Origin of the sequence: Segetibacter aerophilus (assembly GCF_007991655.1) — a bacterium.
Classification (GTDB): domain Bacteria; phylum Bacteroidota; class Bacteroidia; order Chitinophagales; family Chitinophagaceae; genus Segetibacter; species Segetibacter aerophilus.
The window spans coordinates 115344-230686 of record NZ_BJYT01000002.1 but is presented as its reverse complement, the minus strand read 5'-3'; the positions used below and the strand labels follow the sequence as shown (position 1 = coordinate 230686).

106 protein-coding genes and 1 pseudogene (2 of these 107 cut by a window edge) are annotated in these 115343 nt (G+C 38.5%); 49 read left to right on the top strand and 58 right to left on the bottom strand.

Features of this window, described 5'->3' with window-relative positions; all coding sequences use genetic code 11:
- From SAE01_RS04450 to SAE01_RS04395, 12 genes are all read right to left on the bottom strand, one after another.
- Positions 1-336 carry the 5' portion of an arsenate reductase ArsC gene (locus SAE01_RS04450; RefSeq protein ID WP_147202454.1) on the bottom strand. The gene continues 84 nt to the left of window position 1, outside the view, so only the first 336 of its 420 coding nucleotides appear in the window; its start codon is at positions 334-336; its stop codon lies beyond the left edge, outside the window.
- Between the two features lie 68 nt (positions 337-404).
- On the bottom strand, positions 405-899 hold the full coding sequence (locus SAE01_RS04445) for a GNAT family N-acetyltransferase (protein ID WP_147202453.1): 495 nt from the start codon (positions 897-899) through the stop codon (positions 405-407).
- A gap of 12 nt (positions 900-911) precedes the next feature.
- A complete protein-coding gene (locus SAE01_RS04440; RefSeq protein ID WP_147202452.1) occupies positions 912-1760 on the bottom strand; it encodes an arsenite methyltransferase in 849 nt (282 codons plus the stop codon).
- A 103-nt stretch (positions 1761-1863) separates the two neighbouring features.
- The gene (locus SAE01_RS04435) at positions 1864-2193 is read right to left on the bottom strand and encodes an ArsR/SmtB family transcription factor (RefSeq protein ID WP_147202451.1); all 330 of its coding nucleotides are present in this window, start codon (positions 2191-2193) and stop codon (positions 1864-1866) included.
- Between the two features lie 240 nt (positions 2194-2433).
- Positions 2434-3939, bottom strand: coding sequence for an MFS transporter (locus SAE01_RS04430; RefSeq protein ID WP_147202450.1), 1506 nt, complete (start codon positions 3937-3939; stop codon positions 2434-2436).
- Positions 3940-4401: 462 nt separating this feature from the next.
- Complete coding sequence (locus SAE01_RS04425; RefSeq protein WP_147202449.1) at positions 4402-4905, bottom strand: GNAT family N-acetyltransferase; 504 nt, start codon at positions 4903-4905, stop codon at positions 4402-4404.
- A 293-nt stretch (positions 4906-5198) separates the two neighbouring features.
- Positions 5199-5819, bottom strand: coding sequence for a short chain dehydrogenase (locus SAE01_RS04420; protein WP_147202448.1), 621 nt, complete (start codon positions 5817-5819; stop codon positions 5199-5201).
- Positions 5820-5859: 40 nt separating this feature from the next.
- A complete protein-coding gene (locus SAE01_RS04415; protein WP_218029091.1) occupies positions 5860-6027 on the bottom strand; it encodes an SDR family oxidoreductase in 168 nt (55 codons plus the stop codon).
- A 159-nt stretch (positions 6028-6186) separates the two neighbouring features.
- Positions 6187-6882: a DsbA family oxidoreductase gene (locus SAE01_RS04410; protein ID WP_147202447.1), complete on the bottom strand. Its 696-nt coding sequence runs from the start codon at positions 6880-6882 to the stop codon at positions 6187-6189.
- A 97-nt stretch (positions 6883-6979) separates the two neighbouring features.
- Positions 6980-7528: a YceI family protein gene (locus SAE01_RS04405; RefSeq protein WP_147202446.1), complete on the bottom strand. Its 549-nt coding sequence runs from the start codon at positions 7526-7528 to the stop codon at positions 6980-6982.
- Positions 7529-7575: 47 nt separating this feature from the next.
- Positions 7576-8208 carry a nitroreductase family protein gene (locus SAE01_RS04400; RefSeq protein ID WP_147202445.1) on the bottom strand — a complete coding sequence of 211 codons (633 nt, stop codon included), beginning with the start codon at positions 8206-8208 and terminating at the stop codon, positions 7576-7578.
- A gap of 67 nt (positions 8209-8275) precedes the next feature.
- A complete protein-coding gene (locus SAE01_RS04395; protein ID WP_246113155.1) occupies positions 8276-8935 on the bottom strand; it encodes a TetR/AcrR family transcriptional regulator in 660 nt (219 codons plus the stop codon).
- Between the two features lie 182 nt (positions 8936-9117).
- Between SAE01_RS04395 and SAE01_RS04390 the strand changes: the two genes are divergently transcribed.
- From SAE01_RS04390 to SAE01_RS24375, 3 genes are all read left to right on the top strand, one after another.
- Positions 9118-9936 carry a phytanoyl-CoA dioxygenase family protein gene (locus SAE01_RS04390; RefSeq protein WP_147202444.1) on the top strand — a complete coding sequence of 273 codons (819 nt, stop codon included), beginning with the start codon at positions 9118-9120 and terminating at the stop codon, positions 9934-9936.
- Positions 9937-9963: 27 nt separating this feature from the next.
- On the top strand, positions 9964-12486 hold the full coding sequence (locus tag SAE01_RS04385) for a glucosidase family protein (protein WP_147202443.1): 2523 nt from the start codon (positions 9964-9966) through the stop codon (positions 12484-12486).
- A gap of 236 nt (positions 12487-12722) precedes the next feature.
- Complete coding sequence (locus SAE01_RS24375) at positions 12723-12899, top strand: hypothetical protein (RefSeq protein ID WP_170234074.1); 177 nt, start codon at positions 12723-12725, stop codon at positions 12897-12899.
- A gap of 220 nt (positions 12900-13119) precedes the next feature.
- Here SAE01_RS24375 and SAE01_RS04380 read toward each other — a convergent pair whose 3' ends face one another.
- A complete protein-coding gene (locus SAE01_RS04380; protein ID WP_147202442.1) occupies positions 13120-13455 on the bottom strand; it encodes an MmcQ/YjbR family DNA-binding protein in 336 nt (111 codons plus the stop codon).
- A gap of 292 nt (positions 13456-13747) precedes the next feature.
- Here SAE01_RS04380 and SAE01_RS04375 point away from each other — a divergent pair, with 292 nt between their 5' ends.
- From SAE01_RS04375 to SAE01_RS04365, 3 genes are all read left to right on the top strand, one after another.
- Positions 13748-13969, top strand: a complete 222-nt coding sequence (locus SAE01_RS04375) for a PID-CTERM protein-sorting domain-containing protein (RefSeq protein WP_147202441.1) — start codon at positions 13748-13750, stop codon at positions 13967-13969.
- A 100-nt stretch (positions 13970-14069) separates the two neighbouring features.
- Positions 14070-14687 (top strand): archaeosortase/exosortase family protein, encoded by a 618-nt coding sequence (locus SAE01_RS04370; protein WP_147202440.1) that lies wholly within the window; start codon positions 14070-14072, stop codon positions 14685-14687.
- Positions 14688-14735: 48 nt separating this feature from the next.
- Entirely contained in the window at positions 14736-15533 is a 798-nt protein-coding gene (locus SAE01_RS04365) for a sterol desaturase family protein (protein WP_147202439.1), read from the top strand.
- 12 nt (positions 15534-15545) lie between these two features.
- Here SAE01_RS04365 and SAE01_RS04360 read toward each other — a convergent pair whose 3' ends face one another.
- The 3 genes from SAE01_RS04360 to SAE01_RS04350 all read right to left on the bottom strand — a co-directional run bounded on the left by SAE01_RS04360 (position 15546) and on the right by SAE01_RS04350 (position 18534).
- Positions 15546-15995 (bottom strand): tellurite resistance TerB family protein, encoded by a 450-nt coding sequence (locus tag SAE01_RS04360; RefSeq protein ID WP_147202438.1) that lies wholly within the window; start codon positions 15993-15995, stop codon positions 15546-15548.
- Positions 15996-16370: 375 nt separating this feature from the next.
- Positions 16371-17141 (bottom strand): sulfite exporter TauE/SafE family protein, encoded by a 771-nt coding sequence (locus tag SAE01_RS04355; RefSeq protein ID WP_147202437.1) that lies wholly within the window; start codon positions 17139-17141, stop codon positions 16371-16373.
- Between the two features lie 94 nt (positions 17142-17235).
- A complete protein-coding gene (locus tag SAE01_RS04350; RefSeq protein ID WP_147202436.1) occupies positions 17236-18534 on the bottom strand; it encodes a radical SAM family protein in 1299 nt (432 codons plus the stop codon).
- 360 nt (positions 18535-18894) lie between these two features.
- On the opposite strand from SAE01_RS04350, the gene SAE01_RS04345 reads away from it, so the two are divergent.
- A complete protein-coding gene (locus SAE01_RS04345; RefSeq protein ID WP_147202435.1) occupies positions 18895-19341 on the top strand; it encodes a KTSC domain-containing protein in 447 nt (148 codons plus the stop codon).
- A 101-nt stretch (positions 19342-19442) separates the two neighbouring features.
- Here SAE01_RS04345 and SAE01_RS04340 read toward each other — a convergent pair whose 3' ends face one another.
- From SAE01_RS04340 to SAE01_RS04330, 4 genes are all read right to left on the bottom strand, one after another.
- Positions 19443-20078: a DUF4142 domain-containing protein gene (locus SAE01_RS04340; RefSeq protein ID WP_147202434.1), complete on the bottom strand. Its 636-nt coding sequence runs from the start codon at positions 20076-20078 to the stop codon at positions 19443-19445.
- A gap of 179 nt (positions 20079-20257) precedes the next feature.
- Positions 20258-20578 carry a DUF4142 domain-containing protein gene (locus SAE01_RS04335; RefSeq protein WP_147202433.1) on the bottom strand — a complete coding sequence of 107 codons (321 nt, stop codon included), beginning with the start codon at positions 20576-20578 and terminating at the stop codon, positions 20258-20260.
- Between the two features lie 17 nt (positions 20579-20595).
- The gene (locus SAE01_RS24370) at positions 20596-20772 is read right to left on the bottom strand and encodes a DUF305 domain-containing protein (protein WP_170234072.1); all 177 of its coding nucleotides are present in this window, start codon (positions 20770-20772) and stop codon (positions 20596-20598) included.
- 199 nt (positions 20773-20971) lie between these two features.
- Positions 20972-21688: a pyridoxine 5'-phosphate synthase gene (locus tag SAE01_RS04330; protein ID WP_147202432.1), complete on the bottom strand. Its 717-nt coding sequence runs from the start codon at positions 21686-21688 to the stop codon at positions 20972-20974.
- A gap of 186 nt (positions 21689-21874) precedes the next feature.
- On the opposite strand from SAE01_RS04330, the gene SAE01_RS04325 reads away from it, so the two are divergent.
- Positions 21875-23710, top strand: a complete 1836-nt coding sequence (locus tag SAE01_RS04325; RefSeq protein ID WP_147202431.1) for a UbiD family decarboxylase — start codon at positions 21875-21877, stop codon at positions 23708-23710.
- Between the two features lie 87 nt (positions 23711-23797).
- On the opposite strand, the gene SAE01_RS04320 is transcribed toward SAE01_RS04325, so the two are convergent.
- Positions 23798-24319, bottom strand: a complete 522-nt coding sequence (locus SAE01_RS04320) for a DUF2911 domain-containing protein (protein ID WP_147202430.1) — start codon at positions 24317-24319, stop codon at positions 23798-23800.
- A gap of 402 nt (positions 24320-24721) precedes the next feature.
- On the opposite strand from SAE01_RS04320, the gene SAE01_RS04315 reads away from it, so the two are divergent.
- The 9 genes from SAE01_RS04315 (at position 24722) to SAE01_RS04275 (ending at position 32465) form a co-directional block, all read left to right on the top strand.
- Positions 24722-24943, top strand: a complete 222-nt coding sequence (locus tag SAE01_RS04315; protein WP_147202429.1) for a hypothetical protein — start codon at positions 24722-24724, stop codon at positions 24941-24943.
- Between the two features lie 285 nt (positions 24944-25228).
- Positions 25229-26143, top strand: a complete 915-nt coding sequence (locus SAE01_RS04310) for a sugar phosphate isomerase/epimerase family protein (protein ID WP_147202428.1) — start codon at positions 25229-25231, stop codon at positions 26141-26143.
- Between the two features lie 221 nt (positions 26144-26364).
- Positions 26365-27102: a porin family protein gene (locus SAE01_RS04305; protein ID WP_147202427.1), complete on the top strand. Its 738-nt coding sequence runs from the start codon at positions 26365-26367 to the stop codon at positions 27100-27102.
- Positions 27099-28370: a glycerophosphodiester phosphodiesterase gene (locus SAE01_RS04300; protein ID WP_147202426.1), complete on the top strand. Its 1272-nt coding sequence runs from the start codon at positions 27099-27101 to the stop codon at positions 28368-28370. Before SAE01_RS04305 ends, SAE01_RS04300 begins: the two co-directional genes overlap by 4 nt.
- Entirely contained in the window at positions 28357-28971 is a 615-nt protein-coding gene (locus SAE01_RS04295; protein WP_147202425.1) for a hypothetical protein, read from the top strand. Before SAE01_RS04300 ends, SAE01_RS04295 begins: the two co-directional genes overlap by 14 nt.
- Before the next feature lie 107 nt (positions 28972-29078).
- On the top strand, positions 29079-30068 hold the full coding sequence (locus tag SAE01_RS04290) for a metallophosphoesterase family protein (protein ID WP_218029090.1): 990 nt from the start codon (positions 29079-29081) through the stop codon (positions 30066-30068).
- A 286-nt stretch (positions 30069-30354) separates the two neighbouring features.
- Positions 30355-31017, top strand: coding sequence for a hypothetical protein (locus SAE01_RS04285; protein WP_147202424.1), 663 nt, complete (start codon positions 30355-30357; stop codon positions 31015-31017).
- Positions 31018-31020: 3 nt separating this feature from the next.
- Positions 31021-31935 carry an alpha/beta hydrolase gene (locus tag SAE01_RS04280; protein WP_147202423.1) on the top strand — a complete coding sequence of 305 codons (915 nt, stop codon included), beginning with the start codon at positions 31021-31023 and terminating at the stop codon, positions 31933-31935.
- Between the two features lie 206 nt (positions 31936-32141).
- Positions 32142-32465 carry a hypothetical protein gene (locus SAE01_RS04275; protein ID WP_147202422.1) on the top strand — a complete coding sequence of 108 codons (324 nt, stop codon included), beginning with the start codon at positions 32142-32144 and terminating at the stop codon, positions 32463-32465.
- Positions 32466-32609: 144 nt separating this feature from the next.
- Here the strand turns inward: SAE01_RS04275 and SAE01_RS04270 are convergent, their stop codons facing one another.
- Positions 32610-35363: a 2-oxoglutarate dehydrogenase E1 component gene (locus SAE01_RS04270; RefSeq protein WP_147202421.1), complete on the bottom strand. Its 2754-nt coding sequence runs from the start codon at positions 35361-35363 to the stop codon at positions 32610-32612.
- A gap of 589 nt (positions 35364-35952) precedes the next feature.
- On the opposite strand from SAE01_RS04270, the gene SAE01_RS04265 reads away from it, so the two are divergent.
- The 4 genes from SAE01_RS04265 to SAE01_RS04250 all read left to right on the top strand — a co-directional run bounded on the left by SAE01_RS04265 (position 35953) and on the right by SAE01_RS04250 (position 41017).
- Positions 35953-37233, top strand: coding sequence for an MBOAT family O-acyltransferase (locus tag SAE01_RS04265; RefSeq protein WP_246113154.1), 1281 nt, complete (start codon positions 35953-35955; stop codon positions 37231-37233).
- Positions 37234-37291: 58 nt separating this feature from the next.
- Positions 37292-38206: a hypothetical protein gene (locus tag SAE01_RS04260; RefSeq protein ID WP_147202419.1), complete on the top strand. Its 915-nt coding sequence runs from the start codon at positions 37292-37294 to the stop codon at positions 38204-38206.
- A 327-nt stretch (positions 38207-38533) separates the two neighbouring features.
- Positions 38534-39103, top strand: a complete 570-nt coding sequence (locus tag SAE01_RS04255; RefSeq protein ID WP_170234071.1) for a TOL_0243 family YfiR-like periplasmic protein — start codon at positions 38534-38536, stop codon at positions 39101-39103.
- 3 nt (positions 39104-39106) lie between these two features.
- On the top strand, positions 39107-41017 hold the full coding sequence (locus SAE01_RS04250) for a sensor histidine kinase, YfiR-like protein-associated (RefSeq protein ID WP_147202417.1): 1911 nt from the start codon (positions 39107-39109) through the stop codon (positions 41015-41017).
- Between the two features lie 204 nt (positions 41018-41221).
- On the opposite strand, the gene SAE01_RS04245 is transcribed toward SAE01_RS04250, so the two are convergent.
- The 13 genes from SAE01_RS04245 to SAE01_RS04185 all read right to left on the bottom strand — a co-directional run bounded on the left by SAE01_RS04245 (position 41222) and on the right by SAE01_RS04185 (position 58538).
- Entirely contained in the window at positions 41222-42556 is a 1335-nt protein-coding gene (locus tag SAE01_RS04245; RefSeq protein ID WP_218029089.1) for a TldD/PmbA family protein, read from the bottom strand.
- Positions 42557-42558: 2 nt separating this feature from the next.
- On the bottom strand, positions 42559-44196 hold the full coding sequence (locus SAE01_RS04240; protein WP_147202416.1) for a TldD/PmbA family protein: 1638 nt from the start codon (positions 44194-44196) through the stop codon (positions 42559-42561).
- Between the two features lie 298 nt (positions 44197-44494).
- A complete protein-coding gene (locus SAE01_RS04235; RefSeq protein ID WP_147202415.1) occupies positions 44495-46129 on the bottom strand; it encodes a TldD/PmbA family protein in 1635 nt (544 codons plus the stop codon).
- A 91-nt stretch (positions 46130-46220) separates the two neighbouring features.
- Positions 46221-46610, bottom strand: a complete 390-nt coding sequence (locus SAE01_RS04230) for a type II toxin-antitoxin system VapC family toxin (RefSeq protein WP_147202414.1) — start codon at positions 46608-46610, stop codon at positions 46221-46223.
- Entirely contained in the window at positions 46595-46819 is a 225-nt protein-coding gene (locus SAE01_RS04225) for a hypothetical protein (protein ID WP_147202413.1), read from the bottom strand. Before SAE01_RS04225 ends, SAE01_RS04230 begins: the two co-directional genes overlap by 16 nt.
- Positions 46820-46988: 169 nt before the next feature.
- Positions 46989-48323 (bottom strand): TldD/PmbA family protein, encoded by a 1335-nt coding sequence (locus tag SAE01_RS04220; RefSeq protein ID WP_218029088.1) that lies wholly within the window; start codon positions 48321-48323, stop codon positions 46989-46991.
- Positions 48324-48332: 9 nt separating this feature from the next.
- A complete protein-coding gene (locus tag SAE01_RS04215; RefSeq protein ID WP_147202411.1) occupies positions 48333-49970 on the bottom strand; it encodes a TldD/PmbA family protein in 1638 nt (545 codons plus the stop codon).
- 194 nt (positions 49971-50164) lie between these two features.
- Positions 50165-51973 (bottom strand): hypothetical protein, encoded by a 1809-nt coding sequence (locus SAE01_RS04210; protein WP_147202410.1) that lies wholly within the window; start codon positions 51971-51973, stop codon positions 50165-50167.
- A complete protein-coding gene (locus SAE01_RS04205; protein WP_147202409.1) occupies positions 51966-54092 on the bottom strand; it encodes a hypothetical protein in 2127 nt (708 codons plus the stop codon). The genes SAE01_RS04210 and SAE01_RS04205 overlap by 8 nt, the downstream gene beginning before the upstream one ends.
- Positions 54085-55614: a BatA domain-containing protein gene (locus SAE01_RS04200; protein ID WP_147202408.1), complete on the bottom strand. Its 1530-nt coding sequence runs from the start codon at positions 55612-55614 to the stop codon at positions 54085-54087. Before SAE01_RS04200 ends, SAE01_RS04205 begins: the two co-directional genes overlap by 8 nt.
- Before the next feature lie 3 nt (positions 55615-55617).
- Entirely contained in the window at positions 55618-56505 is an 888-nt protein-coding gene (locus SAE01_RS04195; protein WP_218029087.1) for a DUF58 domain-containing protein, read from the bottom strand.
- A 356-nt stretch (positions 56506-56861) separates the two neighbouring features.
- Complete coding sequence (gene tnpA, locus SAE01_RS04190) at positions 56862-57326, bottom strand: IS200/IS605 family transposase (protein ID WP_147202407.1); 465 nt, start codon at positions 57324-57326, stop codon at positions 56862-56864.
- Positions 57327-57536: 210 nt separating this feature from the next.
- Complete coding sequence (locus tag SAE01_RS04185; RefSeq protein WP_147202406.1) at positions 57537-58538, bottom strand: AAA family ATPase; 1002 nt, start codon at positions 58536-58538, stop codon at positions 57537-57539.
- 118 nt (positions 58539-58656) lie between these two features.
- Between SAE01_RS04185 and SAE01_RS04180 the strand changes: the two genes are divergently transcribed.
- Positions 58657-59280: a DUF4159 domain-containing protein gene (locus SAE01_RS04180; protein ID WP_147202405.1), complete on the top strand. Its 624-nt coding sequence runs from the start codon at positions 58657-58659 to the stop codon at positions 59278-59280.
- 36 nt (positions 59281-59316) lie between these two features.
- Here SAE01_RS04180 and SAE01_RS04175 read toward each other — a convergent pair whose 3' ends face one another.
- Both SAE01_RS04175 and SAE01_RS04170 read right to left on the bottom strand, forming a co-directional pair.
- Positions 59317-59571, bottom strand: coding sequence for a hypothetical protein (locus tag SAE01_RS04175; RefSeq protein WP_147202404.1), 255 nt, complete (start codon positions 59569-59571; stop codon positions 59317-59319).
- 141 nt (positions 59572-59712) lie between these two features.
- Positions 59713-59958, bottom strand: a complete 246-nt coding sequence (locus SAE01_RS04170) for a hypothetical protein (RefSeq protein WP_147202403.1) — start codon at positions 59956-59958, stop codon at positions 59713-59715.
- 265 nt (positions 59959-60223) lie between these two features.
- On the opposite strand from SAE01_RS04170, the gene SAE01_RS04165 reads away from it, so the two are divergent.
- The gene (locus tag SAE01_RS04165; RefSeq protein WP_147202402.1) at positions 60224-62146 is read left to right on the top strand and encodes a TonB-dependent receptor plug domain-containing protein; all 1923 of its coding nucleotides are present in this window, start codon (positions 60224-60226) and stop codon (positions 62144-62146) included.
- 81 nt (positions 62147-62227) lie between these two features.
- On the opposite strand, the gene SAE01_RS04160 is transcribed toward SAE01_RS04165, so the two are convergent.
- Entirely contained in the window at positions 62228-64081 is a 1854-nt protein-coding gene (locus tag SAE01_RS04160) for a BamA/TamA family outer membrane protein (protein ID WP_147202401.1), read from the bottom strand.
- 323 nt (positions 64082-64404) lie between these two features.
- Between SAE01_RS04160 and SAE01_RS04155 the strand changes: the two genes are divergently transcribed.
- A complete protein-coding gene (locus tag SAE01_RS04155) occupies positions 64405-65181 on the top strand; it encodes a glycosyltransferase family 2 protein (RefSeq protein ID WP_147202400.1) in 777 nt (258 codons plus the stop codon).
- On the top strand, positions 65150-65965 hold the full coding sequence (locus SAE01_RS04150; RefSeq protein WP_147202399.1) for a polysaccharide deacetylase family protein: 816 nt from the start codon (positions 65150-65152) through the stop codon (positions 65963-65965). The genes SAE01_RS04155 and SAE01_RS04150 overlap by 32 nt, the downstream gene beginning before the upstream one ends.
- A gap of 111 nt (positions 65966-66076) precedes the next feature.
- On the opposite strand, the gene SAE01_RS04145 is transcribed toward SAE01_RS04150, so the two are convergent.
- From SAE01_RS04145 to SAE01_RS04130, 4 genes are all read right to left on the bottom strand, one after another.
- On the bottom strand, positions 66077-67906 hold the full coding sequence (locus SAE01_RS04145; protein WP_147202398.1) for a glycoside hydrolase family 13 protein: 1830 nt from the start codon (positions 67904-67906) through the stop codon (positions 66077-66079).
- Between the two features lie 6 nt (positions 67907-67912).
- Positions 67913-69253, bottom strand: a complete 1341-nt coding sequence (locus SAE01_RS04140; RefSeq protein WP_147202397.1) for an MFS transporter — start codon at positions 69251-69253, stop codon at positions 67913-67915.
- A 259-nt stretch (positions 69254-69512) separates the two neighbouring features.
- Positions 69513-70811: a glucose-1-phosphate adenylyltransferase gene (locus SAE01_RS04135; RefSeq protein ID WP_147202396.1), complete on the bottom strand. Its 1299-nt coding sequence runs from the start codon at positions 70809-70811 to the stop codon at positions 69513-69515.
- Between the two features lie 29 nt (positions 70812-70840).
- Entirely contained in the window at positions 70841-72259 is a 1419-nt protein-coding gene (locus SAE01_RS04130; protein WP_147202395.1) for a glycogen synthase, read from the bottom strand.
- Between the two features lie 174 nt (positions 72260-72433).
- Between SAE01_RS04130 and SAE01_RS04125 the strand changes: the two genes are divergently transcribed.
- Entirely contained in the window at positions 72434-73918 is a 1485-nt protein-coding gene (locus SAE01_RS04125; protein ID WP_147202394.1) for an MFS transporter, read from the top strand.
- Between the two features lie 509 nt (positions 73919-74427).
- On the opposite strand, the gene SAE01_RS04120 is transcribed toward SAE01_RS04125, so the two are convergent.
- From SAE01_RS04120 to SAE01_RS04110, 3 genes are all read right to left on the bottom strand, one after another.
- Positions 74428-74613 carry a hypothetical protein gene (locus SAE01_RS04120; RefSeq protein WP_147202393.1) on the bottom strand — a complete coding sequence of 62 codons (186 nt, stop codon included), beginning with the start codon at positions 74611-74613 and terminating at the stop codon, positions 74428-74430.
- Positions 74601-74807: a hypothetical protein gene (locus SAE01_RS04115; protein ID WP_147202392.1), complete on the bottom strand. Its 207-nt coding sequence runs from the start codon at positions 74805-74807 to the stop codon at positions 74601-74603. Before SAE01_RS04115 ends, SAE01_RS04120 begins: the two co-directional genes overlap by 13 nt.
- Before the next feature lie 62 nt (positions 74808-74869).
- On the bottom strand, positions 74870-75322 hold the full coding sequence (locus tag SAE01_RS04110) for a hypothetical protein (RefSeq protein WP_147202391.1): 453 nt from the start codon (positions 75320-75322) through the stop codon (positions 74870-74872).
- A 293-nt stretch (positions 75323-75615) separates the two neighbouring features.
- Here SAE01_RS04110 and SAE01_RS24755 point away from each other — a divergent pair, with 293 nt between their 5' ends.
- Positions 75616-77271 (top strand): HNH endonuclease, encoded by a 1656-nt coding sequence (locus SAE01_RS24755; RefSeq protein ID WP_218029086.1) that lies wholly within the window; start codon positions 75616-75618, stop codon positions 77269-77271.
- A gap of 832 nt (positions 77272-78103) precedes the next feature.
- On the opposite strand, the gene SAE01_RS04100 is transcribed toward SAE01_RS24755, so the two are convergent.
- On the bottom strand, positions 78104-78541 hold the full coding sequence (locus tag SAE01_RS04100; protein ID WP_147202390.1) for a hypothetical protein: 438 nt from the start codon (positions 78539-78541) through the stop codon (positions 78104-78106).
- A 220-nt stretch (positions 78542-78761) separates the two neighbouring features.
- Here SAE01_RS04100 and SAE01_RS04095 point away from each other — a divergent pair, with 220 nt between their 5' ends.
- A complete protein-coding gene (locus SAE01_RS04095) occupies positions 78762-79760 on the top strand; it encodes a restriction endonuclease (protein WP_147202389.1) in 999 nt (332 codons plus the stop codon).
- Between the two features lie 385 nt (positions 79761-80145).
- On the opposite strand, the gene SAE01_RS04090 is transcribed toward SAE01_RS04095, so the two are convergent.
- A complete protein-coding gene (locus SAE01_RS04090; RefSeq protein WP_147202388.1) occupies positions 80146-80475 on the bottom strand; it encodes a hypothetical protein in 330 nt (109 codons plus the stop codon).
- 18 nt (positions 80476-80493) lie between these two features.
- Positions 80494-80838, bottom strand: a complete 345-nt coding sequence (locus tag SAE01_RS04085) for a hypothetical protein (RefSeq protein ID WP_147202387.1) — start codon at positions 80836-80838, stop codon at positions 80494-80496.
- A gap of 66 nt (positions 80839-80904) precedes the next feature.
- On the opposite strand from SAE01_RS04085, the gene SAE01_RS04080 reads away from it, so the two are divergent.
- On the top strand, positions 80905-81147 hold the full coding sequence (locus SAE01_RS04080; RefSeq protein WP_147202386.1) for a hypothetical protein: 243 nt from the start codon (positions 80905-80907) through the stop codon (positions 81145-81147).
- Positions 81148-81434: 287 nt separating this feature from the next.
- Entirely contained in the window at positions 81435-81674 is a 240-nt protein-coding gene (locus SAE01_RS04075) for a hypothetical protein (RefSeq protein WP_147202385.1), read from the top strand.
- Between the two features lie 56 nt (positions 81675-81730).
- Here the strand turns inward: SAE01_RS04075 and SAE01_RS04070 are convergent, their stop codons facing one another.
- From SAE01_RS04070 to SAE01_RS04040, 7 genes and pseudogenes are all read right to left on the bottom strand, one after another.
- The gene (locus SAE01_RS04070; RefSeq protein ID WP_147202384.1) at positions 81731-82486 is read right to left on the bottom strand and encodes a hypothetical protein; all 756 of its coding nucleotides are present in this window, start codon (positions 82484-82486) and stop codon (positions 81731-81733) included.
- Between the two features lie 332 nt (positions 82487-82818).
- Positions 82819-83118, bottom strand: a pseudogene (locus SAE01_RS04065) (DUF5131 family protein); the annotation flags it as partial.
- Between the two features lie 512 nt (positions 83119-83630).
- A complete protein-coding gene (locus tag SAE01_RS04060) occupies positions 83631-84089 on the bottom strand; it encodes a hypothetical protein (protein ID WP_147202382.1) in 459 nt (152 codons plus the stop codon).
- 523 nt (positions 84090-84612) lie between these two features.
- The gene (locus SAE01_RS04055) at positions 84613-84885 is read right to left on the bottom strand and encodes a hypothetical protein (RefSeq protein WP_147202381.1); all 273 of its coding nucleotides are present in this window, start codon (positions 84883-84885) and stop codon (positions 84613-84615) included.
- Positions 84886-84937: 52 nt separating this feature from the next.
- Positions 84938-86008 carry a hypothetical protein gene (locus tag SAE01_RS04050; RefSeq protein WP_147202380.1) on the bottom strand — a complete coding sequence of 357 codons (1071 nt, stop codon included), beginning with the start codon at positions 86006-86008 and terminating at the stop codon, positions 84938-84940.
- 240 nt (positions 86009-86248) lie between these two features.
- On the bottom strand, positions 86249-86641 hold the full coding sequence (locus SAE01_RS04045; protein ID WP_147202379.1) for a hypothetical protein: 393 nt from the start codon (positions 86639-86641) through the stop codon (positions 86249-86251).
- Between the two features lie 183 nt (positions 86642-86824).
- Positions 86825-87223: a hypothetical protein gene (locus tag SAE01_RS04040; protein WP_147202378.1), complete on the bottom strand. Its 399-nt coding sequence runs from the start codon at positions 87221-87223 to the stop codon at positions 86825-86827.
- A gap of 268 nt (positions 87224-87491) precedes the next feature.
- Between SAE01_RS04040 and SAE01_RS04035 the strand changes: the two genes are divergently transcribed.
- On the top strand, positions 87492-88292 hold the full coding sequence (locus SAE01_RS04035) for a hypothetical protein (RefSeq protein WP_147202377.1): 801 nt from the start codon (positions 87492-87494) through the stop codon (positions 88290-88292).
- 49 nt (positions 88293-88341) lie between these two features.
- Here the strand turns inward: SAE01_RS04035 and SAE01_RS04030 are convergent, their stop codons facing one another.
- Both SAE01_RS04030 and SAE01_RS04025 read right to left on the bottom strand, forming a co-directional pair.
- Positions 88342-89877: a hypothetical protein gene (locus SAE01_RS04030; RefSeq protein WP_147202376.1), complete on the bottom strand. Its 1536-nt coding sequence runs from the start codon at positions 89875-89877 to the stop codon at positions 88342-88344.
- 293 nt (positions 89878-90170) lie between these two features.
- Positions 90171-90491 (bottom strand): hypothetical protein, encoded by a 321-nt coding sequence (locus tag SAE01_RS04025; protein WP_147202375.1) that lies wholly within the window; start codon positions 90489-90491, stop codon positions 90171-90173.
- Between the two features lie 164 nt (positions 90492-90655).
- On the opposite strand from SAE01_RS04025, the gene SAE01_RS04020 reads away from it, so the two are divergent.
- From SAE01_RS04020 to SAE01_RS04010, 3 genes are all read left to right on the top strand, one after another.
- Entirely contained in the window at positions 90656-91348 is a 693-nt protein-coding gene (locus SAE01_RS04020) for a hypothetical protein (RefSeq protein WP_147202374.1), read from the top strand.
- 10 nt (positions 91349-91358) lie between these two features.
- Positions 91359-91793, top strand: coding sequence for a hypothetical protein (locus SAE01_RS04015; protein ID WP_147202373.1), 435 nt, complete (start codon positions 91359-91361; stop codon positions 91791-91793).
- A 655-nt stretch (positions 91794-92448) separates the two neighbouring features.
- Complete coding sequence (locus SAE01_RS04010; protein WP_170234070.1) at positions 92449-93432, top strand: PD-(D/E)XK nuclease family protein; 984 nt, start codon at positions 92449-92451, stop codon at positions 93430-93432.
- 57 nt (positions 93433-93489) lie between these two features.
- Here the strand turns inward: SAE01_RS04010 and SAE01_RS04005 are convergent, their stop codons facing one another.
- On the bottom strand, positions 93490-94743 hold the full coding sequence (locus SAE01_RS04005) for a tyrosine-type recombinase/integrase (RefSeq protein ID WP_147202371.1): 1254 nt from the start codon (positions 94741-94743) through the stop codon (positions 93490-93492).
- Positions 94744-95158: 415 nt separating this feature from the next.
- Between SAE01_RS04005 and SAE01_RS04000 the strand changes: the two genes are divergently transcribed.
- The 15 genes from SAE01_RS04000 to SAE01_RS03930 form a co-directional block, all read left to right on the top strand.
- Entirely contained in the window at positions 95159-95941 is a 783-nt protein-coding gene (locus SAE01_RS04000; protein WP_147202370.1) for a DUF6011 domain-containing protein, read from the top strand.
- A 265-nt stretch (positions 95942-96206) separates the two neighbouring features.
- Entirely contained in the window at positions 96207-96749 is a 543-nt protein-coding gene (locus SAE01_RS03995; RefSeq protein ID WP_147202369.1) for a hypothetical protein, read from the top strand.
- A 150-nt stretch (positions 96750-96899) separates the two neighbouring features.
- Positions 96900-97739: a toll/interleukin-1 receptor domain-containing protein gene (locus SAE01_RS03990; protein WP_147202368.1), complete on the top strand. Its 840-nt coding sequence runs from the start codon at positions 96900-96902 to the stop codon at positions 97737-97739.
- A gap of 230 nt (positions 97740-97969) precedes the next feature.
- Entirely contained in the window at positions 97970-98377 is a 408-nt protein-coding gene (locus SAE01_RS03985; protein WP_147202367.1) for a hypothetical protein, read from the top strand.
- A 431-nt stretch (positions 98378-98808) separates the two neighbouring features.
- On the top strand, positions 98809-99087 hold the full coding sequence (locus SAE01_RS03980) for a hypothetical protein (RefSeq protein ID WP_218029085.1): 279 nt from the start codon (positions 98809-98811) through the stop codon (positions 99085-99087).
- A 579-nt stretch (positions 99088-99666) separates the two neighbouring features.
- Entirely contained in the window at positions 99667-102078 is a 2412-nt protein-coding gene (gene hsdR, locus SAE01_RS03975) for an EcoAI/FtnUII family type I restriction enzme subunit R (RefSeq protein WP_147202365.1), read from the top strand.
- A 7-nt stretch (positions 102079-102085) separates the two neighbouring features.
- The gene (locus SAE01_RS03970; RefSeq protein ID WP_147202364.1) at positions 102086-104248 is read left to right on the top strand and encodes an N-6 DNA methylase; all 2163 of its coding nucleotides are present in this window, start codon (positions 102086-102088) and stop codon (positions 104246-104248) included.
- Between the two features lie 721 nt (positions 104249-104969).
- The gene (locus SAE01_RS03965; protein WP_147202363.1) at positions 104970-105959 is read left to right on the top strand and encodes a toll/interleukin-1 receptor domain-containing protein; all 990 of its coding nucleotides are present in this window, start codon (positions 104970-104972) and stop codon (positions 105957-105959) included.
- A gap of 418 nt (positions 105960-106377) precedes the next feature.
- On the top strand, positions 106378-106968 hold the full coding sequence (locus SAE01_RS03960) for a hypothetical protein (RefSeq protein ID WP_147202362.1): 591 nt from the start codon (positions 106378-106380) through the stop codon (positions 106966-106968).
- A 669-nt stretch (positions 106969-107637) separates the two neighbouring features.
- Positions 107638-108618, top strand: coding sequence for a sensor histidine kinase (locus SAE01_RS03955; RefSeq protein WP_147202361.1), 981 nt, complete (start codon positions 107638-107640; stop codon positions 108616-108618).
- 525 nt (positions 108619-109143) lie between these two features.
- Positions 109144-110184 carry a hypothetical protein gene (locus tag SAE01_RS03950; protein WP_147202360.1) on the top strand — a complete coding sequence of 347 codons (1041 nt, stop codon included), beginning with the start codon at positions 109144-109146 and terminating at the stop codon, positions 110182-110184.
- Between the two features lie 9 nt (positions 110185-110193).
- Positions 110194-110697: a hypothetical protein gene (locus tag SAE01_RS03945; protein ID WP_147202359.1), complete on the top strand. Its 504-nt coding sequence runs from the start codon at positions 110194-110196 to the stop codon at positions 110695-110697.
- A gap of 615 nt (positions 110698-111312) precedes the next feature.
- Positions 111313-113625: a cold-shock protein gene (locus SAE01_RS03940; RefSeq protein WP_147202358.1), complete on the top strand. Its 2313-nt coding sequence runs from the start codon at positions 111313-111315 to the stop codon at positions 113623-113625.
- Positions 113626-113803: 178 nt separating this feature from the next.
- Entirely contained in the window at positions 113804-114511 is a 708-nt protein-coding gene (locus SAE01_RS03935; RefSeq protein WP_147202357.1) for a hypothetical protein, read from the top strand.
- 634 nt (positions 114512-115145) lie between these two features.
- A protein-coding gene (locus SAE01_RS03930) for a hypothetical protein (RefSeq protein ID WP_147202356.1) crosses the window boundary here: on the top strand, positions 115146-115343 show its beginning. 441 nt of this gene lie beyond the right edge of the window; only the first 198 of its 639 coding nucleotides appear in the window; it begins with the start codon at positions 115146-115148; the stop codon falls past the right edge of the window.

Genomic DNA, 115343 nt, shown 5'->3' with positions numbered 1-115343 from the left:
ATCCTCCGTTCCAATTGCTTTAGCAGGATCAGGAAAATCCCGATGAAACTTTTGTGCATTTGACGGAAAAAAGGGACACCGCTCTTTTGCATTGTTGCAAACAGTAATGATATAATCGAAAGGTATACGCTTGTATTCTTCTACATTGTTTGAGGTATGATGAGAAATCTCAATGCCATCTTCTTTCATCGTAGCAACAGCTCTCGGATTAACTCCGTGAGTCTCTACACCTGCACTAAAAACTTCGGCTCTGCCTTTCGCGAAATATCGTAAATAACCTTCTGCTATCTGGCTGCGGCAACTGTTACCTATGCACAACACTAAAATTCTCTTCATACTTTAAACAGTAAATGATGTCTTTTACCATTTAGCGGAAATAGATTTCCTGGTAAAATAACTTGTCGTTAGTTAACGCCTACTTTCTTGCTCCTTCTTTCAAATAAAATAGTATCGCGCCAAACACCTTTCATTTGCCCTATTCGTTCCCTGTAGCCAATAATCTTAAATCCACAGGCTTGGTGCATTTTTATGCTTGCAATATTTTCTCTAAAAATACTTGCCTGCAGCGTCCAGATATTATTTGCCTCGCTTTCATCCACAAGTTTTTGTAACAACTGTTTTCCGATTCCTTTACCTCTTGCTTTGTCGCTTACATACACGCTTACTTCTGCAACGCCTGCATATACTTGCCTGCCTGATACCGGTGTAAGTGCTACCCATCCCACCACGACGCCTTCTTCTATCGCGACTATCCTGCTATGCTGCAAATGATTCGAATTCCACTCTTCCCACAGTGGTGCTAATTGTTGAAATGTAGCATCTCCCGTTGCAATTCCTTCTTCATATATTTCTTTCACAGCAAACCAATCAGCAGGAAGCATGTTCTTAAAAGTGATCATGATAATAAAACATTAATTACAACATGAAGGACCGCAACAAGCTTCTTTTTCCGCTGCAGGTTTCTCTGCATACACAGTAACACTTCGAATACCTGTTCTCGTTTGCTTGAATTCTTCAATTTGCCTGGTAGACAAATAACTGCTTAAAATATCATCAGGAACAACAATCGCCTTGTCTTTCTGAACAGTAATGTTTACAAATCCATTTGCTGCAATTAAGTTCAGGTAGTCTTGTTTTTGAATCGCGCCTGCTATACACCCTGCATACATTTCTGCAGCATCTTTTATTTCCTTTGGCAACTCGCCTTCCAACACAACATCCGAAATACTAAAATGTCCTCCAGGTTTTAATACTCTGAATATTTCTTTAAAGACTCCGTCTTTGTTAGGCACAAGATTAAGCACGCAATTACTGACAATAACATCTGCAATGTTTGAAGTAACGGGTATTTTCTCAATATCTCCCTGCCTGAACTCAGCGTTATGAACGCCTCTAGCTTCGGCGTTTGTTCTTGCTCTTTCTATCATCGCTGGTGTAAAATCTATCCCGATAAGTTTGCCCGTTTCGCCAGTTTCATTTCTTGCAATAAAAACATCGTTACCTGCACCGCTACCTAAATCAATTACAACATCCCCCTTTTTAATTTTCGCAAATTGCGTCGGCAACCCGCATCCCAAACCTAAATCAGCAGCGGCATTGTAACCCTCCAGGTTTGTATAATCATCTGCCATTATGTTGTAAACCTCGGTACTGCAACATCCTGACCCACAGCAGGAAGACTCATTTGTCTCCTTGTCTTGCAAAGCAATCTCTGAATACTTCTGCCGTACCAGTTCTTTTACATTGTCTTGTGTGTTCATGATAGATAGTTTTATTGTTAATTACTTTTCAGGTTTGTGAAATCTGTGTTCATTTGGGTTTTAGTACTTATCGTAAAAATGCGATCAATTAAGCCAAAAAAAATCAGCAACATTTAGCGCCTGATTGCAAATTGTCAAAGAACTTGTTAAGCTGCACCTGCGCCGCCTTCCATTCTTTTTCATCAATGCAATAACAAACTTTAGCTCCTTCGATATCACCTTTTATAAGGCCCGCCTCTTTCAGTTCTTTCAAGTGTTGCGAAACAGTACTTTGAGACAAAGGCAACTCATCTACTATGTCGCCACAGATGCAGGCTTTTCTTTTTGCAAGAAGGTTCAAGATAGCCACACGGGCAGGATGTGCTAATGCCTTAGCATATTTTGCAAGCTGATTTTCTTTAACTCCAAACTCGTGCGATTTTGTTACTCCCATAATTATATCGTGATATTACGATTAATTTTTTTCCTCTGCAAACTTTTTTTAATTGGAGTTGGCTAGGAGCTTGTTCCAGCAAATGGCTTGAGTTTTTATCGCGCAAAAAAAAGTACATAAGTAAAAGTGAGTGACACAACAATGTTGGGTGCACGTTGTCAGCTAGCATCAAAATCTAACAAAAGAAAACGAGTGACATTTCTGCCACTCGTCTTGTTGATCACATCCCTTTTGCAAGGGTTATGCAGTATTTTTAACCTCTCTCCAAAGCTTATATGTTAACATACGTTTTTTAATAGCCGGAATGATGATGGGGTTGTTGATTCGATCTTTTATAGCTTCACCACTCATGTTTTTACGAAGGCCTCTTGTTACACTTTTTCTCATGACAATGGTAACCATTTCTTTTTGTACTTCGCCTTGCTCCTTAATTCTTTTAACAAGCCGCATAGATAGCAAAGCAAGTATAGCACTGATCACAAAAAAGAAGTTCCAATTCTGTAATTCAAGGAGATTAAACGTCGATATGCCTGCTGGTCCTTGCCATTCAATGTTCCAGGTAAGGTGGTGAGTAGCAAAAAAGTCTGCCATTAAACCACCGGCAATTGGTCCCGCAGCAGCAAATAATGCCACTACAATATTCCTTGCTGATATGTATGAAATCGCTTCGTTTTTTGGCGCAAGTTTCATTGCGAGGTTGCCTATTGCAAGGTCAATACCTGCGGCCGAAATTCCACTGACCAGATGAATAACAAACAAAAGCGCGATAGATACGACGTGGTTTGAAGTCATTGCAACGAACGTCCAGCTAAGGATGCACGTAATAAACGTAGGCGCGCAAATACTAATAATAGTTTTGTTGCTATACTTATCCGAGAACGTGCCCCAAAATTTCAATGAGAAGATGCTTCCAAACTTAGCAACCAGCCCAAGAAAAATGATCCATGCAAAAGACAACCCGACGGTCTTCATCATGTACACTACAAAAAATGGAAGTGCAAGGCTTGTAGCAAAAGCATAAAACGAATGAAACGTAAGCAGGTTTCTAAAGTTCACATCTTTTAGCGGCTTGCTCAAAAGATCAAATAACTTTTGATCCTGAAGGGTTGTTTTTGGTTCCGGCGCTCGGGATAAAAAATATACCCCAATCATTCCCATCACCCCGCCTACAATGAACATTCCTGCATATGCAGTTAATTCAAACTGGGGGAAGTGAGACTTTATATAGTCGATAAACATTGCTACAGCAAGGCTGAGCGTTACATTTAAAATTTGAGTAATTCTTGCTTTTCTTGAGAAATAGCTCCCAAGTATTTTTTCAGGCACCAGGTCTTTTATCCATGAGTTCCAACTTGCTCCTGACACAGAAGTGAAGAAGTAATGAAAAAATAAAAAGAACAACAGCGCGCTGATGCTGGTACCATGCGAAAACAACAAAGGCAGAAAGCCGATAATAAATAAAGGTACTCTGGCGAAGAAAGAACAAATGACGCTTATCGCCCGGCGGTTTTTATATTTCTGCACGAGCCATATGGAGAGTAACTGAAAAACGTTTGTAAGTGTAGGTAAAGCTGCGAGCAAACCTATTTGGAAATTCGAGGCTTTCAATAGAACAGCCATTGCCACCAGGAAAGTTCCTCCTGTGAAAGTAGCCATTGCTTCGGCTGCCAGGCCTTCGTGAATAAAATAGTTTAAACCGGATTGCACCTGCTGGTCACTTAACGATGTTGTGGGACGAAGTTTCATAGTTTTGGTAATAGTAATTCTAAGGTGGATTGGATTAAGTGCAGTAATCGGGTATGTAAAATTGGTTATTCTTCTACTAGATTTTAGTATATAGAGGCGGTCGTTAACAAATAAAAGCTTGAAAAAAATTTTTGCAACCTGTCTATCACTTCTACTTCTGGCACGATTTTATTTTCATTTCTACTACAGCTTTAAATCCTATCTGGTCCTTTTTAATCCTTTTTGCTTATTTTATTGTGGAATTTATTTCGCAAAGTTCCTGCAAAAAAATATGTCTAGACATCTTTACATAAAAATTTCAGCTTTTCTAACACTACTTTAAGAAACTATAATCTGCATGAATTATTGTATGGAAGTATATAAAAAAGGTAAGAAAAACATTGAAACCTCCAGAGGTGGAAATCGAGCGAGTCAGAGATAGTGAATTGAGGAGATATAACGGGAGAGATTTGGAAAAAAAGCTTAGCCAACACGTTTACCGAGGATCTTTAGCGTCCGTTCAACTCCATCAAGGATCGCTACATTTGGCAGGGTGCCCCAATCTTTAAATCCCTCGCTGTAGAATAATTTTAAACTTGGCTGATTGTGGGCGAAAATAAAACCAAGAAGTGTTTTAACGCCGTACGCAGGCGAAACTTTTATGCAATGTTGTAGCACCTGCCTTCCCAACCCTTTTCCTCTCTGAGCAGGTGCAAGATAAATGCTGATCTCTACAGTTGCATTATAAGCAGATCTGCCATAAAAAGATTGAAAGCCTGCCCATCCAACAACTGAATTGCTGCCGTCTTCAATTATCCAAAGAGGCCTTGCACCTGGTGTGTGTTTTTCAAACCATGCTACCCTGCTTTCAACCGTCACAGGCTCTACATCCGCAGTAACCATCCTCGATGCAATCGTCGAATTGTAAATGTCTACAATAACCGGTAAGTCTTGTATTGCTGCATCGCGGTATTGAAGTTCTTGCATGTATGTTTCTTGAAATAACCCGTATGAGGCCTAATGGTGCAAATGTAAATGGCTTACCGAGGGAAATGATAGAACCGAAGATTTTTCTATATAAAAATTAAGGCGGGATAAAAATGAAGTGTATTCAATTTTTATCCCGCCTTGAAATTTATAAATACCAGCTTAGGTTTTCTATTGATCATTGTTGCGTCGCAATCACTTCGTCTGAATATCATTGAGATGCTTCAGCTTCGCAGTTGAAGCCTATACGATCATTCGAACTGCCCGACGAATTATTTTAGGAAGAGCGTAGATTATTGAACCGCCTGCGTTGGATCATATCCTTCTACAAAAACGGGAACTCCGTTTTGATTTCCTTCGACTGCAGCAAGGTAAGCTTCAGCTACTTTCGCTGCATTAGGCCAAGGTGTAGCATCCATACCTAAAGCGGTTGCCGTTTCAGCTACCCACGGCGGATGAACAACTACTATTCTTCGACCTTCAGTTAAGTCCAGTGCGGCTGCTTTAGCAAATCCTTCCAAACCCAGGTTAACCATTGTAATCATAGAAGTTTGGGGCCAGGGCGTATAAGCAAGTATACCACCGGTAATTACAAATGCTCCATTAGGACGAAGCTTTGACAGTCCTTTACGAACCATATTAATTTGGCCCATCAACTTGCTGTGTAGTGATAACTGTATCTGTGCATCATCCAATTTTTCTAATGCAACAAACGCCGCATCACCGGCTGCAGTTACAATGGCATCTACTTCACCAATAGTTTCGTAAAAACGATCAATTGATGAACTATCTGTAAAATCAACTGAAGGCTCAGAAGACCTCGATGCCCCTACAACTTCGTGGCCTTTTTCTTTCAGCAACTGCACTACCGCTTTTCCAATAGTGCCCGAAGCACCAATTACTACAATTTTCATTTTTTTGTTTTATGGATTAGTCGAAAATATCTAGCCTCTTTCACAAATACCTGCAATTTAATTTCAGTTGAGCAATAATTAATTCATCAAAATCTTCAGCATGCATCACTCGTTCCGGATCACCTTTTATAAGATCAGCGCTATATGCAAGATCTGTTACCACCGTACTAGGTGCAAGCGCTGTAACAAGAATGTTGTGCTTACGCACGTGTTTCCATACTGATTGTTTACTCTATTACAATTCTTCTTTCAAATGATAGTATCAGCTTTTAATGTTTTTACAGCCTATTTTCTTTTTTCCAATTATTTGAATCTTATATCTACCTGTAAACACTTGCAGCACTTGTCAACCTTTTCTTACAATTTGTTAGCTGCACACGCCATCAACGGTGCAAAAGCCTTCTCCTTCTGCGCTTAATACAAGCGGCTTTTCTTCCTCCCAAACTTTGTCCAGGACTTGTGAAAAAACATGAGAGGGTTGGGCGCCAGAAACTGCATACCTATTATTAAAGACAAAGAAGGGAACACCTCGTGCACCTACCTGGTTTGCTTCATATTGGTCATGCCTGACATCTACCGCATACGCACCGCTTTTCAAAACCTCCCTAACATCGTTTGGATTTAATCCTACATCCTCACCTAGTCGCACGAGTGCTTTAAGATCCCCAATATTTTCACCTTCCGTATAATAGGCCTTGAACAAACGTTCTTTCATTTCGTTTTGAACCCCTTTGGTTTTTGCAAAATGAAGCAAGCGATGTGCGTCTAAAGTATTTGTAATAACGGCTTGATCAAAGTTGTACTCAAGCCCTACCTCTTTGGCCATTGCTGCCATAGAATCATTCATTTGCTTACCTTCTTTTGCGGTGACGCCTTTTCGTTTTCCCAAATATTCATGTACCGATTGTCCTGGTACAGGTTCCATTTCAGGATCAAGTTGAAAGCTTCGCCATACAATTTCTACCTGCTCTTTTGCATCAAATCCTTCAAGGGCTTTCTCAAATTTTCGTTTGCCTATGTAGCAAAAGGGACAAACAACATCTGACCATATTTCTACTTTCATAATAATCTTTTTAGTAGGATGGTTCCTACTGCTAAATGGTTCTTACAACTCAACTAATAATTTCTCTTGATCGAAATCCTGGTTGTTGTTTTACAAACTAAGCAGGTTGAAGTTCCGCTTGTTTTACCAATTGAATTTCACCATTCACTTTCAATTCTTCGCCTAGCATAACACCACCTGTTTCTAAAACCGCATTATAGTTAATGCCAAAATCTTTGCGGTTAATTTTACCATTGATAGTAAAGCCGGCTTTTACATTCCCCCATGGGTCCTTAGCAACGCCGCTGTATTCTACTGAAAGCTTCACCGGTTTAGTTGTTTCTTTTATTATTAGATTGCCATAAAGGTTAAAAGTATCATCGTCTACTCTTTCTACTTTGGTAGATGTAAACGTTATCTCGGGATGTTTCTCAACTTCAAAAAAATCAGCATTGCGAAGGTGTGCATCACGCTGCTCATTATTTGTGTTGATTGATGCGACGTCAATATTTGCGGTGACATTTGCGTTCTCGAAATTGTCGCCATTTGTTTCTACCTGCACATCAAATTTGTTGAAGTTGCCCGAAACATTTGAAATCATCAAATGCTTAATCTTAAAACCAATTTCGCTGTGTGTTGGGTCTAGCGACCATTTTGTTGTTGCCATAATAATGTTAGTTGTTTTATTTTAATTACGAATGTTTTTACATCTGTTTACGCCACTTTCAAAATCAGCTGATCAATGTTCCTACGAACCTTTTTAGCACTTGCAAGCAAATCGTTATTGGTATCGCGATAACCGATGGCAAGAATGGTTACACTGCGCAAACCTTTTTCTTTCAGGCCAAGAATTTCGTCAACCAATTCAGGTTGAAAACCTTCCATTGGTGTTGCATCCACCTCTTCAATGGCGGCAGCAGTTATAGCAGTGCCAAAAGCGACATATGCTTGTCGCGCTGCCCACTCATATTTCTGCTCTTTACTTCTACCATTTACGATATTCATTAAAGAGGCTCTAAATCCTGCAAGGCTTTCTTCACTTACACTTCTTGTTGTGGCGATGTTTCTCAGATACTCGTCCACCTGTGCTTCGGTTACATCGTTCCAGGCAGCAAAAACAAGCAAGTGAGAGCTTTCAACAATTTGAGGTTGATTATAGGCAGCGGGTTGAATTTTCTTTTTTACGTCTTCGTTTGTAATTGAAAGAATGGTATACGGCTGCAGCCCCATTGAAGAAGCTGATAAGCTCGTCGCTTCCAGTATCCGGTCAATTTTTTCCTGCGGTACTTTTTCTCCATTCATTCTTTTCGTGGCATAACGCCAGTTTAAGGCATCTATCAGTTTCATATATTTCTGTTTTTTCTATTACTACTATTTTTACTAACACTGTTAGGTAACTAGGCAAAAAAAATGCCTAACCTTTTATTCCTGAGATAAAGCCGGCAATAAAATCTTGCAACACCATCTGGTTCAGTTTCTCTTTACTGTTATCATTAGTCATCATGTTAATTGAGATCAGACCATGCAGCATTGACCAGAATGTATGAAGTTTTAAAAAAGCGTCTGCATTTGGCGTCTTGCTTCCCGCGATGAGATCTTTAATAGGTTGCATAACTAGTTCAGTAAAAGTGCTTAGCTCGCTTATCTGGTGTACTGTTTCGCACGAAGGCATGCCGAGCCCGTACATTACCTGGTAATAAGCCTTATGGTCGAAGGCAAACTCCCAGTAAGAATAAGCCATAGCTTCAATTTGCTTCTCCGGATCTGTTGACCGTTTTTTAGCTTTGACCAATTCATTATTTAAAATCTGGAAACCCTGCTTGGTTAGCTCAAGCAAAATTGCTTCCTTATTTGCGAAATGATCATAGATAACAGGAACACTGTATTCAATGGCCTCGGCAATTTTGCGAATAGATAAGGCTTGCCATCCTTCCTCTATTACGAGCTGCCATGCAGCCTTTAATATGGATGAGCGAACCACTTCTTTTTGCCTTATTTTTCTTTCAGTAATTCCCATTATCTTCTTTAATCGTTTTCCTAACAGTGTTAGCAAAAGTATTAACATTTTTGACATTAGAAAAATTATCTTCTCAAATTAACAGTGCTTTCGCAGCAGAAAAGAGCAGTTAGTACTTTGTTTACTATTTGCACCTATTTGAAAAAAGAGGAAAAACTAATTTCATTTTCCCCAGGGCTTCAACAAGATTATCTACTAGATTTGAAGTGGTTAACTAATTCTAACGATAAAATTGCTGTATGAAAAGTGAGCTTTCACAAGAGCAGATTGCGAAATACCAAAACGATGGTTTTGTAGTTATTGAAGACTTTCTATCTCCCGAAGAACTAGCATTTTGGCGTACGGCTTTAGATGAAGCTGTTGCAAAAAGAAACGGCAACAAAATGCCTGATCGTAAAGAAGTATATGGCAAAGGCGACGACGCCGACAAGAGCTACTACGATAATGTGTTTGACCAATTGATCAACCTGTGGCAGGATAATGAAAAGATGGCAACGTTGATGTTGGATGAAAGGCTTGGTAAGATGGCCGCGCAATTGGCTGGAGTGGATGGAATACGAATTTGGCATGACCAGGCGCTGATAAAAAAGCCTTGGGCAAACCCAACTTCGTGGCACCTTGATACGCCATATTGGTCCTTCAGCGATAGGAAGGCGTTGTCTATTTGGGTGGCTCTCGATGATGCTACTTATGAAAATGGATGCCTCTTTTTTATACCTGGTTCTTATCAAAAAACGACTTTTGATAACCGCGGAATTGGCAAAAACATGGGAGCGATCTTTACGACATATCCTGAGTTTAGAAAAAGTAAGTCGGTTGCCGCACCTATGAAAGCGGGTAGCTGTTCTTTTCACAATGGTTTAACCATTCACGGTGCGCATGCAAATATGACCCCTGGTCTTCGTCGCGCTATGACTTGCGCCTACATGCCCGATGGCAATACTTATAATGGAACACAAAACATTTTAAGTGACGAACAGATCGCAAACCTCAAGATTGGCGATCCATTAAACGACGAGAAACAAAATCCTCTTATTTACAGCGCTGTCAAAAAATAATAGACGATTTTAAAACTATTTGCCAAGATGCTTATAAGGAGGACACTTGCTTTTAGAATTTTTCTGTGTGTTGTTAGTTTGCATGTTTTGAACATCAATTTTGCTCAAACCGTAATAGTCAATAGTGCTAAAAACAAAACGATCACGTTTGGAAACCGAAAAATAAAACTCACACTTGATTACAATCAAAAAGCAAATGTCTCAGCTTTAGAAGTTAACGGTCAAAAAGTAATAGATGGAAATGCAGGTATTTATTCTGAAGTGAGAACTGCTTCGACTACTTATTCTTCCCTCCATACAAATTCATCGCCTGCACTAGCTGTTACAGAAAATACGGTAAGAGTTAGCAATGTTTCATATGGAAATAATGACCTGATAATTAGCGAAACCTGGAAGTTTATTATTAGGGACAACGACATTAAGATGGATGTTGAGAGAACTTTCTCAAAGCCTGCACTGGTAGAAGAAGTAGCACTGCCTTCTTTCAATTTCAATAATATCAATACATGGGAAGGTGCTTACCAGGGTTATGGTGGATTAGCTTGGTTTTACCTTTTTAACGAAAAGCTTTGTACGTACGGCGTGCATACGAACTCGTCAAGATTTTGGAATAGTAAAACAGGTAACGGTCTAAAGGTGTCAGTTGATGCCGCGGGAAAGCAAGTTGCAATGAAGTATAGCAGAACAAATGACGACCATTTGAAGTATGCAATTACCGTCTCCGATGGAGAGATGATTCCCCGGTTTGACAGTGGCACTAACCGCAAAAGATTTATTCGACAAAGAACCGATGTTTGGTCTGCTTTCAATATTGCCGCGGGCAAAACATCTCAATGTGTAACACTTTCTTATTTTGATTTTAATAAAGAATTCGATCGCGGAAAATTCGTAGGAGTAAACGGTGAACAGGTAAGTTCAGTTTTAAATACCGTTGCAAGAATTGGTGTAATTGACGCAAAACATTTTGGGGGAAACAGTTGGCACACACCCTATGGGCCGATCTGTTTACATGAGCAGTACATCGCTCAAATGGGTCTCGCCATTAATGACAACACATATTTGCAAGGCTATAAAGAATGTCTCGATTACTATCGCGACAACGCTATAAAGCGTGACGGTCGGGTCTGGGCACGGTGGGCTTACAACAATGTTGACATTATGCCCGGGCAAGTGACGGACAAAGGATTTTATGAAGCACAGTGGGGATTTTTAATGGACTCAAATCCGGACCTGGTTACGAATGTCGCTGACTTGTTCGACCAGACTGGTGACAGGGCCTGGGTAAAGACACATCAACGTTCTTGCGAAAAAGCTTTGGATTGGATCATCAACAGGGACAGCGACAAAGATGGCTTGGTGGAAATGATGACCGATAGTTACAAAGAAAAAAGAGGCAGCGATTGGATCGACATTATTTGGGCCGCTTATGAAAACGCCTTTGTAAACGCCAAGTTGTATCATGCTCTTACTAAATGGACAATCGTAGAACGCGAACTTGGAAATACAGTAAAAGCCCAACAATACCAGGACTTTGCAGCAAAGCTGAAAACAAGTTTTAATAAGTCAACAACAGAAGGAGGTTTTTGGGATGATGAGAAGAAATGCTACGTGCACTGGTTAGATAAAGACAAAAGCGTTCATGGTAGAAACATGGTTACTCCCGTGAATTTTATGGCTATTGCTTATGGTATTTGTGACGATGATGCTAGAGTTAAAACAATCCTCGACGATATCGAGACACAGATGAAAAAAGAAAATCTTTTCTTCTGGCCGCTAACAATGTCGAGCTATGCGGACGGCGAAGGCAGAGAGACGCAATACCCTTTTCCTTCTTACGAAAATGGCGACCTGTTTTTGTCCTGGGGAGCTGTCGGTGTAAAAGCTTACGCAGATTACAAACCTGAACTGGCATTGAAATATGTAACTAATGTAATGGACAGGTACGCTAAAGATGGACTTGCTTACCAGCGGTACGGCCGCAAAAAACAAGATGGCTTAGGAGATGATATCCTTTCCGGAAATAGTCTTTCTGTTGTTGGGTTGTACCACGCAATTTATGGTATAAATCCTTTGTATAACAGGTTCTACCTAAATCCTCATATTACCAGTCAACTTGCCGGAACACAACTGAAATATAACTACCAAGGCCAGAAATTATTGATAGACCTTGACCTAAAAAAGTATACGGTTTCAAACGGTAGATTTAAGATTACGAGTGATAAAGACTTTGGTTTTTCCAGCCTTGGCAATCAGCTTTTTTATTTTAATGGTAATACGTCTGCCCCTTCTTTTATTGCAAAAACCGGAGGCGAACTTAAAGTTGAATTAAAAACATGGAGCGCTGACGAGATGGATTGGATACAGAACACACCTGGAAAGAAGAAAAGTAACATTACCTATACCATAAATCAATTAGCACCTAATTCTTTTTATACAGTTACCATCGACCCAAAACAAAGGCCGGTTATCAAGAGCAATACGCGCGGATCTCTCACTTTTGATCATCTCTCATCTACCACTAATCAAAGGATTACAATAACGAAAGGATAGGTAAAAGCAATACTAAAAAAAGCAGCTTTCGAGACCATTCAACTGCCCGTTAATAGAAGCTTTCCTGTTTCTTTTGCCTCATATTCGAAAACGGAAAATAAAATAACATTTTTTTAGTTATAGATAAAGAAAACTATATCTGAAGCGAAGGCCAGAAACTAAATATTATAACTAAATTCGCTTTGTTGTATTGTGTAGATTTATTTGAAAAAATAGCATAAAAAAATAAACAAACTATGAACGAACAATCTCAGGACCGCCATGATGACCGCGAACAGCTATTACAGAGGAAGAATACTTGCGAAAAATTATTAAGCGATTGTACACTAGATAAATTTAGTGAGCTTAGGTATGAATTGAAGCAGGTGAAAGAAAAGCTGCGTCTATTGAACCAGTTAACAAGGATGCGATAGTATATGTAAGGCAGGGCCATTTAATAAATAGATTACTTCTTGAAATGATCCTGCCGCTATTACTCCATCTGTATAAATTCCTACCCCCACTCCCATTTTAGCCTGCTCTCCCCTTTTGACCGTTTTGTCGAACAAGCTTTTTGCACGAAAGGGAAATTATTGATTAAAATCTCCTCAGGCAAGATGAATTGTATGCTCTCTCGCCTTAATAGATACTTTATCAAGACTTTCTTTTTGAAGAACTTTGCAGTGCTTCTTCATAGGCTGTTGCTAAAGCCTCCAATGCAAGTTGACTATCTATTTTATCTAATTCGAAAGTTGTCCAACCTTGCAATCCCCACTTATTGTTAACAGGATAAATTGCATTTTTATCAATTAAAGTATAGACAGATTGATCGGCAGGTGAGAACTTGAAATTAGCTGTGTGGCTTCTTTCATGTAACGTGGTAAATATTCGTTTGCCAATTATTTTAAACGCTGTGCGGTCAAAGTGTGGCGCCGCGGCTGTGTCAGGGAACGAAAGAGCTAATTCTTTAAATTGTTCCGGCGAAATCATTTGCGTTAATGTTAGAATATTAAAGGTCTACAAATTCTTCTTTATTTTTTAAGCGCTTTTCCCACTTATCAAAAGTATGCTGATTCGCGTCTAAGGGTTTCTTTGTGTTTAGCTGCAACCTCCAAAAAAACAGCTACGTCTAACAAACGGCGTGTACAACTGTCTTAATTCCTTTTCGGTGCTAATAAAGATAGTCCTACTACATAAAACATTCTTTATCCAGCTTCTATGACGCTAATCTTGAACTTACTTATTCTCTAAATCGAAATACTATTTCTTAACCAAAACTACAATGATGAAATCCAGATTTTTGTTTCTTGCGTTCACTTTTGTTTGTGTTGCCTGCATCCCTTTTCTTAGTATAGCAGGTGATATTATTGTTCGTGAGCCACCAGTTAATGCTCCCTTTGATGGCGGACTTTCTTTGCTTGTTGCTGCAGGGATAGGCTATGCATCTAAAAAAGCTTATCAAAAAAGAAAGAATGATAAGATGCAAGCCGAGGATGTAAAATAATTTAGGGCCGCTTGCCATTTATAAAGCCTGCTATTGTAATGATTAATTTAAACGTTCACATTATTTCTAGCAGGCTTTAAATTCTAATAAATCCAATACAATGAATTCTTTTAGACCGTTAGGTAAACAAGTTTCCGGCTATTTCGATCTCTCCTACTTTGTTAAGTTTCTTGTTTTATTGTTGTCCCTGTATTACTTCAACCTGATATACTGGGGACTTACTGATCCCAAAAACTTTTACGTTCCTTTTTTCGATAAGTATTTAAACTACATCTCGTGGCTAACAACTTCTATCTTAAAAGCGGCTAGTTTCATTGATAGCGTATTTGGCGTAAAAGCAAGCATAACGGGTAATAACATTTTTGCACCTAAGGGGGCGAGCGTTTTTCTTTCTTATGAATGTTTGGGTTTTGGAGTTATGAGTTTTTGGATAGCTTTCATAGTCGCTGACCGAAGCTCTTTAAAGAGAAAATTTTTGTGGTGTTTTGCGGGAGTGATTCTTATTTGGGTTATCAACTGTTGTAGAATTGCAATCCTAATGTTAGCTCTTCAGAATAAGTGGCCTCAAAGCACACACATGGATCATCACGACATGTTTAATGTCGCTGCCTACCTGCTTATACTCTTGTTGATCTATTTGTATAACCGGGAAGACAAGCGGGTAAATTTTAGTGCGACCAAAGTGGAGAAGCCTGCTTCATACTGCGCCGTTGTTTAAAAAATATTGACGTAATAAATTCTCCTAATCGTAAGGCCCGTCGCATTTATGGAACAATTCATACAGAAGCTTATTGCCCTTCCTTTCAACTATATCATCATTGCTTTAATTGCTTTTTTCTACATTATAGAAAACTTTCAAACTACCGCTAATAAAGCCACTAACCGACTCGATCACCTTTTTAATAATGTTCTGTGTTACCTTCTTTTGATTGGTGCAAGTTACTGTGTTGCCCTGCTACAGGTTTATTCGGTTAATTGGATAAACAGCCATTATATTGGTTTATTGAATCAATTCAACATTCCTTTTGGGGCGAAAATAGTTCTTGGAGTTTTTTGTATCGACTTCACCTTGTATTGGTCTCACCGGCTCTCTCATCGATCTGCATTGTTGTGGCGTCTGCATCGGGTGCATCATAGTGACACACACCTGGATGCGTCTACCTACTTCAGACATCATCCTCTTGATGTTTTTGTTGGAGCTACCTGGGTTATTGTAGCCACAGCTGTTTTTGGAATCGATACAATTACACTTGGCTTTTATTATATCATTCTAACACCATGTATGATTGCTCAACATACCAACGTTAGTTTTCCCAAAGCGATAGATAGTATTCTTGGAAAATTGATAGTTACTCCCAACTTTCACAAGCTGCATCATGCACAAGAGCAGTTTTATACTGACTCAAATTTTGCAGACATTTTTATTATTTGGGATAGAATGTTTGGAACTTATAAGGCTTATCCTCCCCAACCGATAGTTTATGGATTAAAAGAATTTGATGAAGAAAAGAAGCAAACCTTCTGGTTTCTTATGAAAAGCCCTTTTATTAAATTTGATAAGTAGGTTCGAACAAATCTAGGTGTCTTTTACGTTTCTGATAATTGCTACTTCAACTATCTTTTTCGATGTCTCCTCGTCGATTTTTGCCAGTGAAGCAATTTTTTCAAGAATTTTCTTCTCATCGTCGGTTACTACTCCGTCGGCTAAAAAGACGTCGCAGCAATAACAAAAGAGCTGCGCATGTTGCTCATCTTTAATGAAAAGGAAACTGCCTTCCAAAAGTTGATCTACAGTATAACTACTATACACCTTTTCTGCAATCTGCAAGTAGTCGGCGCCATCATGCTCCTGGAAAATACTCATCGTTAAAAATAAAGAATCTATAAACACTACTTCTTCGTCACCTATATTTCCTTCGGCATTTGCACAACAGTAAAGGACTACTGCATACGCCTCGCGTACGTCTTGCGGCTCATACTTTTTTTCTTGCGGAACATCGTTAAACATAGTATCAAATAATCCCATAGTTATATTTTTTCTCAGTGACAGATCTTTTTAGACTTTTATATTTCGCAGTTGTAAGATTATAAATTTCATGCCGATTTCAATTTTTTCTTTTTGAAACAAACAGGTCTTTTTTCATTGAAAGCATGGTTGAACAATACAAATCTTAATCGATTAACGAAAGCCAATATCGTTAAAACGTATTTGTTACGCTGATGTTGTTCAGTGAAATTCCTGGGTACAAGTGTGCGACGCAACAAAAGATTCAGAGGGAGCAAATGCTGGAGAAATAATTTTTCTTTTTACAGGATTCAAATAATACTCGCAAAAACATCCCAAGCTAGCTACAGCGGGGATTAAGACATTTTTTGTAATTGCAAGTAAAAAGAGTGAAAGCTACGTTCGCTTAAAAAACACATCATAGGCAAAACGCAGGATGGTTCCGACAACGATGACAAGAAAGAATACGCGGATAAACTTATTGCCTTTTACAATGGCCAGCCTTGCACCAAGTGCTCCGCCGAGTGCGTTGCAGATAGCCATAGGAATAGCAATGGCGAAAATGATGCGACCGCTGCCCGCAAAAAATAATATTGATCCAAAGTTGGTAGCCAGGTTAACCATCTTCGCATGAGCGCTTGACTTAAGAAAATCAAAACCTAGTAAGGTGATAAAAGCAAGCACTAAAAAACTACCCGTGCCCGGACCAACAAAGCCATCGTAAAAACCAAGTACGACGCTGGTGGCGATAGAATAGAATAATTGTTGATTGAAAGAGTGATCTTTTTCAGCGTGTATGCCAAAGTTCTTTTTGGTGTAGGTGTAGGCGGCGACAAATACCAAAATTACAAGCAGTAATGGCTTCATGAAATAATTGTCAACTTTAGTTAAACAATAAGAGCCAGCCATTGCCGAACAGAAAGCCAAAACAACCATAGTAACGACCAATTTCCAATTGATTTTCACCTTTTGCAAATACTGGATAGCGGCCAGGAAGGTTCCACTAAAGGCGGGAATTTTTAAAGTGCCGATTACAGTAGAAACAGGAAGTAAAGGCAGCAACACCAAACCGGCCGGCGTTTGCACCAATCCACCCCCGCCGACTATCGCATCAATAAAGCCGGCCGAAAAAGCTGCAAGGCAAAGAAGGATGAGTGTAGTAGTCATGGTAGGGCAATGAAGAATGAATAATGAATAATTAATAATTAGGGCGACTTATTTTTCACTATTCATTATTCATTATTCATTATTCATTATTTGCTTATTTATGCGCAAAGTCCATTGTAAAGTTTCCCTTGATGCGTTCTATTGGCGGGTTGAAATAACCGTATTTTAAATCAGGAAATTCTTCCTGTATCAACTCGAGCAGTTGCTTTACACCTAAGAATTCGCCTGTGTCTGCAACGTTTATTTTTCCAAGGTACCAGTCAGGATCAATGTTGAAATTGCGCCACTGTATCATTTTAAGACCCGTCTCCCTGATCACTTTTCTAAGCGCTTCATATTCGTCTACACTATCTGTCATCCCAGGGAAAACAAAGTAATTAATGCTCGTCCAGCCACCGAAGCCGTTTACCACTTTTAGGCTTTCAATGATATCTTCAAAAGCATAGTTATTAGGGCAATAGTACGGCTCGTAAATATGTTTACGCACACTGTTTAAACTAACCCGAATGCTATCTAGGCCCACTTTACAAAGCTCACGAACGGCATCAGGTTTAGATCCATTTGTATTGATGTTAATACTACCCCTTGAAGTATGCTTCCTGATTTCAATAATCGCTTCACGTATCGTCTGCCACATCAGCAACGGCTCTCCCTCACAACCCTGTCCGAAGCTGACTATTGGGTAAGGCGCACTTTCGAGGTGAGGCACTGTGTATTCTACAATTTCCTCAGCCGAAGGCTTAAACGTTAAGCGATCCTGCGTAGAAACAATTGTCTCATCTTCAGGCTGAAATGAAATACACCCGACACAATTGGCATTACACGCGGGGGAAGATGGTATGGGGCATTCCCAGCGACCAAGAAAATAATTTCTTGCAGCAGGACATTTATAAGTAAGCGCACAGTTGTTGGCAAGATGCTCAACGAGACGATTATGAGGGTAAGCTTCAAGCGCTTTCTTTACGCCCTGCTCTACCACCACCTCATCATACCCTTTGCAATCCTGCCTGATGTCTTGCTCAATACGAATGCAGGGAACAAAAAATTTTTCATCCAACCAACCGGCCGCGGTATAACAAAAAAGGGGAAGTGTTGGAGCGTCAGGCGCAGTTTCGTACGCGGCCAGATAAAAACCTGTGTGAGCCGGTGGAATAAATGCTGCCACAGCCCAACCCTTTTGGCACAAACGCATTTCGCCCGTTTTTACATCGATACCAATACCACGTCGTCCGGGCAATTCATACAACTGGCCTCCTTCAGGCAGTTCCATCCATTCGTCTTCCGGTACCGGCATCGCGTCCCAACCGGTTCTTCCAGTTACATATAAAGACGTGTCTTCAAAAATATTTCCCTCTCCATCTGAATATAAAATATAAGGCGATTGTGTAAGCATGAATTCAAATTTATTGGTACAACAGATGAAAGAGCGTGGCAATAAACGCCTTCAAAATTTCGCAAAGTAAACGCTTATTCCTGCAGCTATAATTTCAATCAGGATGTTTTAAGAAAAATATAAACGTAACTGCGGCTGCTTCTTAATGATCAATAAGTATCCTTTTCTTGAACCGGCCATATAACTCTACTGGACATCGTTGTGTCACACCGTTCAACTGGCAGTACTTCTCTCAACTTTCTAGCACAATCCTACCTGGTACTGTTGTCAACTACAGAAGAATTGCTATGATATTGTTATAAGGAGCAGTAATTAGAGTTTAGCCGCTAAAAGGTTGTACCATTGCAAAAATTTTGAAAATTGAAGAAGATTCTTGGCTATAGAAAATTATTAGGGGTTGACGAAAAAGCAGGTCTAAAAGAGTTAAAGCAGGTTTACAGGAATGCAATGAAAGAATGCCATCCCGATAAATTCCAGGAGGGAAGTGAGCAGGAAGAAGCCCAGGAAAAAAGTAAAAAGGTGATTGAGGCGTATCATTTTTTGGTAAGCATTTCTCCCGAAACACATGCCGAAGCTCTAGAAAGCTATACCAACATTATCACTTCATCTACCATCGTTGATCTGAATTATAAAGGCGGTAACCTCAACATTACTTATGCCGAAGGAAACTGCTACGAATACTTTGATGTTCCAAGAGCACTCTACATAAAGCTGGTGAATGCAGATACACCCGGCAGGTTTGCACGTCGCCATGTTTGCGGTTCCTTTGTCTACAGGGAAGTGAGTAAGGCTACAGCAGAAGTGTAGGTTTAAGCATTTTAAGAGCTATTTTATAAATATCGTACAATGCAAAAGGGGCTGTTTGATCAGCCCCTTTTACATTGTACGTATCTAAGCATTATTGATCTTTAAACAGTGTTCGTCACTTTTGATTTTTCCTTCGCTCCTGGAATTTTTAGCAATAGTTCTCTATGCGATTTTATTTTCGGGATGGCCCTCATTACTACTGCTTTTAATGTGGCATTTTTTGTTAACCCGATAAAACTTTCCAGTTCTGCAATTTTAGCTTCGTGCATCAATAACATCTGTCCTGCCCAGTTTGCATCAAATTCTTTTCCTTCGGGTAGACTAGGCATTGTCATCTCGTTCTGATTTTCTTTTCCACTTACGCCTCCCGCCGAGGCTACTTTCATTAAATCATTCAGTATAGCCGTATGATCGGTAATCATTACAGACGCAGCTTTTTTAACGGCAGGAGAAGTGCCCTTTGCCTGACCCAATTTCGACAGCCTTATTTCCATCCTGTTGTCCATAATATTTTTACTTAAGAAAGCTGTATCAGACAATACAGACATTCCATCGTGCGGACTAGCCGGTTTTACAGCCATTCCGTCGTCTACCTTGCCGGGGTTCACAACCATCCCGTCACCGGCATGACCAGCTTTCACAGTATCCTTAGAAGTTTGGGCGATAGATGGATTGAACGCAAGCAAAACTGCATTTGCCAGAAGAATGTTCCTCAGTTTACTATTCATCTTTTTCATATAGATTTAGTTTAACTCGTAAAACAATTTCCGAGGACAAAAACGCAAATTTTGTTCCATTTGAGCCGGAGTTTTAGACAGCCGAAGATGACTTTATAGGAATTCACCGAGGGAAAAGTATGGAAATAAAAATGCTGGAAAGCATACTACTTCCCAGCATTTCTTTAGGTTAATAGAAATTATCGTCTAAAGAAACCTCTCGAAATACTGTCAGCACTTTGACGGTGCATTTGAATATGCGGAAGATAATTGTTGGCATAACTCACCACATCACGATGACTTCCGTTGCTCTGCTCTGTTTGAAAATTTGCTATCGTCGCATCATGATCTGCCACCTGAGAATAAATATAGATTGAATCAAAAGCACGTCCGGCAGGTGTACTCACCAATAAACTTTTTAAAGCGACGTGAGGCGGATCAATTGTGTCTTTCACAGCAATCCCAACGCTAGTGCCTAAGTTCTTCAAATCGGTCTGAGCTAAAGTGTGTTCAGCCACCATAAACTGCGCAAATTTCTTCACCTCTGCATTTGTTGCTTTGTTGCTGCAAGCGTTCCGGCGTCTACTTCCGCGCTGTTACTTATGCTGGCCTGCATGGCAAATGTCCGATCGGTGTTATTAAGTTCCGTATCACTTTTACTACACCCTAAAACCACTCCTGTCAGCAAAAATGCTGTGTAAATTGCTTTCTTCATTTTTGATTTTTTAATTAGTATTATATATCAAAAATGTTTTATACAATAACCGTGCATTTTAGATTTGTGAAAGTATTTAATCGAAATTTTTCGTTCAATGATCAACAACGTTCTCGAACCCGGGTAAAAAAATCAGCATGGACAAATGTGACCTGACAGTAAGTAGAGAAATTTGCCACTCTCTATAATTATTCAAAGGCTATTGCAATTGCCTTTTATACATCTGCACCGCGTTTTCATATCCAAGGTAAATAGCGTCACAAACAAGGGCGTGGCCGATAGAGACTTCTAGCAGACCGGGGATGTGTTGAACAAAATAACGCAGGTTTTGCAAGTCGAGGTCATGCCCCGCATTCATCCCTAAACCTAATTCATTTGCCACTTTTGCAGCTTCGACGTATGGCCTAATGGCCGCTTCTTTATCTTCAAAAAAGTGTTTTGCATACCCCTCCGTATACAGTTCAATTCTATCTGTTCCACTTGCTTTTGCGCCTTCAATCATAGCTACATCCGGATCAACAAAAATGGAAGTGCGAATACCTGCATTCTTAAATACAGAAATAATGTTCACCAAATAATCTTTATTAGCAATAGTGTCCCACCCATGATTAGAGGTGATCTGCACAAGCGCATCCGGTACAAGCGTCACCTGGTGCGGACGCACTTCGAGAACGAGGTCAACGAACTTTTGCTCCTGAGGATTTCCTTCAATATTAAACTCAGTTTTAATGGCCTTTTTTATCTCCCGCACATCACTATACCGAATGTGCCTTTCATCTGGCCTGGGATGAACAGTTACGCCATCCGCTCCAAACCTTTCCGCATCAAGTGCCGCCTTCAAGACATTAGGATTATCACCCCCACGACTGTTGCGTAACGTCGCAAATTTGTTGATGTTTACACTAAGTTTTGTCATACTGCAAAGGTAGGGAAGAAAGCCGCGAGCTGATAGCTGCGAGCTATGAGTCACTATGTTCTGTTGTTTCAGCTACTTGCTGCTTGAAACTTGTGGCTTGCAGCTTATAGCTTATAGCTTGAAGCTTTTCACCGGCATCCAATACCACAGCAACCGACTAATCTTTGCAGCTTACCTTTGCATGCTATGACCTATCGCTCTCTAGAACAATGTCTGGTTGACCTCGAGAAAAACAATCACCTGGCAAGGATTAAAGAAGAAGTAGATCCACATCTTGAAATGGCAGCAATTCATTTACGGGTACACGAAGCAGGTGGACCTGCTTTGTTGTTTGAAAGGGTGAAAGGATCAAAATTCAGGGCTGCATCAAATATTTTTGGAACCCTGGAAAGGAGCAAATTCATTTTCAGGGATACGCTCGCTTCTGTTCAAAAGCTGGTTGAGTTAAAGAACGACCCGATAAAAGCAATCAGGCAGCCGTTTAAAAATATAAAGACAGGATTAGCAGCGTTAAAAGCGCTGCCATTAAAAAATCCGCTGGTAAAGCCGGTTCTTGGCGAAGAGATACACATCTCTGACTTGCCCCTCATTCAACACTGGCCAAAAGATGGTGGTGCGTTTGTGACCTTGCCCCAAGTGTATACAGAAGATCTGGATAAGCCGGGCATTATGAATGCAAATCTTGGAATGTACCGCATTCAATTGACAGGGAATGAATATGAACTGAATAAAGAAATTGGCCTTCATTACCAGTTGCACAGGGGGATTGGCATTCATCAAACTAAGGCAAATAAAAAAGGACTTCCACTTAAAGTGAGCTGCTTTGTAGGCGGACCTCCCTCCCACACCCTATCTGCCGTTATGCCTCTACCCGAAGGAATCAGCGAAATGACTTTTGCCGGTGTACTGGGGGCTAGACGTTTCAGGTATTCTTACGTTAATGGATTTTGCATAAGCACCGACGCCGATTTTGTTATCACCGGGGAAGTGTATCCGAACGAAAACAAACCGGAAGGACCTTTTGGTGACCATCTCGGTTATTATAGCCTTACCCATTCATTCCCTTTGATGCGTGTACGAAAGGTGTACGCAAGGAAAAATGCTATTTGGCCCTTTACCGTCGTGGGTCGTCCTCCGCAAGAAGACACCAGTTTTGGACAACTTATACATGAGATAACAGGAGATGCAATTCCGAATGAAATACCAGGGCTTAAAGAAGTGCATGCTGTGGATGCTGCCGGAGTTCATCCTTTATTGCTTGCGATAGGCAGTGAGAGATATACTCCTTATATGCCGGCAAAACAGCCAGCTGAAATTCTTACGATTGCCAATCACATTCTCGGTACCGGCCAACTCAGTCTGGCAAAGTTTCTATTTATTACTGGGGACGATTCGAACCAGTTAAAGACACACCATATAAAGGAATTTATGGAGTACTTGCTTCAACGAATTGACCTCAGCCGTGATGTTCATTTCTACACCAACACCACTATTGATACTTTAGATTATTCCGGAACAGGTTTAAACAGTGGAAGCAAAGTAGTTTTTGCTGCTTATGGGGAGATCAAAAGAGAACTTTGTAAAGAAGTGCCGGATGTATTACAAAATCTCCAAAGCTTTCAAAATCCACAGCTCTGTATGCCGGGAGTTGTTTCCATCCAAACAACCAAGTTTTCAACTTATGAAAGTGCCCAGCAGGAAATGCAGTTGTTAAAAGATCAATTGACTGATAAAGCAACTGAGCTGTCTCAGGCGCCGTTTCTTGTAGTTTGTGATGATAGCAACTTTGTTTCAGCAACGCTCAATAATTATCTTTGGGTTGCTTACACACGATGCAATCCTTCGCATGATATTTATGGCTTTAATGAATTTTCGACTAATAAACACTGGGGTTGCTACGGGCCTTTGATCATCGATGCACGGATAAAACCTCATCATGCTCCGGCTGTTGAAAAAGATCCGGCGATAGAAAGAAAGATAGATCGCTTATTTGCAAAAGGAGGAAGCTTGTATACACCTTAATTTAATGGATGGAAAGGCCTGAAGAGATATTCCATATATAAAAAAGCTCCGTAGTTTTTACGGAGCTTTTTATTTTCTTTTAGAAATCTACTTAACTGTAAAACTAACTGCTTTATCTCCCCACATCAAGTTGACGGTTCCATCTTTACCTACCTGAAAGGTCATTTTTTCTGTAAACTGGGGAGCTTTTTTTGTGTCTAGCTCAACACGGAGCGCATCCTCCGCTTCTGAATAAACCGTACCCCACTGGTTCCATGTTTTATTAAAAATAACTGTCCACTTTTTTTCACCTGGCAAACTATACAAGCCATACTTTCCTGCCTTTAAAGGATATTTACCCTCAATTTTAGCATCCTTAGATATTTCAAAGACAGTTGCCTCATTTGCTCCTGTCCTCCAAACCTTTCCATAAGGCGCAATATCCTTTCCAACTGTTCTTCCTTTAACACTCGGCTGACTATAATTTATTGCAATTCTATTTCCGGTTGCAGTAGTTGCTGTAGCTGTCGCTGGCGGACTAGGTCTTTTTGATTTATCGTCTTGTGAAAAACCATTTACACTTGTCAGAAGAGTCGTAGCAACAAGTGAAACAAACAAAATCTTTTTCATAATCATTCAATTTTTTTTAAAAGGTATATAAACTAGCGATAAGAAACAGAATATTTCAATAAAGGTTTATCCTAAACGAAAATACTACTATTTCATTTCCATGAAATTCCAGTGCTTCTAATGCTATTAGAACTGGTATTCATGTTTTTCATTTTCACTCGCTTACCCTAACGCGTGCAACCTGAGGTGCTGGTTCTTAGTCTTCCTCTGGTGCAGAAACCCTTTTTTTATATTTTTTAGAGAGTAAGAATGAAATCTACTATTATTGCAAATATTTGATTTCTAGAACATTAAGATTAATTATAATAGATTTTAGGTAACATTTGTGCTAAAAGAAGAAATTGGAAGGGATTGTTTTTCATGCCGTACTTTAAGTTAACGATTGCCAAATAAAAAGGAAAAATGGAACTAAGCGTTGAGCGTGACCAGCCTGTTTCTAACAGCTATTCAAAAAATGATACAAACAGTTTTGAGGGCCCGAAACAAGATATAGTAGAGAAATTGAGAGAAAGAATTTTAGAGCTGGAGCTGGAACTTCAAAAGCAAAAGACAGCCGCCGAAAAAGGTGAAAAGCTGCTAAAAGTAATGTGGGGTGATGATTTCAATGATTACTCTTTGCATTAGAACCATTTCTTCTTTAAAAACATTTAAACTTGCCCTACGCCAATGTACATTTCAATTTGCATAACCTTATTTGAAATGTTTCGCCACCGTTAGTAGCTACTCCCTTTCCACTGTTTAATATTTTCTCTTACCAATATTATAGCGTTTTCTAAAAACGCCTTTATAATCGTTCAAACCTCTTTCACATTTTTTTCTGCAGTGTAATAACCTAAGAAAATAGCTGTATTTTTCAATCCCTATTTGTAAGAAATCATTTTTAATTACACGTTTAAAAGTAGAATAACGATGTCACACTTGTCACGTAGAAAATTTATTTCAAATGTTGGTTTAGCTGTTGGCGGGCTATCTGTTTCCTCCTTTTTTACTGCAAGCGACTTTGCAAACCTGGTTCCTGATATGAAGCTTGCGTATTCTGCAATTACCTGGGGCGGCAACGATGTGCAGGCTATTAAAGACATTTCAGGTTTAGGATTTAAAGGCATACAACTAAGGTCGAATGTAGTGAAAGACTACGGAACGAAACCTGGTGAAATCAAGGCTTTACTTGAACAGTATAAATTGAATTTACCTATGTTTTCGAGCGGCAATGCCAATATCAATACAGGCAACGACCAGGCCGTTATAGACAGTCATGTCGCCAATGCTACATTTGTAAAAGCCCTCGGTGGTTCTAATATACAGGTCACCAATTCGTCAAGACCAAAAGTGGGAGACCCAACTACAGAAGACCTCGTGAAGTTTGGAAAGTTGATAAATGAAATTGGAAAACGTACACAGGATATCGGGGTGCAAACCAACTATCACAACCATATGGGCCAACTGGGCCAAAAGCCGGAGGAGGTGAAAATCATCCTTGATAATTGTGACAACAAAAACGTACTCTTCTTGCTCGATATCGCTCACTATTTCCAGGGTGGCGGGGATCCTGTAACGGCGTTCAATACTTATCACGATCGCATTCATACGCTCCACCTAAAAGATGTGCACCCTGCTGCTGCCGGTGATTCCCGAGCCTACACATTTGTAGAGTTAGGCCAGGGTAAAGTTGACCTGCCCGCTTTCTTTAAAGCTTTAGACAAATTAAAGTTTAAGGGATGGGGTGTAGTTGAGTTAGACGCAGTTCCTGATAAAGAGAAGACACCTGTGCAATGCGGTAACATAACAAAGACATACCTGGAGTCTCTAAAAATAAAAGTTTAAAAAAGAGTAGTCCCAATGCAAAAGGCCTGGTCATCGTGATCAGGCCTTTTGCATTCTACCTATTGTTGCGTTTATGTAGCAAGGCTTATTTTTTGCATAAAACATTAAGCTTGAGGAAAGTGCAGTTTATTTCTACAATATAGCAGCGACATAATCTAATTGCTTTATGTGTAGGTTGCTTTCCTTATATCAATTGATCTTAAATAAGCGTTAGTATTTTGATGATAACCTTTCTACGAAAAAAAACACCTGTCGCACTTTATACAATTGTTTGTTTGTGTGTTTTTAAACCGAACGCAAAAGCACAGGACCTTCCCATTGACCAGCAAAAGTTCATTTATTTTCCGCATCCCATGAACAATAAATGGACAACTTCCATTGGTGTTACGGCTACGACTTTGCCCTACGATATCACAGAGGAATTACATTACCGGGTTCCTGCCGGTGATTTACATGTGATCAGAAAAATAGGCAACAAAGTAAATCTTGATGGAAGGTTGTCTTTCCAGGTATTGCAAAACCTGGCAACGGTGGGTGCGAGATGGACTACAGAACTTAATAACAGGGTTTCTGTGGGCGCGGGGAACGATGTGGGCTACTGGTTTGGGTTTGTAAATTTTGCTGGATTTAAGTCAAGAGGCAGTGGTTGGCAAAACATACCAAACGTTGCCATTGGTTATAGATTTAATAAGCAAGTGCTGCTTTCTCTAAGAGCTGATGCGATCATGAATTTTAATATAAAGACGTATGCAGGCAATGAGCGGGTAACAACTGACTACCGGGTTTTCAGTGGTTCATCTTATACTATTGCACTCGAACAACCCTTTTACGGCAAACGAAATCTTACCCTTGGTTTCAGGGCCCTTTACACAGACTTCTTCTGGCAAACCTGGCCAGCATTTGAAAGTTTTGATCGTAACATTTTTTTCCCTCAATTAATAATCGGCCTTATTCTATGATAAAACCGTGTTTTACCGTCCTGTTGTGCATTCTTATTTTTTCATGCAAGAAGAACTACGACGCCCCTGTTCCCGATACCAAATGGGATCTGTTTAACTCACCCAATGGAACTTCTTTAAACAACAATACCCGCAACAAGTTGGAAGGCGTTTATTCTATCGCCGACGCAACAGATGTGTTTGGTCCATCAACTGCTTTAAAATGGAGTTACACTGCAAATGGCAGAGATACAACTTATCACCTATCAATGTTTTGTGAAAAGCAGGTAGTCTATATTATTTGCGAGGGAAAGCGTCTCGATAGCACAATCTTGTTAAACGGATATTGGCGTAACATGCTTAACACCGAAACGGGCGTAGCAAGATTTACAATTAATAAAAGTAGTGGTGTTGAATATCTATTAAATTCTTCAACCCCGGGTACCAACCCCGAAACTACTATAACCGGTACGTTTGGAACAGGCGACGTTGCTCCTGACCGAACAATTACCCTGCAGTACAAGCGACCATTATATAAAGCCACTCCACTAGAGATAGTTGCTCACCGTGGGGGCGGCCGTACGTCTGATTTATTGCCTGCGTCAGAAAACACAGTCGAAATCATTAAAATGGCGTCGAGGTTTGGGGCAACAGGTATTGAAATAGACGTGAGATTTACAAGTGATGGCGTTCCGGTTTTATATCACGATGCTACTATAAACGAAAGATTGATCCAAAAGAATGGCATGATAGGGCCAATAGAAAATTACAGTTATGCGCAGTTAAACGGGTTAGTGAGGCTAATAAAAGGTGAACGAATACCAACTCTCCGGGAGGCTTTAGATGCTGTCGTGTATAATACCTCTTTAAGGTATGTGTGGCTCGACACCAAGTTTACAGGATCAATGCAGAAAGAGCGTGATATACAGGTCGAATATCTTCAGAAAGCCGCTGCCGTTGGTCGCAATCTTTCCATCACAATAGGAATACCGGATGAGGAAGTATTGAAAAATTTCCTGAAGCTACCCGGTTATCAAAACATACCTTCTGTGGTTGAACTAACTCCCCAGGATGTCGCTACAACAAATGCACGAATATGGGCTCCAAGATGGACTTTAGGATTGCAAAATGAAGAGGTCGAAAGAGTTCACGCCGCTGGGCGAAAAGCTTTTGTTTGGACACTTGACGTTCCTGATAACATCAACAAATATTTTTTGCAGGGAAAGTTCGACGGCATTTTATCTAATTATCCATCCTCAGTTGCCTACTATTATTATGCTAAACAATAAAATACTACTGCTCTATTTTTTACTGTTTTTAACATGCTTCAAAAGCTTCGGGCAGGAAGATGAGGTAACTTCACAAACAGGTAGAACGAAAAAGTATTCCTTTATTTTATATCTCAGTGGTGGTGCTGGTTACTTCCCTTCGAACACCGGTGCTCCTGCTTATCTCAAACCAAAACTCGCCAGGATTAACCCTGTAACTACTGCAAGAATAATGTGGAAACCAGACCATCGTTTAAAAGCTGGATTTGAATCAGGTTATATGACTTTTTACTCTTATCAACTCACGGATGCTAATGGCAATATGGGCAAAGTGTCGCTTGATGCTATTCCTCTTTTGTTAGAGTTTTCTGTGTCGGTAAAAAAACATTTTAATCTTTTTGCAGGACCAGGTTTTTACATTCTTAAATCTAATTTGAATTATGCCGGTACCGCAGAATCAAATAAGGTAAGTACAGGTTGGATGGCAGCTGCTGCATATACAGCACCCCTTTCAAAAGCAATTTCTTTAGGGGCTGAGGCGAAGTGGTTGTATGCGGCGGAAACAATACGAGGATCATTTGGTTTGCAGTTGCAAGCGTCATGGAAGTTTCTGAAATGGTAGCTTTTTACTTTTGATGAAATCAATAGAATAAATCTTAAATCAAAAAATCATAAATACAACGGGCATTAGCATTTAGCTCACTTCATGCATTGATGATCCCTCAAAAAATGCTGTTTAAGTCCATCATATCAATTTTCACCTGCTTGCTTTCGATGTCGATATGGGCGCAGGAAACAGATACAGCAAACGTTAGCAAAGAAATTGTTTTTGCAAGTGACACGCAAGCTCCTATGTGGATAGAAACGCTTGTGCTTAGGTCGAATAACAATCGTGCAGCAACAAAGAACATTTTTAATAACATGGTAACCCGCAACCCCGCTGCTGTTTACCTGCTAGGCGATGTGGTGTCTTTAGGCTCGAGTAATAGGCAATGGAAACCGATGGATGCCTATCTTAAAAGACTACGCAGTAAGGGCATAAAAGTAAACGCTGCGTTAGGCAACCACGAAGTGTTGGGCCAGTCAGGTAAGGGACAGAAGAAGTTCCAGGTAAGATTCCCTAAGCACAACAAAACCGGTTCGCTCGACATTACGGACTCCGTTGCTGTCATCTTGCTTAACTCCAACTTCAACTCGTTAACTACCGCAGAAGATGCAGATCAGATGGGTTGGTATAAACAGACCCTGGAAAAATTAGACGAAGATCCTTCTATACGTTTCATCATCACCGGTTGTCACCACTCGCCGTATACCAACAGCAAAATTGTTAGTTCCTCCATTTCTGTCAGGGAAAAGTTCGTTCCTTTTTTTATGCAGTCCCGCAAGAGCCGGTTATTTCTTTCTGGCCACAGTCACAACTTCGAGCATTTTCAACAACAGGGGAAAGACTTTTTCGTAATCGGCGGCGGCGGTGGATTGCATCAACCGCTTAAGCAAGGGCAAGGCTTGCTTGCCGACCTCTCGGCCAACTATAAACCCCTGTTTCACTATCTGTCGGTTCAGCGGGAAGGGGACAAACTGAAATTAATATCTATCCGCCTTACGCCTGACTTTAAAGGTTTTGAGGAAGGCGCAACGTTTGAGATTAACGGAGCAATAAATACGCTTGCTGCAATTTCAACTACTCCTACCCATCGCACTACTTCTATTGGTTTTTAGGTTACAAACAGTATATCTCCCATGATACATTGTTGCGTCGCAATACGTTCATCTAATCCACTACTATTAAGCTTTTTTTGCCCTTTTTGCTACTTCTGCTAAAAAAGCATTTGTTCTACTTTATCGTTCAATCCCATCTATTACAATTTCTGGGGAGGTCAAAACGAGAAAATGTTATTTTCCAATTAATATATATCTTGTAATAACATTGAAACTATAAAGAAATATGCGTCTGTCTACAGCCATCCTTCCTGCCTTTAGTTCCTAAAAAACTTCACTCCAATTTATGCGAGAAACCATACTAGCTAGCCTTATTATCATAACAATCACTTCTTGTGCGCCAACCCGGTTTGTAAAACCACTGGCAAAAAAACAACAGGCCGTAAATCTCTCACTTGGGGGTGCCCTCATTAGTTATAGCAAGCTGACGATACCAATGCCCTTTGTTACTGCCACCTACGGATATGGAATTGACAGTACCCTTACCGGGTTTGGTGCGCTAAATATCACTTCTCTCGTATACGGAAATGCGCAGGTCGAGTTGGGCTTAACAAAGCAACTGCTGCAGCAAAAAGGAGTCTGGCCGGGAGTTAGCGTAAGCCCCGTTGCGAATATCATCTACAGAAATAAAGATGCATCAAAAGTGTATCCGCAAGTTGATATCAATGCTTTCTGGGATTATAATAACAAGAGAAATTTCTTCTATGTAGGGATCTCAAACTGGTTTGAATTAGCAGGAAAACGAGTGTACGACCAGGAGCAGGAACATCACTGGCTTTTTAACCCAATGATCGGCGAAACTTTCGTTCGCAATAAGTGGAATTATAATATTGAGTTGAAAGTGATAGCTCCTAACATTGCCAACAACACGAGCATTGTTGACTACAAGACGCCCTTCGGATCTCATGGTGCCTTTGGAATTTATATAGGTTGTACAAGAAAATTTTAGCAGATGATTTCTAGAAATATTTTTATTCTTTCCGTCATAATTGTCACGTTTTGCTTCGCCGGTTGCGCTCGCCTCGACGACAACTTGTTTAATGCAAACGTGCATAAGATCGATCATTACCAACTAAACAATTACAAGGGCGAGGTCGATTTTACCCTCGACGCAAATTATAGCATCCCAACTAACCGGGTTAACCTTTTTACCCTGCAATCGAAAGGAGCAGATGAGGCAAGCAGCACCAAGATTTACGCCGTGTATATTGGCGACACAACTAGAATCTCCTCTGACACAGTCATCGTGTATTGCCATGGCAATAAAGACCATATGGACTTCTATTGGCCCAGGGCTCAACTCCTTGCCAACACCAGCAGCAAAAACAGGTACGGAGTATTAATGATTGACTACAGAGGTTATGGCTTATCAGAAGGTAAATCGTCAGAAAGCGCCCTGATTACAGATGTAGATGCGGGGTTGCAATGGTTGAAATCGAAGGGCTTATCCGGAGAGCGGTTAATTATATACGGATTTAGCATGGGAAGTATTCCTGCTACCAAACTCGCCGCAGAACCTCGCAGTCTAAGACCTTCAAAACTGGTACTCGAAGCTCCCATAGCATCTTCTGAAGCGTTGGTACAGGATGCATCCGCACTCGCCCTGCCTGGTTCATTCTTCACCGACTTAAAAATAAATAACGCTGACCTAATCAAAAACGTCAAACAGCCTTTTATGTGGATCCATGGAACGAACGATGATTTCCTGAATGTAAAAACGCAAGGAGAGCTTGTTTATAAAAATTACGGCGGGGCTGCAAATGATAAAGAAGCACACCTGATAACCGGTGCAGGCCATAGCAATGTGCCGGTCTATTATACTTTTCAAAAATACCTTCAGGATGTGGGGGCTTTTATTAGAAAATAACCAGCTGGCCTAAAATTTTTATGAGTCGCTAACGGAGTAAGTCAAGTCAAAACAGCGGGTACTTTAGTTGAGCCAATTGAGGTTTAAAGGTTTGCTGTTTTAAAATGACTTATTTCAAATTAGCTGAAGTATCTGTTTTCTTCCCTAAACGATTATTAAACGAGATACCATTATTGTCTTTATTTAATTCATTTAAAACTTTAATTATGAAAAAAATTTTTGTGGCAGCTCTTGTAATGCTATTGTCTTTAAATACTTTCAACGCCAGTGCAAAAGACAAAAAGCCTTTTTCTGCAGCTATTGAGAACATGACAGCGGAACAAAAAGAAGCACGTTATCTTGAAATGAAACAACGTGTAGAGGAAATTAAAAACATGGATAAATCCTCTCTTACTAAGGACGAAAGAAAAGAGCTTAAGAATGAATTAAAAAGTTTGAACCAGGAAGCTAAGGCGATAGGCAAAGGAGGCATCTATCTTTCAACTGCAGCAATTATTATCATCATTTTATTACTGATACTCCTATTATAAAAAACATTGTACAGTGCTTCAGCAAGCAGACTTTTTGAAAAACTAACTTCTTACTATTTATCTAAAAAGGAGACTAATATTTTAGTCTCCTTTTTCATTATTTAGATTAATCGCAATTAAATTTTCGTAGCCACGGTTGCGCACTTAAATTGAAAACGCAGTATCTACAATTTCCTTTTGCTCCTGTGCGTGCACTTTCGCATAGCCGGTTGCGGTTGATGCACTTGGTTGCCTGCTTATAACGCCGTAGTTGATACCTTTCAAATTCATTTGCAAGAAGCTCGCAGCGCCCATGTTCATCGGTTCTTCCTGCACCCAGAACCAGGTCGCTTTGTTGTATTTCTTATACAATTGCTCCAGTTGCTTCATCGGTAAGGGATAGATCTGTTCGAGCCGAACAATTGCTACATCGCGATGATTTTCTTTTTGTTGGCGTTCAGCCAGGTCAAAGTAAATCTTGCCGCTGCAGAATAGAACTTTTTTCACCTCTTCTGCATTTTCCACAAAAGAGTCATCAATAACTTCTTTGAATGATCCGTTAGTCAGCTCGCCCATCTTGCTATAGCTACCGGGATGGCGAAGGTTTGCTTTTGGGGTAAATACAATTAAAGGCTTGCGGAACGGCCATGCCAGCTGGCGACGCAAAGCGTGGAAAAAGTTTGCTGCCGTAGTGATATCAGCAACAATCCAGTTTAGCTCGGCTGACATTTGCAGGAAGCGTTCCATGCGCCCGCTGCTATGCTCCGGTCCCTGGCCTTCGTAGCCATGAGGTAACAGCATTACAAGGCCACTCATTTGCCTCCACTTAGTTTCGCCGCTTGAGATGAACTGATCAACCATAGGTTGTGCCGTATTGAAGAAGTCTCCAAACTGCCCTTCCCATAAAACAAGCGTATTAGGATTAGCGATCGAGTAACCATATTCAAAACCTAAGACCCCAAACTCACTTAGGAAGGAATTATAGATCCTAAACTTTCCTTCAGCACCCGGAATCCTACTTAACCTGTTATAACTCTCATCTGTATTTTCATCTCTTAGTACCGCATGTCGGTGAGAAAAAGTTCCTCTTCTAACATCCTGCCCGCTCATTCTTACATCGTTTCCATCTAGTAACAGACTTCCATATGCCAACAGCTCCCCTGTCGCCCAGTCAACCATGTTCTCATTCTCAAATAACTTCACTTTATCCTGCACCAGTTTTTCCACCTTACGCAAAGGCTGGAAACCTTCAGGCCATTTCATCAGACTATCAAAAACAGTTTTGAACTGTTCTTCGGTAATGGCAGTTACAGGCGATTTGTCAAAATCTTCTTTTGTAGCTTTCCGCAGATCCTGCCACCATAGCTCAGGTTTCTGGTACTTGTATGGAAGTGGGTTTTGCTTTATATCGTCCAGTCGCTCCTGCAGGTCGCTCCAGAATTTCTTCTCCATTTCCTTTGCAAGTTCCGCATCTATCGAACCGTTCTCAATCAATTTCTGGTTATATACTTCCCTTGGATTTGCATGCTTTTCAATTAAAGCATACAATTTCGGCTGGGTGTACTTTGGATCATCACCTTCGTTGTGACCATGACGGCGATAACAAACCATATCGATAAAAACGTCGGTGTTGAACTTCTGCCTAAACCTCGTTGCTATGTTTACGCACTTCACCACTGCCTCGGGATCATCGCCATTTACATGTAAAACCGGCGCTTGTATCATGGCTGCTATCGAAGTAGAATAATCAGCTGTACGGGCATCATCAAAATCGGTGGTAAAACCAATCTGGTTATTAATTACAAAGTGAATTGTACCACCTGTATAATAACCTTTCAAGCCGCTCATCTGAACAACCTCATACACGATGCCCTGCCCTGCTACGGAAGCATCGCCATGAATAAGAATTGGTAATATTTTGTCGTAATCACTTTCATAAATAACGTCCGCTTTACTTCTGGCAAAGCCAACTACAACCGGATCAACTGCCTCAAGGTGAGATGGGTTGGGACACAACTGAAGGTTTACTTTTTTACCTTCTTTGGTCGTATGCTCTCCGCGGTAGCCCATATGGTATTTCACATCACCACTCCCCATAGTCGTATCAGGAGTAGAGGTTCCTTCAAACTCAGAAAAAATCTGTTCGTACGTTTTACCGAGAATATTTGCTAGAACATTTAAACGTCCACGATGCGCCATACCAATTACGACTTCCTGTACACCTAACTCTGCAGACGTATTAATGATTGCGTCAAGGGCGGCGATAGTTGTTTCACCGCCTTCCAGCGAGAATCTCTTTTGTCCAACATATTTAGTATGGAGAAACTTCTCGAACATCACCCCCTGGTTCAGCTTCTCGAGAATGCATTTTTTATCTTCTGTAGAAAACGGCTTATGAAACTCATTTTCAATCTCGTTGCCCAGCCATTCAATCCTTTCCTGGTCGTTCATGCCGGAGTACTCAACGCCGACAGAGGCAGTATACGATTTTTGTAAATGGTCGATAATATCCTTCAAAGCTGCATTAGGTTTACCTATGAATTTGCCGGCTTCAAAAGTTGTATTAAGATCAGCATCACTTAAACCAAAGTTGGACAATTGTAAGTTCGCCCTGCGATCTTTTCGCTCACGAATTGGGTTAGTTTTCGCAACCAGATGGCCTTTTTTCCTGTAGGCCCTGATTAATTGAAACACGCTAAACTCCTTTTGCAGGCTTTGCGTGTCCACTGGTTTGCCATTAAGCGCTTGTCCGTTCGCCTGGCCATTTGTTGCCGGAGTAACCTTACTCACAGCAAAGTCGAACCCTTCAAAAAACTTGCGCATCTCAGGATCAACACTTTCAGGGTTGTTAACAAAGTCGTTGTATAAGTTCTCGATATATGCCGGATGCGAGTTAGTGATGTATGAAAAGTCCTTCATTTAAATTGATATTTTGCAGTAAAACAATCGTACTAATAATTCTGCAAATATCGTCCTTTAAGGATAAAAGCTGTGAATTGTTTGGGTAAAAATTGAGCTGCCTGGAGAAGGTTTTGGTTGCGGGCAATCTCCCTTCAATAAGCATTCGTTGCGTCGCACACTTCAGCAGTTACCTGCCGGTTGAGCGGCTACTCATCCTAATCACCCCAACATTTCATAAGCAATTCTTTTTGAGAAGTACACGCGTTCGGGACGTGTTACCGGCTCCTTAACTCCACAGCAACTATTACTGAATTGCCTCTAAATTGTAACCGCATTTCAAAAGCATTATACCTTACCGCGCATTTAATCGTTATTACCGTACTTTAAACGTGATTGAACAAGAAAATAAGAAACGCTAACAGGAATGTTTTTTAACTCAATACCCTTTGCTATTTTTCTACCAGTAGTATTTATTGTGTATTGGTTTGTTGCAAAACGGTCGGTTCAGTTACAAAATCAATTCCTGCTTATAGCCAGTTACTTTTTTTACAGTTGTTGGGATTGGCGCTTTCTTTTTCTCCTCGTGTTTTCAACCTTTCTTGACTATATGACAGGTTTAAAGATTTATGAGGCAGAATCAGCAAGAACGAAAAAAACGTGGCTGGCAATAAGTGTAATTGTCAACCTTAGCTTTTTAGGTTTCTTTAAATACTATAATTTTTTCACTAATTCTTTTGCTTCGCTTTTACGAGCAGGTGGTTTCAAACCCCACTTTGAAACCCTCAGGATAATTCTCCCTGTTGGAATTTCCTTTTACACTTTTCATGGGCTTTCTTATGTCTTTGATATTTACAACCGTAAAATAATACCCACCCGAAACTGGGTGAACTATTCGTTGTTCGTAAGCTTCTTTCCACTGCTTGTTGCCGGACCAATTGAACGCGCAACACATCTTCTGCCGCAGGTAGAAAATAAACGGAAGTTCGACTATTCAAAAGCAGTCGATGGTTGGCGGCAAATTTTATGGGGACTGTTTAAAAAAGTAGTCATTGCAGATAACTGCGCTGAGTTTGCGAATATAATCTTCAACAATTCCGGCGATTATTCAGGTACAACTTTATTACTGGGTGCTATCCTTTTTGCTTTCCAGATTTATGGAGATTTCTCGGGTTATTCCGACATTGCTTTAGGTACTGCACGACTGTTAGGATTTGAATTATTACGAAACTTTGCCTTCCCTTACTTCTCACGCGACATTGCAGAGTTCTGGCGCCGGTGGCATATCTCGTTGTCGTCGTGGTTTAAAGATTATTTATACATACCTCTTGGCGGTAGCAAAGTAGGAACATGGAAAAAAGTGGTAAACACTTTTATTATCTTTTTAGTCAGTGGCTTTTGGCATGGAGCAAACTCGACGTTCCTTGCATGGGGATTTTTAAACGCGCTGTATATAATGCCGCTCATTTTATCCAACAAAAACAGGCATCATGTAAAGATCGTTGCAAAGGGAAGTTCATGGCCTTCTCTAAAAGATTTCAGAAAGATACTTTTTACTTTTTCGCTCACTGTTTTTGCCTGGATTTTTTTCAGGGCAGAAAGTATCACTCATGCATTCCGCTATATCAAAAGCTTGTTTAGAGGTTTATTTGCAATATCTGCTTACGAGGAAACTTTCAATTTTTTGTTATACAAAGTTGGGCTTGCACTGCCCGTTTTAATACTATTGTTCTTACTCGTAGAGTGGCAAGGTCGCGAGCATAACTATGCCATAGAAAAAGTTGGAATCAAATATCCGAAGATGCTCAGGTGGTCTTTTTATTATGCATTGGTAATTGCTATTTTTCTCTTTACAGGTAAAGAGGCTCAGTTCATATACTTTCAATTTTAGCATGAGCAGGTTTATAAGAAATACAGTGCTTTTTTCAATATTGCCAATATGCTCAATCGTGCTTTCATTCTTTCTTGCTGATGGTACAACCGATCCTTTCTATCTTCGGTTTGCTACACCTAAACAGGCAAACCTTATCCTCGGTACTTCACGCGCTGCACAAGGATTGCAACCAACTGTAATTGATAGCGCACTACACCAAAACGGTTTTAGCACTAGCCTTTTTAATTATGCATTCACGTTGGCCCACTCCCCTTTCGGACCTGTTTACTTTGAAGCAATCAAAAGAAAATTAGACGAATCGACAAAAGATGGGATTTATATTATTGCTGTTGACCCATGGAGTATTTCATCAAAAACTAAAGATCCTAATGACTCCGCTGCTTTTGAAGAGAACAAGCTCTGCCTTGCTACAACTAAAAAGATAAACAGCACTTATCCGAATGTTGATTATTTGATCCACTCTTATGCGAAACCGCTTTTTTCAATCTACATTGACCAGGTTAAAAACGTCTTGCGGGAGCCTTCGACCTTGTTACACAAAGACGGATGGCTTGAAGTAAAAGTGGATATGGACTCAGCGTCAGCAAAAGCAAGGTTGCAAACAAGGATAAACGAGTACCAGTTAAATTTCGCTCCTTACTATCATTTTTCATCGTTACGGTTTTCTTACCTCGAAAAAACAATTGATCTATTAAGCCAACACGGAACAGTTTACCTCGTAAGACTTCCAATACACGAAAGTCTTAGAAACATGGATGATCACTTAGTTCCTGGTTTTGATGTTTTGATAAGTGATTTGGCAAAAAGGAAAAAAGCAGCTTATATAAATTATATCGAAGACTCAGACAAATACGCTTACTCCGATGGCAATCATTTGTATCAAAGTTCGGGGAGACAAGTAAGCATGAAATTAGGTGAAGATATTTCGCAGCTTCAGAATGCAAAAAATATGACACGTAATTTTCACTAGACGATGTGAGCGTGTTTGAAAAGGACTTTGCCGCCATCTTTCAAACTGTACAAGAGTGCGACGCAAGTAAAGCATAATAGCAGCAATAATGATTGGATAAAACTCCTTCTATTAATTCCCAACCAGTCATGTTACAACTAACCCGATATGCCGCATTTTTCAATTCCGAAAAGGAACTTTTTTCTTTATACTTCACCTCTTATCTTTATCTTTTCTAATACCATTGCCTGCCTTTTTAGAATCAATAATTGCTCTCACTAATCATGCACACAATTGTATAGGGCTCGAAATTTTTTTTGCGTTGTTTGAAAAACCCACAAGTAAATTTTGAAAAGTAATCCAATAAATACCAACTACCCTTACGCAAGAAAGACTTTTAAGGCAGCTCTCGTCGCGCTTCTCTTGTTGATATTTATATCTCCATCCCAGTCTCAAACGTCGCGTGATTATAACACTAAGGCGGTTTTTCTGTACAACTTTACCCAGTTCGTGGAGTGGCCGCCAAGCGCTTATCAAAATGCAGAAGCACCGTTTGTAATCGGCGTTTTAGGAGAAGATCCATTCGGGCCTGTATTAGATACAGTTGTTTTTGAAGAAAAAGTAAAAGGCCATCCTATTGCTGTGCAACGATATCAAAATGTCAAAGACATTAAGAACTGCCACATACTTTTTATTAGCAATAAAGAAAGTGACAAGCTGAAGGAAATACTACCTGCGCTGCCAAGCAAAAATATTTTAACCGTAAGTGACATTCCTGATTTCGCAACAATGGGCGGAATAATTCGTTTTATGACAAAAGAGAATAAGGTAAAACTGCAGATAAATTTGTCAGCTTCAAAAGAAGCGGATTTAAGTATAAGCTCAAAATTGTTGCAGGTTGCAGATATTGTAAGATAGCATATGAAAGAAAACTACTCGTCTATACAGAAGAAGCTGATGCGGCTTGTTTTAATAACGAGTGGTGTAGTGTTGCTGTTGACCTGTATCGGCTTTTTTGCCTATGAATTTTTTACCTATCGCGAGGCTAGTAGAGAAAGGCTTACCACTTTGAGTGAGATTGTTGCGGCAAACAGCACCGCCCCACTTGCTTTCGATGATGCTAAAGTTGCTGCCCAAACTTTAGAGGCGCTTAAAGCTGAGAAGCATATTGTTGCAGCAAGCTTGTACGATAAAAAAGGGAATCTTTTTGCAAGGTACCCGGCAACATTTCCAAAGTATAATCTTCCCATACGTCCGGGAGAGCCTGGTTTTAAGTATAGTGGCGATTTCCTGCAGGGCTTTGTAGCAGTAAAAGAGGATGGCAAAGTTCTCGGTGCCTTATATATCCGCTCGGATATGGATGCTATTTACACGAGGTTTCAGCGCTACGGACTTATTGCTTTACTGGTGATAGCTTTATCTATTTTCGTTGCTTATCTGCTTTCGCGCCAATTACAAAAAAAAATCGCCAAACCTATCCTTGCTTTGGCGAGTACAGCCCGCGACATTTCAGAGAAGCACGACTATACAGTTCGCGCGCAAAAATTTGATAACGACGAGTTAGGTTTGTTGACTGATGCTTTCAACCAGATGCTCACCGAAATAGAAAGGCAAAATGAAGAAATCACTTTCTTGAATCAAGGACTGGAATTAAAGGTCAACGAACGTACAAATGAATTAGAGCAGGCAAATATTGAGTTGAAACTTAAGAGCGAATTCGAAGAAACAATAATTGACTCCTCTGTTGATATTATTGCTGTATTTGACAAAGAGTTAAGATATGTGACCCTTAACAAATATGGCAGAGAAGTCTATGGGCTAGAAGAGAAGAATGTGATTGGAAAGAACATACTCGAAGTCTTCCCCCAACTAAAGACTTCTGTTATGTATCGCCATTTACAAAATACCTTCGAAAAAGGTGAAATGCTGCTTGACGATCACTACAATTCGAACATTTCTGACAGGGTATTGCAAAATTATTTTATTCCCCTGCTCGACAAAGATCACAACGTGTATCGCGTGTTAGTTATCGGGCACGACATTACTGAAATTAGTAAGGCACATGAGAAACTAATGCTTGTGAATAAAGAGCTCGAGAAATCGAACCTCGACCTGGAGCAATTTGCTTTCGTTGCATCGCACGACTTGCAGGAACCGTTGCGAAAAATTCAAACCTTTTCACAACTGCTTGAGAAAAACCTGAATGATAAAGAAGCAATCAGAAACTACTTGTCAAAAATTATTTCCTCTGCTGTTAGAATGACTGATTTAATCAAGGCTGTTTTAAACTATAGCCGCTTATCCAACGAAAAAGGAGAGTTTGAAGAAGTCGATTTGAACGAAGTGGTAGAAAATATAAGAAGCGACTTAGAATTAACCATCGTTGAAAGAGAAGCAAACATTAAGGTTGATAAGCTGCCTGTCTTGCATGGCAATCGTCTACAACTGTCTCAGCTGTTTATGAATCTTATTAGTAACTCTATCAAGTTTTCAAGCAGAAATCCCCAGATTTCGATATCATCTCGCCCAATGGATGACGCGGAAGCGAAAGCACTAAATGGTTTTGATGTTAACGGCAAGTACGTTCAACTGACTGTTAAAGACAATGGAATAGGTTTCGAACAGCAGTATGCCGAAAAAATATTTACAGTTTTTCAAAGACTTCACGGTAAGCAGGAATACCCTGGGACTGGTATAGGCCTTGCGCTGTGTAAGAAGATAATTGACAACCACCACGGCTATATATCCGTAACCAGTGAGCCAGGCGAAGGAACTGCGTTTACAATTATTCTACCTACCAAACCTTCAGATGTGGCTATCACTTTATCCTAGTCTTACGTACTATTTTATTCCCTGATATTTGCCCTGGCTTTTGTAATTCTCCTGATCATCGTTGTGTCACTCTCTTGTACTTTTATAACAAATAGCATCAAAAAACAAAAGCAAATACCTAATTAGTTCGATTAAGTATTTACTTCGTTATTATAATTTCCGCCACAAGATTAAGAAAAATGACGCCCTTACTTTAAACGTTTTTTACACAGCATCTGACAAAGAGGTAAATGTAAAATCACGGATTTTCATTGGCGGAATTAGAGCATGGATACCCGACTCTCCGCTTACTGTACGTTCAGGCTTTCCTAAGGCTTCAAGGTTATTGAGCATTATGATAGGACTTTCATTAAAACGGAAATTCTTAATTGGAAATTTAATCTGCCCATTTTCTATATAAAAAGTTCCGTCCCGAGTCAGGCCTGTGTACAAAAGTGTCTGAGGATCCACATTTCTAATATACCATAGACGTGTCACCAGGATTCCTTTTTCGGTACCTTTTATTAAGTCTTCAAGTGATGCGGTTCCACCTTCCATTATCACTGCGTCAGGTGATGGAACGGCTTTTACTTTTTTCTGCTGCGCCCAGTACCGGGAATAATATAAATTCTTCATTACCCCTTTTTCAATCCATGCAATTTTTTCCTGTGGTCGACCATCACCATTCCAGGTACTTGTTGGCAGGTCAGGATGTTGTGGATCAGAATAAATTGTAACCCTTTCATCCACCATTTTTTCACCAAGCTTTGTTTTTCCGCCCGGCTTGCTTAAAAAACTTCTGCCTTCATCCGCACTTCTTGCGTCCATCGCAAAAAACATTGATTCCAATAAAACAATGGCTGCTGAAGGTTCTAGTATCACGGTGTATTTTCCTGGTTCGATTGCTTTTGCATTAGCCGATCCTGAAGCTTTTTGTGCAGCAAATTTTGTTGCCGCCGCTACGTCCAGTTTAGTAATATCATTAAATCCTTTTGAGGCATAGCCGGAGCCTTTGCTGTCTGCTGTGCGTAGTGTGACATTAAAATTTACATTGGTCGATGTGTTATAAGCAAACAAACCGCTTGAGTTCATCATAGAAGAGAAGCCGGCACTGTTTTCCATAAAGCCTGCAGCTACAAGATTGTTTTCCTTTGCAATTTGTAGACTTTGAGCCACCGCATCTGCACGGAGTTTAGGCGTGATAGCTGCGGTCTCAGGTACGAAGGTTTTAGATTCAAGATAAGTCTGTGGGCCAAGGTTTGGAACAAACTCAGGATTGTCAGGTGCCAGCCTTGCCACCTCTTCCGAACGCCTCACCGCTTTTTCAAGTGAACTATCATCAAATTCGTTTATGGTAGTCGTCCCCATCTTTTTTCCAAAGGAAGATTGTATTACTAAGTTATTCTGGCTTACACCGCCACTAGTAGAAACTGCATTGCGTGCATACCTAATATTTCCGCCATCGGAACCAGTTAAGTTTACTTCTATTTCGTCAGCTTTTGATAAGGCAATCACTTTTTTCATGAGTGCCTGCGCTTCATCTTTAGTTAGTATTGGCATATTTAGATTTTTCGGGCTGTATTAATAACGTTAACTCCATTAAACCGGGCTGTGGAAGAACCATGAGAGACTGCGCTAACTTGCCCCGGTTGTCCCTTTCCATCGAAGAAAGAGCCACCTAAACGATAATCTCTTTCATCTGCAATTGCAGTACATGAGTTCCAAAACTCTTGTGTGTTCGATTGATAAGCGACATCTTTTAGCATCCCGGCTATTTTACCGTTTTTTATCTCGTAGAACAACTGGCCGCTAAACTGGAAGTTGTATCTCTGTTGGTCAATAGAATACGAACTATCGCCAACAATATAAATTCCCTTTTCAACATTCTTAATGATGTCAGCAGGGCTTGTTCCAGCTTTGCCTGGTTTTAGAGAGATATTGGGCATTCGCTGAAATTGTACATCGCTCCAGTTGTCTGCATAACAACATCCCTGTGACTCATTCAGCCCTAGAATGTGCGCCTGGTCCCTGATGGTTTGATAGTTTACAAGTATGCCTTTGTCTATGATATTCCATTGTTTTGTACTCACGCCTTCATCGTCATATCCAACTGCACCCAGCGAGCCTTTTTGCGTTTTGTCTGCTACGATGTTAACCTGTTCACTTCCAAATTTGAATTTCTTCGATTCCCATTTGTCCAAGGTTAAAAAACTTGTTCCGGCATAATTTGCTTCGTAACCAAGTACACGATCCAGTTCAGAAGGGTGACCGACAGATTCGTGTATGGTAAGCCAGAGATTAGTTGGGTCAAGTACAAGGTCATATTTTCCGGCTTCTACTGATTTGGCTTTTTGTTTTTGGGTTACCTGCGCCGTGCCGGCTTTTACATCCTCGAGCATATCATAACGACCTTTGTATAGTGTGGTAACTCCACCTTGTATCTTATCCTGGGCACGAGGCATGAGATATTCATACCCCATACCTACAGGGGCACTAAGTGAATTGCGAGTTTCAAACTTGCCAGTGGTGGCGTCAATTTTAGTAATGGTAAAAGTTGGCCAGATACGGTGGATGTCCTGGTCAATGTAAGATCCGTCTGTAGACGCAAAATACTTCTGCTCATTTACGAGGAAGAGTATAGAATTCACATAATTGGCACCGCCTTTCATCGCCGCATCATTCACGCCTAGCAACAGGTCTACTTTTTCCTTTATTGGTACATCGAATGCATTTTTCTCTATTGGCGATTTCCACGAAACTTCGCCGTAACCTTTTTGCGGTGCCAGTCTTACCGGCTCCGTCAAAAGCCTTGAATTTTCTTTTGCGATATCAACTGCCTGCTGAGCAGTTTTTGCAATGTTATCGGTATCGAGTTTATCGGTGGCGGCAAAACCCCAACTACCATTTGCAATGACTCTTATACCCATGCCGTAAGACTCGGTATTAACGATGTTTTGAACTTTATCTTCCCTGGTAACAACGTATTGATTTAAATACCGCCCAATTCTTACGTCGGTGTAAGTAGCACCCTTTGATTTTGCTGCATTCAAAGCAATATCTGCCATTTGTTTTTTCTTCGCAGTATCGGCAGGACTCCACTGGGTTTCGAGCGGAACAGCGTGGCCAATTATAGGGATGTTAGTAAACATTGCGCCACCAATGCCCAGGCCGGCAAGGTTAAGGAATTCTCTTCTTTTCAAAATTGTGTTGGTTTAGAGTTATGAAGAAGATATGGATAGTAAGTTAAATAAATTCACCAGAAGAGTTTTTGGAAATTTATCGCAGGAAAAATAAAGGGATAAATGGCAGTGGATAAGGCACTCTTTTAGCAAGCAGAACAAGCTGATTGAGCATCGTTGTGTCACTCACTTGTACTTGTATTTTCTTTATTCAGCCGTGCGCAGCTCTTACGTTGAAAGGCACTTCTTACCTGTCGTACGAAGGTTTGAAGCTTTAAGACGGGAATTTGCTGTTTTTCAGAAATAGAAGAATAAACGATTAAATCTTCCTTCCCGTATTTATGACGCTCACCCCATTAAACCTTGTAGTCGAACATCCGTGGGACACAGCACTCACCTGTGACGGTTGACCTTTTCCGTCGAAGAAAGAACCACCGAGGCGATAGTCACTTTTATCACAAATAGCAGTACATGAATTCCAAAACTCTTGTGTGTTAGCCTGGTAAGCGGCGCCCTTTACCATGCCTGTGATTTTGCCATTAATAATCTCGTAGCAAAGCTGGCTGCTGAATTGGAAGTTGTATCTCTGCTGGTCGATAGAGTACGAGTTACGCCCCAGCATGTATAAACCTTTTTCAATGTTTTTAATCATATCTGCAGGCTTTAATGGAGATTTGCCAGGCTCTAGTGAAACGTTAGGCATTCTTTGAAACTGAACACTATTCCAGCTTTCAGCATAACTGCATCCCTGCGATTCGTTTAGTCCAATGATATGAGCCTGGTCTCTTGTTGTCTGATAGCTTACAAGTATACCATCTTTAATAATGTCCCATTCTTTCGTCTTAACGCCTTCATCATCGTAACCTACTGCGCCTAAAGTTCCTGGATCAGTTTTGTCTGCTTTGAAGTTTACAAGCTTGCTTCCGAATTTAAATTTTTTTGATTCCCATTTATCTAATGTCAAAAAGCTTGTTCCGGCATAATTGGCTTCGTAACCTAAAACCCGGTCCAACTCTGTAGGGTGACCAACAGATTCATGTATGGTAAGAAACAAGTTAGTTGGATCAAGCACTAAATCATATTTGCCTGGCTCAACGGGTTTTGCCTTTAGCTTTTCATCTACCTGCAAGGTTGCAGCCTTTACATCCTCGAGCATGTCATACCTTTTGTTGTAAACCGTTACCAGGCCCTTCATCTTGTCTTGCTCCCTTGGAATCAGGTATTCGTAGCCCATGCCCATGGGTGAGCTTAACGAGTTGCGTGTTTCAAACTTGCCCGTTTTCGTATCCGTTTTTGTAACGGTAAAAGTTGGCCAAATGCGGTGTACATCCTGGTCTATATATGATCCGTCGGTAGAAGCGAAATACTTCTGTTCGTTGATTAAATACATTGCGTTGTTTATATAAGTTGCGCCATTTGCCATTGCAATACCGTTAGCCGTCAGCAGGAGATCAACCTTATCTTTTATCGGAATTTCAAAAGCATTTTTTTCGATCGGTGTTTTCCAACTGACTTCTCCATACCCTTTTTGCAGTGCAAGTTTTACAGGCTCGGAAAGTAGTTTGGCATTTACTTTAGCCATATCAACAGCTATTGTTGTTGCCTTCAAAATACTCTCGTTATCCATTTTATCTGTCGCTGCAAAACCCCAGCTTCCATTTGCCAATACCCTAATTCCAATGCCGTACGACTCGCTATTGGTTATGCTTTCTACGTTTTTTTCACGGGTGATAATGTATTGCCTCATGTACCTACCAATTCTTACGTCTGCATAAGAAGCACCCCTTGATTTTGCTGCTGTAAGAACCATATCAGCAATCTGCTTTTTAAGCCTTGTATCTACAGGTTCTAAGAATTGTTCAGGTGAAACGATGTTACCGAAAACAGGAATATTTGATGCAAAAGCGGCACCTAAACCGAGGCTGGTATATTGAAGGAAGTCTCTTCTTTTCATAATAAAAACATTAGTGGAATTAAGTACAAGTCATTTCACACGGCGCCGGTCGACATGCTAATAGCTTTAAAGGTTCGGTTGCTGGAGTGGGTTAGTTTACAATATCAAGAGCTTCAATCCTATCAAAATGCTTTCTATTTAAAGTTGCAAGAGGTAAATGATGAGTTACTGCTGTTGCTGCAATAAATAAATCAGCAATGTCTATTTGCTTTCGCTTCTTTTTTAAAGCACTATTTATTTTAACAGCAGTGTCAACCGAAGCTTCATCGAAACCAATAACTGGAATAGCATGAAATATTGAGGACCAAAATTGTAGCTGGCTTTCCGTAGCTCCAGAATAAACTTCATACTTTGTTATCGCTGAAATGCTGAAACTATAACCCCGTTTTAATAAAGCGATCCAGGCAGAATTAAGCTTGTCAGTTTTACGATAATAATCTATAAGGATGGAAGTATCAACAAGAATTATATTGTTCTCCATTCGTTGATGGCTTTCCTATTTTTGGCTATTGTTTCCAACTGCTTTTTAGTGGCAGTAGGTCCATTTAAAAGCAAAGCTTCTAAATCGATTGCGTCCGCACCTTTAGCTTCTTTTTCAATCTCTGCTTTCAATTGCATCAACTGTGCAGAAGGTAAAGTCTTTACTATTTTAAGCAACTGCTCAAAACCGATATCTACTTGTACTTGCATACCTCAAATTTAAGATGTTTTGTGGAATTGGAAGGTGGGTCCTTTTAATACAACAGTACAAGTGTGCGACGCAACAATGCTTAATCGTCTACTTCAGCTTGGCCCAAAATAAAAATCTGCTATTGAAAGCTTCAAAGCGGAAACAATCAATAGCAGATGGGTAAAAATTTTAAACAGCGTCCGATAAAGACGTGAATGTAAAGTCTCTTATTTTCATCGGTGGAATCAAATAACTGCGGTACGACTCTACGCTGATTGTCCGTTCGGGTTTGCCTAATGCTTCTACATTATTCAGCATGATTACAGGGCTTTCGTTGAAGCGGAAATTCTTTACCGGGTATTTAATCTGACCATTTTCTATATAAAAAGTTCCATCTCTTGTCAATCCTGTGAGCAGCAACGTTTGAGGGTCTACCATACGAATGTACCATAGGCGTGAAACGAGAATTCCCCTCTCGGTGCTCTTGATTAATTCTTCAGTTGTAGCGGTGCCACCTTCCATGATAATATTGGAAGGAAATGGAACGGGTTTTACACCTTTTTGCTTCGCCCAATATTGAGAATAAGAAAGATTTTTTACTACCCCTTTATCAATCCAGTTCATTTTTTCTAATGGAAAACCTTCGCCGTTCCAGGTACCAGCAGGCAATTCAGGATTAAATGGATCTGAGTAAATAGTAACTTTATCATCCATTAATTTTTCGCCCTTGCGATTACCACCACCTGGTTTGCTCATGAAGCTTCTGCCTTCGTCAGCACTACGGGCATCCAGGCCACGAAACATATTTTCGAGCATGTAAACGGCGGCAACGGGCTCAAGAATAACTGTATATTTTCCCGGCTCGATAGCCTTTGCACCGAGTGATCCATTCGCTTTTGAAGCAGCAGTTTTTGTTGCCGTGAACGTATCCAATTTCGTCACATCGTTGTACCCTTTAGCAGCATAACCGGAAGCTGTTCCGGCTTCATTACGTGTGGTGATGGTGAAAATAACATCGGTATCATTGTTATAAGCAAACAAACCTTTTGAATTTGCAACAGCCCTGAAACCGGTTGTGTTTTCAAGATAGCCTGCAGCCTCCAGCTTTGCTTCTTTGGCAACGTTTATACTTTTAGCTACAGCGTCTGCCCTGCTTTCAGGGGTCATGGCGGCAGTTGCGGGAACATAGGTGATAGATTCCTTAAAAGTGGCCGGACCTAACAAAGGCATATACTCGGGATTTTCAGGAGCCAGCTGCGCAAGCTCTTCTGACCGCCTAACGACCTTTTCAAGAGACTTATCGTCGAATTCATTAATGGTGGCCGTACCCGATTTCTTACCATAAGTGGAAGTTACTCCCAGGCTCAGCGTGCTGATATCGCCGGATGTCGAAATAGCATTGCGTGCATAACGAATGTTTCCACCTTCAGAACCGGTAAGGCTCACTTCGCACTCATCTGCTTTTGAAAAAGCAACCACTTTTTTTAGGAGTGCCTGCGCTTCTTCTTTATTTAAAATAGCCATAATTATTTACTAGATTTTTCTTGCTGTATTAATAACATTTACTCCATTAAAACGGGTGGTAGAGCTACCGTGAGAAACCGCATTTGATTGGGCAGGTTGTCCCTTTCCATCGTTGAATGCTCCACCTAACCTGTAATCACTTTCGTCGGCAATTGCTACGCAACTATTCCAGAATTCACGGGTGTTTGCCTGGTAGGCAACGTCCTTCAACATACCCGCAATTTTACCGTTTTTGATCTCGTAAAATGTTTGTCCGCCGAACTGGAAGTTGTACCGCTGCTGATCAATTGAGAACGACCCATCACCAATAATGTAAATTCCTTTCTCAACATTTTTTATCATATCATCTACACTCAACTTCGCTTTGCCTGGTACCAAAGACACATTTGGCATTCTTTGAAATTGAACGTCGGCCCACGTCTGTGCATAGCAACAACCCTGTGATTCTTTCAACCCAATGATGTGAGCCTGGTCACGAATCGCCTGGTAGTTCACTAAAATTCCATCTTTGATGATCTCCCACTCTTTTGTTTTCACACCTTCATCATCGTAACCAACTGCGCCTAATGAACCTTTTTGCAGTTTATCAGCATGAATATTTACGATGTCACTTCCGAATTTAAAGTTTTTCGATTGCCACTTATCTAAGGTCAAAAAGCTTGTTCCAGCGTAGTTCGCTTCGTAGCCGAGCACACGATCCAATTCTGTCGGGTGAGCAACAGATTCATGTATCGTCAACCAAAGGTGTGAGGGATCAAGCACGAGGTCATACTTACCCGGCTCCACAGTTTTAGCTTTCAGTTTTTGATCAACATCGGCTGTAGCATTTTTTACATCTTCTAAAATATCATAGCGGTCTTTGTAACGGGTAACAATGCCTTGAACTTTAGTATTAGGCAGCGGAGTTAGGTATTCATAGCCCATTCCAACTGGTGAACTAAGCGACTTACGAGTTTCAAACTTACCCGAAGCTTTATCAATTTTGGTTACTGTAAAAGTTGGGAACAGTCGATGAACATCCTGGTCTATATAAGAACCATCAGTTGATGCAAAATACTTTTGCTCGTTAACAGCAAGGATCGCAGAGTTTACAAAGTTTGCACCACCTGCCATTGCAGCGCTGTTGACAGTCATCAAAAGATCAACCTTATCTTTTACCGGAACTTCAAAAGCATTTTTTTCAATCGGTGATTTCCACGCCACTTCGCCATACCCTTTTTGAGGAGCAAGCTGCACTGTATTTGCCTGGATTTTCGAATTTGCCTTTGCAACCGCAACAGCTCTTTCAGCCGTTTTCGCAATGTTTTCTTTGGTTACGTTATTTGATGCCGCAAAGCCCCAGCAACCATTAGCGATCACACGAATACCAACACCAAAAGATTCAGTATTAGCAATTCCCTGCACCCTCTTTTCCCTTGTAGATACAAATTGATTTAAGTAGCGACCAATCCGAACATCAGCATAAGAAGCGCCCTTTGCTCGTGCAGCAGTGAGCGCCGCATCTGAAAGTTGCTTTTTCATGCCTACATCCATTCCTTCGTTCAATAATTCCATTGCATCAACAGGATTACCAAAGAGAAAAGATTTTGGAAGCACAAATCCGCCTGCCGTCAACGCAGACATTTTTAGAAAGTCTTTTCTGTTCAAAATATTACTCGTTTAAAATTTTACTAAAAAATGCTGTTTAAAATTCAGCTAAGTTTTGGCGGTTTTTTTCGGGGATACCAGCATCAGTTTCCGGGGCAGCATCGTTGCGTCGCAATCACTTCATCTGCAAACCTATTGGCAGCAGTAGCTTTCGAGGCGAAGCTAATTTAAAATCTAAACCGTTTCCAGGAAAATCAAAATTTATTCTCAACCCATAAATAACCGGCAAATAATAGAAATAGCATAAAAAAGACAATCTTAGGAAATTCAGCTTTTGTGGTTTGCAACACTTTTTCACTCGCTTTTACAGTGTTTCCATTTTCGGTCACAAATTGTCTAGTCGCTTCTAACGTTTCGGCAGCCCTTACCTTTGTCCAGTCCTGTTTGTTATAGGCATACCAATAAAAACGAACACCATCCATTTGAACACCGGTTCGCCATCCAACTGACGTTGGATAATAAGTCCCCTCCCATCGAAACGGCAAATCGGAATGGGCTTTAAGAAAAACTGAAGCTTCACCAATTTGCCCATGCGGAACTCCGGCATTACTTGTCTCGACCTGTAATTGTGCAGGTTGATTGATTGCAGGAAAAGCAGGCGAAATGCCCCAAACCTCTGAGGCAGTTTTTTTAGGTGCTGCCTTGTTCAAAAGCTCTGACCAATATTGATCGTATTCATTTTGATAACCGGACAGTGCCCAGCTAAAAGTATTCGTTATTGTCGTTAGTATAATCTTGCCTGCTCCCATCAATGTGCTGTTAGCAAAAACCCTGTTTTGCTTATCCATCACAACAGGTTGAGTGCCGTAAACGCTTCGAATAAATATAGGATTTTCTATTGCCAGGGCAGGCAACTTACTGGAAGTATCGCTAAGTTTCAACTGTATGTTTTGATCCTGATTGCCAGCCTGTGCTACCAAAGGAAAACGACGCCCATAAAAAGATGAGCTTTGCATACCACTGTCTACTTTTACAATTAGGCCCATACGTCCCAAAGCTACCTGCCCTTGCAATGTTGCCTGTTCAGTTTTTGACAAGGCCTGTAATGCTGCGGCATCGGCAATGGCTATATCAAAATTATTGAGCAGTGAAGTGGTAATTCGATCAACAGGGAGCGGGGACGTATTGAGATAATCTTTTCTAAACTTGTTTTTACTAATGGTAGTTCTGGCCACTACTTTATAGCCCTTTTCTCCGAGACGATCTTTTAAAAACCTGTTTTCAAAATCAGGCGTAGCAGCCAGCATCAGCACTTTCAACGCTGCCCCTTGCTCTATCTGCACTGGAACCAATTCTTTTTCGATTGTGTCTTTTCCTGACAAAAAAACAATTGAGTATACTGCACGACCGCCATGTTTCGGAATTGTAGTGAGTTCAAATCGTTGGTTATTACCATTTGCAAGGGCGACAGAATCAAGCGTAGCATTGAAACTTTTTAAAACAATTTTCAACTTACCGGAAGTAGAATTTTCAACACGTCCCTGGATAAAAAGCTTCTCCCCTGTCTTCATTTTCTGATTCCAGCTAATGGATGAAATTCCGGCAGAAAGTTTAGTTGGATGAAAAATTACAGACCCCTTTTTTATGTGCTGTAATTCGTCCTTGGACATTCCATACCCAAAGACATGGAAAGTAGTAATGTCGCTATATGTGCGAGAAAGTAAACTTATGTCGGGTACAAAAACAGCATTGAACTTAGCTGCGTCAGATAGATTTTTATTAGTAGTTAATACAGGAACAGCATTATTTTGACTGATGAATTTATTTACCGAATCACGGCTAAAACCATCAGTCAGAAGAACAGCCTCTTTAGTTACACCTACAGCTTCAGTGTGGTTGTAGGTAATGGGTAAAGCCAGGCAAGCGAAACTGATCACTGCAAGTATTGTTGCAATTAAACGCCACCCTAATCTTGCCCTATTGCTTCGCCTTACTTCCTTCCGAATCAGGAAGAAAAGCAGGAACAGGCTAAGGCCAATCACAACGTAATTCCAATCAATCATTTTGCCGCTTTAGATTCAGAAAATAGCGTTGCGACAACTTCATATCAGGAGACGCTTTAGATTGCTGGGGAATTGCTGAAACCGAACGAATCATTTTTTGAAAAGCGCTTCCTGCAAGGTTTACATCGCTAGCCTTGTAGTTCTTTTTCAAAATTCTTTTTAAAGCTTCTAAAGAAGCAAGGTAGTTTGAAGGTTCTGATGCTGCTTTTGTACTTAACAACATACTTGCCTGTTCGAGTATTTCTATCGAAGTCCTTTGCAATGTTTCTTTACTTCTTGCCAACTCCAAAATGCCCAGCGCTTTCCTAAGTGTTGTAACAGGATCTGCTTTTTGTTCGAACTGTTGCTCAACGACCGGCTGTTCCACTTTCGCTAAGTCTCCCGTCAACCTGATTTCGGGTTTTAAGGGTGTTGTCTTAGATCCTGTTTTGCCCACATAAGCTCTTGTCTGTTGTTGAAGGTTTTTTAGCAGTCGTAGTGCTTTGTATTCAAAAGGTAATGCTGCTTTAGGCTTGAGGGTTCGAAGCTGCAGTTCGGCTTTCCACATTTCTGACAATGTGGCTAATAATTGCTTCTTTGTTTTTGCATCAAAGAAAGTGGCGTCTTCAGCATTGTCGTGTTTATGTGAGTACTGGTCTAAAATTTTGTCTGCATTGCCAGCATTTGCACCATCAGTATTTCCTGCTTCGTCGTGTTCATGATCTCCGCCAATTTCAGTTTCATTTTCTTCACCTAAAAACTTACCATATCGAAGCCGAAGTAATTTTTGATCTACTCCTAAATCACTGCTCTTTTTGTTAAAACTTTCCACACTAATCGTGTCCCTGTCTTTAAGCAATTGCTCTGTCTCAATTATAATTTGTCGCTGACTTCTAAAAAATTCCGGCTTCAAATCAACACCATTTACCAATCCTTCCATACTCATGAGCTGCGTTGTATCTTCCATTCTTACGATGTATACGTCACTCCGTTTTTCCTGGCGATAATTGTCTCTTGCGTTTACATAAAAATACAATTCATCGCCTGGTTGCATTCCTAACGCTGCAAGGTCAACCTGCTTTTGTAACTGGTACTGTTTGTTTCCTGCTGAAAAATTTGCAAAAGGAATTTGTTGTTCTTTAAACTTTACAGCTTCGCCGCTTCCGCTTGCAGTGGTAGCATTGATGAAAGTATTTTCAATCCCATAATCATCAGTCAAGGCAACATTTATTAAGACTTTTTGCGGCTGTCCATATTCAATAACAGTATTTGGCTGTGGTGCTTGAACGATTATAACAGGTGGTTGATCTTTTATCATTTCCACCTGGTATAACTCAGAAAGACTGTTAGCAATCTTAACCTGGTAAAAACCTGCGCTTTTAACTTGTCTTCTACCCGACCACTTCGTGAAACCTTTGTCTACAGGTTGTAAGTGCAGTACAACTTTATCATTAAAAATTAGTTGCACTTCTTTTACCCGGGTGGTTGTTGCAATATTCCATGTTATCATCGCATCCTGCTCTGCTACAACATTAAATCGATCTTGTTCCCGTGTACTTTTTCCTGTGTAAGCGGGTGGATCAATGATTACTTTGGCATCTGTTACTTCCGCAGGTTTTGTTTCACGTTTGCCTGGATTTATAGAATTTCCTACTAAGCCTGCTTTGGATATTTTTTGGAATGATTCGGCTGGAAGGGTTAAAAGACCAACGCTTAATAATACTCCTGCTGTAAGTAAAATAAAGGCCGTCTTAAGTTTTCTTTTTACAACTGCAGGAGTTGGATATGTAGCTACCATCCTGCTCTCAACCTTGGAAACCTGCAGCCTCTCAAGCAGGTTTAAACTATCATATGGTTTCAGCAGAAGATGGCTGCTTTCTTCGAATTCGGGAAAGGCTCGATTTAAAAATAGAGCTACATCTTGCTCAGTAAATTTTCTTACAACCCCAAAAAACAAAAGAACAAGAACAGTTATCAAGACAACTGGTACAATGAAAAAAGGTGCATCAAAAAGTTCGATAACAATAGTTGAAGCGACGCAGGTTACAGCAAATGACAGGATGAGATAAGCAACTAAGCTTTGCTGATTCCACCTTCTCTGCAATGTTTTGATGATGCTACCACGTCTTGACTCATCCATAAGCTTCCTCCCTTTTCGTTTTGAATGAGAGCATTCTTTCGATAAGAAACAAGGCCAAAGCAAGAATCCAAAAAAGTTTTGATAAGTCTTTTCTTGTAACAAGTTCTTGTTTAGAAACTAATCCTTCTTCCGGAACTATTACCGGTTGAATTTGTGAAACATCCATTACTCTTCTATCTACTTCGATAGGTTGATTTGAATTTGCAGAACTATCAAATAAGAGACGATAAATGATTTGAGGAAATTTATGGCTCCATGGCAAATCGTTCCATTGAGGGTTGATGCGGCTATAGAAATGATAGATCGAAGCCTCTTTTCTTTCAACACCTAATATCGTTTCTCCAAATCCGTTCTTCCAAACCGGCACTAATCCATTTGAGGTTTTTGAATCAATTTTAATGGACCTAAATAAAGTTATGTCTCCAGCTGTACTTACATTTTCATTGTCCCCGGTTATAATATTTGTTCGGGTATTTTCAATTTTTCCTTTTTCATAGATAAAAACATTGTTTCTACGGAATGATGCAGGTATCACTTTTTCTGAAAGCCAGAACAGCCAAGTGAAAGAAGGAGCAATTTTCTCCACTTCATCCACTACGGATACGTTTATCTTATATTTTGTAAAGTCTTTTACTGCATTGACCGCTGCTTGCACATAAGTAGCATCTGTAGCAAACTGGTCTGTGAAGATTGTAATGGCGAGAGTTGAAGTATCGACTTCAACTGGTTTGGCAACAAAGATTTTGGAAGTATCGTTAAAGGACACCAACAACTTTTTACCTATTTGCTGAACCCGAAATTTATTGTTAGATGTTTTTGAAACGTTTTGATAAGTAAAGTAAGTGCCAGTGGAAGTGCCATGTCCAACTACCAATCGAATACTGTCGTTGGTTGTTTTATAAGCCTTTTCTATCCATGACGAAATTGTATCCTTTGGCGAATAAACATTCCACTTCAGTTGTAGTGAAACTTCGGGCCGGCTTCCGGTAAAATGTTTTGCGAGGTTATCTGTAAAAAGATGAACAGGAAGTTTTGAAGGCATCTTTTGATCCAATACTTTTAGTAGCGTCCAATATGAGACCTGCTCAGAAACTGCAGAGTCTTTCGCTGTTTTCATCACGTCCTCAAATTTCGGTTCTTCGAAACTCGGATTGAAATAATGAAAAGTATAACCAGATTTGATTAGTGTGTCAATTGGAGTTTTATACCTGGCGTATACTTCCTGCACGTGATTTTTATCAATCAGCAACCAACCTTTTTCTTTGGAGGAATTCAACTGTTTTTCATAAAAAGGTTTAGCGATTAACATGGCTAAAACTATTATTAAAAGGCAGCGTAACACCAGTAGCCATAGCTCGGATAGTTTAAAACTTTTCGCATGCGACTTTGCACTTTCAGTAAAAAAAGCAATACTGCCAACCTTTAATGTTTTGCCTTGCTTTACATTCCATAAATGGATGACTACAGGTACAATTATACCAGCACTTGCCCATAGCCATATTGATTGTACATATTGAAGCAATGCTTATCCTCTTAATTTATTTCGACGGTTCAGGAAATCTTTTAAAGCTTTCTCTAAAGGTTCATCCATTGTTATTAATTCGTAAAAAACACCCATGTTGAGCAACTCACTTCTTACATCTGCGAGGTACTTGTTGAGTCTTTCTTTGTACAGGTTTCTTGAAGACGTGGGATCTACCTTTATAGTCTTCCCTGTTTCAAGATCTTCCAAAGCAGTATAACCTTTAAAGTCAAGATCGATTTCATTTTTACCCATCAGGTGAAATACAATGATCTCATGCTTGTTGGTCGCTAGCGATTGCAACAACTTCGTGATCTCTCCATTCTGTTGATAATAGTCGGTGATAAAAACAAACAGTTCTTTTTTATCTGAACTGCTAAAAATGCTTTTATAATTAATAGGATCTGTAAAGCTGCCTGCCGGGTCTATCTTTTCAAGCTGGTAAAAAATTCTCGACAAATGCTGGTGATCCTGGCGTGATGGCAAAGAAAATAAATGATTGTTTTGAAACACGTAGAGCCCAATTGCATCACCTTGCATACTTGCCATATATGCAAGTGAAGCAGCAAGATATCGTGCGTACTCTATTTTTGTAAAGCCTGCGTCAACATGATTGATCGATGCGCTTGCATCTATTAAAAACCGGACTGAAACGCTCGTTTCAATTTCTGACTCACGAATGTAGTATCGGTCTGACCTGGCAAACATTTTCCAATCAAGCCTGCGTAGATCATCGCCTGCCTGGTAACTGCGGTACTGGCTAAACTCCATCCCTACCCCCTTCACGTTGCTGTTGTGGATGCCAGCCATAAAACCGTCAACGGTAGTTTTAGCAGCCAGCTGCAGGTCTTTTATAGACATCAATATTTTAGGATCTAATAATCTGCTCATAACAACTTCAATTTACAAGGGTAGGCCCTCCGGGGCAATTTATCTCTATTATTGCTCTTTCTACAGACAGGTAGCCCCGAAGTGGCATCTAAGAAACGGTTCCATTGATGCACCCCAAGTCATTTCTATTAAAAGTCCATGACGGGATGAAACAAAAAAATATCAATTGCCCTGTAAGGGCTACCTTTTTGTAGCATTTTGATAGACATTAATATTTGGGATCAATAAGACGCCTCATTTTATGTTAGCTTAACATGTCAAAATGATTGCGATTACAATTGCCCTGTAAGGGCTACCAGTTTGTAGCACATGATCAGTCAATTTTAGTTCTATGCCCCGTAGGGGTTACCCTTTTTTCAATTCATTAATTCCTGAAAAATATACTTCTCATCATATTCAACTTCATAGTCTTTCAGCATTTTGATATACTCTTCTTTGAATGTTCTTTTTAGGTGATGTTCTTTCTGATTTTGTATATAATGAACAACATCGTCTATTTGCGAACGGCTGTTACTAAAAGCACCAAATCCTTCCTGCCAATTGAACTTTTTTTTTGTCAGTATTTGTTTGTTTACAAATTCAGAACTATCTCCTTTGACCAATCTCATAATATCTGAAATGGACTGTTTGGGATTAAGTCCCATAAATAAATGAAGATGGTCCGCAACTGAATTTATTGCAATTAGTTTATGACCATTGTTTTTAACAATCCCGGCAATGTATATATGCAATCTTTCTTCCCATTCAGGATGTAAGGTTGCCTGTCGAAATTTAACTGCAAAAACACAATGGATGTATAACTGTGTGTATGTGTTCGGCATATGATTTAAAAATTTGAAGTGATATAAAGGGTAGCCCCTAAGGGGCAAGCATTATGTTTTTCAAATTAATCTACAAACAGGTAGCCCCTCCGGGGCAGGCAAGTTGAAAGGAGCGTCGCAACCAAAGATTCATCTTTGTTCAAAAGCTGATGACACAAAAACCCATTCCTAAATCTCACAACAACGCCTACAAGTTAACTAGGCTGATAATTATTGCAGCCTTCCTTTGGGCCGTTCAATTGTTTTAAGCAGCGTAGCCGTTACTTCATCTGATGTGATATTCTCAGCTTCGGCTTTAAAATTCATCAATACCCGGTGGCGAAGAACAGGGTAAGCCATCGCTTGCAGGTCTTCCATAATAACTGCGTACCGACCTTTTAGCAGCGCTCTTGCTTTGGCAGTTAATATGAGCGCCTGTCCCGCACGTGGACCGCTTCCCCATCTAACCCATTCTTTAACGTAAGCAACAGGTGAAGTATCGGGACGGGTAGCCCGAATGAGGGAGGAAACAAATTGTACAAGCTCGTCATTGATGCTTACGTCTCTGACAAACCCTTGTAATTGTCTTATATCCTCTCCGCCTAAAATTGGATTGATAGCGGCCTTTTTGTTTCCTGTTGTGCTACTAAGAATATTTATTTCTTCCTCTGCAGTCGGATAGCCGATTTTGATGTATAATAAAAACCTGTCAAGCTGCGCTTCGGGAAGCGGGTAAGTACCGGCCTGCTCTATCGGGTTTTGGGTAGCAAGTATGAAAAAAGGGCGATCGAGTGGATAGGTTTTTCCGCCGTAAGTCACTTCGAATTCCTGCATCGCTTCTAGCAACGCCGCTTGTGTCTTGGGCGGAGTACGGTTGATCTCATCTGCGAGTACGATGTTGGCAAACAAGGGACCCTCATTAAATTTGAAAAAGCGTTTTCCGGTTGCGTGATCTTCTTCCAATATCTCGGTGCCGACGATATCGGTTGGCATCAAATCGGGCGTAAATTGAATGCGTCGAAACGAAAGATGAAGTGCTTGCGAAAGCGTGCGGACCATTAGGGTTTTTGCAAGTCCGGGAACACCTTCAAGCAAACAATGACCGCCAGCCAGCAGGGCAACAATAATTTCGTCGAGAATAACATCCTGCCCCACAATCACCTTTTGTATCTCAGTTTTTAAAGATGAGAGTTTATTCAATAAATCTTGTAAAGTGCTTTCTGATACTTCCAAAGCAGTATTTTTAATGATAAATATCGTTTTGTGGGAAGCGGGAAATTAGGGCAAAAAGCGAAGCGAAAAAAATAGTGTCGGCAACAATGAGAACAAAACTGATAACTAAATCTTGAGAATGGGGAGAGCTAAATTTACGTTTACGAGACTAAGATACCGGTCAGGCGATTGGAATACTGACCAGCGAATGCCATCAAACATATTGAACTCTCTTATAGAATACACAACCATACCGGTCGCACTGCAGGAAAAAGTTATTGACCTAAGTAGCAATGATCTTTTTCAATCTCCTTTTTGTTATTTAAGCGGACATAAATTGGTGCAATTTGACGCGCAGGAAAGCGGGCACTTTAAAAAATACATTCAAAACGGGGGGTTTGTTTTCGTTGACGATTGTAACCACGATATTGATGGCCTTTTTGCAAAATCATTCGAAGCACAAATGTCATCGTTGTTTGGAGCACAGGCCTTAAAAAAAATCTCTAACAAACATCATCTCTATAATTCATTTTTCACTTTTGAGAAAGGTCCACCAACAACTTCGTTTGAATTGAATGGCTGGGGCGATGATTTGGTGCATGATTACCTGAAAGCAATTGAAATAAATGGCAGAATTGCGGTTCTATATAGCAATAAAGACTACGGCTGCGAATGGGATTATGACTTTAGGAACAAGCGTTTTTTGGCTGAGGACAATACTAAGTTTGGGGTGAATATTGTGATGTATGCAATGGGTTCGTAACACATGCCACTTTCACAACAACACCTGGATTAAAGTCTACTGCATAACAGCACTTAATTCTTTTTCTATTCTCGAGCAGGACAACAGAAAGGGCTTTTTCGTGATGTTTAAAGAAATTTTTTGTCCTTCTACGTTATAAGACCCTTCGATTGAACCTATAGGCGTTTGGCCTTGAAAACTACCTTGAGTTGCATCTCCTAAAAGACTTCCACCTGCTTGTTCTATTTGTTGTTTGGCTCTTTTTATAAGACTTTCCGCGTCTCCCGAAAATGCAATGCTGAACTGGCACATAAAGTATTTTTTATAGTTCTCTTCAATAATTTGGCCAACAGCCGCAGAGATTTGAATGAGAGCATACCCGCTTAATATTCGAATTTAAATAAAAACAGCCTGAAAACATTCCAGGCTGTACAATGCTATTTTCAAAGGTTTCTATCCTTTATTTTTCTTATAACGTTTATCAGGTGTGCCGTCTTTCTTTGTCGGCCCTTTTACTGTAGCAGTAGTAGAAGTTTTATTTTCTTTAAAACGCTTGTCGGCCGTACCATCTTTTTTCATCTTAGTGGCAGAAGTGGAAGTGGTCGTTTTCTCAGTTTTCTTAGTCTCTTGTTTTGCCTGACCAAAAGAAGTAGATACTAACAAAACGAAGCCCATCAATAAAGAAGCAATCTTTTTCATTTGATAATTTTTAGAGACGTAAGTTAAAGCATGGAAGCAGTAAGCTAGACAAGAATAGCCTTTATTATTAAATTTTGCTGCTATTTTTAAAATAGAATGAACATGATTAGGCTCAATTCGGTCACATCATGCTATGAAGTCTGGATGCGCCTTGAGTAGTAAATAGCTTTATAAAAAATCACTAAGGCTACAAAATTGTTCTCATATTTGCAGCCTTTAAAAAGGCAGCTTCTTTCCGTGTTTCAAAAGCGGATTACTTATTATAATGAAAGCAATCAAATTATTAAGCGCGGTCGGATTAACATGGTTATGTGCAACAACTCTTCATGCTCAGGAGACGGAAATTGAGTTAGACCCAATTACTGTGACTGCATCTCTGCATCCCGTTTCTTCTTCTGTAACCGGCCGAAATATTATTGTTATAAAGGGAGATCAATTTTCTAAGCTACCTGTTAATTCTGTCGATGAACTACTGCGCTACCTGCCAGGACTAGAAGTGCAAATGCGCGGGCCCATGGGAGCACAAAGTGATATTGTACTGCGAGGCGGCACCTTTCAACAGGTGCTTGTCATTTTGGATGGTATTAGAATAAATGATCCAAACACGGGACACTTTAATAGCTACATCCCCATTGCCCCCGCAGAAATTGACAGGATCGAAGTTCTGAAGGGAGCGTCTTCAGCGATCTATGGTTCAGAAGCTGTCGGCGGAGTGATACAAATCATTACAAAATCTTTTGCAGCAAAAACAGGCCAAAAGTCAAAGCAACTTATTGCACAAGGAACGGCCGGACAATTCGGTCTTCTTAACGGCCAATTTGGTGGTTTCTATCAAAATGGAAATACAGCAGTCTCGGGCGGCATTATCAGTAACAATGCATCCGGCCAGCAACAGAGAGGTACGCGTGGTTATTTGCACAACACCTCTGCATCTGTTTCTATCAATCATTACCTGGATCCTTACTGGAACATTTCTTATCGAAGCTCCTTTGACAGACGTGACTTCGCTGCTCAGAATTTCTACACAACCTTTAGGTCAGACACGGCTAACGAAAAAGTGTCTACTTTCTGGAACCAGTTAAAACTGGCATTTGAAAAAGAGCACCAAAGCTTTTCTGTCAATCTAGGATATAAGGCCGTAAAAGATCAATACCAGTTTAACTCCGTTGGCACTCCTAATCTAAATAAGAGCAACCTGCTTCAAGGGTTGGCAATATACAAATGGCTTGCTGCAAGCAACACTACTATAACAACAGGTAGCCAATGGGTTAATAAACAAATGACTTCGAATGACCGGGGCGATCATACACTCAACCAGGCTGGAAGTTTTTTAATTGTTGATGAAAAGATTGGCACTCACGCCACTGTAAGTCCTGCTATACGCGTTGAGTGGAATGAACGGAGTGGATGGCAATTTGTCCCACAGCTAAATGTGTCCTATAAACTTCCATACTGGCAACTTCGAGGTAGCGCTGGTCGAACAACACGAGACGCAGATTTTACTGAGCGTTTCAATAATTACAATAAATCTTTTGTCCAAAGTGGCAGTATCGGCAACCCAGATCTCGCTTCTGAAAACTCGTTTAGTTACGAAGCCGGGGCAGACTTTTTCGGGTTGAAAAATCTGAAGCTTTCAGCGACCATCTTCCAGCAACGCTTTACTAAATTGATAGATTATGTCACCACACCTTATGCTGCTATGCCAAGGAAAGAGAACCTCTCTCCTACCGGCACTTATGCATTAGCGCAAAACATCGGGCAAGTAAATTCAACAGGGGCAGAGTTAGATATACAATACAGTAAAAAATTTCAAGACAACCAGCAGCTATGGGCTACGTTTGGCTTTACATGGATCGACAGTAAAAGCAATAATACAACGCCCTCTTTCTATCTTTCATCCCACGCCAAATACCTTGCTAATTTCAATATTCGTTATACTGTTAATCGTTTTTCTTTCAGCCTAAACGGCCTGTATAAACAACGTACACCTCAAACCTCCACAGCAATTAACGCAGATATTTCTACAGATTATTTTGTTTTAAATGCGCAGCTTCAAGCTTTTGTCTATAGAAATAAAGTAAGCATTTTTACCCAGGCAGATAATTTATTTGACAAACAGTACAGTGACTTATTAGGTTCTCAAATGCCTAAAAGATGGCTGATGGGAGGCTTTAAAGTAACGCTGTAAATTCTTTAAAACCGGGCATAAGAAACAGCCTTTTAGCTTTTGTTGCGTCGCACTCGTGTACTTAAGTGCTTTATTCAGCCACTAATAAAAACTGTTTGAATCTTCATTGTTCAGTTGGATGATATCAGGCGGCCTTATATAATTAGTGTTGTACCTAAACCTAATATCACCATAGAAGGAAATTTGAAAAGCCTGCATATCCTGGGCCTTACGGGGGAAATAGATAGCTCTAAGCTCTGCCGTAGAAAATATCAGGTTCACGTTCCTTGCTCTTATTCCAGCACCTACACCTGTATAAAGATCAGACTTTAGAAAGTGGCCGTTTTGCCCTGTTAGCAACGATGCATCGCCGAACACAAATGGCGCCAATTGAAAACCAAGCAGTTTGTATTTAGCAAAGAAAAAAGTCTCGGCGTACAAGCTCATCCTTTGAGAACCTCTAACAGAGTCAGCGTTGAAATATTTTAAGCCAAGCGAATTATCAATTCTTAGTGGATCGTACACGACGCGATTATAAAGCCGTGTATAACTGTACTTCAGGTACTGGCGCATTTTAAAATGGCTGAACAAGTACAACCGGCTATACAAACTGCCGCCCGCTAAGATGCTTGCATCTTCGAACATTCCCCTGTTTAAAAAAAAGCCTGATCGTATAAATATTTGCATGAACTTTCCTTTCTCTGTAGCGATATACTTATTTGCGTTTATTCCAAAATAAGGTCGCGAAAGTTCTAACTGCTTGTACCAGCCTGCCGTTAGCGCAATGTTGTACCCGTAGGGCACATCCTCGGTAGTCCCAAATCCATAGATGTAATTTGTTTTGTAAAACTCTTGTTTGAAGAAAGTGATTTCGCCAAGAAAAGCCCGTTGATTATTAAAAAGATTATTGAAGCTTTCACCTATTTGAAACGGTTTTTGTCCAAACTCATTTTTTATGTAACGGGCAGCAATGAATGTTCGGTTGCGGCTATTATTATTTTTAAGCAACCTCTTCAATCCAATACTATAACCGGTCCAAATGTCAATAGAAGCATTTTTATAATTGTAAAAAAGACTATCGGGTATATTGTATAAATTATAAGATTGATTGAACCGGAGATCAAGCCCGCCGGCAAAATGAGAATAAGGTGAGACGAGTGGTCTACTAAGTTGCAAATAAAAAGAGGAAACATTGTCCCTTCCCGTACGATCATTATTTATCCGGCTATATCCCAAGGTGCCCGTGATAAAACTGTGCAGGATACTATTTTTCGAATACATAAAATCATAGCCAAACTTTGGAGACCTATTGACGTCATGCAAAGCTGTTATCTGAACTTTTTGACCTGCACCTGCAAGATTACTTTCCCCGGCTGTCACTCTTTGCCTGTCGACACCGCTGAAGTTCAACGACCCAGTTATACTAAAGAGGTCCTTTGTAATTACAAAAACATCGACAGAGTCTGTTGTGCCCTTAACAGGCTTTACTACAACCCTTGCATCTTGTATAAATTCCAGTGATCTTAAATACCGTTCGTTATCAGACAGCAGGTACGGATTAAGCTTGCTTCCTTTTTTAATAAACAGGTTATGCCTTATTACCCAATCGTAGGTATTAGTATGCAAAGCATTTAAAATCCGCGATCCATAATGATTGATAAAATTGGTTGTATCAGAAATCAGTCTTTCAAAGCCCAGTTCCTGTGTTATTACCGAACGTATCACTTTGCCCTGGTATTCTATAAATGGTACAACACTTTTGGCATTGGTTACAGGTGCCTTTTGAGTAGTATCAGGAGGCGAGACGGTGACTGAGCTTTTAACACGGTTGAAAATTCTATTAAAAAAGGTGCTTTTCTTCCTGGGCAGATTTTTTGTCTCCTGCGCTTGAACTGATTGAACAGTTAGCAATACAAAGCAAACCACCAAAATAGTATGTGTCGACTTTTTATCCATTCAAAACTGCAGGTAGTTTGTTGTGCAATGCAAAATTGAAAGTAAAAATAAATGACCTATCCAACTTCACGAGGTCTATTTATCGTGTAGGATTGATCGAAGTACTGAGACTAATAACCCTTCATCGTAAGCACCCACCTTTCATAAATATTTAAGGTTTTTCTTGCCATTTTAATTTCAATGTATATTTTTATTAGATATTTTGCCGATTATAATCAGTGTTTTGCCGAGAAAAACAAGGTTTAAGGGTTATATTAGTAGCAACGAATGGATTTGGAATAAAATAAAGTTCGGCTTTTTCAAACTGTAAAACACCTTTTTGTATGCACAACAAGTATGATTTAACGATAGTGCTGCCTATGTTTAAGCCAAAGCCCGGCTGGGAAAAAAGCTTAAAGGAAAACATGCAATTAATAGATATTGAGTTTAATTATTCGATCTCTATCCAATACATTATAGTAAATGACGGATGTGAAAACGAACATCTCCTAAGCCTATTCGACGTAATACAACAATCTGAAAGCAACGTAAAATTTATTTCTTATCAAGAAAATATGGGAAAAGGTTTCGCCTTAAGAACAGGCGTAGCTGCAGCTTCGGCTCCCGTTGTGATTACTACTGACCTTGATTTTCCATATGAATCAAAAGATATCAGGAACGTTTATGCACTACTTATTTCCGGCAACGAAATTGTAACCGGCAAGAGAAAAGCCGAATATTATGTTGCCACTCCTTTAAAAAGAAAACTGATCTCGAAGGCTTGTATCGCAATGAACAAACACTTACTCAAACTTTCTCTTGGCGATGCTCAATCAGGACTTAAAGGATTTAATAAAAAAGGAAAAAACCTTTTTTTGCAAACCACGATCAACCGCTTCCTCGTTGATACAGAATTTTTAGTACTTGCTAACAAACAGAAACTAGGTATAGCCGTCCTTGAACTAAACCTAAAAAACGGTATTAAATTTTCAAGCATGGGTTGGAAAATTCTGTTAGCAGAAGGAAAAAATTTCTTTCGCATAGTTAAGATGAACAAAAGCAGTTACTTTCCTGCTAAAGCGCAACCATATGCACAGCCAACGGGTGTTATTAACGTTTGATCTTGAAGAGTTTGATATCCCTAATGAATATGGCGCAAATTTATCGTGGGAAGAACAATTGATTGTTGGAAGGAAAGGGATGACGGCAGTTACGGAAGTTTTAGATCTCCACAAAATTCCTGTTACCATATTTACTACCGCTGCCTATGCACTTGAAAACAGGGAACAATTAAAAGCCTTGGCTCTTGAACATGAAATAGCTTCCCACACGTATCACCACTCTCATTTTAAAAAAGAAGACCTTCAACTATCAAAATCTACTTTGGAGGAAATTACGGGAAAAAACGTTTTTGGGCTAAGAATGCCACGAATGAGACCGGTCAGCATGGCGCTGGTTAGAGAAGCTGGTTACGGGTACGACTCTTCGATTAATCCAACGTTCATCCCCGGAAAATACAATAATACCCACCTGCCTAAAACCCTTTACACTGAGCAAGAAGTATATCGTCTGCCTTGTTCGGTTTCGCCTGTTTTAAGAATCCCTTTGTTTTGGCTTGCCTTTAAAAACTTCCCATATTTTATTTATCGGAAACTTGCCTTAAATTCTCTGGCAAAATATGGCTACTTAAATCTTTATTTTCACCCCTGGGAATTCACAGATATAAGTAGTTACAAACTGCCGGGGTATGTAAAAAGACATTCAGGCAATAGGTTAGTTGATAGACTGCATGAGCTGATAACAGACTTAAAAAAAGAAGGCTCGTTTGAAACAATTAATAACTTTTTACAAGATCAAGTAAGTACTCGAGGCAGTATTTTGCACCCTAAGCAAGAGATCGCGTAAATAGGAACAAATCAAATCGTTTTGTGGATTCTTTTGTAGCCGGCACCAACCCTTCAGTCAGCATTCTTGCCACGCTCGTTTCATCTATAGTTACTTCATGCAGCGAGTCCTTTATCGGATTAATTCAAGTACCCACATCTTATTCGAAGGCATATTGACTTTGTCATTCAAATTAATTTCGGTTGAATCTGTTACCGACCTTGCCTTGCTAAAGCCTTTGGTCCGTTCAACATACCTTGTAAAATCTATTGAGCGGTTAGTCTTACCAGTGTTCATAATGCACATCACGGTTTGGCTTGCATCATACCGAAAGTAAACATACAGTCCGTCCTGTGGCACGTATTGAGTCATCTTGCCAGTCTTAATGGCGGAAGAACTTTTTCTAAAATTTGCGAGCTTCATTGTCCAATCGTGCACTTCATTCTCTTTATCTGTTCTACCTGCTTCCGTAAACTTGTTTTTCTTATCCTCTTTCCAGCCTCCTAAAAAATCGGAACGAACCAGGCCATCAGGATTAGAAACTCCCTTCATTAAAATTTCTGTTCCATAGTACAACTGCGGAATGCCGCGGCAAGTAAGCAACCAGGCGATAGCAGATTTCAATTTCTCCTCGTCTTCGTTGACCTGAGATAGAAAGCGCGTCATGTCGTGGTTATCGAGGAAGATAACATTCATCATCGGGTTTTTGTAAAGGATATCATTACTTAAAGTCTGGTAAAGGCTGTTAGCATTACCGTCTTTTAATGCAGGCAGAATACCTTGAAAAAGCGTTTGAAAATCGGTCACCCCTTTTAGGTTACTTTTAAAAGAGGTAGTTAAATTGTTCCGAGTGAAATAAGCTTCATTTACAGTTCCCGTTACCCAGACCTCACCAAATTCTGTCACTTTTGGAAATTCATCTGATAAAGCTTTATTGCAACGATTCATAAAATCTAAATCGCAATAGATATAGGTGTCAATCCTCCATCCATCTACACCAAACTCTTCGACAGAGTAAATCGCATGTTGAATAAGATAATTTGCAACGTAGGGATTTGACTGATTCAAATCGGGCATCTCCCGGGTAAACCAGCCATCCGCTTGTTGCTTGCGATCGATCTCTGCCACGTAAGGATCAAATAAGGTTTGGTCTTTATAGTTCGGTCTTGTAAATCTTGGCCATTGATGAAGCCAATCTTTCATAGGTGGATCGACTACCGTAAAGTGATGAATGCCGACATGGTTATACACCGCATCCTGTACCAGTTTCATTCCGCGTTTATGCAGCGCATTACTTAAAGATTTATAGGCAGTTTCTCCACCAAAACGAGGTTCTATTTTATAATGGTTTGTAAATGCATAGCCATGCTCTGTTCTGTTAGGCATATCGTTTTCAAGTACAGGCGTCATCCACACTGTAGTTACCCCAAGTTGTTGCAAATAATCGAGATGATTAATAACCCCTTGAAGATCCCCGCCGTGCCTGTGGTACATAGAATCGCGGTTGAGCGTCTGGTCTTTCATGCCCGTAATGCGGTCATTGCTTTCATCGCCATTGCTAAACCTGTCAGGCATCAGCAGGTAGACAAAATCGGACGAGTTTACGCCCTGCGCAAACTGTTGTCCATTACCGAGTCTCCTTTGTTTCAATTCATAACTAAGGGTAACAGCTTTACCCTGGTTTTGAATTTGCAACTTGAAACTGCCGGGCTTTGCAGCCGAACTAATATTCAGATCAACAAAAAGATAATTGGGACTTTCTACTTTATTCACTTTCTCGATAAATACCCCAGAATGCTTGATAGTAACAGTGCTTCCCTTTCCAATGTTGGGTGAATGAATCATCAGTTGCAGTTTGGAGTTCTTCATTCCTGTCCACCAATGTGAAGGATAAACATCTACTTGCGCAAAACCTATCAGGTGAAGTATTGCTAGGGGCAATACCATTATTACTTTTTTCATAAAATTTTACTCGTCTTTGTCTTTAACCAATATATTCAGCAATCCGGCTAATACCATTGCTACACCGCCTACCACAAGTGCGTATATACTTTGATTGTTAAATAATATTCTAACAAAAAATCCCAAAATAGCAGCAGCCAAAATCTGAGGGATCACGATGAAGAAATTAAATACGCCCATATAAAAGCCCATCTTCTGGGCAGGCAGTGCACCGGCCAGAATTGCATACGGCATTGTTAAGGTTGATGACCACGCAAGACCAATACCCACCATCGGAAGCAATAATAAATTTTTGTCTTTTATAAAAAGCATTGAAATAAGGCCGATACCTCCAATAACGAGGCAGATCATGTGTGTATACTTTCTGCCCGTTTTTTCAGCTATCATGGGAAGCAAAAAGGCCGTAATAGCTGATACTCCATTATAGACCATAAACATAACCCCCACCCAATCTGCCGCGTCCTGGTAAGCCTTTGAAGTAGTATCAGTTGAATTAAATGCGTTTTGAGCAACGGCGGATGTTGTATAAATCCACATAGAAAACAGGGCAAGCCAGGTAAAGAATTGTACAATTGCCAGCTGTAGCATTGTTGGAGGCATGACAGTAAAACCACGTAAGATTTCTGTAAACCCTCTAAACATTCCTTTGCTTTCCCGCATCTCTTTTCTCCATTCGTTAATATCGTCAGGGGGAAGCTCTTTGGTAGAAAACACTGTCCACGCGACGGCGGCGAAGAAAACAACGCCACCGACGTAAAATGAATATTTAACTGAATCAGGAATAATACCTTCAGGGGCAGTATTACTGATGTGCAAGACATTGGTAAAAAAGTAGGGAAGCAAGGACGCAACAACTGCACCTACGCCTATAAAAAAAGTTTGCATTGCAAAACCGGTCGTTCTTTGATTACTGCCAAGCTTGTCGCCGACATAAGCTCTAAAAGGCTCCATCGAAATATTGATCGAAGCATCTAAAGCCCACAATAATATTGCAGCCATCCAAAGCACTGTCGAATTAGGCATTAGGAATAAGGCAATGGAGGCAAGTATAGAACCTATAAAGAAAAAAGGCCGTCGGCGTCCCCAGTAGGGATGCCAGGTACGGTCGCTGATATAACCTATAATTGGTTGAACGAGTAAACCGGTCAGAGGAGCAGCAATCCATAAGATGGGAATATCATCGACTTTTGCACCAAGGGTTTGAAAAATTCTGCTAACGTTAGCATTTTGTAAAGCAAAGCCAAACTGGATACCAAGAAATCCAAAACTCATATTGAAAATCTCTGAAATGGTAAGCTTTGGTCTTCTGTTTTTTGGGGCAAGTGTGTCGGTAGTTACAAGGGCCATAGCAGTCGTTGGGTTGTTACGTTAATGTGTAATTCTTACATAATTAATAAAAGTAGCAAAAAAACATCCTTTGCAGGATGTTTTAAAATTTATTGAGATAAGTAATGTTGCAATAGTTATATAGAGACAAAGACAATTTTATATACTACCGATAGCTCCTATAGATATACTGATAAAAGGATTGCGACGCAACAATGAAGCCATGAAATGCAACCGTCGGTATTATAAAACTAAGAAGGCAAAACTCCAGCAACAGAAACTACGTTAGATCTGCCCCTATAGTAAAACCGTCTGGCAAAACTGCGTTTTTCTTAACTACAACAATTTCATCTTTCACAGTGTACAATTCATGTTCCGTATTCGCTAGTTTGTTTCCGCCAATAATCCTGACGTCGTTACCTATGCGACAATTCTTGTCAATAATAGCATGCTCTATATGACACCTTTGCCCAATGCCGACCGCAGGAACTCCTTTTTCTTCATTGGCTAATAACTGGGCAAGCGTTTCATAATAATCATTACCCATAAGGTAGCTATCAATTATTTCAGTCTCCTCGCCAATTCTTGAACGAATGCCCACCACACTTCCTCTGATATTGCTTGCATGTATAATTGAACCTTCTGCAACGATCGATTTCTCCAGCGTGCTACCTGTAAATTTAGCCGGTGGAAGCATGCGGGCCCGAGTGTAGACAGTGTTGGTATTATCGAACAGGTTAAACGGAGGAAGCGCATCAGTAAGCGCAAGGTTAGCCTCATAAAAAGAATAAATGTTTCCTATGTCGGTCCAATAACCTTCGTATTGGTAGCTCGCGACTTTGTAAGTGCCTATTGATTGAGGAAGTATTTGCTTTCCGAAATCTGTCGCATCTTTCATCTTGTCTTCAAGCAGCTCAAAAAGCAGCTTGCGGCTGAACACATAGATGCCCATGGATGCAAGGTAAAGGCGGCCTTCAGTTTTCATTTCTTCGCCGGTATCACTTATCCAGTCAGGCAACAAATCTTGCTTGGGCTTCTCAATAAACGAAGTAATCATGTGATTATCATCAGCCTTAAGAATACCAAATTCACTTGCTTCACGAGCAGGTACTGGGATAGTAGCGATAGAAATATCTGCGCCTGTCTTTTTATGGTGATCAATCATCTCGCAGAAGTCCATCTGGTACAACTGGTCACCGCTTAGAATCAGGACATATTCAAAATCAAAAGTCTGTAAGTGGCGAAGTGACTGACGAACTGCATCCGCTGTTCCCTGGTACCAGCTTGGATTGTCGGGAGTTTGTTCGGCAGCAAGTATATCTACAAAGCCAGTACTGAAAGCACTGAACAAGTAAGTATTCTTAATGTGCCTGTTAAGGGATGCAGAGTTGTATTGTGTTAATACAAACATTCTACTGATGCCACTATTGATACAGTTACTGATTGGTATATCAACCAAACGGTATTTACCGGCAATAGGTACAGCAGGTTTACTACGGCTTGCAGTTAAGGGATGTAATCTTGTACCGGCGCCTCCGCCCAGTATGACCGCCACCACTGATTTTGATTGACTATCCATATTGTTTATCGTTAGTTTTTAAAAATGGTTTATAAATTTTGGTACACATCAATATATTGCTGTGCGCTGTTATCCCAACTATTATCAATTTGCATCATCCTAGACCGCATGGTATTAAGCGTATCAGTTTCTTTATAGACAGCTGCTGCACGGTGGATTGAATGAATGACATCACCCACTGAAGGATGAATAAAACGTATTCCGTAGCCCCCCTCATCACCCATATCTATTACTGTATCTCGTAAACCTCCTGTACTCCTCACGATTGGAACCGTTCCATAACGCATTGCATACATTTGGTTCAAACCGCATGGTTCTACCCTGCTTGGCATCAACAAAAAATCTGCGCCAGCGTACATTTGGTGACTTAACTTCTCATTGTAACCTATCACTGCGTTATAATTTCCGGGAAACTGAGAAGTAAGGCTATTCAACCGCCATTCTACATCGTGTTCGCCGCTTCCAAGTATTAGGAAGGAGACGTTATGTTGTAAACTATAAATTGAGGCGAGAATACTATCAGGTAAAATATCGGCAGCCTTTTCCCCCACTAATCGGCCAATAAAAACGATGAGCGGATTGTTGATATTGAAGTTGAACTGGTCGCACAAAATCTGTTTGTTCAATAACTTTCCTTCTGCAACATTTTCCAGCGAGAACCGGTTATCGATATAGGTGTCGGTTGCAGGATTCCACACATCTGTATCTATTCCGTTTAAGATACCCACACATTTGCCGCGCTCATATTCGAAAAGATTTTCCAAGCCATTTGCTGCATATCTTAATTCTTCCAAGTAACTCCGGCTGACAGTTGTGACCTTATCAGCACATTTTATTCCACTAGCCAAAGAATTAATATTATTCTGCCAATCGAGCATTCCATGCTTCCAACGATCATAAGAAGGAATATAATAGCTCTTGTCCCACCCGATCCATCCCTGGTACTGTGCATTATGAATTGTAAGCACTGTTTTTAAATGTCCCACTGACCAGTTAAAGTCGTAGCAGTACCGCATCATAAAAGGAATAAGACCAGCCTGGTGATCGTGGCAATGAACTATATCAGGCTTTTTAGATGGCGCGTATGTAAGCCAATGCACAACCGCAATTTGAAAAGCAGCGAAGCGTTCTACATCATCATCGTAACCATAGATCCTTTCTCTGTCTAACAGCCCGTAGATGTCTACCAGAAAAAGTTCGTAACCAAGTTTATTCGTCCTTTCCCTGATGATTGTATAGTCAAAATTGCGCGAGCCAAGGTTAGTGTTTCCTTTGAATTCTATATCCCACTCATTGCTATGCAGAAACTTTGTTTGATACATAGGCATCACCACCTTTGCAACATGTCCCAAACCATTTTGATACTTTGGCAAAGCACCGACTACATCACCCAAACCACCTGCTTTCGCTATTGGGTAACACTCGGCACTAACGTGTAGAATGTCCATTCACAGTTTTTAAAATTGGTAATCGAATTTTATCAGACAATCGCTTTCCTTTAAGTAAACATATAAATAATTATTTAAAAAAAGCTTCTAATAATCGTACTAAAATAAATGTGCCCGATAAATAATTTGTCTTTATTTTGAACCCTTATTTTCTAACCTTACACATTGATTGCTATGCATCAACAAACGAAATGGTCTCAGTTTGGAACTTTGATTTCTGTCTTCTTTTTTTGGGGCTTTGTTGCTGCCAGTAATGATATCTTAATCCCGGTTTTTAAAGAAAAATTGCAGCTTGAACAATGGCAATCGCAGATGATTTCTTTCGCTTTTTACTTTGCCTACACTATTGGGGCTATTCTATATTTGATAATCAGTAAAACAATTGGCGGAGACATTTTAAATAAAATCGGCTACAAGAACGGCATAGCGCTAGGATTAATAATTTCTACTATCGGTGCATTACTTTTTTATCCTGCAGCTGAAACTGCATCGTTTACTTTATTGATTGCTGGATTATTCATTATCGGACTAGGTTATTCTTTGCAACAGACTGCCGCCAACCCGCTCGCTGTAATCATGGGTGATCCACGAACAGGTTCTCAGAGATTGAGCCTTGCAGGTGGTGTAAATAATTTTGGAACAACCATAGGTCCTGTTCTGGTTAGCATTGCCATCTTTGGTTCAGTAACTAGTGACACCGCAAAAATTGCTGATATCGGCGCAGTGAAAACTCCTTACTTAATTTTGGGTGGGCTGTTCCTTGTGGTTGCTTTGATTTTTAAGTTTTCTTCTATTCCAAATAAGATTGTTTCTGAAGATGATACTAAAATTGTTTCCACACCAACTGATATCGCTGATCCCGTTGTTGCGAAGGTTCGAAAGAGTTCTTTAAGCTATGGACAATTGGCGTTGGGTATGGTGGCGATCTTCATTTATGTGGGAGTAGAAGTATCTACGGCAAGCAATCTACCAGAGTTTATGAAACAGCATGTAAAAACAGATGGAGGTGCTCCATTTCCAACTGAAAGCATAGCTCCCTTTATTTCGTTGTATTGGGCCAGTTTAATGATGGGCAGGTGGACATCTTCTGTAGGTGCATTCAATATTAGCAATAGCTTAAAATCAGTCCTGCGTTTTTTGATGCCTTACCTTGCGTTTGGTGTTTTCCTTCTTATTAATAAGCTTGCTAATCACGATATCACTCCTTTTTACATTTATAGCTTAATTATTATTGCTTTGATAATAGGCGACTTTTTGAGCAAGGGCAATCCGGCCTCCCAACTTTTTATATTTTCAGCTTTCGCAATTATTGCATTACTAATCGGAATTTTTTCGACAGGACTAACCAGCGTTTATGCTTTTACCAGCGTCGGTCTTTTCTGCTCTACGTTATGGCCATGTATTTATACTTTGGCTATAGCAGGTCTTGGCAAGCACACCGGTGAAGGATCCAATTATTTAATCATGATGATCATGGGTGGCGGTGTAATCAGCTTACTACAAGGATATCTAGCCGATGATAGTTTGTTGGGCATCCAATTCTCTTACTTTGTTGGTGTTGCATGTTTTGCCTATCTCGCATTCTATGCGATACGTGCTAAAGCTATCTTGAAAAGCCAGGGAATTGATTATGATGTAAAGGTTAGTGGCGGTCATTAAGCCTTATCAATAAAGCAGATTTTTTCTTGGCGACCTTATTGCCAACTTTATTGACTAATTGAAAAAAGGCATGCGAAACATCAATACTATCATGGCTAAAAACTCCCAGTAAAATCTATGTTTACGTTTTTTGTAAAAAGAGAAGATTTTTTTGTTGAAATAAAAACGGCTCCTATATTTGCACTCCCAAAACGAAATGAGGCAACTCGATAGTGAGGGATAAAAAGTTGGGAGCATAGCTCAGTTGGTTTAGAGCATCTGCCTTACAATGAGAAAATGCCTTTTAAGAAATAATAAATAAGATACAATAGCAATAAGGCTTCCAAGAGATTGGGAGCTTTTTTATTTCGATGGTCAATTAGGAAGTGCATTATTGTTACCAAACCTGAAAATATTTTTAAACCTTACTACCACTTGCCGGCCTTTCACTGGGCTTGTTTACTCTTTTGGTTTTTAATTGCAATAGTGGAAAGCTTTGTAGACCAAGGTAAAGCAAGGCTAACTGCCGCCTACAGCGGAACACTTTTCAGTAAGCATCTTGATTCGGGTGTTGGATTTGGATGGGCTGCCAGAATTTGCAACTCATGAATAACATCTCCGTTGTTCATCTCGTAGAACTTATTAATTCCGGAACCGGTAGGGCGTAAGTATGCATAAGCATTAATTTTAATGGCACTAACCGCTAGGAAAAACATTGAACTTTTAAGTCTCCCTTTTTTATTTTCTCATCTTCGCTATCACATGTCGCTTTTGCAATACACACTCTAATTAGTGGCCCCTTGCCCCTTAATTCTATCGGCTTATCGTTAAATTCTGCCAGTTCCTTGCACAAATTCTTAAAAGTGACCGTTAAACCGTCCTCTGAAATTTCACCTTCTGTCCTTTTCATTAAAGCAATTGTTGCCTCCGGTTTCCAGACACGAGGTCTATTATCTCTTAGTTCAATTTTGATTAATTTTTTAACGCTTCAGTTATGTTTTGTGTAGGATTTCCTGAATTCCAAACTTCTTTAAAACGCTGAACTCCATATTTTTTCTCATCCCCGTGTTTCCTAGCGAATATTTTTGAAACTTTTGATTTTAAAAAATCATGTTTAGCTGGCGTTGGAAGTTGCTTTAACTTTAAAAATTTAGCATAGAATATTGCTTCCACGTATTTAGCAGGAATTTTAACTCTGTTATACCCAAATATTTCTCCCGTGTGATATTCTACTACAATGTCAAATCCACCTTCTTCATGGGACAAAGCATTTGTTCTAAACTCATCATCAATCCAATACACCTTTTCTACGAAATCAAATGGTAATCCTAAATAAACATTTTTTATTTCTCGCATTGTCACTTCATTGAATAGAACTCTACTACCCATAAACTTGGTACCGTTTAAAATTAAAACATTCTCCAATACCTATTTTTATTTTTAACCGTATTACTATTACTATTTATAGTTTATAGAAAGGATTGAAACAGCTTTTCATATTAATTAGTAACCTCCTTATCACTATTACATCAAGAGAGCTTGCAGGAAAAACTGCTTTAAAATGAAGAAAGAAATATGAAATTGCATCGCCTAGTCCTCAAAAATCAGAGTACTGGTGAATGATAATTATTCAAGGAGCTTTATAATATTAAATTGCTATTAAACGCCTTTTTAATAATATTTCGCGCATAAAAAGGAAAGGACTAAAATAATTTTAAATGACAGTTGATACTGAAATACTAGAAAGCTTATTTGCAGACTTTGTTCGTTTTTTAAAAGAGGAAAAAGGAGAGAGTTTTATAACCTTCAAATCTTCGGCTTTTGTAAATAAAGACGAAAACTATAAGTATGAAGTTCAAGAGAAGGCGAAGGAGAGTTTACAGCAACAATGGTGGAAGCCGGAAGACGTAGGAACAGGCAGAATACAAGAGAAAGTGCTGAATGCAATTTCTGCGAAGCCGGTCAATCAATATAATTGGCATAAGAATAATCTTATTGATTGGCGTAAAAGAGATGATTTTAAAAAGCTCGCTCCCAATACTGCTCTCGAAAACACCCTTTTTAATTTCTTTAAGAACAAGATAAAAGACAGTCAAGCGTTTGAAGAGTTTTTGAATATTGGCTTATCCTATCAGCTGATAGCTTATTTCTATTTTACAAAACACAGAGATTTATACTTGCCTATTACCCAGGAAAGATTTGATGAAATATTTGTTCTCATTGGCCTTCCTGAATTTAAAACAAGTGGACGAGCGTCATGGGACAATTACTCAGCGTTTATAAATATTACTAAACAAGTAAGAGATTTTTTAAAAACTAAAGATGCTAAAGCAACACTGCTTGACGCACATACATTTCTTTACATTTTAGGGAGTCAGATGAGGGAAGCGAACTTTCCTTTTTCCGTGAATAATGCAATGGCACGGGAACAACCGGCGGCAATAGCTTCCGAACAAATAGCAGAAGAATCTTTAATCCATCATGAGTTACCTAGCTCACCTGTTGAAGTCGAAAACGCAATTTTAGAAGGCAATAGAAATAGGAACACGTATCTTTTTGCATGGAACCCCCAATTTTGGCCATGGGACGAACTGGAAAGCAACATTCAAAAAGTGTATGGAACAGGTACTACCTATGTCGAAGATTGGAGTTGTGGACAGACTAAATCAATAATGTTAGAAGACAGATTTTTTTTGGTTAAACTGGGAACAGACATTAAAGCGTTAGATACTAACGTTAAAGGAATTATAGGCTCAGGGACGATAGTTAGAGAACCTTACCTTAAAAAAAGTATTCAAGACCCCAGTAAAGAAACTCTTCATGTAGACTTAAAATTTGACAATCTATTAAATCCCTATATGGAAGATATTTTATCATTTGATATTTTAAAAGCAGGTGAACTAGCAAATCAACACTGGTCTCCCCAATCATCGGGAATATCAGTCAAACCAGAACTTGTCGATAAGCTTGAAGAAGTGTGGTTTAACTTTTTCAACTCCGCTAATATTCGACATAATCCATTTTTACCAAATAATAACCCAATAACTTATTCTGAAGGAGTGCCTTATCAGGTCACTCAAACTGTTTATGAAAGAAGTCCTCATGCTCGAAAAGCTTGCATAGAGAAATATGGACTTTCTTGTTTTGTCTGTCGATTCAATTTTGCAAAAGTGTATGGCGATATTGGTAAGGATTTTATTCACGTTCATCACATAAATCATATTTCAAAAATTGGAAAAAGCTATAGGGTTGACCCGATAACCGACCTGAGACCTGTTTGCCCAAACTGTCACGCAATGTTGCATAGGCAAAAGGAGGGGATGTCTATTGAAGAATTAAAGTCGACTCTAGGTCCAGGTCAGCTTCGAGATTGATTGGTGGACGTTTTAAGTTTTCATGTTACTTATTATTAACCAGCTGGAATGATGGTGTCAATAGGCGGTTGCTATTGCAAGAGCAGCTTCTTTAATGCAATGTGTCACTGCATCTATTTAAGTGGAATATGGGGCATTTGTGACACTGCAGCCATGATTGAGTGACAAATGCCTGAACCTAGCAGGGCAAATTGTGTTATTATTATTTCTGAGATGTACCTATTATAATTTAAACTAGTCATCTTCATATGCCCACCCTTTAACTATACCGTCGACGGTTTCATCAATTATTCCAAATATCAAAAGGTCGGAATATAAATCAGAGTTTGAGTTTCTGATTGATGTATAATGCGGAAAATCTCGTGTTAGCATTCGCTTAAAAACGCCTATCCCCACAACAGGGAAATTGTGAAACACATTCTCAAGATAACCTTTGAACTGCCTTCGTAATAATCTCCTAGGGGCATGAAGTTCTTGGTTTGCAAGTATTCTATCATGGTGTTCTGTTTGCAGTTTCAACCTGGAATCCTTATCCTTCATTTGACTATAAAGCAAAAGGATAACAAAAATTAAAAGAGTAAACATTAATCCAATCATAACTGCGCTATAAATCGTAACTATTAATAAATATATCAGTTAAATCTGTAACCTTAAAAATTCACTTCATCATCTAGATGCCATGTGTTTTTTGGAACAAACCGTTGATTAATGCATATTTCATCACCTGTAATAATTCAAAACGTTATGGCGGCATCTTTGACACGCTAGTTATCATTCAGTTAGAAAAGCCCTGAACAAATGCAAGGCAGTTCCAAAGAATCATTTATTATTTTTAATTCTGCATAAGATTAACTGTTAGAACTTCATCAATGTAGTATGAGCGGCCTACTTTAAAGTTGTTGTTTGAGGCAATTTCAATTACCTGCTGATATACTGCATCATCTTCTTTTTTGTTTAATGCAATCAACATAACCAGCTTTTTTGCCTTCGGTGTCATGGAAACTTCTTTCACACCTTCAATAGCTTTTACTTTTGCTTCAAGCGATTTAACTTTTTTGCTGTCCAACTCTTTAAATGATGAAGTTTTAACTTCTGGTGCTTGTTCCAGTTTTTTAGCAGCAGCCTTTTTTCCCTTTTCGGCTAAAAGAGTTTCATCCTTTTTAACTACTGGTGATTGTTCAACTTCCTTTTGTGGTGGTTCAACTTTTGAGATTTCAACTGCCGGCTTTGCTGTTGTTGCTTCATTTGCAACTTCTGTGTTTGTTTGCATGATGTGTTGTTTTTGATTAATAATGACTAGCACAACATTATTGTCTCATTCTGAAAGCTGGTACTACTCATTTCTCCACTAATCACTTTCTTCTGCTGCAATCTTCTCCGGCAACTTCTTAAACTCACTACAAATATTACTTTCTCCCTAATAACTAATTACATTTAAACCATGGTAAACAACGAAGTGACCAATTTACAATCACTAATAAATCTAATCAATGAAGCTTTGGACAGTAAGAGCAGGAAAATATGGCGAACAGGAGCAAACGTGTGTAGACAATTCTGTAATTACAATTGCTTGGAATGAAATGCCTGATTTGAAAACATTCAAAAGTAGAGAAGAGCTATTTAAAGAATATCAAATTATTTATAAAGAAGCAAGCAATGTAAAAGCTGGAATTAATGCAGGACAAATATGGCGATTTGCAAATGAGATTGCTTTAGGGGATATTGTTGCACTTCCGTCAAAAACTCAACCTTCTATTTATATTGGTAAAATAATTGGGGAATATAAATATCAAAAAGTAGCACCCGATACTGTACATCTTCGACCAGTTAAGTGGCTAAAAACAATTCCTAGAGCAGAATTTGACCAAGACATACTGTATTCTTTCGGGTCCTTATTAACAATAAGCCAAGTTTCTAGGGTACAAGCAGCTGAAAGAGTTATTGCGCTAGTTGAGGGCAAAAAGCGTTCTACTAAAATTGATACGCCCCTAATTGAGGAAACAGAAGAAGAGTTTGATGTAGAGCAATTTGCTAAAGACCAAATTATTAAATTGATTGACCGGAATTTTAAAGGACATGTATTTGCAAAACTTGTTGACCAGATATTAATTGCACAGGGCTACATAACTCAAGTATCTCCTCCTGGACCTGATGGAGGTTTGGATATTCTAGCTGCATCAGGTGGACTTGGATTTGACCATCCACGCATATGTGTTCAAATAAAATCAACAACCGCACAAGTTGACGTAAAAACGCTTCGAGAGCTTCAAGGAGTTATGAGAAAAGTTAAGTCAGAGTTAGGTCTGTTAGTATCGTGGAGCGGCTTTAACCATAAGGTACTACAAGAGGCCAGAGAAGATTTCTTCTTCATTAGACTTTGGTCGGCAAATGATATCATCGAAAACATCTTTAAGTACTATGAAAATTTTTCTGATGAAATGAAGGCGGAACTACCTCTAAAAAGATTTTGGATGCTCGTTGAAAAGTAGCTTATTGCAGAACTTCAAAAACGAAAACAAGAACGAGCTAGCACTAATACTGCCGCCCGACTCTAAGTTTTATAAGGAAGGAAAAAAGCAAAGTAGCAATTGTAGCTCTTGCCATAGTTTATTGTGTTACCCTGCTTAAATAAAGATTAAAACTTCATATAGCATATACTGTCCGTTTGTTCGCTGAGTAGCTTAGATAAAAATCTTTTATTATGCAACAGGCAAAGCATGCAGAAGGATATGCAGGGTATCTCATAGGCCACTTCTTTATAACTCTAATATGGATGATTGAAAAGGTTTCAAATTTATTCAGCTTCAAAAAGAAATAATTATCTCTTTGACTTGGTTGCTAACTTATTTTGTCTTCATTATTTACTTGAATCACTCAATCCATTCTTTTCAAATAGTAAGCCATTATAAATATTGAAATTAAAGGGATTACAGTATTTGAGGCCTTCCACATGTGCATCGAATACAGAAGAATATTATTTGCAAGGAATAAGGTTAAATATAAATAGAAGCCCCACTTTCTCATCTGCCAAAGGCCAACGGTACTTACAAAGCCCACAAAAAAAGAAATAGACAGAGCTATAAAATACCATCTTTCAAGATGTCTAGCGGCAGGAGTAAACAGGACAATTAATCCCCATCCCATGCCTATAAATCCTGTGATACATAAAAATTTTATTGCAAGTGGTCGTCTTTCACCGTTCATGTAGTATCGCTTTTTTATTTACTCTACTACAATTTCATCTGGCTTAGTAATAACTATCTGAGGTTTGCCTTTATAATCTTCAACCTTCCCTGTCACACAAACGTTTTTGTTATCATATTCGGGCAATGATTTGAACGCATTTTTATCCTTTGCAAATATTACTACTGTCAAAGGCGAATTAGGATAAGCACCGCCAATATTGACAAAGTTTACTTTTTCAAGCTCCTTTACTCCATACACCCTAGAACATACTGTTACCGTCTTTCCTATATAGGCTTTGACACTATCAACAGAGATTTTGGTCTGTGCAAAAGAAACGCTCGCTGTGAAAGCAAAACTGGTTATCAGAAGTAATTTTTTCATGGAAGTAAAGATACTGAAACAGACATTGAATTATTTACTAAAATCTTTAGCAATAGATTTGTCGCTATGACAATTCCAATCACTTTTGAATTTAACGGCAAAATATATGTTGGTGAGTTGAGTCACGTGTCAGGTTCTGGAAATAGTACAATGTTTCATCTCTACATCAACCGTTTCTATTATGGCAGATTGAGATATAGTGTGTTTGCTGATGGATGGGTGTTTGATACAAATGCCGGAAGTGTTGGGTGGGAAGTTTTGGCAGAACATTTCGGCTATCATGTTATTGCTTGGTACCACTGTTTATAAGGAATTGACTCTAAAACAATTTTTTGTTTTTTTAACCAACAATGTTTCCCATACCCACCTTCCAATCCTTAAAATTAATTTTGTGAGATTGTACGGGTCGTGTAATTTTACTTAAGAAATAATTAGAACGTGCCGTTAGGTACAATATTTCCAAACTGAAGCTGGAGTCCCACCAATAAGAATACTAAGATTTAATGGACTTCGAAAATGATGGAAACAAACTTTGATTGTCAACAGAAATGACTTTAAGTCTGTATTTCTTCAATTTTTATCATTAAATCTTACTCATGGTTACAAACAACACCAACGGTCATACAACCATTATTCAGCAAATTACAGTTAATAACTTCTTCCTTTCGGAACAAAAACAGCCTGAGCTAGACAATCAGCAGCAGGAGCCGTCAAAGGATAAGCCAAAAGAAAAGAAAGATAAACTCCTTTGGTATCAGTTCTGGTTTAACTGTCTAAAATGGCTGGCTAAATATTTTCCCGTTTTAGCTGCACTAATAAAAGACCATCCAAAGTGATAATCCTAACCCTTCAATCTGCATTTTCTTTTTCTACTCATTTAAAAGTTATTTGTTTAACTCTTTCCATAGGTATAACGTCTGTTGCAAATTTTTTTTTCATGATGTATAAATAGGAAGTTCTGAGTCTTTCCAATATAGTAATTGAAACTATCTGATACAATAGTCGTGCTATCAGTAAGTAATACTTCCGTTCCTATGTTGGTTTTTTTATCACGTACTTTTTCAGCGTCAGCCGTTGCGTCAAAAATGGTATAAATAACTAATCCCATTCCTACTAGTAATAATCCGAAGTTTCTTCTACTTTCATTTGAAGAATTAAGACGGTTGTGTTGATGTGCGACGGAATTGTGAATAAATACAATAACAAACATTAGGATTGCAAATCCCGGGGCCTGTAACAGAATTGACCATTCAATCTTTTGAAATTTGAGGTAATATACAATTGCGAATGTCACTCCAAATATTAGAGATATCAACATTACCTTTTTAGTCTGCTGAAAAGTAATTAAGCACATTTTTGAAATGCTAACATTAGCTGTAGCTTGTTCTGCTAAAGCTATTTTTCTTTCGTCACTTACCTTGTTGCGCTGCATAAAACCCATAAAAAAACCAACAAACCCTGAAACTATAAAAGGAACTATAACACCTAAAAACGACGTAAGAATTTCCGAGAAGTCTAGAAAATTTACAATCTTTATTCCGTACATCAAGTAGTAAAAATAAAGACGAGTAACGCCAAGAAATATCATAAATGAACCTACATATGGCAACAGTTCTTTTGCCGTTTGCTCTTTGTTCTCATTGGCCATAATAGTAAATCTACTGAAAGATTACCAAGACAGGAATACCACTTCAATGAGTGGCATCCTAATTACCTTTTAAGCAGGCTGGCTTTGTTTTTGGTTCTGATGTTGCAATCATCAATTTAAACCTATACCTGTTTTCATCAACAATTTGTTTTAGGTCTAATCCTGTCAAAACAGCTTTTAGAAAATCCGAATAAAAGACCGTTGCATATCAGCAACAGAACAATGATAAGTACTGGCTGTCGGACTAAGTAACTTTTTACTAGAGGCTTCCTTAAATAAAAAAGGTGCAGCTTTTGAAGACCGCACCATAATTAACATTTACGACATTTCCTTTAAGCACAAGCCTCAACCCTTGGAAATTCCATGATTAATAAATCGCGAGGAATTTGCAGCACCTTATCAATTTGTTTCATGAAGAAAGGAATCCCTGCCTCTTTGCACTGGTCTCTCAACATCCTTCCCCAATCTGCATCATAGGGTCTTCTTCCATGCCCGCTTTCACCACCAACAATAACCCAATCAATAGCAGGTATCCATTCAGCTCTGAGGTACACTGCATCTAGTTGCGGCTCAACGCTCAAAAATCTTTTGCCATTAACCTGCATCAATTGCGGAACTAACTTATCAGCAGTTGCCTGATTAACAGGTGTTTAAAAATTAAAAGACATAATTCTACCATCTCAACTTTTTTCATTTTTTAAAGTTGATGGGCGTGCCGGTAAGTCGGTCTTTGAACAGGTTGAAATGCTTATAATTGCCGCGTTACAATCATGTGCATTCCTACCCGCTCAGGCAAATGCGTCCATTACCCTTACATCAATAAAAATTGTTTTTGACACTTGCTGTTACCCTAAAACTTCAAGCATCCAGGTCACCTAGGATTGTTGCTTTTTGCTGACAATGACCTTACAGAATAAGAAAAAATAATGGGGCTTTTATTACCCTTTTTTCCTATTACGAATATACCACATAATGCGTATACTTTTCGCTGCTTTTGCTCCATTCTAAAAGTTTTTTAAACCACTTTTTCATGTGTATAACGCTGGTGTACAATGGTATCAACATATGATTCCATTCTAATAGTTAAGAAACTTTACATCCATGATAAATCAACAGCTGAGCATTTTAAGCACACCCATTAGAATTAATAATCCCTTGAAACTTCTAAGTAAATATTGTTTAACCACACCTTGCGGAGCTGTAGTAAAAGCTCGCTATGAATCTGTTTTAAAATTTTCTTTCCTGCATGGTAATGGTTAAAGTGTTGGTACGTATCCTTCAATATTTCAAAGCCGAATGCAGGACAAATTTCTGCGTCATCATACGGTCGCATATCATAATTATAGCCACTCATTTGTTCATCACCCAACGGCAATGGTATCAGTGAGATTCTTTTGAGTGTCACTTCAAAAGCGAACATCAAAATCATCATCCCATCTGGAGTTACACCTTCACCAGTCCAGTCATCATATTTGAAAATTAAGAAAAGATAGCTTCCGTTTTTGTGTGCGAAATTGAAAGTGCAATACCTTTCCTCGTCCTGCCACTTCTTTATAATCTTTGTGCTAATATATTCCACCAATCCATCAAGTTCATTCGCCATATTTCTTGTTTTATATGTTTAAAAATTTACAGACAAAGCAATGCCCCTAACATGCATCAAGGACGCTTTACCTGTTTTTTGAACATCAAAATGAAACAACTACAATGCATCTTTTGCAGGTACATCAGATTCCAGTTCAGAAAACTTTAGCGCATAGTTTGAACAAAAGCCACTGCGCCTTAGCTGTTGTTATGATGTGTTTTTGATTATACCAGCGTATCCTTGGATTTCTCGTAAAGTGACGGGCTATGAAAACGCTTCTAACCTTGGAAATTCTCTGATTAATAACTCGCCAGGAATTTGAAGCACCTTGTCAATCTGTTTCCTAAAGAAACGAATGCTTGCGTCTTTGCGCTGTTAATGCCTCCTTGTTCCATCCTTTTAGCAATTTCAGACAAGCCTTCTTTAAAATTGCCATTATTGTCTATTTCCATAAGTTGTTACTTGTTTTGTTAAGCATCAGGGCGGCCCCTTTCACCACCCTTTTACTTAATGTTTGTTTATAGCTATTCCTGTATGGTGTCTAACCGAATATTTCATCAAGGTTAATCGGTTCTATATTTTCAATATCATCGATTACTTCTTGCATTTCAATTGCAAGTTCATTCATCTTAAATCTTATTCTTTCAGGGAGATAGCGTTCTCTATTATTGCAATTGCTAGTAAATAGAATTAGATACTCCAATTGAAATTTCATATACCGCATATATTGCTCAGTCTCGTGCATATTGTATAACCTCCCTATAAACTCCCTTGGGTCATCAAATATTGAAAATGGTTTCTTTCGCCGTCCCATAATATTTCTTTTTATAGTTATTGATAGGGTTATTTCTAACCGTAATTATTTCCTAAAGCCAACAGGTTGAAGAATTTTTACTTTCCGTTTCTGCTTCAAACAAATCATCTCGCTGCAGTAACGCATATAAGAAAAATTCTTTTATGCGGTTAGCAATTACAGTAATGCAGCTTTTGCCATACTTATCCTTCAACGTATAAGTTAATGAATTAGGTTCTTCCTCAATTTCAAATTGAAGAGATAGTGGTTTGCCTTTAAAGATGATAGTTGGTACATCATTTTCGAAGGTTATTTGAAAATCTTTCAGTTTAATTTTTGGCTTTACAAGAACAGCATGGGTTTGGGCAGAATAGCTTATCTTTTCTTGCTCTTCGTATTTCTCGTTAAATTCCGCATCGGCATTATTTAAAGAACCTAAAGGCTTTTCCTCTTCCGGTAAAGCTTCTTCCTTTCTAATATTTCCGTTTCCTTCCTCATTCGTTTTTGGAGCTTCAATTGGATTCGGCAGTGAAGGTTCAGGGTCATGCTTTGTAGGTTCAGGTTCGTCTGCTACTTCTTTAAACTTAGCTTTTATTTGCTTTTTGTAGGGATTACTTTCCTTATTATAATTTTGCCATAGCTTAATTGTTTCATGACTGCAATTTAAAATTGTTGCCAATTTTTGAAGTATATGTCCTTCGATTGTTTTTGCCCATGCCTGCCCATTTAAATTTTCCTGGAGATAACCTCGTAAGTACATAACCAATTCAAACTTCTGATACTTACTCAACTTTTTTATGTGCAACCCGAAATTCATAAACCTTGGACCGTCAGCCAGGTCTAAACCTTCTGCAAATGCCACTTCGATTTTTTCAACCTTATTGGCAATTGCGGCTTGCACTGATTCAATATTGGATAGAACATACGATTCACCGTTTTCTTTATCAGTTACCACTACAGGTATATCGTAATAGTCAAAGAATTCAGCCTCTTTTATATAAAATTCCGACGCTGTAATTTCAAGCTTTTGAAACAGTGGGTGATTTAAATTGAGAGCTTCAGCAGGAAAAAATTTCCTGCTTATGGTAATATTGCCGGTTTTCTTTATTGGAAGCTTGTTGCATCCGATAGCTATTTTTGTCATTTAGTTAAGTTAAAAATTTGACAGAAGGGCGGCCACTTTCACCGCCCTTTTGCTTGATGATTGTTTAATTAGTTTAAAAGCTCCTATTTTCATTATCGCATCTTTACTAATCGCCTTGCTTTTGTTTTTTGCCAGCTTTTTTTTTAGCCTCCATTTTTTATTTACTATCGTAATTTGCTTTCTGATAAACATCAGAGTGCTGCTTCTTGACAACAGCAGCGCTTGTGATAATTAGTTGTTTTAATTTGTTATAAAAGTTGAAGCACTTGCATTTTTCACTTGGCCAGCTTCCTCCAAAAAATCATAAATATCCCAGCAGACTTCTGAGTGCAAAGGGTGGATTTTTAATTCAGTTTCTTCGTCGAAACCAATTCGAGTTTTGATTATGTTATAAACCCTTGCATCTAAGTTTATATTAATGTCAATCCAACAATAATAGTTGTATAGCCGTCCATCCCAGTCAAACACCAATAGGTGTTCATCTCCTTCATCAAGTCCACTTCCCCCACGTGTATCTCCCCAACTAAAATTTAGTTTTGGATACCTTTCTATCAATAATTCCATCAAACTGTTTAGTATGTCAATAAATTCCTTTGGAGTTCGTTCTCCATTGTTATTACTAATCCTTATCATATTATTTTTTTAATTTTTTAAAAAATCGATTCAATATTCTACCATCTCAACTTTTTTCATTTTTAAGTTGATTGCTTGCCCATTGTAAGTTGGGGCTTTTGAACAACCGCAAATACATATTACCGCCCGTGTTCAACCATGTCCATAAGGCGGCTGTTCAGGCAAATGCGTGTGTGGGAATTATTAAGAATAGAAGGGGTTCTCTATTTCCAGTTGTGCTTTTTTAGCAGCTTCGTCGAGATACCAAAAAGAATGCACCACTGTTCTTAATTGAAAGTTCTTAACAAATTCAAACTCGATACCACAACTTTTATCTTTTTCATCATGGTACTTGATTTGCACCCTTTCGTTATCATCCGTGTAGACAATAACATCGCCCCCTGTACAGTTAATCATTGCTTTTGGTTTGAAGCGCGCTGCTTTCAAATCGTCTTGCAGTGCATCAAGTTGTGCATGTACTTCATTGAAGTTTTCAGAAGGATGACTGTAGTAACCTTGCAATTGCCTTCCACTGATGGTGAAAAAGTGTTTTTCGATTACTGATTTCATTGTTGCTGCTTTTGTTGTTTTTTCTTTTATCATATATGTTTTTTTTACGTGGTTATCGACCAGAAAATTCAATCGCTTTTTCCGCTCTTCTATCTCTTTTTCTTATACTGTAAAAGTACAACTATACTATCAAATAAACAAAAAATATTTTGTATAAATTGATGATTAACAACCAGTTATCGTCCAGACACACCAGGTAATACAAAGTTAAAAAGAGGTGCTGCTTTTGGGGTAGTTGAAGGATTAACTGCTAATCAACGGAACGAAACTTGATGACTACATAAATACTTAACTAGCCATCATGGAATATTCATTTACAGAAGAAGAAATAAGCACTCGATTTTATAGAATAAAAGGCTTTAAATGTTTAAAGTGTGGAAGTACTGATTCAAAAAACGGGAAAAAGGAATATGACCGAAAATGTGCCGAATGTGGCACCAATTATCCGCTTACAGCAAACACTGCGTTTCATAGCCAGCGCATTCCGTTAAATAAAGCAATTGCTATGCTTGTTGATGCTCAAACAACTTACATGAAGTTTTTAGAAAGCGACGAGTATCAAATAAAAGAAGGTGAATTCGACGAAGATGATGATGAAGACCCATTAACTTTGAAATGGAAGCGATGGCAAAAAGATAAGAAAACGCACTTTTATTTTCTCGATAACCCTGCCCGTAAATCTTCACAGGACTTAAGTGAGATTTTTAAAATAGAAAAAAAATCTGTTCAGGCATTTTTTTCAAAAATAGCGCAGTGGTTGCCAGATGAATTTGGTAACAGTTGCTACGCTGACAAAGAGTGGTTCAAAAATTTAAAAACGGACGAAAGTAAAGTAGAATGGACTAAAATCTTCAATCTTCTATTTCGACCTAATGATTATAAGTATTGGGAGCTAGATATAGCACGGGAACTTGAAGACCTCTTGTTTATCCTAATTCACTGTGTCGAGCCAGCGAAAGGAAAGCTGTATTACATTGGTGAACAATACTATGAAGATTTAGCAGAAAAGGAAAATGAACGATTACAAAAAGAAAATGAACGATTACAAAAGGAATGGGAAGAAGAGTTTGAAAGAAAGAACGGCTATAGATATATTCCCTGAATAGAGTTATCGCTAACCGAAAAAAAACACACTACGGAAATATCGAGCTTTAAAAAATAAATCTAAAGCTTACACTGCGTTCAGTATTTTTTTCAAGAAGTTTGATAGCGGCCGTTCTATTCGCTCCATACTCTTTGTGCAAATCAATCTGGCTTTTAAAAATAGTTTCTTTTGTTCTCAGCACATCCCATGGAACTATTCCCAACTCTTCGTCTGTCATATCATGTAGATCTCTATCACTTACACGCTTACTATTACCCTGTATGGCGTACAGTGTATTGTTTTGTTTATTAACTATTTTGGCTTTTGTAGCTGTTTTTATTTCAGCTTGTTTTTTCATTTCAATTTGTTCTAATACGGTTTTGTAATGCCTCTTAATTGTCGGCAGTGAGATGTTGCCCTTCGCTGTTTTGAAAATTTCTATCGGTGTAACTTCCATTTCCATAGCAATTAAAACTTCAATCGAGGCTTCAATAATTTCAAACGAGTTATCTTTTCTCAACTTCCCGTTTTGCTGATTAGCAATTATGTTCCTGTCCTTACCACTAAGCTTTGAATTTGTGTGAACTTTTTTAATTCTTGTTTTTACAAACTTCTCTCCTGTTTCAGTTATCCTTTCAAACTCCGCAGCAACCGTCCGCATCATTTCAGTTCTGCCCATTGGGCTATCATTTGTAAAATTTTGATTGATAAAATTTATATAAGAGTGAACCTCGAATAATGTGATGTCAGGATTGAGAAACATCAGGTGATTTATCATACTCCTGAATGTCTTATGCTTCTTGCCATCTGTGATTACTTTTGGTACAAACATCTGCACAAACTCCACCGGCTTTATTATATAATCAGCATCACCTACATCAACTGCTGTTTTAAACCTAAGCTTCTTTAATAAAATATCAATGGTTATAAAAGATGTAAGGGTATCACGCACTATACAACCTCGCTCTTCTTCTTTCTTTTTATACTGTTTGATACCCTTTTTATTATTTTCATTATTTATTTTACAATCACTTACATCTACTTCTATACTTTTATCTATATATAGCTTTTCATCCATCGGAATAATAAAATTTCTGGCTATACCTAATGCTTCTGTATCTATTGGTAATTTCTTAAAAACAATCTCTCTAAAATATTGATGTACTTCATTGAAGTTTTCTTTTGTAATACCAGTAGCTTTAACTAAAAAAAATACACCTCTCCCACCAACTGATTTGCCAAGCATACAAATTTTATCTGCATATTCTTGCAGAATAAATTCTTTATAAAGTTCCACCTCACACTCAATTTTATTTTTATCAATATCAAAGTACAAATAGCCCGATAGTTGTTTTAAAACTGCGGTGTTGATTACTTCACCCTTTTTATTTTTCGTTGGTATAATATCAAAAATTCCATGAGGTTTGACGCAAGGCAATTGTTTTTTCATAGCCACATACCTTTCACTCTTATAAGCTTCTGAATGTAACTGTTCAATTAGTTCTGTATTTGGATTTGCTTTTATCAAGCTCTGAAGAATGTCGAATGAAATTTTTTCGTCACCTACTACTTTTTTCAATCCATCGTTATAATAACTTATCATTCATAATATAAAAATGGCCAGAAATTAAGTGTGTAGCTCCACTTAAAATCCGGCCTGAACTTTCGTTCTAAAAATTTTTATTCAGTTATCATTAGCTACAATAATAACCTACCTATCCTTTCAAATTTTCCAATAAATGTTTATGTTACCACTTGAATAAAGTTAGTTGTCTGGGTTTTAAAACCAAATCCGGAAGAACTTCTTTTAGAACTATTTTATTAATAAAATCTTATGTGTGAAATGCTTGTTTCTCATTACCAGAACCCCCTAAAAAAAATAGCACTAGCAGGAAGTCAAAGCCGTGCCTCTGCTATTATCTTATCGCTTAAACTGCCGGCACTCAATCTTCCGCTTTCTGCTTTGTTGTCTTTAAGTAGTGGCGTTAGTTTTTTGTAAATTTCATCTCTCAATTCATCTGAAAAACCTCTCACCTCAATTATAAATGTTTCTTGCTTTGAAACTAATATCACTCCGTTTTTTTCATCTGCTTCTATTTGCTCCTGCAAGTCTTTAAGCTCCCATTTTATCTTATAGCGCCACTTTTCCCAAAACAAAAATTGAATGGCCACTTCTTCTTTACTTCCTCCAAGTATAATATCAAAATATATCTTCATTGTTTATATTTTAAATATTCCCATTACCGATAGTTTTTAAGATTTAGGAGTAAGTAACCGATTAGTGCGGCTAGGAGGATGTCCGAGGAAAAGTATATTCGAATAGCCGGAAAATAATTTGTGGCGAGAAAAAGAAGTCTAATTTTCATTTTAAAAAAACATCCGTGGATAATGCGTTAAACCCAAAGCCTCTTATTGATAAACTTTTTTCATTGCTGGACGAATGGAGAAATTTGCCGGCCTATCAACTTGAAAGACGAGCAGACATTTTTTTCGCTATCTACCTTGATACAATAATTAAGAAAAAATTTGGTGACGGCATTGATTTTATTGTTCCTGAATTCCCTATAAGGATTGGTGGCATTTTAGAAGAAAATGAAAGCGTAAACCTATCTGTAAAGATTGATTATGTTGCTGTTTGCGAAGAAGCGAAAAAGGTCTATTTTATTGAGTTGAAGACCGACCAAACTTCGCGGCGTGAGAAACAAGATTTGTATTTGCAGAAAGCAAAGGAAATCAACATTCCAGCGTTAATGAACGGTATCATTCAAATTTATAGTGCTACCATTCAAAAAAGGAAGTACAACAACCTTATTGCCTTACTATCAAAGATTGGCTGGTTGTCACTGGATAAGGATGTTTGCAGAAACACGAGTAAAGATTATGAAATTACTGTTGTTTACATTCAACCTACCAATTCCCGCAACGCAAACAACATTATTTCCTTTACTGATGTTGCTGATTATCTCAGTAACCAAAGTGATGATTTAACGGCAAGGTTTGTGAAGTCTTTGGAAAGCTGGCTAGAGAATCAAAGTGAAGAAAATAGCGTACTGATAAAAAAGCCTGTGATGTAAAACTTTTAGTATGGAGGAAATATTAAAGAAGTATGAAAGTAGCGGTAGTTTTCACTTTAGCCTAAATCAAAATCTGAAAACAGTTTGTAATGCTCCAAATACTAAGGCCGGCATTTATCTCTTCTACGATGTAACAACACAAAAGACACTCATTTATATTGGCTGCTCGGGTCACATTGCAAACGACGGAAAAATTTCAATAAGAAAGACAGGCTCTGGTGGAATTTGGGGGAGAATTGTAAACGGGCATCAATTTGGAAATATGAAAAGGCACGTTTCACTTCCACTGCAAATGAAAATGGATAATATTGAAAGCCTCGAGGTTTGCTGGTATGTTACACATTACAACGACTTAATTCATAGTCCAGTTTATGTTGAATCATGCCTTCTTCAGACATACTTTGAAAAGGAGAAAAGGCTTCCAAAGTGGAATAAGAAGTTCTGATAACACCGACTGATGATAGAAGTTTTTTTAAGAAACAAATTCCAAAAAATAGCACATCTGATTTGTAATCAGGTGATGCCTCCTGCTAACAGGAATAGTTGATTGATATGGAAGCCAATGGCAGTAAGTGTCTTAACCGTTTCTAGGCTTTTTAAACTGATATGGTCTTTGCAAGTGCATTGGAAAGTGCATTATAAAGGCAGGTAAGTTGGGTTATGAAGGCTTACTTTACACCTTTGAGATAACTACAAGCTTACCATTTTTTTCCCAGCTAAGGACTCGCAAAGTGAAACTGATGAAATAGTTGCTTAAAAAGTGTTTAATCAAAATAACTCAAAAACAACCGTTTGCTCTACTTGTATTTTAAAAAAATAAGCAATGTGGAGAGACATGTCTGAACCTGTAGGGGATGACCATTTTAGTATTAAGCGATAAAAGGTGCAGCACTTTTAATTGTGAATTAGGGGTAGGAAATGCGACTGGAAAACAACGTGGTAAAAATACAGCAGGAAAAAAGCGATGTGCTCAAGTGGATGTATATTGGATAGGAGGGATTGCGGAAATGAATAAATTTCAGACAATTGGACTAATTTACGTGTAGCAGGCAGCTTTTAATGATTTTTATAGGGGAATTGTTATTATCAATCGAACAGCTTTGACCACTTCAATTTTTGACAGAATATATTCATATAGGCAAAGAGAGAATAAAGATTCGAATGAGAACTTTATTATTGAAATTTTTGCTTTCTGTCTGCAGGAAGACAAGTCATTCTTTACCAACTTTTTAATATTACTTGGTATTAATCACGAAGACGATTACTGTGTAAAGACACAGCCTATATACAATTACGGAAGACCTGACATAGAAATTGTTTTAAACCAATCTAATACAATTATTCTAATTGAGTGTAAAATCGAACATCTTGAAAGGCCTAATCAGTTGAATGATTATCGCAACATTTTGGTCGAAAAAGTAGCTTTTAAAAAACATTTAGTTTATCTCACTAAATACTACGATTGCAAGGAGATTGAGGAAACTCGAATTAAATTTCAACAAATAAAATGGGCAGACGTCTTTGACATTATTGGCGGAAGCGAACAACAAATTACAAGACAGTTGCAACAATATCTAAAAGAGAAAGATATGGCCGATTCAAAAAACTTTCATTATCAGGATTTAGTAAACCTTTCATCTATTGCAAGTACAATAAAAAAAATGGATGAGGTTTTAGATGGGATAAAGAACATTTTTGAAAAAAATATAGGAAAATTTTCGAAGGATTCTTCACGAAGCACGCGGCTCGCTGAAAAACGGTACAACAACTATTGCAGCATATTGAAAGATGGCATTCAAACTTATAGCATAGAAGCAGGATTCTATTGGTGGCAGGAAGAAGTAGAACTAGCGGTAAGAATTTATATCCCGAAGACCGAGAGAAATAAACAAGCTACAGCAATTAATAACTTCTTTAAGAAAAAGTTGAAGACCTGGTATTTTGAAGATATGGGACATGGCTATAATTATTGGCATTATAAAGAAGTAGCCAAATTTATCATAGATGAAGAGGAACAAATAACTGAAATGGTGGAATTCTTAAGAAGAGGAATCGACCGTTTGAAATTAATCGGACCTCCTTAATAAGAAACGTAATGGGCAGGTTGCAAAACAGATTAGTAAAAACCCCAATAATTTTCCTCATTTTTTCTGCGGGTCGAATTCTAGAAGGTGTAATGACATCTCTTTAATCATCTCATCCGGTAGAGATTTCATATAATGCATAGTGGTTGTGGTGGTTGTATGTCCCATTGCGTCACTAATAGCCGCAAGTGATACCTTGTTATCAATCTTCAATTTCGTTGCAAATGAGTGGCGCGCAAGGTTAAGACATAAATGAACTTCAAAGCCTAGCTTCTTCCCTATTGGTGCTAAAAATTTGTTTGATATTCTTTTGTACCGAGTAATTGTTTTATCAATGTGTTCAGCAGACATCTTATTATCACAAATAGGAAAAACAAAATCATCTGGCTGCGTGTTTTTATTTCCCCACTCTTTGATGATAGCTTTTGATAAATCATGCAGGTACACCTTTATCTCTTTTTGCCCATTAGTTGTAGTGTTCCTTGTTTTATGTCTTACAAATGTTATCATGTTGCCGTGAACATTTTTCCACTTCAACATTGCTAAATCACGGAAGTTCATTCCGTTCGATAGGTAACAAAAGAAGAAATAAGCCTTCGCCCTTGTTTCCCTAATTCCAGCAGTCTTATAAGCTAGCAATTCTTTCAATTGAACAGGATATAAAACAGATTTAGACTTAACCTTACCGCCCATTGAAAACCCTTTAAAAGGGTAATGCCTTTCAGAGATATAGCCGGCCTTAATTGCATCATTAAAAACAGAGCGTAGTTGCCGGAGGTAAATTTGAGCGGTAGTTATTGAATTTCCCTGACTTATCATCCATTGAACATAACCCTTCAAAAATTTTGTGTCGATATCTTCGAAGTATAAGGGTGATTTGTATTTGTGGAGGGAAGTGATAGCAAGCTTACAATTTGATGAAGATGAAAACCTTTCCTTGTGTAAATCAGCTACTTTTTGCTCAAACAAAATCCTTATGTCAGTTTTACTGGATAGAAATAAGTCTGTTGAAGATTTGAACAAGCGTGTAAATGTCTCTTTTGTTGGATTTTGAAGACGCTCTAAAATTATTTCAGCTTTTTGCAAATAATCGTTCAAGTCTTTCCGAATCATTTTTGCTGCATCAGACAGAACCCTTGCAGAAGATGTTGCTTTTTCAAAATCTTCCTTTGTTGATTTCAATTTTACTGAAATTCTAAATTGTGATTGGCCTGCAATGTTTACAGTTACCATGATACGGGAAAGCTTTGTTTTTGAATCAAGTGCTCTGCTATCCCAAAAAGGTGAGACTGAGAAGTTTTGCTGTTTCATAAATTTTTTGTTTGTTGATGGGTTAGATGGCCCATCTATAGCACAATACTATTGTCCAAGCACTTAGGTTTCTCCTTTTGACAAAATAGTTATTAGGCAGACTATAAAAACTGATAAAAGCTTTGAAAAGCCGTGAAACTTGTAAAAAACGTAGAAATTAACAGAAGGATAGCAAGGAGGGCAGGAATAGGAGCTGTGATACTCTTTCACCTCTCTTAAAGCCTCTTTAAATTTAGGTACCTCCTAGGTCACCATCGTATCATTTGGATGTGTACTTTAGTAACAAATGTTTCATCCCTACGTCGCCGCATCGTAGTTCTATTGTATTTATAAATAATAATACATATTTTAACTTATGGGCCAATAGTGCTTCCAATTTAGCACCTGAATAAACAATGAAAATGTACTTACCCTTATGTCACAGCCTCTAAATCTAATTGCAGAGTTTGTGCCACTTGACAAAAGAGCTGCACGCAGAATTACTTATGAGCACAGGACAATTGATACCTTGTTCACCGACTTAGAAGCCGTGGGAATTTGCGGTGGACTTTTAAATGGTCAGGCAAGACAAGTTTGGAAACGAAGTCAACTAAAAAAAAGTTTACCTGCTGACACATTCGCAGGGCATGTTTATGCAATGAAAACAATAGAAGAAACAGACCTTAATACTGTATCGTTTTTGTTGACACTTCCTCCTTTACCTATCGGAGTTAAGACTACTCATAAAGCTTTCCAACTTTTTGATAATCTCAAAAGCCAGCAACAACGGCCATCTCTAAGATTAATTGACAAAAGCGGTATTAAATATTCTATCAACTTTTACTACGAGGAAGTTACAGAATTTAAAGAAACGACTAAAACAAAAGGAGACGAAAAGTTTTCAGTGACAACAACAGACAGAATACGTTTTATAAAAAGGGTTTATGATTATGACACTTTAGTTATAGAAACTGATGAAGTAAAACTGGCCCGAATTTATAAAAACGGAAAGATTTGCCCTATTAATGATGCAACTACTAACAGGTCAGTTTTTGAATTATTACTACGCTTTGTTAATGACCCTCAAAAGGAATTAGTTTATTATGGAAGTGTAACTGGAAATTGCAGTAACTGCGGTCTACCAATATCTGATAAACGTTCAATTAGTGCAGCAGTTGGACCTACATGTGCACAACACTTAGGCTTCAAGTGGGGATAATTGGCGGTACAATAAGCTCTTTTTGAATCAGGAAATATTCTAGGCCTGCAACTTAAATTTTCTATTTTGCTTTTGCGGTTAATTCACCTTCATGTTTTTCAAATGCCACAACTTCATAACACTTCAAACTTAGCAGTAACCTTTAAAGAAAAGCCGTGTGAATCTTGAGAATCAAATTAAAAGCTGTTACAACTCAGATGAAGCTAACACGATAATTCTAGACGGTGTTATAAATGACAATTTTTACAGTAGTTGCAAAATAAAAATGACATGGATTCTTTGGGAGCCTTATGATGATGGCGGTTGGGGAAAATGGAATTGGGATAGTAGAAAATGGATAAATTCTGAACCTGCTCGGTTCTCGCATCCGACTTGGAGGAATATTGCAAAATTAACAAAAAAAGTATTTGAGGAGATTTCATTTAACGCAATGAGAGAACCGGAATACGATTTAGAGTTTTTAAGGTACATCTCATACCTGAATGTTATGAAACATCCCGGTGAGCATACAAGTAAAAATGTCCATCCTGCTTTGAAAAAAGCATACAAAGAATGTTCGCATGTTTTACACGAACAAATTAGTAATATAAAGCCAAACGTTATCATAGGTGGGAACACTCTTTATCTTTTCCTTGATTATTTCGACTTGGATTACAAAAACGGATTTTTAATACCCGGATTAGACAGATACTGCTGGCAGGACAATAAGATGCTTTATATTGACTCCCATCATCCAAGAGCACTTTACAATGAGCATATAAATGTTATGTCGAATCTAATAGCAGAATGGTCAAAAGGCTACTGCTAACAACAGCTTCACGCAGACAGTAGGTTGAGGAATAACTTTAAACAGAATATCTTTAATAGGCTTTAGCACAATGTTAAGCTGAAAAATATTACCAGCTATTTTGCAAACTCCTGATAGTAGGAGCAATGCCTTAATTATCAACTATAATTTATGGAGTATAAATTTCAAGTTGCACTATCTTTTGCTGGAGAAGACAGAGCTTATGTCGAAAAGGTAGCTGAATTACTCAAGGCTCACGGCATAACAGTTTTTTATGATAGATTTGAACAGGTAGACCTTTGGGGTAAGGACTTGGGTATTCACTTTGATTATATTTATCGGAGGCAATCACAATACTTTATACCCTTTATCTCGCAGCACTATAAGGAGAAGATATGGACACAATATGAGGTTAGAACGGCAATCGCTCGAGCCATCGAAAACAAAGAAGAATATATTTTACCGGTAAAATTGGACGACACCGAGCTTGATGGCATTCGGTCCACTATTGGCCATTTGGATATAAGAAACATGTCACCAGAAGAATTGGCTTCTAATATCATAAAGAAATTAGGTGCGGAACCTAACATTCCGTTACCAGAAAAAAATGAACCAAAAGGGAATGTGTATTTATCAACCTACATTCAGTATAGCGAATATCAAGGGATAACCAGTTTGAATATCGGAGTTACTGTTACTAATACAATAAATGGCCATAGATATTTTAATGGCCCCTATTTTACCCTAAGCAAACCTTTGCTTGGTAATGCAGATTCCTTTCACATGGTTGAGCCAATGCAGCCTATTGCCTTTCCGAAGAAAATGGAATATGGCGAACAATATCAAGTGATGTATGAACTTAAACGAGGATTCATTGAACAACTACGTCCTTTTAAAGGTCAAGCGGTAACCTTGAGTGCTCTTGTTTCAACGACAGTTGGAGAAAAGTTTTCGTCGAACTCAATTAATATAGACGACTTTTTTACCATGGACAAAAAAAACGGCAGGTAACATTGCATAGGCAATATGGCGGAAAGACGAAGGCAATAGAGCTGGGTAGAAAAAAATATTGGATAAATTAGTTATACCCTTAAATACGCCCAACAGCAGCTTTAGGCAATAGTGGCTTTAGTAACACGTTAACCAAAAAATCTTTAATGAGCTTTGGGGTTGGTAGTAACAGTAGCTCAATGAATACCACTACTGCATAAAGCTGAAAACCTTTGCCAGCAATTTTTTTTATGAAACTTACGAAACAACAAAGACAAGAGCAGCGAAACAGCGAGTTTTGCCAGAAGTACCTGACTGCAGATTGGGATGGTTGTGCAGCTAATGATTATTTTGCTAATAAAGTTCATCCCAACCCTGCTGATAAATTTATTGGAAAACCGAATATTGAGTTTTTTGATAACCTTCTTGTGATTGATGTTGCAGAAAATAATCTGTATACAGAAGTTGCCGCTTTAGCTTTTGAGAAATCAAAGATTGTCTCTTATCTAAGTCAATTATCTGAGACAAATATTCTCATACCTACGACTATCGGAGATAGCGATAGATATTTAAAAGCGTACCTGTCAATAGCACGAGAGATTTTGAGCAAAATTGAAAGAGCAGAATTTGATTTCCAGGGAAGTCATACCGACAAGTGAGCAGTACAACAATGGATATACGTTTATTGATTGAAGAAAATTTTCACGTTGCGCTAACCTTAATTAGTCCAAATCTCTATCACATAACAGAAGATAAGACAGAAGTTTAGTTTCATAATGAGAATGCGTACAACCTATTTTTCATCCATCTAAATGAATACATTAATACACACTTTACATCGCCTCTATACAATACATCCCAGCTCTCTCTCTTTGAATTAGCACTTCAGTTTTCAGGCTCCTATGAGAACAACCCGGGCGCGTTCAAAAAATTCACAGAAGCAGGAAAATTATTTAAAGCGTTTTTATACGAGAGATGCTTTTACGACAAGCACATCTCGCCATATGAAATAAGAATTGAAACCTCTTTTGCCGAATTAATAAATATTCAATCGAACTACGTTAAGCACAGCCTATATCATTTAAGCAAGATGAAAGAGAAGTTGAAAAGAATGTTCAAGGTTAATGGCATAGAAAACATCGCGGAAAGTGATTATAACGACCATTTACAGTATTTCAAAGAAGCAGTGTTAGACGACAGATTGAACTTCAACCAAACAAAAATAGTAGAAGAAGTTGGAAAGTTTTTCTTAGCGCTGTATAATTTATTTCATTGTGATGATAACATCCGAATTAGCATTGCCATTGAGGATTTTATTCATAAACACGGAAGAACGAGTAATTGGAACATAGAACCACCACAAATATGAGCCAAGAAGAATCATTCTATTGGGACATTAAAGGATTATCATGCTGGAGATTTGACAAAACAAGGCTTATAGATTTTGTTCTGAAAACAGCTTGGTACCTACGTGAAGAATAAACCTGCTTCCACAGTGTGTTTACAAAATTGTCGGGGGACGTTAAGCATTCGACTTTAAATCATTATTTTGCTTTTGTGGTTAATGACGTTGACGTTTTTCAATTACCACCGCTTAAACCACCGTTACAGTGTCTGCACAATTTGCACTTTCTGCACTTACAAGACAAGAAATGCAGAAAATGCAAGATTAGTAGATGATAGCAACAACGTAGTTTTAATCTTCTGAAATAGAAAGTAGAAAAAGATTTACAGAACACACCCGTTCGGCCCAACTCACGTTATCTCTAGCACGTTGGCAGGCACACAAAAGCCAGATTCACCCCCCCTTGCAGAGAGCTAAAAATGCCATCGCATAGCCAAACGCACCAAACCTGACAAAATTCTAATTATCAATAGCGAAACATAACAACAACACAAACATTTATAAAACAATACTTCGTATTTTTCGCCTTATTCATTTTCGCAAATGGCAGAACCAATAATTCGCATAATTGAAAACGACAGTGAGGCAGACACTTGCCGCAAATTTGTTTTACCAAAACTAAAAGATGAAAGCAGTTGGACAGACGAGCAAATCTTAGAGCAGCGACCATTTACTGCTGGAAAAATTATTGTGATTGGTAGAATTGGACGAAGAAAAAAAGCTAAGAAAGCGGACTATCTTCTTCGTTATTCTCAAAACTTTTTGATTGCCGTAGTTGAAGCAAAGCGACATTATAAAACAGCAGCCGAAGGTATGCAGCAAGCAAAAGACTATGCTCGAATCCTTGGAATAAAGTTTGCTTATGCAACAAACGGAACCGAAATTCATGAATTTGATTTTATCACCGGATTGGAAACCAAAATTCAAAAATTTCCAAATGCTCAAGAACTTTGGAATAGATTAAATGTAGTTGAACGAGTAAAGCCGGAAATACAAGAAACATTCTTAAAGCCTTTTGTTACTACACCTGGAAAAGAAATTCGCTATTACCAACAGATTGCCATTAACAGGGCAGTGAAAGCAATATTAGAAGGCAAACGTAGAGCATTGCTCACGCTTGCAACAGGCACAGGAAAAACAACGATTGCCTTTCAAATCATCCACAAACTTTGGAGTAATCGCTGGAACACCAAAGGCGAACATCGCAGACCTAAAGTGTTGTTTCTTGCGGACAGAAGTGTTTTAGTTACTGACCCTCATGCAAAAGATTTTGCTTTATTCGGTGACGCAAGATGTTTAGTTCCCGAAGAAGGCTTGCCAAGTAGCAGAGAAATATATTTTTCTACTTATCAATCGTTAGCAGAAGACAATAGCAAAGTGGGTGCTTTCAGAAATGTGCCAAGAAATTTCTTTGATTTAATTGTGATTGATGAGTGCCACAGAGGTAGTTCATCAAATGACAGTAATTGGAGAACTATTTTATCTTATTTCAACACGTCAGTTCAATTAGGCTTAACAGCAACTCCTTTAAGGGACGACAATAAAGATACTTACGCTTATTTCGGTAACCCACTTTATACATATAGTTTAGGGCAAGGCATTGAGGACGGTTTCTTAGCGCCTTACATTGTTCATCGCATTGTGACAGAAATTGACGCAACAGGCTTCAGACCACATGAAGGACAAAGAGATGCAAACGGAGAATTAATTCCAGATGGCGTTTACACAACTCCTGATTTTGAAAATACACTTTCAATACTTCCAAGAACTAAAGCCGTTGCCAAACATCTCTGCAACTTCATGTTAAAAAATGGAAGATTTGATAAAACGATTGTGTTTTGTGTTGACCAGGAACATGCAGACCATTTTCGTAGGGAAATTAGCAATCTAAATGCAGACCTTGCTCGTCAATATCCAGAGTACGCAGTACGTATTGTTTCAGAGGAAGGCGATGTAGGAAAAGGGTATCTAGGTAGGTTTATGGATATAGACGAACCTATTCCGGTAGTCGTGACAACGTCACGGTTAATGACTACAGGTGTTGACGTACCTACTTGCAAGAACATTGTGCTTTTTCGCATGGTAAATTCAGTGACGGAGTTCAAACAGATTATCGGAAGAGGCACAAGGGTAAGAGACGATAAACAGAAGCTGTTTTTTACTATTCTTGATTATACAGGAAGCGCCACCCGGAATTTTGCTGACCCTGAGTTCGACGGTGAGCCGCCACTAATTACAGAAGAAGAAATAGACGACGAAGGCAATTCAGAAGGGCAGATTACTATTGCAGGAAGCGACCAAGGCGATTTTTCTGATTGGGAGCCGACAACCGACGATGAAGATTATGACGACGGTTATCCGCCGGATAGCCCACTAAGACGTAGAAAATTTTATGTGGTGGAAGGCGAGATAGGTATTGCTGCTGAAAGCATTCAGATTATTGACCCTCTTACCGGACGTTTGGTAACAGTTCAGTTAGCCCAATATGTGAGAGAGAAAGTTTCAATAATGTTTCCCAGCGCTAATGACTTTAAAAGTCACTGGGACAATCTAGAAGAAAGAAAACAAATTGTTGAGCAGCTAGAAGATTTTGGCATTTCTGTGGAGCAGCTAATGGAAGTTACTAATCAAAAAGAATTAGACCCCTTCGACCTTTTATGTTTTGTGGCATACAATCTAAAGCCCAAAACAAGAAAGCAACGGGCTGACCTATTGAAAAAGAACAAACCTGACTTCTTTATAAATTACAGTGAGAAAGCGCAGCATGTATTGCAAATGATTTTAGAAAAGTATGTGGAATATGGACTAAACCAGATAAGACCCGACATTATTTCCGTTGACCCTTTTACAAAAGAAGGCAATACGATGGAAATAATTGCATCGTTTGGAGGTATGACAAATTACAAAAAAGCAATTGAAGGTTTACAAACGCTACTTTATACTGAGGCAGCATAATTAACTTATGGCAAAATCGACAAAACCAAAAGCATTAAAACAGGAAACAACAGCACAAAGACTTTCAGGCATTATTAAGAGTTGCAGAAAAATTATGCGTAAGGATAAAGGCATGAACGGTGATGCAGACCGTTTGCCTATGCTCACGTGGATAATGTTTTTAAAATTCCTTGACGATAACGAGCAATTACAGGAGGTGAATGCGGAGTTAGAAGGAAAAAATTACAAAGCAGCTATTGAAAATCCGTATCGTTGGAGAGATTGGGCAAAAGATAAGAACTTAACAGGCGCCGACTTGCTAGGTTTTATAAGCAATGAGAAAGTAAAACTAGCTGGCGGGAACGAAACGACAGGATTGTTTTATTACTTGCGCAGCTTACAAAGTGAAACAGGAATAGAGCGAAAAGATGTTATTGCAACTGTTTTCAAGGGTGTTACTAATCGAATGAATAACGGTTATCTTCTTCGTGAAGTCATTGATAAAATTGATGAAATTCATTTTACCAACAACGAAGAAATTAATACTCTTTCCCATTTATACGAAAGCATTCTAAAAGAAATGAGAGATGCAAGCGGTGATGCAGGTGAATTTTACACGCCGCGTCCTGTAGTGAAATTTATGGTCGAAATGCTTAATCCGAAAATTGGTGAGACTATTCTTGACCCGGCAAGTGGAACTGGGGGCTTTTTAGTAGAAGCATTTGACTATCTGAAAAAACAGGCTAAGACAGTTGAACAACGGAATGTATTACAGACAAAATCAATAATTGGGGGTGAAGCAAAATCGCTACCATATCTTCTTTGCCAAATGAATTTGCTCCTTCACGGCCTGGAGTACCCAAATATAGATAGCGGGAATAGTTTACGATTTCCTTTACGAGACATTAGCAATAATGAAAGGGTTGATATTATTGTTACAAATCCACCGTTTGGTGGCGAAGAAGAAAGAGGGATATTAAATAACTTCCCTGACGATAAAAAAACTGCTGAAACGGCATTACTATTTCTACAGCTTATTATGAGGAAGCTGAAACGAACGAAACCAAATGAAAAAGGAGGAAGGGCTGCTGTTGTTGTTCCAAACGGAACTCTTTTTGCAGAAGGAGTTGCTGCAAGGATTAAGAAGCAGCTTCTAGATGAATTTAATTTGCACTCAATTGTTAGATTAGGCGAAGGTGTTTTTGCTCCATATACTGACATTCCATCTAATCTATTATTTTTTCAACAAGGCGGACCAACAGAAGCCATTTGGTATTACGAAGTTTTTCCACCCGTGGCCAAAAAGAAATATAGCAAAACAAAACCACTACAGAACGATGAATTTAGTGAATTAAAAATTTGGTGGGATAACAGAATTGAAAATGAAAATGCTTGGAAAGTAGCCAGGGAAGAAATTATTTCAGAAGATGAAACGGGTAAGCTTTTAAGTGTCAACCTTGATATAAAAAACCCAAACAGGAAAGACACAATTAGATACCGGCCGCCGATAGAGCTGTTTGATTCGATTTTTGAGCGAGGGCAAATTGTAGCAGAACGATTAAAAGAAATGCAAAATGGCCTAGTCCACGACGTTAGCGAATTCAATAATTGCAGATGGGTTGAATTAGGAAATGTGATAACTCAACGAAAGAAGTTTATAGTCATAGATGAGTTCACCAAATATAAACTTTGTCGAGTGCAAACCAAAGCATTGGGTGTTGTTCTAAGAAGTGAAAAAACTGGATTTGAGATTAAAACTAAGGAACAACAATTATGTAAGGAAGGCGACGTGATATTTGCAGAAATGGATGCTCGTTTTGGAGGTTACGGGATTATCCCTTCTGATTTAGATAGCTCAATTGTAAGTAGCCATTATTTTTTATATGAAATTGACCATGAAATGTTAGATAGTCAATTTTTAGAATACTGCTTAAAACAGCCATGGTTTTTGGAACAGGTCATTGCAAAAGGTTCAACAAACTACGCTTCAATTCGTCCGCATAATGTTCTCAATTACCAAATACCTTTGCCGACAATTCAAGAACAAAGAAGTATTGTTTCTAAACTTAAAAGCATTACAGAAATTAAGGACCTTCAGGTTTTAATTTCAAAAGAAATTGACGAACTAATTCCCTCACTTTTTAATGCTTCATTAAAAAATAAAGACAACACCGAGACTGTAGAAGAATGAAAGAGGGTGTGGTTGAATTATACACATCAATTCGCCAAACCATCAAGAAAGGCATAATTGCAAAACACAAAAAGCTAGCCTTGCAAAGAGCCGACTTGTCCTACGCTTCTTGCGACACACCCTACTTCATTGGACTCATTCATTGTAGTGACCTCATTCATTGTAGTGACACACCCGAGAGAAGGGCGAACGTACAACAATGCTTTATAAAATTGTCGCTGGACGTTAAGCAAGCAACTTAATATGAGTAGTTATTCCTCTTAAAAAAGTGCATTGAAAAGTGCATTTGTATTCTCAAGTATTCCGCTCACAGTCTTAAATTCCGTTCCCTAAACCAAGTAATTGCAATTGTAGAATCTAAATTTTGTCCATCTTATAATCAGGAGGTCTACTAACAGCTGTCTCCCTTGGAGTAAGATTAATATCGACCCTTGCAGTTTTTTGGCAGTTGACAAGGCATTGCATTCAGCCATCATGTTGCCCGCTACCTTTTAATTTGTTGTGTTGCTTCTATGATAGACGCAAAATTCCTGAAAAATTTCGTTATAGCAATTTGCAGCTTTAAAACTTTAGTAATATCTTTTTTTGAAAGTAATTCCGCTATGAGCAGATAAGTGGGAACAACTAAGAAAGTACTTTCAGTTAGTGGAATTGCAACTTAATTATTAAAGATACCTTTTTTTCGTAGACTTAACCTCTCTTAACCCTCACTTTGCTTAACATGCAGTCCGAACTTTCTGGCATCTCTAATTTGATTGAAAATGATTTGAACTTCATTAATCGGGATAGCTGCTGGGACGAGGATTTTCAAAAAATCTATGGCGGGAAACTGGTACCGCCGTTAGATGACTACAGGTCGTTAGTCTTGAAAATACTTCCTGTAATGTTGACAAATGGAACAAGAGATGATATAAATAAATTTGAGTATGGAATGTGGGAGCAAATAGCAGACGGTGCATATTTAAGAAGTGCCGTTGCTACCTCAGCAAATATTTCAGTTAATTCTGCGATTCAATCAGCCAGACCGTTCAATCACAAAATCACTTTTTTAAATGCTTTAAGAGTTTACTATTCTAATCACAAGTTCTACCTAAAAAATATTGAAACCAACAACGATGCTACAATCCTCCAAATTGAAATTGAGGCTGCGGATGAAAAAGGATTAGAATACCTAATGAATGAAACTGCTTCGCGTGTAAAATCACCCGACACACAAGCAGCATTTGAATGGATTAACAAAATTATTTCACTTCATCCTATAGACAAGCATGTAAGAAAGGCACGAAAGTCAGTATTTGAAACAGAGCGATTTAAATACGATGTTTTTATTTGCCATAAGTCTGCAGACTTTGAAATAGCAAAAAAACTGTACGACTACCTCACATCAAAAAGTAAAACAGTATTCTTATCGGAAGTAAGTTTGCCAAAACTTGGGAGTTCAGAATTTATGAGACGAATTGATGAGGCAATTGAATATTCAAAACATATGATTGTTATTTGTTCAAATCCTCAATATCTGCTTTCTGGTTGGGTAGAATCTGAATGGAGAATGTTCATTAATGAAAAGCGGTCAGAAAGAAAAAATGGAAACTTCTTTACTATAATCGCGAATGAGTACACAATAGAAAGCTTACCGATTAGTATTAGGCAGTATGAGATTTTTGCTTATAGTCAATCCAGCTTAGAAATGTCATTATCGTACATAAATTGACGAGCTCAATTGAAACTGTATAAGGGAAAGAGATTCGGTATTTTGATAGTCGAGCCAAAGTCTTGAGCGCTTACCTTTTTATCGCAGCAGGGCTTTAACAAGCTGCAAAATATGGACAGGAGAAATAAGTGTACTGCAAACATAAGTGGTGTAAGTGTCCAGCTGCAATAAAATCGGTTTGATGCAGATATGGGTGAACTTCAAAACCAAACTCCTTCCCTATAGGTTCTACTAAAGCGTCTGCTTTCCACCCGGCAAAGCCGTAAGAGCTCAAGTCGAAAAGCATAGCCAAAATCTACACAAGGATTCATAAATAAACATGAAATAATATCCAAATTCTATAAATAATGCTTTGGAAAAAAACATTTTGAACATATCTTATACGAGCATTATACTGTAAACCAAAAAACAACTATTTATGAGTATTAAAAGAGACCTCTTGCTTGTTATTGGAACTTTTGTAATTACTTCTAGTTCCATCGTAGCGTGTAATCAAAATGATAAGAAGACAGCCACCACAACAACTGAATCAAACGCACCATCTGATGGCCTGGCTAGCACTGACATTGTTGTAAAATTTGAATTAAATAGTGAGCCAATAACATGGGATGATGCGAAGGCAATGAAAACAGAATATTTGACAGGCTTTGATAAGGCATGGATGGTCAAACACAATGGTCGGGACGGAAGTGGTGCTACCAAAAATCAAAAATTAGAAGGCTTCGTTATTGATGCAGCGCATCTAGATGAAATTATAAACCACAACCATTATGGGAATGGGGACAGCGCAAAAGCAGACCAAGTTGTTTTTTATTTTGGGAAAAAAGGAGAAGAAGGAAGTGGGAGGGATAAGCATGCAAAAATGCACATCATTGCTGTCGGTCTTAAAGATGATAAATTAATGAATACTGCTGCTGGAACTGATAAAAAAACGGGGAAAGCTTACGCTGATGCCTCAATTTTTGATAAGGCTGAGTCCTGCCCACCTTTTGGTGCTTCTGAACAATAACAGCAATGTTTGCTAATTTCTACCATTCCTTTTATTATAGTTGTCTAATCCTTGCTTCCCTAGTAGCAATCGGATTATTCAAATTTGTAGAACGACCTTTGAAGTGGCTGGCAGTTTTAATTGTTATCACCTTCATTAATGAATGTATAGCCAAGTTTGTTTCTACTACTTTAAAATTAAATAACAGCATGGTTTACCATGTCTTTACGGTTGTCGAGTTCTTCTTTTACGTTGTTATTTATCGGTATTATTTTTCACAAAAGAAATGGAGTTATATTTTGAGTAGCTGTTTGCTGCTATTGATTTTAGCTGAGATAATTAATTTGAGTTTTTTCCAAAATATTAAGACTTCAGACACTAATGTTATTATTTTAGAAAGCTTGATGCTGGTGCTACTTGCGCTTAGCTTATTTAATGAAATAAGAAGAACGTCTGAATACCAAAATCTCTTTACCGAAAGCATCTTTTGGTTTAACTCCGCGGTACTATTTTATTATGCCTTTAGTATTTTGATATGGGGATTTCACAGTTTGAAAGTCTACCAACTGGAGAGGCCACCAATTATTATATATACAGCCAATCTAATCATCAGTGGATTGCTTTACTTGCTGTATTCCGGAGCAATCTATTTAAACTATCTTAAAGTTAGCAAAGCGAATAAAATAAGTAATGCCTCAAATCATAAATATTAATTCATCTGCCGTTGTGTTTTTTGTACTAGCAGGGACGGCTGTCATTGCTTTATTATTTGGGTTCATCATACATTTTGTAGTATCCTATAGGAACAAACAAAAGGCTTATCTTTTACTGGAAGAACAAAAACAGGAGATAGCTGCTCAAAAAATTTTATTGGAAAAAACATTGGATGCACTTAAAAATACTCAGGCTCAGCTCATTCAAGCGGCAAAGATGGCTTCCTTAGGTGAAATGACCGCAGGCATTGCACACGAGATACAAAATCCGCTAAACTTCATCAATAACTTTTCAGAGTTCAGCTGCGACTTGATGGATGAGCTAAAAGAAGAAATCAGGGCAGGGAAAATGGAGGAAGCAATAAGTGTTGCTGATGAAGCAAAAGGTAACTTACAAAAAGTGGTGCATCACGGCAAGAGAGCTGATTCAATTGTTAAAAGTATGTTGGAACATAGCAGAGCGACAAGAGGGGAAAAGCAGTTGGTTGACATCAATGCTTTAACGGATGAATACCTACAATTAAGTTATCATGGTTTAAGAGCGAAAGACAAAGCATTCTATGCAAATGTAATTACAGAATATGATGAAAATATTGAAAAAGTTGAGTTGCCACCACAGGACATCGGAAGAGTTTTGCTTAACCTATACAACAATGCATTTTATTCTCTTGCAGAAAAGAAGATCCAACTGAACGGAAGCTATAAACCGACTATCTGGGTTAAAACAAAAAAGGAAGAAAATAGAGTACTGTTATCCATAAAAGATAATGGTACGGGTATACCAACAACCCTATTGAATAAAATCTATCAACCCTTTTTTACGACGAAGCCAACAGGACAAGGAACAGGTTTAGGATTATCATTAAGCTATGACATTATTAAGGCAAACGGAGGTGAATTAAAAGTAGAATCCAAGGAAGGTGAATATGCTGAATTTGTAGTGTCTCTGTCTGTTTAAATAATTATAGTTATTAATAGAAGTAATTTGTATAAGATAACGTTAGATTTAGTTGTAGAGGTTATTGCCTGCCTTAAAGAGCTTGTCTAGCTGCTGATTATATTTTGTATTCAATCCCCAGAAGTTTGCCGTGTTTATTAAACTATACAGTGCTACCGATTCCATTTAAATTGCTATTTTTCTGTTGTGGTTAATGAATACGACGTTTTTTTGCCACAACTTGAAAAACACTTTGATGTTATGCTCATTTTTGGACACACCCTGATTCTTTGCAAAACAATTTAAACCTTAAAGATAAAAATATGACCTTCTTTATTGGACTGCCAAGTCTTTCAGAGTGGATACCTATATTATTCCTGTTTTAATTGTGTATGGAATTTATAAACCGATTAAATACTTTTTAAGGAAATGACAATGCTACGGAGATACTACCTATTATTAGCAATCTTGCTTCTTCAGTGTAAACAATCTAAGGCAGAAAAGTATTGCACTTATACTACAGACGGTTCGGGCAAATCCATAGGGATGAAAATAAAAATGTTTTACCCTTGTAGTTGGACTCAGAAAGTTATTAACGATACAAGGACCGTTAAAAATTTCACTTCTTCTAATAAGGATGGTTCTGCAATAATTTCAAATCTTATTTTAATTCCAACCCCTTCACTATTAAATAAAGAGCAATTTGAATTCGCCATGTCAACTTCTCAATTAAAAAAGATGATGAATAAAGGGGAGGTAAAAGCAATTCAAAGATTACAGTTTGACAATTTTGAAGGTGCTGAAATACTTGTAAAAACAGAAACAGAAGGGTATTATTCTTACTCGTTCCACTATTACATGTACTCTAACAAAGGACTAATGGTCTTAAATTATTTTGTTGGAAGTCAAAATGACACGAAAGCATCTGCAATCTTTAACCAAAGTAAAAGCTTATTTCGAGAACTTGCTAAAAAGACAACTTTACTCAATCCACTTCCTAATCAAGGGGTAACAGTTCGTTCTTCAAAACCAACTTATCAAGAGTGGGTGAAAGCTAATCCTACAGATACAGACAAATCTTCTTCTAATGCTAAGATTGAAGGTTCATTATATCGTAACACAAAATACTCTTTCCGCATTCGCTTTATTGACAATTGGGAAATCAGAAAAGGTGATAGTAAGCTAACAGTTATCAAGAGTGTGCAATCAGACAGCGGAAAATCATTTTTAGTTTTAGTTAGCGACTATCCAAGCCTCAAATTAAAGGATGGGGAGATTACAGACAAGCAACTTCAAGAGGATAAGAAGAACGCAATACAGATTTGCAGAGCAATGAACATGGAACTGCAACACTACAAAATAGTAAAAGGCTATTTGAACAACTTCCCAGCTTCCATTGCTACCTTTTCAGCAAATGCTAGAAGCCAGACAAAGATTGTTGCTTATAAATACAAACACATAAGCTGCTTTAAAAAAGGACTACTTTATAACTTAACAATATCAATGCCTTCAGTATTTTGGACAAGCGAAGAAGATAAACGAATTGACAGAGTAATCGAAAGCCTTGTGTTTGAAGAAAACATGTAATCTACCAATATGGAATTATTTGTAGCATTTGTAATTGCGCTTTTAAGTTTATTCCTCCTTAAGAAATATTGGTCAGCTTTCTTTGCCGGCGCAGGAATTTTTATTGTTGCTCATTTTATGTTTTTGTCATTGCAAGCACCAGAAGGAAGCACCGTTAATAGTAATAGTTATGGAATCGGCAATACTATCGGTGCAGCTATTGGAATTTATGTTATTCCCTTTTTTGTTGCTGCGCTGATTTTTCGATTTAGTAAAAAACGTAGAGAAACTGAAAGTCAAGTAACAAAAGAAATCGAAAATAAAATTTCGCCGTCGAAAAGAATTGTTCTCATATTACTAGTTTTAACTGCATTAGTGTCTATAATTATTTCCTTCGGTTATTTTTATAGTATTTATCTCATAGGGATAAGTGGTAATATAGTGCAGGTAATATTAGGTCTTGTATTCTTGATTGTAACTTTTGCTTGTGTAAATCAGGTTTTAAAATTGGTAAGACCGAGTACAAAATCATAAGAAATAAATTCAACAACTGAACAGTATGTTTCTTTTACTTAAACCCTACGTGCGACAGAAGCAAAACGGCCCATAATCAACCGTTTGGCGTTATTGGGGCAGGAAGTTGGAGCATTTGGCAACATAGCCCTATTTTGCTATAATAAAGTACATTGAAAAGTGCATTTCGCTCTAAATTATACTGCTTTCTATATCCAATTATCCGTATCTCATGAGGCAATTGCTATTGGAGGTTGAAACCTTTTTCCATCTCATAATCAGGAGGTCTACTAATAGGAGTTTGCACTGCGGTTTTAGTAGAGGACAATATTGACCTTCAAGTCTTTCAAAAGTAGATAAAGTATGAACTCTAACCATTGTGCCCAGGTATTTAGATGAACCTTCAATCCTAAAAACAAATTTTGCTTTATATACTTCTGGAAAAAGTTTATTTGGACTTGCTAATCACGGCAACGGTTCTTCATATCATACATTCCTATATCCAGTTGCCGTTAAAATATTTCAGAAGTATCTTTTATTCCATTTAAAAATAACCATTAATAGAACAAAAAGGTGCATATATTAGAGAGCTGGGCGTCAAGTAACGGACCATTCCATAATTAGACAAACCACTTAATGACAGACCAAGATTGGCAAATAGGAGAAATTAAATTTTTTGATAATGACAAAGGTTTTGGCTTTGTTAAAAGTATATTTAATGGACAAGACTACTTTGTTCATATCTCCAAAATAAAAACACCGCCAATTAACGACAATGATAAAGTTGCTTTTCAGTTCACACCTTCTCGAAAAAAGGAAGGTACATTAGAAGCAAAAAATGTTACTCTATTATCACAATTCAAATCTGACACAGACTTTTTAATTCTGCAATTTTCTCAACTAAAGGACTTTTACTTTAGGAAAGCAATTTTAAAAGCCTTACCAAGCCATTGTGTGACATTTATAATTGAGCAAGAGTTAGCCTCACAAAAAAGTATTTCCAGCGATATAGAGTATAAAAACTTTACGGACAAAGTACATTCAATCAATAAGCTTTTCGAAGATGTTATCACAAAAGACCACCTAGGCGAAATAATTGCAAAGCACGTTGAAGAAATAACACCAGATGAGTACAGCGTTCAGTTGTGGCTTGAAAATGTAATTAAGTTGGAACCCGACTTAACACTCATCAGGAATTACTTTGTAAAACAAAAAAGAAACATTCAAGAAAAAATATACGCGAAACTAAACAGATTAAGCAAAACTGCTTTTTTTGAAAGCTATATAAATAGGAACAACCTATTTGCATCGTTGAAAAATTTAATGGCTTTTTTGCAACTTGAAAAGCAAGTTGAAGTGCAAAAAGAGTTTATGTTTCTAATAATTGAAGTATTCGGTACTGAAAAAATGAATTTAGAGGAATCAACCAAAGTATATAAAATTCTTGTAAGTTTTGTTAGGGAAATAGATAAAGCCGTTGGTGAATTACTCATATCATTTTTTTACGAAGTTTCCGCTGATTACATAAAGCTTAAACTTTGGCTTTCCGACTTAATCCACAAAGAAGACTACGGTATTTATCAATCAAACTTTATTTTTCTAAATACTCCTGACCAACAGAATTTTATTAGAAAGCTATTTTATTTACTGTCGAAGAATGCCGATAATATCTCTTATGAGAAAATAGCAGCATTGAAAAATTCGACCTATTCTTTTTCGGAAGGAAAAAAGTTTCAATTAGATTTTTCTTGTAATATAATTTTAGCTTCCATTGAAAGCGTCAGAGGCGGAAGCTTTTTAAATGAAGAGTCAATCTTCTCAATCCTAACTAAACATATTGAAAATGACACAGCTTCTTTGTTATCACTAAATGGGTTTTTTGAAAAATGTAACGGAAGAAGTATCCCAAATGAAACAAGAGAAACAGAAGAAGGTGGCAAATCAATAGTATCATTAAAACAAATTCCTATCCCAAGAAACGTGGAATTTTGCGAAGGTGTTAGATTTAATGAAGATGGAAGAGATAGAACCTACAAACATAATTGTTGGTGGTGCAGAGGTGGAAGTTGTTACGCTGCAAATCAAGCACTCCAACTGCCGAGACACTATAACGACTACACTTTAGCTAATTTCTTTTCAATTTTAAATATTCATTTTGACAAAAAAGGATATTTCGATTTTTTGGGATTATTAAACAAAATAAACATCTATTTAAAACATCTCAACTGTCGTTCATGCAATCATATCTTAAAACCTAACAAAGAGGGATATTATAGTTATTATCGCATCTCAAACTTTATTTGCTCAAACCAGCAATGCGACAACAAACAGACAGTTTATCTAAATCATTGCTTAGGTGGTAAAAAAACAGCAATAAAAAGTAGATGCGACAATTTAATTGATTCGAGGGATACCGCAAGGTGCAACTATACGAAACATCAACCCAGAGACCATTATGAAAAATACGGACCTTATGTTTGCAATTTATGTGGAAGTTGTTGCTCTCAAAAATCCCTAGAAAAAAAACACAATGAATTAATAGAAAGAAATTGGAACATGCAACCGGGTCTTGATTGGAAAGTTAAAAACAAAGTAGGTCATTTAGAGAAGGATGAGATTTTTTGTTACAAATGTGGGACTGAAATGGTTAATAATGAACAAGAAAGCAAAGAATTTGTAAACAGGCTTGAAAAGCCCGACAATACTTTTAAAGTTCTAAAAAAGGGAACAAACAATTACGGGTTTTGGTATATGGTGAAAGCTGATGAAGACTTCTTTGAAAAAGCTCGACAAGTGGGACTTAGAGTTTCAGACACAAAGGGCGAAGACTTGAACGTTAAATTCATTGCACAAGGAAATATTAATTTTCTCCTTTGTCAGGCATGCAACACAAAGTATAGCAAATTAAAAGTTGAATTCATTATCGAAAAAAAGGAAATGGCGAATTGACTTACACGAACGCGCAACAATGGTATTTATGCAAGTGCCGCAGGATGTTATAAACCAGGCGGACGAATATCACGGCATCAGTTTTTTCAATCAGCAGAAGTGCTACCACTCGCACACCTTCATAAATATGTGTTCGTTGGCGGCAATAGCAATTCAAAATTTCTAAAGTCTCAATTAATTGATAGAGTCCTTAATAATTGCAACTGTTATCATCTCAATTATTGGTTGTAAAGCTCCCACAACTGAAGAAAAGTTGAAAGAGGCAGTTGAGAACCTTAAAAGTCAACAATACAAAGACATTGAATATATCAAAGTAGATAGTATTAGATATTCCCTTGGTTCCCTGAGCGGAATACATACGTACAACGCAGATTTTTTAAAGGAACATTTGGATAGGTTGAGAGATTTGAGAGAAAGTGCAAGATTAACACACAGCAATCCTTTAATTGTCGAATTATCTCACAGGATAATGAAAACAAGACGCCATTATGAATTTTTACTTCAGGAGGCGGGTAAGCCAGACACAAGCACAAAAGTTTACAACCTTGATTACAACATACTTATCAAATCACCCAGCCAAAGCAAAGAGCGAAGAGAGAAAGCTTTTCTGTATGCAATAAATTTGCAGCCTGTAAGAATAAATATTGATAGTTTATTTTTCAAAGCAACAAATTATAAAGATGAATACGATAGTTCATCCGAGTTGAGCGTGCTAAAAATGAATACTGAACTTGAAGTAAAAAGAGAAAGATTACAATACGAACTACGCATGGACATTGCAAGAGGAATGAACAGAGGTGTTATTTTACAGTACGAACTTGAAATAGCAAAACTCCGGTCACAAATTGCCCACAATAAAATGAAGTATTATTGGCTTTATGATTGAATGCAAATAGCTTCCACTCCAAAGCCACATGCCGCTAACAGTGTGTTTTAAAATTGTGTGGGACGTAATGAATTCAACTTTAAATTATTATTCTGCTTTAATAGAGTGCATTGAAAAGTACATTTCATTCTATTTATTATGCTTTCAATTGCTGATTTTGCCTCTTTAATAAAACAATTACTGTTGTAGCATAAAAAATTTGTCCATCTCATAATCAGGAGGTCTACCAGCAGGAGTTAGCTTTGAAATATAAGAAGGTTAAAATTAACCTTAAAGCTTTTCGTAAGTAGGAAAAGTATAACCTCTTACCCATTCTCTTGTAGGCAGATTTTTAATTTGTTGTACTAATTCCACTATCCCGTTAAGGGCTTCATTCAACTTTGTCAGGTTAATTTAGTTTTGTTTACAAACGAAAGCACTATGAAGAGTAGTTTATTTCGAGATTTTAACCTAACAAGACCAGGAAACGTCTTGATAAAATTGCTGCCAACAATCATGTTTGTGCAAGTGTCCGAAAACGCAACCGCCAACAGGACTATTGCCAATAGAGGGCGGAACGGGGTAGACCGTTTGAAATTAGTCCAGCACATCAATACTTCTCGTTCGCATCTCAGTAAAAGATATAACTTGGAAAATGCCAAAATTATTACTAGAGTATAAAGGGGTACCTGCTGTTTTAAGTCATAGGTTTAAAAAAATAGATAAAATAACTTTTATAACCGTTTATACTACTAGCGAAAATGACTATAAAAGAAAGGATTTTGAGGAGTTGGAGCTAGCCATAGATTTTGAACCCGAGGATTACACTCTAAAGTTGGTATTCGTGTATTTG

Coding starts and splice junctions, on each gene's coding strand:
- SAE01_RS03985 (WP_147202367.1), top strand. CDS start 97,970: ATGAAACTTACGAAACAACAAAGACAAGAGCAGCGAAACAGCGAGTTT.
- SAE01_RS04265 (WP_246113154.1), top strand. CDS start 35,953: ATGACAGGTTTAAAGATTTATGAGGCAGAATCAGCAAGAACGAAAAAA.
- SAE01_RS04175 (WP_147202404.1), bottom strand. CDS start 59,571: ATGTGCCAGTTCAGCATTGCATTTTCGGGAGACGCGGAAAGTCTTATA.
- SAE01_RS04375 (WP_147202441.1), top strand. CDS start 13,748: ATGATGAAATCCAGATTTTTGTTTCTTGCGTTCACTTTTGTTTGTGTT.
- SAE01_RS04080 (WP_147202386.1), top strand. CDS start 80,905: ATGACAATTCCAATCACTTTTGAATTTAACGGCAAAATATATGTTGGT.
- SAE01_RS04380 (WP_147202442.1), bottom strand. CDS start 13,455: ATGATTTCGCCGGAACAATTTAAAGAATTAGCTCTTTCGTTCCCTGAC.
- SAE01_RS03980 (WP_218029085.1), top strand. CDS start 98,809: ATGAAAGAGAAGTTGAAAAGAATGTTCAAGGTTAATGGCATAGAAAAC.
- SAE01_RS04145 (WP_147202398.1), bottom strand. CDS start 67,906: ATGAAAAAAGTAATAATGGTATTGCCCCTAGCAATACTTCACCTGATA.
- SAE01_RS04150 (WP_147202399.1), top strand. CDS start 65,150: ATGCACAGCCAACGGGTGTTATTAACGTTTGATCTTGAAGAGTTTGAT.
- SAE01_RS03990 (WP_147202368.1), top strand. CDS start 96,900: ATGGAGTATAAATTTCAAGTTGCACTATCTTTTGCTGGAGAAGACAGA.
- SAE01_RS04060 (WP_147202382.1), bottom strand. CDS start 84,089: ATGGCGAATGAACTTGATGGATTGGTGGAATATATTAGCACAAAGATT.
- SAE01_RS04070 (WP_147202384.1), bottom strand. CDS start 82,486: ATGGCCAATGAGAACAAAGAGCAAACGGCAAAAGAACTGTTGCCATAT.
- SAE01_RS04410 (WP_147202447.1), bottom strand. CDS start 6,882: ATGAAAGTAGAAATATGGTCAGATGTTGTTTGTCCCTTTTGCTACATA.
- SAE01_RS04325 (WP_147202431.1), top strand. CDS start 21,875: ATGACCTATCGCTCTCTAGAACAATGTCTGGTTGACCTCGAGAAAAAC.
- SAE01_RS03965 (WP_147202363.1), top strand. CDS start 104,970: ATGCAGTCCGAACTTTCTGGCATCTCTAATTTGATTGAAAATGATTTG.
- SAE01_RS04350 (WP_147202436.1), bottom strand. CDS start 18,534: ATGCTTACACAATCGCCTTATATTTTATATTCAGATGGAGAGGGAAAT.
- SAE01_RS04435 (WP_147202451.1), bottom strand. CDS start 2,193: ATGGGAGTAACAAAATCGCACGAGTTTGGAGTTAAAGAAAATCAGCTT.
- SAE01_RS04305 (WP_147202427.1), top strand. CDS start 26,365: ATGATAACCTTTCTACGAAAAAAAACACCTGTCGCACTTTATACAATT.
- SAE01_RS04165 (WP_147202402.1), top strand. CDS start 60,224: ATGAAAGCAATCAAATTATTAAGCGCGGTCGGATTAACATGGTTATGT.
- SAE01_RS04045 (WP_147202379.1), bottom strand. CDS start 86,641: ATGATAAGGATTAGTAATAACAATGGAGAACGAACTCCAAAGGAATTT.
- SAE01_RS04155 (WP_147202400.1), top strand. CDS start 64,405: ATGCACAACAAGTATGATTTAACGATAGTGCTGCCTATGTTTAAGCCA.
- SAE01_RS04290 (WP_218029090.1), top strand. CDS start 29,079: ATGCTGTTTAAGTCCATCATATCAATTTTCACCTGCTTGCTTTCGATG.
- SAE01_RS04440 (WP_147202452.1), bottom strand. CDS start 1,760: ATGAACACACAAGACAATGTAAAAGAACTGGTACGGCAGAAGTATTCA.
- SAE01_RS04430 (WP_147202450.1), bottom strand. CDS start 3,939: ATGAAACTTCGTCCCACAACATCGTTAAGTGACCAGCAGGTGCAATCC.
- SAE01_RS03995 (WP_147202369.1), top strand. CDS start 96,207: ATGACATGGATTCTTTGGGAGCCTTATGATGATGGCGGTTGGGGAAAA.
- SAE01_RS04075 (WP_147202385.1), top strand. CDS start 81,435: ATGGTTACAAACAACACCAACGGTCATACAACCATTATTCAGCAAATT.
- SAE01_RS04330 (WP_147202432.1), bottom strand. CDS start 21,688: ATGACAAAACTTAGTGTAAACATCAACAAATTTGCGACGTTACGCAAC.
- SAE01_RS04245 (WP_218029089.1), bottom strand. CDS start 42,556: ATGCCAATACTAACTAAAGATGAAGCGCAGGCACTCATGAAAAAAGTG.
- SAE01_RS04425 (WP_147202449.1), bottom strand. CDS start 4,905: ATGCAAGAACTTCAATACCGCGATGCAGCAATACAAGACTTACCGGTT.
- SAE01_RS04385 (WP_147202443.1), top strand. CDS start 9,964: ATGCTTATAAGGAGGACACTTGCTTTTAGAATTTTTCTGTGTGTTGTT.
- SAE01_RS04125 (WP_147202394.1), top strand. CDS start 72,434: ATGCATCAACAAACGAAATGGTCTCAGTTTGGAACTTTGATTTCTGTC.
- SAE01_RS04220 (WP_218029088.1), bottom strand. CDS start 48,323: ATGGCTATTTTAAATAAAGAAGAAGCGCAGGCACTCCTAAAAAAAGTG.
- hsdR (WP_147202365.1), top strand. CDS start 99,667: ATGGCAGAACCAATAATTCGCATAATTGAAAACGACAGTGAGGCAGAC.
- SAE01_RS04015 (WP_147202373.1), top strand. CDS start 91,359: ATGGAGGAAATATTAAAGAAGTATGAAAGTAGCGGTAGTTTTCACTTT.
- SAE01_RS04280 (WP_147202423.1), top strand. CDS start 31,021: ATGATTTCTAGAAATATTTTTATTCTTTCCGTCATAATTGTCACGTTT.
- SAE01_RS04035 (WP_147202377.1), top strand. CDS start 87,492: ATGGAATATTCATTTACAGAAGAAGAAATAAGCACTCGATTTTATAGA.
- SAE01_RS04005 (WP_147202371.1), bottom strand. CDS start 94,743: ATGAAACAGCAAAACTTCTCAGTCTCACCTTTTTGGGATAGCAGAGCA.
- SAE01_RS04095 (WP_147202389.1), top strand. CDS start 78,762: ATGAAGCTTTGGACAGTAAGAGCAGGAAAATATGGCGAACAGGAGCAA.
- SAE01_RS04160 (WP_147202401.1), bottom strand. CDS start 64,081: ATGGATAAAAAGTCGACACATACTATTTTGGTGGTTTGCTTTGTATTG.
- SAE01_RS04420 (WP_147202448.1), bottom strand. CDS start 5,819: ATGAAAATTGTAGTAATTGGTGCTTCGGGCACTATTGGAAAAGCGGTA.
- SAE01_RS04445 (WP_147202453.1), bottom strand. CDS start 899: ATGATCACTTTTAAGAACATGCTTCCTGCTGATTGGTTTGCTGTGAAA.
- SAE01_RS04135 (WP_147202396.1), bottom strand. CDS start 70,811: ATGGATAGTCAATCAAAATCAGTGGTGGCGGTCATACTGGGCGGAGGC.
- SAE01_RS04050 (WP_147202380.1), bottom strand. CDS start 86,008: ATGACAAAAATAGCTATCGGATGCAACAAGCTTCCAATAAAGAAAACC.
- SAE01_RS04100 (WP_147202390.1), bottom strand. CDS start 78,541: ATGCAAACAAACACAGAAGTTGCAAATGAAGCAACAACAGCAAAGCCG.
- SAE01_RS03960 (WP_147202362.1), top strand. CDS start 106,378: ATGAGTATTAAAAGAGACCTCTTGCTTGTTATTGGAACTTTTGTAATT.
- SAE01_RS03950 (WP_147202360.1), top strand. CDS start 109,144: ATGAAAATAAAAATGTTTTACCCTTGTAGTTGGACTCAGAAAGTTATT.
- SAE01_RS04000 (WP_147202370.1), top strand. CDS start 95,159: ATGTCACAGCCTCTAAATCTAATTGCAGAGTTTGTGCCACTTGACAAA.
- SAE01_RS04360 (WP_147202438.1), bottom strand. CDS start 15,995: ATGGGATTATTTGATACTATGTTTAACGATGTTCCGCAAGAAAAAAAG.
- SAE01_RS04195 (WP_218029087.1), bottom strand. CDS start 56,505: ATGAGCAGATTATTAGATCCTAAAATATTGATGTCTATAAAAGACCTG.
- SAE01_RS24755 (WP_218029086.1), top strand. CDS start 75,616: ATGACAGTTGATACTGAAATACTAGAAAGCTTATTTGCAGACTTTGTT.
- SAE01_RS04310 (WP_147202428.1), top strand. CDS start 25,229: ATGTCACACTTGTCACGTAGAAAATTTATTTCAAATGTTGGTTTAGCT.
- SAE01_RS04230 (WP_147202414.1), bottom strand. CDS start 46,610: ATGGAGAACAATATAATTCTTGTTGATACTTCCATCCTTATAGATTAT.
- SAE01_RS04300 (WP_147202426.1), top strand. CDS start 27,099: ATGATAAAACCGTGTTTTACCGTCCTGTTGTGCATTCTTATTTTTTCA.
- SAE01_RS04335 (WP_147202433.1), bottom strand. CDS start 20,578: ATGGTGGCTGAACACACTTTAGCTCAGACCGATTTGAAGAACTTAGGC.
- SAE01_RS04130 (WP_147202395.1), bottom strand. CDS start 72,259: ATGGACATTCTACACGTTAGTGCCGAGTGTTACCCAATAGCGAAAGCA.
- SAE01_RS04030 (WP_147202376.1), bottom strand. CDS start 89,877: ATGATAAGTTATTATAACGATGGATTGAAAAAAGTAGTAGGTGACGAA.
- SAE01_RS04225 (WP_147202413.1), bottom strand. CDS start 46,819: ATGCAAGTACAAGTAGATATCGGTTTTGAGCAGTTGCTTAAAATAGTA.
- SAE01_RS04235 (WP_147202415.1), bottom strand. CDS start 46,129: ATGAAAAGAAGAGACTTCCTTCAATATACCAGCCTCGGTTTAGGTGCC.
- SAE01_RS04170 (WP_147202403.1), bottom strand. CDS start 59,958: ATGAAAAAGATTGCTTCTTTATTGATGGGCTTCGTTTTGTTAGTATCT.
- SAE01_RS04340 (WP_147202434.1), bottom strand. CDS start 20,078: ATGAAAAAGATGAATAGTAAACTGAGGAACATTCTTCTGGCAAATGCA.
- SAE01_RS04275 (WP_147202422.1), top strand. CDS start 32,142: ATGAAAAAAATTTTTGTGGCAGCTCTTGTAATGCTATTGTCTTTAAAT.
- SAE01_RS03955 (WP_147202361.1), top strand. CDS start 107,638: ATGCCTCAAATCATAAATATTAATTCATCTGCCGTTGTGTTTTTTGTA.
- SAE01_RS04205 (WP_147202409.1), bottom strand. CDS start 54,092: ATGGATGAGTCAAGACGTGGTAGCATCATCAAAACATTGCAGAGAAGG.
- SAE01_RS04270 (WP_147202421.1), bottom strand. CDS start 35,363: ATGAAGGACTTTTCATACATCACTAACTCGCATCCGGCATATATCGAG.
- SAE01_RS04395 (WP_246113155.1), bottom strand. CDS start 8,935: ATGTCAAAAATGTTAATACTTTTGCTAACACTGTTAGGAAAACGATTA.
- SAE01_RS04370 (WP_147202440.1), top strand. CDS start 14,070: ATGAATTCTTTTAGACCGTTAGGTAAACAAGTTTCCGGCTATTTCGAT.
- SAE01_RS04140 (WP_147202397.1), bottom strand. CDS start 69,253: ATGGCCCTTGTAACTACCGACACACTTGCCCCAAAAAACAGAAGACCA.
- SAE01_RS24370 (WP_170234072.1), bottom strand. CDS start 20,772: ATGAAGAAAGCAATTTACACAGCATTTTTGCTGACAGGAGTGGTTTTA.
- SAE01_RS04040 (WP_147202378.1), bottom strand. CDS start 87,223: ATGATAAAAGAAAAAACAACAAAAGCAGCAACAATGAAATCAGTAATC.
- SAE01_RS04295 (WP_147202425.1), top strand. CDS start 28,357: ATGCTAAACAATAAAATACTACTGCTCTATTTTTTACTGTTTTTAACA.
- SAE01_RS04285 (WP_147202424.1), top strand. CDS start 30,355: ATGCGAGAAACCATACTAGCTAGCCTTATTATCATAACAATCACTTCT.
- tnpA (WP_147202407.1), bottom strand. CDS start 57,326: ATGCCGAACACATACACACAGTTATACATCCATTGTGTTTTTGCAGTT.
- SAE01_RS04365 (WP_147202439.1), top strand. CDS start 14,736: ATGGAACAATTCATACAGAAGCTTATTGCCCTTCCTTTCAACTATATC.
- SAE01_RS04085 (WP_147202387.1), bottom strand. CDS start 80,838: ATGAAAAAATTACTTCTGATAACCAGTTTTGCTTTCACAGCGAGCGTT.
- SAE01_RS03940 (WP_147202358.1), top strand. CDS start 111,313: ATGACAGACCAAGATTGGCAAATAGGAGAAATTAAATTTTTTGATAAT.
- SAE01_RS04390 (WP_147202444.1), top strand. CDS start 9,118: ATGAAAAGTGAGCTTTCACAAGAGCAGATTGCGAAATACCAAAACGAT.
- SAE01_RS04120 (WP_147202393.1), bottom strand. CDS start 74,613: ATGTTTTTCCTAGCGGTTAGTGCCATTAAAATTAATGCTTATGCATAC.
- SAE01_RS04355 (WP_147202437.1), bottom strand. CDS start 17,141: ATGACTACTACACTCATCCTTCTTTGCCTTGCAGCTTTTTCGGCCGGC.
- SAE01_RS04210 (WP_147202410.1), bottom strand. CDS start 51,973: ATGATTGATTGGAATTACGTTGTGATTGGCCTTAGCCTGTTCCTGCTT.
- SAE01_RS03970 (WP_147202364.1), top strand. CDS start 102,086: ATGGCAAAATCGACAAAACCAAAAGCATTAAAACAGGAAACAACAGCA.
- SAE01_RS04315 (WP_147202429.1), top strand. CDS start 24,722: ATGGAACTAAGCGTTGAGCGTGACCAGCCTGTTTCTAACAGCTATTCA.
- SAE01_RS24375 (WP_170234074.1), top strand. CDS start 12,723: ATGAACGAACAATCTCAGGACCGCCATGATGACCGCGAACAGCTATTA.
- SAE01_RS04405 (WP_147202446.1), bottom strand. CDS start 7,528: ATGGCAACAACAAAATGGTCGCTAGACCCAACACACAGCGAAATTGGT.
- SAE01_RS04090 (WP_147202388.1), bottom strand. CDS start 80,475: ATGAACGGTGAAAGACGACCACTTGCAATAAAATTTTTATGTATCACA.
- SAE01_RS04400 (WP_147202445.1), bottom strand. CDS start 8,208: ATGAAACTGATAGATGCCTTAAACTGGCGTTATGCCACGAAAAGAATG.
- SAE01_RS04025 (WP_147202375.1), bottom strand. CDS start 90,491: ATGAAGATATATTTTGATATTATACTTGGAGGAAGTAAAGAAGAAGTG.
- SAE01_RS04250 (WP_147202417.1), top strand. CDS start 39,107: ATGAAAGAAAACTACTCGTCTATACAGAAGAAGCTGATGCGGCTTGTT.
- SAE01_RS04180 (WP_147202405.1), top strand. CDS start 58,657: ATGGGGAGAGCTAAATTTACGTTTACGAGACTAAGATACCGGTCAGGC.
- SAE01_RS04115 (WP_147202392.1), bottom strand. CDS start 74,807: ATGAAAAGGACAGAAGGTGAAATTTCAGAGGACGGTTTAACGGTCACT.
- SAE01_RS04055 (WP_147202381.1), bottom strand. CDS start 84,885: ATGGGACGGCGAAAGAAACCATTTTCAATATTTGATGACCCAAGGGAG.
- SAE01_RS03945 (WP_147202359.1), top strand. CDS start 110,194: ATGGAATTATTTGTAGCATTTGTAATTGCGCTTTTAAGTTTATTCCTC.
- SAE01_RS04320 (WP_147202430.1), bottom strand. CDS start 24,319: ATGAAAAAGATTTTGTTTGTTTCACTTGTTGCTACGACTCTTCTGACA.